Consider the following 98,771-nt stretch of genomic DNA (forward strand, 5'->3'; position numbering starts at 1 on the left):
CATACGAGATGACGTTGGCATTAGAAGATACACCGAATAAACCAGAGTTTGTAGAAATCGGATTTGAAGCAGGAGTACCGACGACTTTAAACGGCACTGCATACCCACTTTCAGAACTAATTAAAACGTTAAATGCACTTGCTGGCAAACATGGCGTTGGACGTATCGACCATGTAGAAAATCGCCTTGTCGGTATTAAATCTCGTGAAGTATATGAATGCCCAGCAGCAATGACATTAATAACAGCGCATAAAGAACTTGAAGATTTAACACTTGTGAAAGAGGTCGCTCATTTCAAACCGATGATTGAGCAAAAACTAACAGAATTAATTTATAACGGTTTATGGTTCTCACCTTTAAAACAAGCGCTCAATGCTTTCTTACAAGAAACGCAAAAAAATGTAACAGGTACAGTGCGTGTGAAATTATTTAAAGGTCATGCGATTGTAGAAGGGCGTAAATCTGAGTACTCTTTATACGATGAAAAATTAGCAACGTATACTGCCCAGGATGAATTTAATCATGATGCAGCAGTTGGATTCATTTCATTATTCGGTTTACCTACGAAAGTATACAGCCAAGTGAATCAAAAGAAGGTGGAAGCGTGAGCAAACTTTGGGGCGGACGTTTTACAGAAGAAGCGGAAGCGTGGGTTGAAGAGTTTGGAGCATCCATCTCCTTTGATCAACAATTAGTAAATCAAGATATAAAAGGGAGTATCGCACATGTAACGATGTTAGCAAAGCAAGGCATCGTTACGAAAGAGGAAGCAGAGAAAATAAAGATAGGGCTTCAATATTTACTAGAGGAAGCGAAACGAAATAAATTGAATTTCTCAGTCGAGGCTGAGGACATTCATTTAAATATTGAAAAGATGTTAATTGAAAGAATCGGTGAAGTAGGAGGGAAACTTCATACAGGTCGAAGCCGTAACGATCAAGTAGCGACAGATATGCATTTGTATTTAAAAGAAAAAGTAGAAGATATTATAAAAGCTACAAAACAATTGCAAACTGTTCTTGTTCATCAAGCGGAAAATAACATTGAAACAATTATGCCCGGCTATACGCACTTGCAACGTGCACAGCCAATTTCATTTGCGCATCATATTCTTGCTTACTTTTGGATGTTAGAGCGCGATGTGAATCGTTATGAAGATTCGTTAAAGCGTATTAACATTTCACCATTAGGAGCAGGAGCACTAGCTGGTACAACATTCCCGATTGACCGAGAGTATAGTGCGGAGCTTCTTGGATTTAATGGAATCTATGAAAATAGTTTAGATGCGGTAAGTGATCGTGATTTCATACTGGAGTTTTTAAGTAACTCATCTATGCTTATGATGCACTTATCACGCTTTTGCGAAGAACTTATTTTATGGAGTAGCCAAGAGTTTCAATTTATTGAAATGAGCGATCAATACGCAACAGGAAGCAGTATTATGCCGCAGAAGAAAAATCCGGATATGGCGGAACTTATTCGTGGTAAAACGGGCAGAGTATACGGTAATTTATTCAGTTTACTTACAGTAATGAAAGGATTGCCACTCGCTTACAATAAAGACTTACAAGAAGATAAAGAAGGAATGTTTGATACAGTGAAAACAGTAGAAGGATGCCTTCATATTATGGCAGGCATGCTTGAAACGATGACTGTAAACAAAGAAAAAATGGGGCAAGCTGTGACGCAAGACTTCTCTAACGCAACAGAAATTGCCGACTATTTAGCAAGCAAGGGACTGCCGTTCCGTCAAGCTCATGAAATTGTCGGGAAACTAGTTCTTCATTGTACGCAAAAAGGAATCTATTTATTAGATGTACCACTTGAAACGTATAAAGAAATGAGTCCGTTATTTGAAGAAGATTTATATGAAGTTCTTTCACCTTATGCAGCTGTAAAGCGTCGTAACAGTGCTGGTGGGACAGGGTTTGAGCAGATTGAAAAGGCTTTGGAGAAGGCTAAGGGGTTAGCAATAGAGTTTGTTGGAAGTTAAATGATATATGATATAGAAGGTAAGGTGCTTTTTTAGAAAGTACCTTACCTTTTCGTATGGATTTAATTAAGCCTAGAACAATATGTTCTAGGCTTAAAGCTTCATTGATTAATCATACTTGTGTCGATCTTCTGTAATTCGAATGTATTCAATATCCATTAAATCTCGAAGCAATGCACCGTGGCTTAGTTCAACACCATGTTTTTCTTTAAAATGCTCGCGAATCGTATTTAACATTTCGAGTTCTGTATCATTCACATCTAAAATAATACGTTCATAATCATCCATGTAGCATCCTCCTTTTCTAAACACATATATTTTGTCCGTCTATTTCTAAAAAATGTATGTTAATGTAATGTTAGGAAATAAGAAAGGAATGGAAAATGAGACGTATTTATCCCGCATTAACGGGCAGTAAGACCCCCACCTCAAAATTCAGTGAAAGCAAAGAAGTTAGGTGGGGGATCAACTGCCCGTAAAAGCCCGATTGGTTCAACTAATAATCAGTGGGGGATGAACAAAACCCCCACTGATTAAAGTTTCACTTTATTTTGTAGGGTTAATTTTGTACACGCTAATTGTATTACACGTTGCATTCCCAGAAGTATTTTCATTTGAGAATGTAACGACAATGCATATAGCAATATTTATTTTTATTTTATTTGTAGTAGATTGCTGTATTTCTGTATGGCTTTCTAGAGAAAAAGAAAGTACAAGAAGTAAAAGATAAAAAAGAAATAGAACGGAAAAAGAGAAAACGTTCATTTTGGATGACAACGTATTGTTTTTCTTTAGTGATTGCTGCTGCATTTTTTAGTGAGCATATTCCACCAGAAAGATTGGATATTGAATTTTGGGCAATTGTATTTGCATGTTATTTTTTCATGCATTTTCTTCCTTATATGAAAGAAAGGCGAGGAGTAGAGGAAGATCCGATTGAAGAAGAAGTGAGAGAACAAGAGAGTAAGAGAATAGAAGAAGACATAAAGAAACTTGGCGAACAAAAGTGGTATTTAAAATCAAAAATTATATATGTTCTTTGCTTCATTACGCCGCCAATCGGTTATGTGTATGTTTTCTTACTTCGTAAAAAAATGACAGAAGATGCAAAGCAAACGTATTTAACTGTTGCGACGATAATGATGGCGCTATGGTCTTTGAAATTCCTTCCGCCCTATGTGTTGGCAGTTACCGTTGTTGTTGTGGCTTGTCTTGTATTTATAGTGAAGTTTGTGAAATGAAAAACACCAAGCCCATGTGGACTTGGTGTTTTAATTATAAATTAAAGATCACCTTGCTCCTCATCACCACGAACAACAAGGACATCGCATTTCGCATAGCGAATAATATGTTCAGAGACGCTACCAATTAGGAAACGTTCTACAGCATTTAAACCAGTTGCACCACACATAATTAAATCCACTTTATTGTTTGGAGCGATTTCTTTTGAAATTTTAGATTTAGGATTACCAAATTCTAATACAGTTTCTACTTTTTCAAGACCAGCTTCAAGCGCAGTTTTTTTGTAGTCTTCTAATAAGTCTTCTGCAAATAGATTTGCACGTTCAGCAATTGCGCGGCTATAAGCCTCTACTGCTGAGTATGCTTTTACATCAACGATATGAGCAATTGTTAATGTTGCGTTGTTTCGTTTTGCAACTTGAATTGCTTTTTTAAAGGCTTTTTCTGCTTCTTTAGAACCGTCCACCGCAATTAAAATATTTGTATATGTATTATTCATAGTAAATTCCTCCCAATCATTTTTATTACCGTTTACAACTTTATTATAAAACAAATTTTGGTAATGTGCTTGTCGGAAACGTTACAGAATTTTGAAAACTTTGCCTTAATTCATTTTAGTTGTAATTGAAGCGAGAACTTGTTACATATGGAGTATAGCAATTTAAAAGGAGGCATGTTTGTGAGACACGCGCTCATTACAGCCGGTACGAAAGGTTTAGGAAAGCAAGTAACAGAAAAGTTATTGGATAAAGGATATTCAGTAACAGTAACATATCATAGCGATACAAGTGCTATGGAAACAATGAAAGAAACATATAAAAATATGGAAGAACGTCTACAGTTCGTGCAAGCTGATGTCACGAAAAAGGAAGATTTACATAAAATAGTAGAAGAAGCGATGAGCCGTTTTGGCAAAATTGACTTCTTAATTAATAATGCTGGTCCTTACGTATTTGAAAGGAAAAAATTAGTCGATTACGAAGAAGACGAATGGAATGAAATGATCCAGGGTAATTTAACAGCGGTGTTTCATTTATTAAAACTTGTCGTACCGATTATGAGAAACCAGCAATTTGGCCGTATTATTAACTATGGATTTCAAGGGGCAGATAGCGCGCCTGGATGGATTTATCGTTCAGCCTTTGCAGCTGCGAAAGTCGGACTTGTTTCTTTAACGAAAACAGTCGCATACGAAGAAGCTGAATACGGTATTACTGCGAATATGGTATGTCCTGGTGATATAATTGGTGAAATGAAAGAGGCAACGATTGAAGAAGCACGAAATCTGAAAGGCAGTAACACACCAATTGGTAGATCTGGAACAGGGGAAGATATCGCAAGAACCATTTCGTTTTTATGTGAGGACGATTCTGATATGATTACTGGCACGATTATTGAAGTAACAGGCGCTGTTGATGTTATTCATAGACATCGATAAAATTAAATAAAGTGAAGTTTCGAATAATTGGACAGTTTATCCTTTATACTGAGAGGTACGGATAATACTGTCCTTTCATGTAAGATTAAATCTATCGGAAAACTTGTATTATTTTTTTGTCAAATATTGAGATATTATGTTAGAATATAAGAGCATAGAAAGCGCTTTAAAAAATGATTCAGGGGTCATTTCATAACTCAAGGGGGAACTAATAATGCGTATCGGTATTCCAACAGAAATTAAAAACAATGAAAACCGCGTGGCAATGACGCCAGCGGGAGCTGTACATTTAGTACAAAATGGTCATGAAGTTTTTGTTCAAAAAGGATCAGGTGTAGGATCAGGCTTTACAGATGAAGAATACGTACAAGCTGGTGCGAAACTTGTTGAAACTGCTGAAGAAGCATGGAATCAAGATATGGTTATGAAGGTAAAAGAGCCAGTTGCAAGTGAATACGGCTATTTCCGCGAAGGTTTAATTTTATTCACATACTTACACTTAGCTCCAGAGCCAGAATTAACGAAAGCATTAATTGATAACAAAGTGGTATCAATCGCATACGAAACAGTACAATTAGACAATCGTTCTTTACCATTACTTGCACCAATGAGTGAAGTAGCTGGTCGTATGTCTGCGCAAATCGGTGCACAGTTCCTTGAGAAAAACAAAGGCGGAAAAGGTATTTTACTTGCAGGCGTTCCAGGGGTGAAACGCGGCAAAGTAACAATTATCGGCGGTGGTCAAGCTGGTACAAACGCAGCGAAGATTGCAGTAGGTTTAGGTGCAGATGTAACAATCATCGACTTAAGTGCAGAACGTCTTCGTCAATTAGATGACATTTTCGGAAACCAAGTAAAAACGTTAATGTCTAACCCGTATAACATTGCAGAAGCTGTAAGAGAATCTGATCTTGTAATCGGTGCAGTATTAATCCCAGGTGCAAAAGCGCCAAAACTTGTAACAGAAGAAATGATTCAATCAATGGAACCAGGTTCTGTCGTTGTAGATATCGCGATTGACCAAGGTGGTATTTTCGAAACAACTGACCGTATTACAACTCATGACAACCCAACTTACGAAAAATATGGCGTTGTTCATTATGCAGTTGCAAATATGCCAGGTGCGGTTCCACGTACATCAACTCTTGCATTAACAAACGTAACAGTACCATATGCAGTACAAATTGCTAACAAAGGCTACAAAGAAGCTTGCCTAGGCAACACTGCATTATTAAAAGGTATTAACACATTAGATGGCTACGTAACATTCGAAGCAGTTGCAGAAGCGCACAGCTTACAATACGCTGATGCAAAAGAGCTTCTTGAAAAAGCTCCTGCTTTATCATAATAGAAATAAAATAAAGACCTTTCCTTTGTAGGAAGGGTCTTTTTGTTTAAACTAATTATCTAATTTCTTCACAATTTTCAAGCCGAACATCATTGTGAAGAAAAGAATTCCAAACAAGTAATACAGGGCATACTCTACTCGTATCGTCGAATTTTTGTCAGTAATATATAAAATAAATAGTATCGCAGAGCCGATTAAATGAGAGAGACCGAAAATTTGCGCCATAAGCTTTAAGCCCATTTTTTCAATTCTTTCATCTGTCTCAGGTAATGGGTATTGCTCGGACTCTTTCTTTTTTTTCTTAAAGAATATTCGTTTCACTACTAATAGTACCAAGGCTAAGAGTATGTATACGCTAGCGAACAGAAGGACAGAACGAATCTTTTCTTCATCACTACTATTGAAATAAAGAAAGGCCGATCCTAACACTAAAATAGTAAGATGCGAAGCAAACCCTTGGATAAAATTATTTTTCATTTTTTTCCTCCCCAGTCTTATCTAATTGAAATAAATCCTCCACTTTACAGCAGAAAAACTCACATAATTTCAATGCTAATTCTAAACTTGGGTTGTATTTATTCTTCTCGATAGCGATGAGGGATTGTCTTGTAATTTGAACAGAGGAAGCTAATTGCTCTTGGGTGATGTCTCTAACGACGCGGAATTGTTTCACCTTATTTTTAATCAAATATACAAAGTCTCCTTTTTGTAAATTTGTTACATTCATAATATCCATTTTTAGGTAATAAGTAAATAAAACTTTACAAAAAGTAAACAAAACTTTACGTGAAATATTGCTTGTTGCGATGTATATTTTTATGATAATTTGGAATTAAACGGAAAATAAAAGTCGATAGAGGGGATTGGGTGTGGAGAACTATGGAAACAGTAAATCTATTAGAACTAACAAAAGATATTAAAGGCCAACATAAAAACTTCGTCGTTTCAAATGTAAATAGTCATTGCTTACGAATCGCTGTATTTACTGGCGAATATGATTGGCACTATCATTCTAATTCGGATGAATTATTTATTGTGTTAGAGGGAGAATTACTTATCGATTTTCAAGATAGAGAGACAGCCGTTTTAAAGCCGAATGATTCTATTTTAATTCCAGCAGGTACAATTCATAGGACGAGAGCATTGGAGAGAACGGTAAATCTTTGTTTTGAAAATGTAGAGGCGGATACAGTAATTGTGGAGGGCGTATGAGAAGGTTACAGATTGAAGAATACGATAAAGTAATTCCTCTTTTAGAAGGGAACCACCGAACAACAACTTTTGCGTATGCAGTTTGTAATCAAAACATAAATGGTGAGATTTTTATAAATGAGAAGTTAACAGCAGGACTAATCGTCACCGCTAATGGTATTTATTATTTGTTTGGTGACACTCGAGACCAAAGTTATAATGAAGATTTATTTTCGTATATAAAAACAGCCATTGAAAAAACAGAGAAACGATTTACACTGTTCACTTCAAGTGAAGAGTGGGAGATGATGATTGAAGAGTGCTTTAGTAATGCATTTCGGAAAATCCCACGAATGACATTTCAATTTCCAAGAGAAGTTTTTGAAGATAGAAAAATAGAATTAAACAAAAATACATATGAAATTAAACGTATTGATAAAAGTGATATAGAACGAAGTAATGAATTTACAGAGGATTATTACAAAGAATATTGGGGATCAAAAGAAGTGTTTTTGAATAATGGCTTTGGATGTTGTATAGAACAAGATGGGATAATTATAGCTGAATGCGTCTCAATATTTAGAGGGAATAGTTTTGCTGAAATTGATATCGCAACGCATGAAGCGCATCAAGGGAAAGGATTAGCCCAAGCTGTCGCAACACACTTCATTGAACATTGCATGCAAAACGATATTACACCATGCTGGGATTGTAATGTAGATAACATTCCCTCACAAAAATTAGCTAGTAAATTAAGCTTCCATAATCCAGTAGAATATGTTTTGTTTGTCCGCAAGAAAATGGGGGAATAAAAGATGAATGTAGAATTAACAAGATTCAAAGTCAAGCCAGGTAAAAGCCATCGCGTAGATGAATGGATGCAGCTTCTTAATGATAATATGAAAGAAGTGCTTTTGACATTAAACGACGAAAAGATGTATGTAGAGACAATTTTCCGGGAAATAAGAGATGGAGAAGAGTACTTATATTGGTATTCTGTGCAAGGAGAAGGCGGGGCTCTTGTCGAAAATTCTCATCATGAAATTGATAAAAAGCATTTAGCGTTTTGGTATGAATGTATTGATGAAGAAACACCGTCTGTTGATATGAAAACAGAAGTCGTTATGATTCAAGATGTTGTGAAAGAAGTGATGAAATAATAGAGTAGTATTTTGTAAAGATAAACCATCCTCTTTTTTGGTGAAATATATATTATTGGAGATGCTGTAAGATGCGAATTAGTCATAAATATATCACTCTCGATGAAATAGAGATAATCAGAGACTCATTAGATAAATTGCATGAATATCATAACAGTAAATCAAAATATTTTTCTGGTGATTATCCAAGAATGACATTTGAGGAACGTATTGAAGATTATAAAAAAAATTCCAAGTACGGAGAATATAGAATTGAACTATTGATTGAGTCAGAAACAGATAATATATTAGGCTTTTGTATAGCGTATAGTAAAAGCGTAAGTGGGAAGATTGAAGTTTTATTTGTTGATGAAAAATATCGAAGAAACGGATACGGTTTGAAATTAATGAATAGTGCAGTGGAATGGTTTAAAGAAAAGCAAGTAGATGACATTGAATTAATAGTAGTGTACGGAAATGAAGCTGTATCGTTTTATCAAAAGCTGGGATTTTATCCACGTTCAATTATTATGACAACTAAATCATAAAGATATTATGAGAATATATCTTTTAAATGAGTGGAAGTTTTTATTTCGAAAAAATTGATTTGTATGTTGAAAAATTAAAATATATGTGAGAAGTACATTAAAATGGATGTGCTTTTTATTATGAAAATGTTTTTGGATTTGAAGGAAGTTATTCAAAAGTGAAAGAAGATATGAAAAACGATATAACAATAAACTCAAAAGAATTTCTATACCAAATGAAGTATTTAGCAAAAAATAGTGAAGGTATACCAAGTGATTATTTTGAACAATATTATAAAGAAATAAAAAACACGAAACCAAAAGACCTACCAATATACGGTGTAGTCGTAACAGGGAAAACAGAGGATTTACAAGGTTTACAAGGAGCACCATATATTAAGGCGGCTGTAAGAGGCGTAACAGTTGAGAAATATTGATCACAATTAATTAATGTGAATAATCAGAAAATTTATGTTATAATATGGGAAAAGGAGGCTTATATGAGGCAAATACATGGAGCAATTTATATTTACATAACAATGTTTTTCGTAGGAGCATCTTATGGATTAGGGCATGTGTATTCGCATCCTATATTAACTTTTTTAAGCGGAGCATGTATGGTGTTTGCGTTTCTTGTCCACCTTTTCTCAGTTTGGATCGTGAAATTTCAAATAAATATTAGTGAGATAGAAGAAGGCACTTTTTGAGTGGCCTTCTTTTTTAATAATATTTTGGAAGCTCTTGTAATAATTTTTCAATTTCGCTTTCGGTTTCTTCACATATAGACAGTGTGCGTAGTCTGAAAAATAAGCTGCGTAAGAAAGATTTTATATTTCCGTATAGGTATTCGTACGATTTAATATGTAATGTTTGTTTTTGGATGGGTAATTGAGCTACTAAATCATGAAGGGCTAATATGAGTACCTCTTCCTTTAGACCATTTTGTAGCATTGCGACAATCGGATAAATGAGACGCTCGTCTTCTTCATATTTGTAATAGATGGAATGGACACAAACTTTGTTTAATAAAGTTTGTAATATTTCTTCGTAATATAAAGTTTCCAGTTTAGGACTACGAACGAGCGCCTCAAATGTATCAGAAGCATGAGCGATACTATGTGCCCAGCCGTGGTCTTGAACATATCCACGGAAATCATGTTCATTGTTCATATATAGAATCAATTGATCTTTTACAATTAAAATATCAGTCTGTGATAAGAAATTATGATTTGTATCAGCATCAATAATGAGTGCGATTAATAATGTTGTAAATGCACGGGTAAATACAGCATCGTCTTTATCCGAATGAATCTTATAAAATAAATATTTTTCACTGATGCTTTCTGATAATAGTTTCTGTAAGTGGGTGTGTGAAATATAGTCCTTCTTGATTAGATGATAAAAAGTAGAGTAAATGAGTTTGTCCCTTAAATAGCTATCAGTAACACCGATATGTTGAAGCATACTTGAACTTAAAGAATCAATATTGAGAGCACCATTGATTACGTAATTATTATCACGAATTTCTTCTAACTGTTGTTTTAACATGTAAACCTCCTATTTTAGAAAATTCTGTATATTAATAGTATAATGAGAGGAAGAAATAGACAAGAAATAAGTGCTTTTGAATGGGGGGACATTATGAAGAGAGCATTATTCTTTTTCATTAGTATTTTCTTTTTAGGGAGTTGTTCGCTTTCGTATGTTACTTTTTCTAGCGAGAGCAAAAGTTGGACGGGGCAATATAAAGGGCATATTAAGGATGACAGTGAAGATGGTTTTAAAGCGGAAATAGAGAAATAGAAAAAGGCAGCAATCACGCTACCTTTTTTATTATTTCACAAATTGTAATTCTTTCGGGAATTTCGTTAAGATTTCTGATCCGTCTTTTGTGATATAAATATCATCTTCAATACGAACGCCGCCTACGTTTGGTACGTAAATACCTGGCTCGATTGTGAAGACCATACCTTCTCTTAATGGAGACTCGTTACCAGCTTTTACATCTGGATATTCGTGTACGCTAATTCCAAGTCCGTGACCAAGGCGGTGCGGGAAGAAGTCGCCGTAACCTGCATCTGCGATAACAGAGCGAGCAGCGTTATCGATTGCGCCAAATGTAGCACCTGGTTTACATGCTTCAACTGCTTGTAGTTGTCCAGCAAGTACAGTGTTGTAAATGCGAGTTTGTTCTTCAGAAATATCACCAAATGCTACTGTACGCGTAATGTCAGAGCAATAACCTTCAATGATTACACCTAAATCAAATAGTACGAAATCACCGCGTTTCATTTTGTTTGCACCTGGAATACCGTGTGGAAGAGCAGAGTTTGCACCTGCTAATACCATCGTATCGAATGACATTTTATGGATGCCTTTTGTTTTTAATTCATGCTCAATAATTGCTAATACTTCTAGCTCACTACGATTTTCTTTAATTGCATTTACACCAACTTCAACAGCATAATCTGCCATTTTAGCCGCTTCACGCAAAATAGAAAGTTCTTTTTCGTCTTTAATTAAGCGAAGCTCGCGAACTTTCTCTTCAGCTGATTTGAAAGCTGCATTTGGGAATAACTTTGTTAATTCTTCGTAACGTTCTACGTTTAAATGCTCTTTTTCAATTGCAACTGCATTTGCATCAATACCGCGATCTTTAATTGCTTTTGCAATCATATCCCATGGTCTGTCCGTATCAGTAAATCCGATAATCTCATGTGCCCAGCCAGCGTTACGCGCTTGGCCTTCTTCCATTTTAGGACAAATTAAAATAGGCTCTTTTTCTTGGAATACGAACATACCAAGTAGTCTTTCATGTGGTTCACAGTGGAAGTTTGTCATGTAGAAAACGTTCGGTGTAGAAGTTAAGAACGCAGCTTCTACGTTTTTTTCTTTTAGCCATTGCATTAAATTTTCTAATCTAGCATTCATCGATTGGCACCCCCGAGATATTTAATTACAAATATAACTTTACATCGGAGGAAAGCGTTATGACAAGTAAATCGATGTTAGAAAAGACAGGGAATTGAGAAATCATGTAGAATAAAAAGTGAGAATGTGAATAGGGGAGGAATGTAATGATGAAAGTATCGTATCACGGGCATTCAGTTGTAAAGATTGAAACGAATGGAAAAGTTATTTTAATTGACCCATTTTTAACGGGAAATCCGAAAACAGATTTAAAGGCTGAAGATGTAAAAGTTGATGCGATTATTTTATCGCACGGACACGGTGATCATGTTGGGGATACAGTAGCGTTAGCAAAGAACAATAATGCGGTCGTTGTGGCACCGTTTGAATTAGCGACATTTTTAGGATGGCAAGGTGTAAATACACATCCAATGCATATTGGTGGTTCACATGAATTTGACTTTGGAAAAGTGAAATTTACTCAAGCATTCCACGGCTCTAGTTATATTGATGAAGAAAATAAGACGATTACATATACAGGTATGCCAGCTGGTATTTTGTTTACAGCAGAGGAGAAAACGGTATATCATGCAGGAGATACTGCTTTATTCTCTGATATGAAGTTAATTGGAGAACTGAATAATATTGATTTAGCATTTTTACCAATTGGCGATAATTTCACAATGGGGCCAGAAGATGCTGTGTTAGCAGCAAAATGGATAGAGGCGAAAACAGTTGTACCGATGCATTACAATACGTTCCCAGTTATTGAACAAGATCCATATCAATTTGTAGAAAAGCTACAAAATTGTACAGGGAAAGTATTAGAAGCTGGAGAAAGTATTACACTATAAAAAAGAAACCCTTCATTTGAAATGACAAGTGAAGGGTTTTTTATGTGTGTAGTACAGTTTTTAAAGTCTGTATTTGTTTAGCTGATTCTTCTCGTTTTGTACGTGGCTGTTCGGGTGTTTCATTCAACTCCATTGCAACTTTTTTCCCATCTACGAAAGCTAAAAATACAGCACCTACAACCTCTAAAAATTTTTTCATCATGTATTCGCTCCTTTGTTTCATTTCTTGTCTTAATTGTATATGGAATCGGGTGGACAAACTATCGAACGAGATGACAACAGCATTACTTTGTTGTAATAGAATGACTGGTGGAATGTAAGGGGTATTTTGTTATAAAAAAAATGGTACAGGCATATAAAGAGAGAGTGTAACAGTTTTGAAAATATAGTATACTGAAAATACAACACATGAAGAATTTAGGGAAAAGAAAGTATGGTGAAACCATTTGGCTACCAAACATAATCAAATTTTAGAACATATTAATAGCCTGCCGGTAGGGCATAAAATTTCTGTGAGGCAAATTGCGAAAGATTTGAGTGTAAGTGAAGGGACAGCTTACCGTGCAATTAAAGACGCAGAAAATAAAGGGTATGTTAGTACAATTGAACGTGTCGGAACAATTCGAATTGAACAAAAGAAGAAAGAGAATATCGAAAAACTGACATATGCAGAAGTCGTTAACATTGTCGATGGTCAAGTACTTGGAGGCAGAGAAGGACTACATAAAACATTAAATAAATTCGTAATCGGGGCTATGAAATTAGAAGCGATGATGCGCTATACAGAAGCAGGGAATTTACTTATCATCGGTAACCGTACGAACGCACATCAATTAGCACTAGAAGCTGGGGCAGCAGTGTTAATTACGGGCGGATTTGATACGGAAGACCATGTGAAGAAATTAGCAGACGAATTAAAGCTTCCAATTATTTCAAGTAGTTATGATACATTTACGGTCGCAACGTTAATTAACCGTGCAATTTATGATCAACTTATCAAGAAAGAAATTGTACTCGTTGAAGATATTTTAACGCCAATTGAAGAAACGTTATATTTAAAGCCAAATGATACAGTACAGCAATGGCATGCGTATAATGAAGAAACGATGCATGGACGTTATCCAATTGTTGATGAAAATAAAAAGGTGTTAGGTATTGTAACTTCAAAAGATATGATTGGTGTCGTGAAAGAAACACCAATTGATAAAGTGATGACAAAGCATCCAATTACGGTGAACGGAAAAATGTCTGTCGCAGCTGCAGCACGTATGATGGTGTGGGAAGGTATTGAGTTACTTCCTGTTGTGGAAGAAGGGAATAAATTGCAAGGGATCATTAGTCGCCAAGATGTACTTCAGGCGTTGCAAATGATTCAACGTCAACCGCAAGTTGGGGAAACAATTGATGACATTGTAACGAACCAATTTATGACGCCGAAAGAAGCGAAAAATGAGCATTTGTATCAATTTTCAGTGACGCCACAAATGACGAATTCAATCGGGACGTTATCTTACGGTGTATTCACAACAATTGTGACAGAAGCAACAAACCGTGTCATTCGTGCGCAGAAGAAGAGCGATTTAATTGTTGAAAACTTAACCATTTATTTCGTAAAGCCAGTTCAAATTGATAATGTTGTATCAGTTCATCCGAAAGTATTAGAAATTGGGCGTAAATTTGGTAAGATTGATGTAGAAGTGCATCATGAAGGTAATGTTGTCGGGAAAGCATTACTTATGGTGCAGTTGATCGATAAATAAAAAGATGGAGCAGACCGCTTTGGTTTGTTCCATCTTTTTTGTTTTATTGAGTTTGGAAGTTATTACTAAAGATGTGGAAGAGTTTTAGCGGGAAATATATATAAGGAGAGATGATTGTATAATTAGAAAAAACAGAATATTAATTCGTTTAGAATGTATACTATGATATAATTAGATTGTAAGATAATGGATGTCGGAAGGGGATGCAATATGTCAGCAGAATTACTCTTTTTTGGTGGTATCGCACTCTTTTATTTCCTTGTGATGATACCAATTCAATACTTATACTTACAAGGATTAAATGAAAAAAAGAAACGAACAGGATTATCTCAGCAAGAACTATACAAACAGATGTCTTTTGAAGAAGAACAATTACATTTTCACGTGCAAGGTAATCCCTTTAATATACCATCTGCGTTTGTTGCATATATGATTTTGAAAGTGAAGGGACGTAAAAAAGCATCACAATGTTGATGCTTTTTTACGTTGTTTTATAAGATTCGGCTTCTTTGACTGCTAATGGTAGAAAATGTTTATATTGGCGGAATCCATTAAATGTACTCGCGCTGCCAAGTAAAATAAACAAAACACCAACGATAATGCGTGCAGTTGAAAGTTCTAAAAAGAATTGGTTTATCCCAAAGAATAGGACGAATAAGCCGAGTGCCATTGCGGATTTTCCTGAGAGCCAACCTTTCTCCATTGGACGGTTTGTACGAAAGAACTTTGTTTTGTAGAAGAGGTACAACACAAATGAGATGATAATACAAAAGACGAATATTGGCATAATACACGCTCCCATCGATTGGTATAAAAATAACAATTTAGAAAAAAGAAAAATCTAAACTTTCTAATTTTTATTATAAAGCAATTGTTCGCATGTATGAAATGTTTTCCGTTATAATGGGGGATAAAGTGAAACTTTAATTAGTGTGGGGAGATCCCAAGTACTAATTATTAGCCCTCACCAATCGGGCTTTTACGTGCATTCAGGCTCCAAATTAATTTTGCCCCATTGTTTTTAATACTTTTGAGGTGGGAGTCTTACTACACGTTAATGCGGGATAAAATGAAGAAGTTGAATAAAAAGGAGATTATACATATGCATGAGCAAATTTTAGGAGCAATTAAAGAGTTTGATACAATTATTATTCATCGTCATGTACGTCCGGATCCGGATGCGTTAGGTTCTCAGTGCGGACTTGGTACAATTCTGCAAGAATCGTTTCCAGAGAAAAATATTTATATGGTTGGGTACAACGAGCCTTCTTTAGCATTTTTACGAGTAATGGATGATATTGAAGATAGTGTATATGAAGATGCACTTGTTATCGTTTGTGATACAGCAAATCAAGAGCGTGTTTGTGATCAGCGTTATGCAAAAGGAAAGATGTTAATTAAAATTGATCATCATCCGAATGAAGACCCGTACGGAGATATTACGTGGGTGGATACGACAGCAAGTTCTACAAGTGAAATGATTTATGAATTTTACAGTTATGGAAAAGATAAAGGATTACAGATAACGAAAGAAGCAGCTCGTCTTATTTTAGCGGGTATTGTTGGGGATACAGGTCGTTTCTTATTCCCAAATACAACAGCGAAAACACTTCGTTACGTAAGTGAACTCGTTGACATGGATGTAAAATTCACAGATTTATACAATGAAATGTATAAAACGAAAGAAAAAATTGCTCGTTTAAACGGTTATATTTTACAAAACTTTACGATGGTAGAAGAAGGTGCAGCGTACATTAAATTAACGAAAGAGGTACTAGAAGAGTTTGATGTACTTTCTACTGAAGCATCTGGTGTTGTCGGGGCACTTGGTAATATTGATGGATTAAAGGCGTGGGTTCTATTCTTAGAGGAAGATGATGTTATTCGTGTTCGTCTTCGTTCAAAAGGACCAGTTATTAATAAGTTAGCAATGCAATATAATGGCGGAGGACATCCGATGGCTTCTGGTGCAAAAGCATCTTCTTGGGAAGAAGCAGATCGCCTGTTTGCTGATTTACGTGAGCTGTGTAGATAAAAATTGTATGTTGAACGAAAGAGAAGGAGAGGCACTGAAGCCCTCCTTTTTTTTATTTTTCTTTCTCTATATCAATACTAATTTCAAGTACGGTATCAAAAGAGACTGTGTCTACTTTAAAGCGGTATATACGATCGTAATGTTTGTACGTTTTATTTTCGATGACTTTTTTGAGCAGGTCTTTATTTTTTGCGATGCTTTGAATGTTTTTCGTTAAAAGATGCTGGAGATCATTATGGATAGAAGTGGTCATGTTTTCAAGTGTAAGATTGTCTAAATCATATTTTTTTCGATTTATAATTTTTATTTTGATTTCTTGAATTGTTAAGAGCCGTTTATTTTCTGTGTTCAATTTCTCTTGGTCTTCGAGAAGGACGTGGAGTTTTGCTTCTTGTTTTTCGATAATTTCTTTTTGTTCTGCTATTTTACTAGTTTGTTCTTCTTGAAAAACACCGTATATGTACAAAAAAACAAACCAGCTCAAAACTCCTCCAACAGCAGCGCCAGCTAAAACTAAATACCACCTTTTGGCTGTATTGGCACTGGGTACTCTCATACATGTTCCTGTGTAAGCCATTTAATAATAATAAGACCAGTTTGCATACCGCCAGTTGCAAAAAAAATAAGGAGAATTTGTTTTACGATATCTTTCATATCTCCGCCAAAGAAGCTTCTTTCAAAGCTATAAAAGGTATCGAACGTTCCGCCAATTGCTGCAACGAGTGCCCAAATTCTTAAATTTTGGGCGAATTGATTAATATAAGTTAGAGTTGGTTTTCCGATGAGAAATGCACCAAATCCGCCTATTAATGAACCACCAAGTATAACTCCAAAGGCAATAAAATAACTAATAATAAGCAGAGAGAAAAAAGTATGTTCTCTTACATCCATCGTCATTCCCCTTTCTTCTTCATATATATGGACAAAGTATGAGAAGTATGTTTTGATTTCCGCTTTCCTCATCACCTATAATAAAAGTAGTCACATAGGTAAAGAGAGGGTACAACAGTGAAGTTTGTGCATTTACAATGTCAAACCGTTTTTAGTTTATTAAAAAGTGCTTGTAAAATTGATGAGCTTGTCATTCGGGCGAAAGAGCTTGGATTTTCATCGCTGGCCATTACAGATGAAAATGTTATGTATGGAGTTATTCCGTTTTATAAAGCATGCAAGAAAAATGGTATACAGCCTATTATCGGCTTAACAGCTTCTATTTTTAGTGAAGAAGAAGAAAGGTCTTATCCACTCGTCTTACTTGCTGAGAATGAACTAGGCTATCAAAACTTATTAAAAATCTCTAGCAGCATTATGACGAAGTCAAAAGAAGGTATCCCGAAGAAGTGGCTTGCTCATTATGCGAAGGGGTTAATTGCAATTTCACCAGGGAAAGATGGAGAGATTGAACAGCTATTATTAGAAGACAAAGAGAGTCAGGCTGAAGAAGTAGCTCATACGTATCAAAATATGTTCAGCAATTTTTATATAAGTTTGCAGCATCATGCAATTCAAGATGAACTGCTTTTACAAGAAAAACTGCCTGAATTTATTAATAAGGTAAACGTTCCAGTCGTTGCAACAAATGATGTTCGCTATATTAATCAAAGTGACGCACTTGTTCATGAATGTTTATTATCTGTTGAAGGCGGAACGAAAATGACTGATCCAGATAGACCGAGAATGAAAACGGATCAGTATTATTTAAAGTCATCGGATGAAATGGGAGCATTATTTTCTCATGCTGAGGAAGCGGTTCAAAATACAATAACAATCGCGGAACGTTGCCAAGTAGAAATTCCTTTCCATGTAAATCAATTACCGAAATTTCCTGTTCCATCTAACGAGACGAGTGATACGTATTTGCGTCGTGTTTGTGAAGAAGGCTTGCAGAAACGCTATGGTACGCCGAAAGAAGCGCATATAGGACGTTTGAATCATGAATTAAATGTTATTTCTCGTATGGGATTTAGCGATTATTTCCTCATCGTATGGGACTTTATGAAATATGCACATGAAAATCATATTTTAACTGGGCCAGGCCGTGGATCGGCAGCTGGTTCACTCGTTTCTTACGTATTGGAAATTACAGATATTGATCCGATTGAATATGAATTATTATTTGAAAGGTTTTTAAACCCTGAACGTGTGACACTTCCAGATATTGATATTGATTTTCCAGATATAAGACGTGATGAGATGATTCGATATGTGAAAGATAAATATGGTCAGCTTCGTGTTGCTCAAATTGTAACGTTCGGAACTCTTGCAGCGAAAGCCGCAATTAGAGACATTGCTCGTGTAATGGGGCTCCTGCCAAGAGATATTGACATATTTTCAAAACTTATCCCATCAAAGCTTGGTATAACGTTAAGAGATGCATATGAGGAATCGCAATCGCTCCGTGAGTTTATACAAGGGAATCTGTTACATGAGCGTGTGTTTGAAATTGCAAAACGTGTAGAGGGATTACCGCGTCATACGTCTATTCATGCAGCTGGCGTTATTATGAGCCAAGAACCGTTAACGGGAAGTGTAGCGATTCAAGAAGGGCATAACGATGTTTATGTTACGCAATATCCAGCTGATGCATTAGAAGAACTTGGATTGCTCAAGATGGACTTTTTAGGCTTACGTAATTTAACGTTACTTGAAAATATTATAAAATTTATTGTTGAAAAAACTGGGAAACAAATTGATATAAGAAATTTACCTCTGCAAGATGAAAAGACGTTTCAATTGTTAGGAAGAGGGGATACAACAGGTGTATTCCAGCTTGAATCAGGTGGTATGCGAAATGTACTTCGTGGGTTAAAACCGAATGAATTTGAAGACATAGTCGCTGTTAACTCGTTATACAGACCAGGACCGATGGAACAAATTCCAACCTTTATTGAATCGAAGCATGGGAAAAGACAAATTGAATATTTACATCCGGATTTAAAGCCGATTTTAGAAAGAACATACGGCGTAATTGTATACCAAGAACAAATTATGCAAATCGCATCGAAGTTAGCTGGATTTTCGCTTGGAGAAGCGGATTTGCTGCGCCGTGCAGTGAGTAAAAAGAATCGTGATATTTTAGATCAAGAACGTAAGCATTTTGTTCAAGGTTGTTTGGAAAACGGATACGATGAGACATCTTCAGAACAAATTTATGATTTAATTGTAAGATTTGCGAATTACGGTTTTAACCGAAGTCACGCTGTAGCTTACAGTATGATCGGATATCAGCTTGCATATTTAAAAGCAAATTATACGCTGGAATTTATGACTGCGTTATTATCAAGTGCAATTGGAAATGAAGATAAGATTGTGCAGTATGTACGAGAAACGAAGCGGAAAGGTTTTCACGTTTTACCGCCGTCTCTTCAGAGAAGTGGTTACAACTTCCAAATAGAAGGGAATGCGATTCGATATAGTTTACTTTCGATTCGGAATATCGGAATGGCTACCGTGACGGCATTACTCGAAGAACGAGAGGAAAAAATGTTCGAAGATTTATTTGAGTTTTGTCTTCGTATGCCATCAAAATTTGTAACAGAGCGAAATTTAGAAGCGTTTGTCTGGTCTGGTTGTTTTGACGGTTTTGGTGTTTCGAGGACGACGTTATGGAGAAGTCTTAAAGGAGCGTTGGAGTATGCAAACCTTGCACGTGATTTTGATTTAGGGGATGCTGTTCCGAAATCAAAATACGTACAAGGAGAAGAGCTATCCTTTATTGAACAGTTAAATAAAGAGAAGGAAGCACTCGGTTTTTATTTATCTAGCTATCCGACAGCGCAGTATGCGGAGCTAGGAAAAGAATTAGAAATTCCATCTCTTGCTCAGGCGATGCGACATAAGAAAAAAGTACAAAGAGCGATCGTATATATAACAAGTGTGAAAGTTATTCGTACGAAAAAGTTGCAAAAGATGGCGTTTATTACATTCTGTGATCAAAATGATGAAATGGAAGCCGTTATTTTTCCAGAAACGTATATACATTTTTCAGACAGGTTACAAGAAGGTGCAATCGTTTTAGTTGATGGTACGATCGAGCAAAGAAATCATAAGTTGCAATGGATCGTGAATGGACTATATCCGCTAGAAGAAATGGATGTTTATGAAGGGATGAAAGAAGCGTCTGTTTACGTGAAATTGCCGTCTCAATATGAAAAAAAGCTTGTAAATCAAGTTACGAAAATATTGTTTGATTATTCAGGTTTTACGAAAGTACTAATTTATTATGAAAAGGAACATAAAATGGTACAATTATCTCGAAGTTTATCGATTCATCCAAGTGAAGAATGTCTAGGAGCACTTCGTGAAATTGTCGGTGACGAAAATGTCGTTGTGAAAATATAATGGACAATCTCCCTACACTTCGATTATTATAGTAGTAGTGTTCGTGGTCAGACCACTTGGAGAAATTGATATCAGCAAGCATAATTTGAGGAGAGTGGATAGTTTGTCAACACTTCGTGAAGAAGCACTTCACATGCATAAAGTGCATCAAGGAAAATTAGAAACTGTATCAAAAGTAAAAGTAGAAAATGCAAAAGATTTAAGTCTTGCATATTCTCCAGGGGTTGCAGAGCCTTGTAAAGAAATTTATGACGATAAAAGTAAGGTATATGAATATACAATGAAGGGAAATATGGTAGCAGTTGTGACAGATGGAACGGCTGTACTTGGTCTTGGTAACATTGGACCTGAAGCATCTCTTCCAGTAATGGAAGGTAAAGCTGTATTATTCAAGAGCTTTGCTGGTGTAGATGCATTCCCGATTGCCTTAAATACAAACGATGTAGATAAAATTGTTGAAACTGTAAAATTAATGGAGCCAACTTTTGGCGGTGTAAACTTAGAAGATATCGCAGCGCCAAACTGCTTCGTTATTGAAGAACGTTTGAAAAAAGAGACAAACATTCCAATATTCCATGATGATCAACACGGAACAGCTATCGTAACAGTAGCAGGCCTTGTGAACGCGCTGAAGTTAGTTGGAAAGAAAATGTCTGACATTAAAGTTGTCGCAAATGGTGCAGGTGCAGCAGGTATTGCAATCATTAAACTTTTATATCGCTATGGTGTACGTGACGTTATTATGTGTGACCGTAAAGGTGCAATCTATGAAGGTCGTCCTGTCGGTATGAATTCGGTGAAAGATGAAGTTGCAAAATATACAAATAAGAGTCGTATAGAAGGTTCTTTAGCTGACGTTTTACAAGGTGCGGACGTATTCATTGGTGTATCTGCAGCAGGTGCATTAACTGAAGAGATGGTTCGTACAATGAATGACGATGCAATTATTTTTGCAATGGCGAATCCGGTTCCAGAAATTATGCCAGAATTGGCAAAAGCAGCGGGCGCAGCTGTTGTTGGAACAGGTCGTTCTGACTTCCCGAACCAAGTAAATAATGTACTAGCGTTCCCAGGTATTTTCCGCGGTGCACTTGATGTACATGCGACACAAATTAATGAAGAAATGAAGATGGCAGCTGTACAGGCCATTGCAGAGCTTGTATCAGAGGATGAGTTGAATGCAGATCATATCATTCCAGCACCATTTGACGCGCGTGTAGCGCCTCAAGTAGCGGCTTACGTTGCGAAAGCAGCAATGGAGACAGGAGTAGCTCGCCGTCAAGTAGATCCAAATGAAGTCGCTGAGAAAACAAAACAATTAGCGCTGATTGGTAAAGAATAAGCGAGGAATTTCCATTGACATCATCAAATACAAAAGTATATCTCGAAATTGTAAAAAAAATCCGTTCCATTATGGAAGAGGATTGTTTAGTAGCAGGGGATCGTTTGCCATCTGAGCGTGAGTTAAGTTCACGCTTAAATGTTGGACGTTCCTCTGTAAGAGAAGCATTACGTGCGTTAGAACTGGTAGGATTAATTGAAACGAGACGTGGTGAGGGAACGTTTATTCGAAACTTTTACGATAACGGTCTTGTACAATTAATTGCTCCGTTCTTGCTGCAAGATGAGAAAACAATTCGTGATTTATTACAAACAAAACGATTGCTTGAGAAAGATATGATTCGACTTGTATGTAATTTACCGAAAGAAACGTTTTCTGAAGTACTAAGTAAATTACACCAAGTGCTTGAAGAAAATGAAAGCTCAATTCCGGTGCTTCATCAAACGTTCTTTAAAACACTTATTGAACAATTCAATAATTATTTACTCTATCGCATTTGGATGATCGTAAATGATTACGTTGCAACTCTTTCTTGTGAAGTTTCAGGAGATTCTATCGAAATGTATAGAAAGCTTTATGCTACTTTGGAAGTGAAACAAGAAAATGATGCGTTAAAAATTTACGATGAATTAGTAGAGAATATACAGTTTCACTCGTAATGTATAAAATTTGTCGAAATGACCATGACACGTTATGACAAACATTCTACCGCATAGCGGTTAAAGTTAAACGTAAAGAGAGAGGTTATTAGACAGATTGAGAAGATAAGGCTAACATCAAACATTGGTGTTAGCCCCATTTTCTTCTTACGCTAACCTTAGCTCTCAATGAAGGGGGTCAAATTGTGCTAAGAGATTTATTCGTGAAAAAGAAAAAGTACGCTGCAATACCTTCAGAACAAGTACGAAAAGATGTACCAGATGGCGTTATGACAAAATGTCCGAAATGTAAAAAAATCATGTATACGAAAGAGCTTCTTAAAAATTTAAAAGTATGCGTGAATTGTGGATATCATCATCCGATGAATGCATGGGAACGCCTTGATAGTATATTGGACGAAGGTTCATTTCGTGAGTATGACAAAGAGATGGTTTCACTAAATCCACTTGAGTTTCCGGGATATGAAGAGAAACTAGAAAACGATCGTAAGAAGACTAAATTGAATGAAGCGGTTGTAACTGGTGAAGGAACAATTGATGACATGCTTGTTGTTGTTGCAGTAATGGATTCTCGTTTTCGAATGGGTAGCATGGGCTCTGTTGTAGGAGAGAAAATTGCCCGTGCGGTTGAAAAGGCATACGACTTACAAGTTCCATTTATTATCTTTACTGCTTCGGGTGGTGCTCGTATGCAAGAAGGGATATTAAGTTTAATGCAAATGGCAAAAACAAGCGTAGCTTTGAAAAAGCATAGTAATGCAGGAGGGTTATTTATTTCTGTTATGACTCACCCAACGACGGGCGGGGTTTCAGCGAGTTTCGCTTCACTTGGTGATTACAATCTTGCAGAGCCAGGTGCACTTATCGGATTTGCTGGTAGACGCGTAATTGAACAAACAGTGCGTGAGAAACTACCGGAAGATTTCCAAACGGCAGAATTTTTACTAGAGCACGGTCAATTAGATGCGGTGGTGCATCGTGATGATATGAGAGAATCACTCCGTAAGATTTTAGAAGTTCATCAAGGGGGGGAAATGGCTGTATGGCAGAGCTAGAATTTGAAAAACCAGTTGTTGAGCTAAGAAATAAGATTCGTGAACTGAAAGACTATACGAAAAACAGCCAGATGGACTTCAGTGAGGAGATTCGTATTTTGGAAGACAAGCTAGAAAAACTAGAGGAAGATATATACGGCAATATGAAAGTATGGGACCGTGTTCAAATTGCTCGTCATGCAGAACGACCGACAACGCTCGATTATATTGAGCACTTATTTACTAATTTTTTTGAATGTCATGGAGATCGCCTATTTGGCGACGATGCAGCGATTGTCGGCGGCATTGCGAAATATAAGGGGATGCCCGTAACTGTAATTGGGCACCAACGCGGAAAAGATACGAAAGAAAATATTCGTCGTAATTTTGGGATGCCTCATCCAGAAGGATATCGAAAAGCACTGCGTCTAATGAAACAAGCGGAAAAGTTTAGTCGTCCCATTATTTGTTTCATCGATACGAAGGGAGCTTATCCTGGTAAAGCAGCTGAAGAACGTGGACAAAGTGAGGCAATTGCCCGTAATTTATTTGAAATGGCGGGTTTAACTGTACCTGTTATTTGTATCGTTATCGGTGAAGGTGGTAGCGGTGGTGCGTTAGGTCTTGGAGTAGGAGATTACATTCATATGCTGGAAAATTCCACTTATTCTGTTATTACACCAGAGGGTGCGGCGGCGATTCTTTGGAAAGATGCTGGTAAAGCAAAAGAAGCTGCAGAAGCGATGAAAATTACAGCATTAGATTTGAAAGAATTAGGTGTAATTGACGAAATTATTCCAGAGGCAAAAGGCGGAGCACATCGTAATATTTTGAAACAATCAGAAAATATAGATTTAATGTTTAAGAAAACTTTTGAACAATTAAGCGGAATTTCGAAAGATGAATTAATCGAAAAACGTTATGAAAAATATATGAAAATTGGGCAAGTTTCGTTTTCAAACGCTTCCATTGGGATAAAATAAGAAAAGCGTGCGTTCCTCTTCGCGAATGCACGTTTTTATTATGAAAAGACACATCTTCTCCATTGTGTTTTTGTATTTTTTCGTGTTATTTTATTATAAGGCAAATAATCTTTATGAGGTGAGTACAAATGAAACGTATTGGTGTATTAACAAGTGGTGGAGATTCACCTGGTATGAATGCTGCCATTCGTGCAGTTGTTCGTAAAGCGATTTTCCATGATATTGAAGTATATGGTATTTACCATGGATACGCTGGTTTAATTTCTGGTCATATTGAAAAATTAGAACTTGGTTCTGTTGGCGATATTATCCACCGTGGTGGTACAAAATTATATACAGCAAGATGTCCTGAGTTTAAAGACCCAGAAGTACGACTAAAAGGAATCGAGCAATTAAAGAAACATGGTATTGAAGGACTTGTCGTTATTGGTGGAGATGGTTCGTACCAAGGCGCAAAAAAATTAACTGAGCAAGGATTCCCATGTGTAGGTGTACCAGGTACAATCGACAATGATATCCCTGGAACAGACTTCACAATTGGTTTTGATACAGCTTTAAATACTGTTATTGATGCAATTGATAAAATCCGTGATACAGCTACATCTCATGAACGTACATATGTTATCGAAGTAATGGGACGTCACGCTGGAGATATCGCATTATGGGCTGGTTTAGCTGATGGTGCAGAAACTATCTTAATTCCAGAAGAGAAGTATGACATGGATGATGTTATCGCTCGTCTAAAACGCGGTAGTGAACGTGGTAAAAAGCACAGTATTATCGTTGTAGCTGAAGGTGTTGGAAGTGCAATTGACATCGGTAAGCACATTGAAGAAGCAACAAGCTTTGATACTCGTGTAACTGTATTAGGTCACGTACAACGTGGTGGATCACCAAGTGCACAAGACCGTGTATTAGCTAGTCGTCTTGGCGCAAGAGCAGTTGAATTATTAATTGCTGGTAATGGCGGACGTTGTGTTGGTATTCAAAATAATAAACTTGTTGATCATGACATTATCGAAGCGTTAGCTCAAAAGCATACAATCGATAAAGATATGTATCAATTATCTAAAGAATTATCTATCTAATTGGCTTAATGCCTTGTATTTGGGAACGGTTTCATAATTTTCGGAGGTGCAATATGCGTAAAACTAAAATTGTATGTACTATAGGTCCTGCTAGTGAAAGTATTGAGAAATTAGAGCAATTAATGGAAGCGGGTATGAACGTTGCTCGTTTAAACTTCTCTCATGGTAGCCATGAAGAGCATGGAGCTCGTATTAAAAATATTCGTGAAGCTTCAAAGAAAACTGGTAAAACAGTTGGTATCTTACTTGATACAAAAGGTCCAGAAATCCGTACACATGACTTCGTAGACGGACAAGCTGAGCTTGTAACAGGTGCAGAAGTAATTCTTTCTACTGAACAAGTATTAGGAACTGCAGAGAAGTTCTCTGTATCTTATGCTGGTCTTTATGATGATGTTGATCCAGGTTCTCGTATTCTAATCGATGACGGTCTTATCGAACTAGAAGTAATCGAGAAAGCTGACGGAAACATCCGTACAAAAGTATTAAACAGCGGAACTGTAAAAAATAAAAAAGGTGTTAACGTACCAAACGTAAGCATTAAGCTTCCTGGTATCACTGAAAAAGACGTGCAAGATATCGTTTTCGGTATCGAGCAAAAAGTTGATTTCATCGCAGCATCTTTCGTACGTAAAGCATCTGACGTATTAGAAATTCGTGAATTATTAGAAGGGCATAACGCTCAATACATCCAAATTATACCGAAAATCGAAAACCAAGAAGGTATCGACAACATCGATTCAATCTTAGAAGTTTCTGACGGTTTAATGGTTGCTCGTGGTGATATGGGTGTAGAAATTCCACCAGAAGAAGTACCATTAGTACAAAAACGTCTAATCAAAAAATGTAACGTATTAGGCAAACCAGTTATTACTGCAACACAAATGTTAGATTCTATGCAACGTAACCCACGTCCAACTCGTGCGGAAGCAAGTGACGTAGCAAACGCAATCTTCGATGGCACAGATGCAATCATGCTTTCTGGTGAAACTGCAGCGGGTCAATACCCAGTAGAATCAGTAACAATGATGGCGAACATTGCAGTACGTGTTGAAAAATCATTACAATACGAAGATATGTTCAAAAAACGTATTAAAGAGTTCACTCCAACAATTACAGATGCAATTAGCCAATCTGTTGCGCATACAGCACTTGCTCTTGATGTAGCTGCAATCGTAGCTCCAACAGAAAGTGGACATACTGCGAAAATGATCTCTAAATACCGTCCGAAATCTCCAATCGTAGCTGTAACATCTGACGAGCAAGTAGGACGCCGTCTTGCACTTGTTTGGGGTGTTCAAGCATTTATGTCTGAGAAACGTGCAGCTTCTACTGACGAAATGTTAGATACAGCAATTCAAACAGGTATGGATGCGGGTCTAATCGGACTTGGAGATACTGTAGTAATCACTGCTGGTGTTCCAGTTGCTGAAACTGGTACAACAAACTTAATGAAAATCCACGTTGTTGGTGAAAAAGTTGCTAAAGGGCAAGGGATCGGTCGTAAATCTGCAAAAGGTAAAGTAGTTGTAGCGAAAACAGCTGCTGAAGCTGTAGCGAACGTAAACAAAGGTGATATCCTTGTTACAACAAGCACAGATAAAGATATGATTCCTGCAATTGAAAAAGCTGCTGCTCTAGTTGTAGAAGAAGGCGGTCTAACAAGCCATGCAGCTGTTGTAGGTGTATCAATCGGTATTCCTGTTATCGTTGGTGTAAACGGCGTAACAACAACTTTAAAAAATGGCCAAGAAGTAACAGTTGATGCAGCACGCGGAATTGTTTATAATGGACATGCGGAAGTGCTATAAGAAGTAATACGGAGAGAAGGATCGGAGTCCTTCTCTTTTTTTTTACACAAAAAAGGATAGAGGTAGCTTTAAATACCTGAAATCGCTTTGAAAAACGTTTATTATAACGTTTAGTGGAAGAGGGTTATTTGTCCTTTATGAAGCTTGTATGGGCGTTTTAAGGGGCTTATAAGGGGTTTTGCAAGGGTGATACTTTCAAACCTTTTAAATGAAATGTGAAGGAGTGCGAGCTATGAAGTGGTTACTGTTCTTACTTATTTTAGTGCCGGCGATTGAGATTACGGTGTTAATAGGGTCGAGTCATGTAATAGGTTTATGGTCTACGTTCGCTATGATTGCATTTACGGGTATTGTGGGTGTATATTTGGCGAAACGACAAGGGTTTAAAGTACTTAGAGAGATTCAATTTAGGTTAAATAGAGGAGAAATGCCGGGTGATGCGGTTCTAGATGGTATTTTTATATTCGTAGGAGGTATTCTTTTAGTACTGCCTGGATATGTGACGGATATAATAGGTTTTATCTTTGTTGTTCCTATAACGAGGGCTTTATTGAAGCCGGCTGTTATGAAGTGGATTGATTGGAAATTTAGAAAGAGAACTACTATTATTGTTCAGAAATAACGCGTAGATTATAGCGATCTACGCGTTATTTTTTTATTTGCCACTTATAGTCAATTGTTAGCTTCCTGCTCGGGTTGGATTTTTGTTAGTTATTAAGCGATAGGATGCAGAGGGTTCTTGTGAATGAAAAGTGTTACATTAGGATGATGTTTTTTGCTTGTAATAAGATTCGACTAGTGAGCAGAAGTTAGACAGGAGAAGAAAAATTACTGATTAAAGGGTTCACCTGCCTTATTTTGTATATTTATTCATTTACATAAAAAGTAATAAATGTAAGTAATAATTATGAAATATATAGAATAAAAATGTATTTTTCCCCTAAAATATGCGTTTTCATGCAAAAAAATAAGAGGATTATCCTTTTTTAGGAAATTCTCTTATAGATGTAGGTAGTACAAAAAAGTACAGTGAATAATCAGTGGGAATTTCCCACTGATTACAGTTGATTTTTTATTGTGTATGAATTAGGAAATATTATTTTGATGGTGAACCCTTAATGAATTTCCATAAGTCGTGGAATACATGAGCTTTGTGTAATGTATTAAGTAGTACTAATATGACTGGACCGATGATTAATCCTAAAAAACCAAAGAGCTTAAAGCCGACAAATAGAGCGATGAGTGTCGCTAATGGATCTAGTCCAATATTAGATGAAAGTACTTTTGGCTCCATGATTTGTCTTTGGACAATCACGACGATGTATAGGATGAGAAGACCGATGGCGAATGCAGTATCGCCTGTGAAAAATACGTATATAACCCAAGGAACGAATACGGCTCCAGTTCCTAAATACGGGAGTAAATCTACAACCCCTGTAATAATCGCGATAGTAATTGCGTATGGCACGCGTAATATTAAAAGGCCGATTAGTACAATGATAGTTGTCATAGATACGAGTGTAAGTTGCGCTTTAACAAAACCAAACAAAGCTTTTCTTAAATCGACAAAAATAGTTTTTCCGTATCCATGCAAACGATTAGGTAGAAGTTTTCTTACTTTATGAGCAAGACGGTGCCAATCGTAACTAATGAAGAAGGTGGCTAATAAGACGAAGACAAGGACAGTTAAAGTTGTTGGTAATGCACTAATGAAATTTGTTAACCCACTTATAATGGCGGTTAAAAGTTCTTTCATTTGTGTCGTTGCTTCGGTGCCTAAGTTTTGAATGTTTTGTGTAATAGTGTATCGCTGTGGTTCTCCGAGATGATTAAATTTAGAGATTAAATCATCATAGAGAGGCATAATATGATTAAGTGCAAATTGTTGGGCGAATGCAACGATATCTGGAAACTTTACTGTAACAATTTGTAGTAAGTACGTTGTGGCAGATATTGCTTCAGTTACAAGGTATGTAACAAGTCCAACGATAGCTCCGAATACGAGAATTAAGCTAACGAGTACCGCTAATGCGCGAGGGAATTGTAGTTTTTGATTAAGGAAATTGACGACAGGATTAATCAAATAAGCGAATGCAAAAGCGATAATAAAAGGGTAGATAAGGCCTGACATGTACAGCAATGCATAGAACCCAACTACCGTTGCTACAATGACAAATATGAGTCGTAATATCATATATAGTAAGTTTCGGTTCAAAGATGTATACCTCCCATTCCAATTTGGATTATCCTAATTCGTTCAACTTATAACTAGTGAGATTCACTGATCAAAGTTTCACTTTATGTTATAGTGGAATGATGGATTTTTCCTGCCTTTTCAGTATATGAGTGACCGGAAAAGCTTGGTGTTGATGCTTCTACTATATGGTAAAAACTTCATTTTCTCTTCTTTTTATTTTACCTTTTTCTTAATAGAAAAGAAAGGAGAGACGACCGTTTTTAAAAATGTATACATGCTTAAATTTTTGATGGTTAGAGTTTCAGTTTGTCATTTTAAAATATGAAAAAAATGAAGTGGTTATTGTTGCATATACATCGATATAGCATGTATAACGATAGGTTTAAAGGTATTTTTGTTTGGAAGCGAGTTCATTATTTTCAGAAAGGAAGTGTAATCATGATTAGTCAGTCAACGTTATTTTTATTCATACTACTTATTATAGGACTAATTGCTAAAAACCAATCGCTTACTGTAGCTGTTGGAGTGTTATTTTTATTGAAGTTTACGTTTTTAGGAGATAAAGTCTTTCCTTATCTACAAACGAAAGGGATTAACCTTGGTGTAACAGTCATTACAATAGCGGTGCTCGTACCGATTGCGACAGGAGAAATAGGCTTTAAACAACTCGGAGAAGCAGCGAAATCGTATTATGCATGGATTGCTTTAGCCTCAGGTGTGGCGGTCGCTTTGTTAGCGAAAGGCGGCGTACAATTATTGACGACGGACCCACATATTACAACCGCACTTGTTTTTGGGACAATTATAGCTGTAGCTTTATTTAATGGAGTTGCTGTAGGTCCATTAATTGGGGCTGGAATTGCCTATGCAGTTATGAGTATTATACAGATGTTTAAATGAGGAATTTTATAGTAATATAAAATTTTTGAATTCTTTCTGTTCACAAAAGTCAGATAATTGTTTATAATAGGATTAGAAACTTTGAAAAGTTACATAACAGCAGAGAATTTACACCAGATAAAATAAAAACAACATAAAACAATTTTATAATGATATTGTTTTATGTTGTTTTTATCATAAACTCTTCGGAATTCATTTTCCTCACTAACTTGTTGTTCTGAGCGTGAGGATTCGGGGAGACATTCACGCTCATGCTTTCCATGTAAGCAATGGACAATAAGAGGGGAACATCGCAATAAATTTGCATGAACGTGCATTTTGCTTGCCTAAAGAGTGAACGAGCGTTCATAATTTATAAGGGGGAGCAAATAGATATAAGGAGCAAGGTTGGGAGAATTTTCAGGAAAAGGAGAGAATGTCATGACTGTTATTCGAGGTTTAGAAGGGGTAGTAGCAACAACATCATCTGTGAGCTCTATTATTGATGATACATTAACTTATGTTGGGTATAATATTGATGATTTAGCTGAGAATGCTACGTTCGAAGAAGTAGTGTACTTATTATGGCACCGCAAGCTTCCTAACGAAAAAGAACTAGCGGAATTTAGTGGAACAGTATCTGAATACTATAAAGTACCAGGTGAGATTTTAACATATTTGAAACAAGTAGATTTAAAAATCGCGCACCCAATGTCGGTTTTACGAACTGCGATTTCCATGCTATCATTATATGATGAGAGCGCTGAAATAATGGATGGAAAGTCTAATTATTTGAAAGCGGTTAAATTACAGGCTCAAGTCGGAACTTTAATTGCGGCTTATGCAAGAATTCGCAAAGGTTTAGATGTTGTTGAGCCAAGAAAAGATCTATCATTAGCTGCAAACTTCTTGTACATGTTAAATGATCGTGAGCCAAATGAAGTTGAAATTGAGGCTTTTGATAAGGCACTTGTACTTCATGCCGATCATGAGTTAAACGCTTCTACATTTACTGCACGTGTTTGCGTAGCTACACTTTCAGATGTGTATTCTGGTATTACAGCAGCAATCGGTGCATTAAAAGGTCCTCTTCACGGCGGGGCAAATGAAAATGTAATGAAGATGTTAACTGAAATTGGCGAAGAAGAAAATGTAGAATCATATATTCATAATGCTCTTCAAAATAAAGTGAAAATTATGGGATTTGGTCATCGCGTATATGAGCATGGTGATCCACGCGCGAAACACTTACGCGAAATGTCTAAGAGATTATGCGTGCTTTTAGGAGAAGACAAATGGTATAATATGTCTATCAAAATTGAAGACATTGTAACAAAAGAAAAAGGTCTTCCACCAAATGTTGATTTCTATTCAGCTTCTGTATACCATTGTTTAGGAATTGACCATGACTTATTTACACCTATCTTTGCAATTAGCCGTATGTCAGGCTGGTTAGCTCATATTCTAGAACAATATGAAAACAACCGTTTAATCCGTCCGCGTGCTGATTATGATGGACCGACACATCAAGTGTACGTTCCGCTAGCGCAACGATAAGCGAAAAACACTATTTTGATAGTGAAAATACGCTTTCAAAAGTCTGATTTTTTTGGGAAGATGTAATGATTAGAATATTTAAATTTGACTAACGGTTTGAACTGAGGGGTTATTCCCTCAGTTTCATACATATGAAATTTCAAACATGGGGGTTATCACATTGACAACAGGTGAAAAAATTACTGTAACTAATGGTGTTATGAATGTACCAAACAATCCGATTATTCCATTTATCGAAGGAGATGGAATTGGTCCTGATATTTGGGCTGCAGCATCTCGCGTAATAGAAGCAGCAGTTGAAAAAGCTTATGATGGTGAGAAGAAAATCGTTTGGAAAGAAGTGCTTGCAGGGGAAAAAGCATTCAACCAAACAGGCGAGTGGTTACCAGAAGAGACTTTAAATTTAATTCGTGAATATTTAATCGCAATTAAAGGTCCACTTACAACTCCAGTTGGCGGTGGTATTCGTTCTCTAAACGTAGCGCTTCGTCAAGAATTAGATTTATATGTATGTCTACGTCCAGTTCGTTATTTTGAAGGTGTTCCTTCACCTGTAAAACGTCCGGAAGATACTGATATGGTTATTTTCCGTGAAAATACAGAAGACATTTACGCTGGAATTGAATATGCACAAGGTTCTCCAGAAGCAGAAAAAGTTCTTGCTTTCTTAAAAGAAGCAATGGGTGTTAATAAAATCCGCTTCCCAGAAACATCAGGGATTGGTATTAAACCAATTTCAGAGGAAGGGACAAAGCGTCTTGTTCGCGCTGCAATTCAATATGCAATTAACGAAAAACGCTCTTCTGTTACATTAGTACATAAAGGAAACATTATGAAATTTACAGAAGGTGCTTTCAAAAACTGGGGTTACGAAGTAGCGGAACAAGAATTCGGCGACAAAGTATTTACTTGGGCTGAATATGATCGCATTGTTGAAAAAGATGGAAAAGATGCAGCGAATAAAGCGATGGCAGACGCAGAAGTGGCTGGGAAAATCATCGTAAAAGATTCTATTGCAGATATCTTCTTACAACAAATTTTAACTCGTCCACGTGAGTTTGATGTTGTTGCAACAATGAACTTAAACGGAGATTACATCTCTGATGCACTTGCTGCACAAGTAGGTGGAATTGGTATTGCACCTGGTGCAAACATTAACTATGTGACTGGACATGCTATCTTTGAAGCTACACATGGTACAGCTCCAAAATATGCAGGTTTAGATAAAGTAAACCCATCTTCAGTTCTTCTTTCTGGTGTATTATTATTAGAGCACTTAGGATGGAACGAAGCTGCGAATTTAGTAACTGATTCAGTTGAGAAAACAATTGAATCAAAAGTAGTAACTTATGATTTCGCACGCTTAATGGAAGGTGCAACAGAAGTGAAATGTTCTGAGTTCGCTAATGAACTTATTAAAAACATGGATGTAGCGATAATCAAAAACGCATAATTAAAGCGGGGGGTAAATTATGACAATCAAACGCAAGAAAGTTTCAGTCATCGGTGCAGGATTTACAGGAGCAACAACAGCATTCTTATTAGCACAAAAAGAACTTGCAGATGTTGTATTAGTGGACATTCCACAGCTGGAAAATCCAACAAAAGGGAAAGCGTTAGATATGTTAGAAGCGAGCCCAGTACAAGGTTTTGATGCTAACATTATTGGTACATCTGATTACGCAGATACTGCTGATTCTGACGTTGTCGTTATTACAGCAGGTATTGCGCGTAAGCCTGGTATGAGCCGTGATGACTTAGTAGCAACAAACTCTAAAATTATGAAAAGTATTACGCGCGACATTGCAAAACATTCACCAAATGCGATTATTCTTGTATTAACAAATCCAGTTGATGCAATGACATATTCTGTATTTAAAGAAGCAGGATTCCCGAAAGAGCGCGTTATCGGTCAATCGGGCGTATTAGATACAGCTCGTTTCCGTACATTTATTTCACAAGAGTTAAACCTTTCTGTGAAAGACATTACAGGATTTGTTCTTGGTGGACATGGTGACGATATGGTACCTCTTGTACGCTATTCCTATGCAGGTGGCATTCCGTTAGAAACATTAATTCCAAAAGAGCGTTTAGAAGCAATCGTAGAACGTACACGTAAAGGTGGCGGTGAGATTGTAGGCTTATTAGGAAACGGTAGTGCATATTACGCACCAGCTGCTTCTTTAGTTGAAATGACAGAAGCAATCTTAAAAGATCAACGCCGTGTATTACCGGCTATTGCGTACCTTGAAGGTGAATATGGTTATAGTGACCTTTACTTAGGGGTACCAGTAATTCTAGGTGGTAACGGAATTGAAAAAATTATTGAATTAGAACTTCTTGCAGATGAGAAAGAAGCGTTAGATCGCTCTGTAGAATCTGTACGTAACGTTATGAAAGTTCTTGTTTAATAATTAAATATAAGTGGAAAAAGATTCGGGGCCCCGAATCTTTTTCTACTATATATTGAAATGTTTTTTTGAAATAATATGAAAACGCTATCATTTGGTGTGTCCTATAATGAAACTATAGACTTATACTATACATTGCCCTCATCACAGTAAATTTCGGATAAGGTATCGCTTTTAGTAGGATAATAAGGTGAAAAAATCGGAGGGGGTTGTAACATGTTAAAGAAAAAAGTTCAAATTGGTCGTAGAATGGATGAAATTACAGTAGGAGAGAAATTATCTATCACTGAAAAAATTGAGGATAAAGATTTGTTATTGTACTTAGGGTTAACGAATGATGCCAATCCATTATATATTCAGCATGATTACGCATCCCAAACTCCGTATGAAAAGCCGATTGTCCCAAGCATTATGCTAACGGGGCTGATTACAACGGCGGTTACGAAATATTTACCAGGTCCAGGTAGTCATATTACTAGGAAGGACCTTACGTTCGTGAAACATGTTCACCATTATGAAACGTTACAAATCCACTTTGAAGTTGTGGCTGTTTCAGAGGAGGAACATACAATTGATATGCTTGTATTTGCTCATGATGAAAAAGGAGAAACTGTTGTAAAAGGTTCATTAACAGTAACACCACCTTTTAAATCTGTTTCCATTATGGAAAAAGCATTAGATAATTTTTAAAAAATGAAAGTTAGAATGATATAAAAGTAGCGTTAGTCATATTCTTATTAAGGGTATGCTAGCGCTACTTTTTGTTTGGAAAGGGTGATATAACTGTGAAATGGGAGAGGGAAGACATTATTTTTGAAACGATAAGAGAAGCTGAAGTATGGGCCGATTCAATCGCGAATGAAATGTACGGGAAAGTATTTGATGGATATGAAACACCAGATTATAAAATAGCGTATGCTCTTTCGTTTTTCCTAGCGCAAAATCGAGAGTTTATAGTTCATACGGAAGAAGAATTTAAAAAAGATAGATTCATCTATAAAGTTTGGATAGCGACCGGATAGAGGGAATGAAGTTACGATTGCTTTTATTTCCCGAAACTCTAGTACAAACGAGCTCCATGAATAGACAATTATATTGAGGGAGACCTTGTTTTCTAGTATGATGAGAATAACGGGGAAAATACTAGGATGAAGAAGGTTTCAAGTCTATAACTTGGAGGAAAAGAATGAACAATCGTATTTTAGTAGTTGATGATGAGGAATTTATCTTAACTTTAATTGAATTTAATTTACAACAAGCTGGGTTTGAAGTTATTACAGCAATGGATGGAGAAATGGCGCTTCAAAAAGCGACTACAGAACGCCCAGATTTAATTATATTAGATTTAATGCTTCCAAAAATGGATGGTATGGAAGTTTGTAAAGAATTACGATTGCAGCGTATTATGACGCCGATTTTAATGTTAACAGCAAAAGATGATGAATTTGATAAGGTGCTAGGTCTTGAGCTTGGGGCTGATGATTATATGACGAAGCCATTTAGTCCAAGGGAAGTTGTTGCTCGTGTGAAGGCGATTTTGCGCCGTACGAAATTACAGCAGGAAGAACAAGTTTCAGAATCGCCAGATGAAGAGAGCATCAAAATTGCAGAGCTTAAAATTTTACCGGAGTTTTATGAAGCGTACTTCCAAGGAAGGAAACTGGAATTAACACCGAAAGAATTTGAGTTACTTGTTTATCTTGCGAAAAATAAAAGTCGTGTATTAACTCGTGACCAATTATTAAGTGCTGTATGGAATTATGATTTTGCCGGTGATACAAGAATTGTTGATGTCCATATTAGCCATTTGCGCGATAAAATTGAACAAAATACGAAAAAACCGACGTACATTAAAACGATACGTGGTTTAGGTTATAAATTAGAGGAGCCAAAAGTGGATGAATAAGTTTCGTTCCAGGCTTCTTTTTACATTTGTTTCTCTTATCGTTTTTATTTTAGTTGGACTAGGTGTATTATTAGAAACTGTATTTGAAAACTACTATATAGATCATGCTAAAGAGAGAATGATAAAAGAGACACAGTATGTTGCGGTATTAGCAGAAGAGCAAGGGTTTGATGCTGTTTTAAAAAAGCCTTATGTATTTGAAAAGTTAGAAGAAAAAATACCAGCTTCTATTATATTTGTTGATGAAAAAAAGAAAGTTCAATATAGCGGAGGGCAACCATCTGCCTTTAGTCAAGAGATGATTAAAGAACTTTCTTCCGAAACAGCAAAGAAAGAAAATAAAGTCATTACGAAAGAAACAGATCAAAAGAATGAATTTTATCATGCTGTGTTCGTCCATGATGTAGAAGGGAAACAAGGATACATTTTGGTGAAAAGTACAATTGATACTTTGAGGGACGTTCACCAAAAAACGTGGGGATTATTAATTATCGGATTTGTCATTGCTTGTCTTGTAGTTGTATTCCTAGGTGTCAAAATTACAGGACAATATATTAGGCCGATTGAATCAGTTACGAAAGTTGCGATTGAATTAGCGAAGGGTAATTATAAAGCGCGTGCATATGAAAGTCATTCGGATGAAACAGGAATGCTGAGTAAAGCAATTAATATTTTAGCTCGTAATTTACAAGAGATGACACTCGAACAAGAAATGCAACAAGATCGTTTGCACACATTAATTGAAAATATGGGAAGTGGAATGATTTTAATTGATAGCCGTGGTTATATAAACCTTGTAAACCGTTCTTATAAGGAGACTTTCCACGTAACAGATGAAGAATATTTAGACCGTTTATATTATGAATCATTTCACCATACGGAAATTATTGAGCTTGTGGAAGAAATTTTTATGACAGAAGTGAAAGTGCGTAAACAAATGTTATTGCCACTTAGTATTGAGCGAAAGCATTTCGAAGTATATGGAGCGCCAATTATTGGGACGAACCATGAGTGGAAAGGGATTGTTCTCGTATTCCATGACATTACTGAGCTGAAGAAATTAGAACAAATAAGAAAAGACTTTTTAGCGAATGTTTCTCATGAACTAAAGACACCGATTACTTCTATTAAAGGTTTTTCAGAAACACTCTTGGACGGAGCGATGGATAATAAAAAATTCTGCGAACATTTCTTACATATCATTTTAAAAGAAAGTGAGCGCATGCAAGGATTAATTGAAGATTTATTAGATTTGTCAAAAATCGAGCAGCAAGGGTTTAGATTAAATATGGGTACGGTTGATATGAAGGGGATTCTTGAAGACATTCACATGGTGCTTGATAATAAAGCGGGTGAAAAAGAAATCTCTTTACAAGTGAATGGATTGAAACGAGTTTCCGTTATTGGAGATCCAGGCCGCTTGAAACAAATCTTTATTAATTTAATTAATAACGCGATTGTATATACACCGGCTGGAGGCGTTGTTTCTGTTGAATTGGCAGAAGATAAATATAATGCTTATATAAAAGTATCTGATACTGGAATTGGTATTAGTAAAGAGGAAATTCCACGTATTTTTGAACGCTTTTACCGAGTGGATAAAGCAAGAAGTAGAAATACGGGTGGAACGGGTCTTGGTTTATCAATTGTAAAACATTTAGTTGAAGCGCATCAAGGTACGATTACGGTGGATAGTGAGGTTGGGGAAGGAACAACATTTACAGTTGTTTTACCAAAATCAGCTACTGAAAAATAGGATGAAGGATATTTACAATATATTAACAATGGCTTAATTAAATATTAATAAAGCTCTGTTAATATAATATATGAAAACCCCTTCATCCAAGGAGTAATTTTGGACGAGAGTAGTTATGCTATTCTCGTCACTTCCCTTTATGCCAATGTAAGTCTGTTTATATATGATAGAAAAAAACCGTTATTTTTCTTCTCTCTATTAGTCATGTTAATATAGAGAGAGGACAGGAACGGTTTTTTTCTGTGGGAAAAATCGTTTCAAATATGTATGGGGAGGTTTGTAGTTTGGAAAAAAAAGTCGTATTAGTAGATGGTAATAATATCGCGTATCGTGCTTTCTTTGCACTACCGCTTTTAAATAACGACAAAGGTATACATACGAACGCAATTTATGGTTTTACAATGATGTTAATGAGGATACTAGAGGAAGAAAAACCGACGCATATGCTTGTGGCGTTTGATGCGGGGAAAACAACATTCCGTCATAAAACGTATAGTGATTACAAGGGAGGGCGTCAAAAGACTCCACCTGAGTTATCAGAGCAATTCCCGTTTATTCGTGAGGTGCTTGATGCATTCAATGTACCGCGTTATGAGCTGGAAAATTATGAAGCGGATGACATTATGGGAACGTTAGCGAAAGAAGCGAGTGAGCAAGGGTTTCATGTTAAAGTTATTTCAGGAGATAAAGATTTACTGCAACTTGTTTCAGATAATACACTCGTATGTATTCCTCGCAAAGGGATTACGGAAGTAGATGAATATACGAAAGAAGCTTTATTTGAGAAATATAGCTTATCACCAAAGCAAATTATCGATATGAAAGGTTTAATGGGAGACCAATCGGATAACATTCCAGGTGTACCAGGTGTTGGTGAGAAGACCGCCATTAAATTATTAACGCAATTTGAAACGGTAGAAGCAGTATATGAAAACTTAGATCAAGTGAGTGGAAAGAAATTAAAAGAAAAGTTAGAAGCGAATAAAGAACAAGCTCTTATGAGTAAAGAACTTGCGACTATTATTACAGACGCACCGATTACTGTGCATGTAGATGATATGGAATATAAAGGGTATGAACCAAGCGATTTGATTCCAATGTTCGAGAATTTAGGATTTACATCCCTTTTAAATAAGTTAGGTGTTACGCCGGAGGAAACGGCTCCAGCTGAATTAGATGATATTACATTTGATATTGTAGAAGAAGTTACAGAAGAAATGCTCCAGCAAGATAGTGCGCTTATTGTTGAAGTGCAAGAAGATAATTATCATAAAGCCGATATTCAAGGTTTTGGTATTCAAAATGAAAATGGTTGTTACTTCATTCCGGCCGATGTTGCTCTTAAATCGGATGCTTTTAAAGAGTGGCTTGCAAATGGAGAAATGAGAAAACATACATTTGATGCGAAGCGTGCTATCGTTGCTCTCAAGTGGAAAGGTGTAGATATTCAAGGGATTGACTTTGATTTATTAATCGCTGCTTATTTACTTGATCCAGCTGATACGGATAAAGATTTCCGTACTGTAGCGAAAATGAAAGAAACGCATGCCGTAAAATCGGATGAAGAAGTTTACGGAAAAGGTGCGAAGCGTGCTGTTCCGGAGCTAGAGGTAGTAGCGGAGCATGTAGCTCGTAAAGTGCATGTATTATATGATGTAAAGCAAACGTTCTTAGAAGAATTAAAAAAGAACGAGCAATATGAATTATTTACGGAATTAGAATTACCACTTGCACGTGTATTAGCTGATATGGAAGTGAAAGGTGTAAAAGTTGATACGGAGCGTCTTCGTAATATGGGAGAAGAACTTGCAGGTAGATTAAAGGAAATGGAACAGGAAATTTATAAGCTTGCGGGAACAGAATTTAATATTAATTCACCGAAGCAACTTGGGGTTATTCTGTTTGAGAATTTAAACTTACCAGTTATTAAAAAGACGAAAACAGGTTATTCTACGTCGGCGGATGTATTAGATAAACTTATGGATCGTCATGAAATTATTCCGAATATTTTACATTACCGTCAATTAGGAAAGCTAAATTCAACTTACATTGAAGGTTTATTGAAAGTTGTACATGAAGATTCATCTAAAATCCATACTCGTTTTAATCAAGTATTAACGCAAACAGGTCGATTAAGTTCAACAGACCCGAACTTACAAAATATCCCGATTCGATTAGAAGAAGGAAGAAAGATTCGTCAGGCATTCGTTCCATCAGAAGAAGGATGGATCATGTACGCGGCTGATTATTCACAAATCGAACTTCGTGTGCTTGCTCATATTGCAAATGATCCAGGATTAGTTGAAGCGTTCCAACATGACATGGATATTCATACGAAAACAGCTATGGATGTATTTGGTGTTGGGAAAGATGAAGTAACATCTAACATGAGACGACAAGCAAAAGCTGTTAACTTCGGAATTGTGTATGGTATTAGTGATTATGGTCTTTCGCAAAACTTAGGAATTACAAGAAAAGCAGCAGCGGAATTTATTGAAAAGTATTTAGAAAGTTTCCCTGGTGTACAAGAATACATGGATGAAATCGTAAAAGACGCGAAACAAAAAGGATATGTGGTTACATTATTAAATCGTCGCCGTTATATTCCGGAAATTACGAGTCGTAATTTCAATTTACGTAGCTTTGCTGAGCGTACAGCTATGAATACACCAATTCAAGGTAGTGCGGCTGATATTATTAAAAAAGCGATGATTATTATGGCAGATCGTCTAGAAGAAGAAGGATTACAAGCACGTCTTCTTCTGCAAGTACACGATGAATTGATATTTGAAGCACCAAAAGAAGAAATTGAAAAATTAGAGAAGCTTGTACCTGAAGTAATGGAGCATGCAATTGAACTAGCCGTTCCATTGAAAGTTGATTATTCTTACGGTCCAACTTGGTACGATGCGAAATAAGGACGTGATGAAATGCCGGAATTACCAGAGGTTGAAAACGTTAGACGGACGCTTGAAAATCTTGTAACAGGAAAAACGATTGAAGATGTCGTTATTACTTATCCAAAAATAGTAAAACGACCGGATGATGCAGAAATTTTTAAAGAAATGCTAAGAGGCGAGACAATTGAAAATATAAAGCGAAGAGGAAAGTTTTTGCTTTTATATGTAACGAATTATGTCATTGTTTCACATTTGCGCATGGAAGGTAAGTTTTTACTTCATCAAGAGGATGAGCCGATTGATAAACATACGCACGTCCGTTTCTTATTTACAGATGGAACTGAATTACATTATAAAGATGTGAGAAAATTTGGTACGATGCATCTCTTTAAGAAAGGTGAAGAGTTGAATCAAATGCCTCTTGCTGACTTAGGCCCGGAGCCATTTGATGCTGAATTAACACCGCAGTATTTACAAGAAAGATTGCAAAAAACAAATCGAAAAATAAAAGTCGTATTATTAGATCAGCGTCTTTTAGTAGGGCTTGGAAATATATATGTAGATGAAGTGTTATTCCGTTCTCAAATTCACCCAGAACGAGAAGCTGCATCTTTAACAGAAGAAGAAATAGAAAGAATTTACGAGGCGATTGTTACAACGCTGGGCGAAGCTGTTAAGCGAGGCGGAAGTACAATTAGAACGTATATTAATTCACAAGGACAAATTGGTTCGTTCCAGGAACTTCTAAATGTATATGGGAAAAAAGGAGAACCGTGTGTGACTTGCGGTACGCTATTAGAAAAAACAGTTGTTGGCGGAAGAGGAACACATTACTGCCCAATTTGCCAACCTAGAACATAGAAAAGGGATAACATCGGATAGGCATTTGTCATATACATAGAGCAGAGCTATGTATAAGGGAGGAGCTTACCGATGTACCTTTATTTATCTCTTATTTTATTAGCTTTTACATTAAGCTTAGATAGCTGTAGTGTAGGGCTAACATACGGGTTAAGGAGCGTAAGAATTCCACTAAGATCAATTATAATTATCGGGATCTGTTCAGCAGCTGTAATGCTCGTTTCCATGGGAATTGGACATATGATCGCGAAAATATTTTCACCTGTTATCGCAACGCGTATCGGCGGATTTGTTCTTATTGGAATAGGTATATGGGTATTATATCAATTTTTTCGAAGTGATAAAAAAGAAGAACCGAAGCAAGAGGAGAAGGTTTGGAAACTAGAAATTGCTTCGCTAGGGTTAGTGATTCAAATTTTGCGGAAGCCGACTGTTGCGGATTTTGATAAATCAGGAACTATCTCTGCAGGAGAAGCGCTACTTCTCGGTATCGCTCTTTCTATAGATTCGTTTGGTGCTGGAATTGGTGCATCTTTATTAGGTTATGCACCCGCGATGATGGCGGCATTAGTCGCGGTTATGAGTTCTTTATTTTTATTTATTGGAATGAAGCTCGGTACGATTTTATCAAATATGAAATGGTTACAAAAATTTACATTCCTGCCTGGGGTATTACTCATTATTATTGGAATTTGGAAAATGTAAGTATGGGCGTGGAACATTAGTTTCGCGCCTTTAATATTGTGAGGAGGATTATTATGACAGTAGTAATTGGATTAACAGGAGGCATTGCAAGCGGAAAAAGTACGGTATCAGAAATGTTTCGTGAAATGAGTATACCGGTTATTGATGCAGATATTATTGCGCGAGAAGTTGTAGAACGAGGAAAACCGGCATATAACAAAATTGTAGAGGTGTTCGGAACGGAAGTGTTACAAAAAGATGGAGAGCTTGATCGACCAAAGCTTGGGAGTGTCGTTTTTTATAATGAAGAAAAACGATTGCAGTTAAACGAAATTGTTCATCCTGCAGTGCGTGAAGAAATGAATGCACAAAAGGAGATGTACATAAAAGAAGGAATGCAAGCGGTTGTGTTAGATATCCCTCTTTTGTTTGAAAGTAAATTAACAAATCTCGTTGATCGTGTTTTAGTTGTAGCAGTCACACCGAATACGCAATTGGAACGTTTAATGAAACGAAATAACTTTTCAGAAGAAGAAGCAACGGCTCGTATTCAATCTCAAATGCCATTAGAAGAAAAAGTAAAGAAGGCAGATGAGGTGATTTATAATGATGGCACAATTACTGGGACGAAAACACAATTAGCTTCTATTTTGAAAGAATGGAACATTATTGATTAAAAAATTGTGAAATTAATGAAAATGCTTAGTGACATATCTCCTTTTTGTGTTATACTATTATTGGGATTGGAGATAAATAGTATAACGCATTCAAGGGGGATAACATATTATGACTCGTGTGGCAATTAATGGATTTGGACGTATCGGGAGAATGGTATTTCGTCAAGCAATAAAAGAAAGCGCATTCAAAATTGTAGCAATCAATGCAAGCTATCCATCAGAAACGTTAGCGCATTTAATTAAATATGATACAGTTCATGGAAAGTTTGACGGAACAGTGGAAGCATTTGAAGATCACTTACTAGTTGATGGGAAAATGATTCGCCTTTTAAACAACCGCGATCCAAAGGAGTTGCCTTGGAAAGATCTAGGTGTTGAAGTTGTAATTGAAGCAACTGGTAAATTTAACTCGAAAGAAAAAGCAATTCTTCATGTTGAAGCTGGAGCGAAAAAAGTTATTTTAACAGCACCTGGTAAAAATGAAGATGTAACAATCGTAGTTGGTGTGAACGAAGACCAATTAGATATTACAAAACATACTGTTATTTCAAATGCATCTTGTACAACAAACTGTTTAGCGCCTGTTGTAAAGGTGTTAGATGAGCAGTTCGGAATTGAAAACGGTTTAATGACAACTGTTCACGCTTATACAAATGACCAAAAAAATATTGATAACCCACATAAAGATTTAAGAAGAGCGCGTGCTTGCGGACAGTCTATCATCCCAACAACGACGGGTGCTGCAAAAGCGCTAGCAAAAGTTCTTCCACACTTAAACGGAAAACTTCATGGTATGGCACTTCGTGTACCAACACCAAACGTGTCTCTTGTTGATTTAGTAGTAGACGTAAAACGTGATGTAACAGTTGAAGATATTAATGAAGCATTCAAAACTGTTGCAAACGGTGCGTTAAAAGGAATTGTAGAATTCAGCGAAGAGCCTTTAGTGTCTATCGACTTTAATACAAATACACACTCAGCTATTATTGATGGTTTATCTACAATAGTAATGGGTGATCGTAAAGTGAAAGTGCTTGCTTGGTATGATAACGAGTGGGGCTACTCTCGTCGTGTTGTAGATCTTGTAACGTTAGTTGTTGATGAATTAGCAAAACAAGAAAATGTGCAACATATTTAAGTGAAATAGAGAGAGGGCAAGTAAATATTTGCCCTCTTTTTTTATTTTTTTCTGAAAAGGGAAAAAATTATATGAATATATTTTCAAATAGTGGACATACCACGAAACGTTGGGATTACTGTATTCGTGAATCATTAATTTTTTTTAGGGAAAAGTAAAGAGGAAAATATGACAGAAAATCGAAAAAACTGTTGTTGCAAAATGAAAATAAACAAAGTATACTAACACTCGTAAACTTAAGAGCTGAGGTACGTAGTCACTACTTAAAGGGTTAGGACCTCTCTGGACTAACTTTCCCCCGTGGTAGTGGAGCAAGCCAAATTGCAAATTAGTTTTCAATTCGAACAGTTAGAATAAATTTACAAGGGGGAACTGTAGAATGGATACTATGGATACGATGGGTCGTCACGTGATTGCTGAACTTTGGGATTGCGATTTCGACAAGCTTAATGACATGCCGTATATTGAACAATTATTTGTGGATGCAGCACTAAGAGCTGGTGCTGAAGTACGTGAGGTTGCTTTTCATAAATTTGCACCACAAGGTGTAAGTGGAGTAGTAATTATCTCGGAATCACATTTAACAATTCATAGCTTTCCGGAGCACGGTTACGCAAGTATTGATGTTTATACTTGTGGGGATCGTATTGATCCAAATGTTGCTGCAGAATATATTGCAGAAGGTTTAAACGCGAAAACGCGTGAGAGCATCGAGCTTCCTCGAGGCACTGGTAGCTTCGAAATTAAGCAGAGAGAAACAAAAGCTCTTTAAAAAAGAACATAATTGATTTAAAATGTAAAGAGGTGTATAATGCACCTCTTTTTTAGTTTATATAAAATAGGATCATGATATGTAATAACTTAGAGTGGTCATTATAGAAGAATGAGTTATATAATATTGTATATATATTTTCACATGTAGGTGAGTAGCGAAAGAATAAAGATTATAGTGTAAAGGAGTGAATGAATTGCGTTGTCCATCCTGTTTTCATAATGGAACAAGAGTGTTAGATTCGCGTCCGGTAGACGAGGGGCGCTCTATTCGAAGAAGAAGAGAGTGTGAAAGTTGTTTAAGTCGCTTTACGACCTTTGAAAGAGTAGAAGAATCACCTCTTATCGTTGTTAAAAAAGAAGGAACACGAGAAGAGTTTAATAAAGAGAAAATTTTACGCGGTTTAATTAAAGCGTGTGAAAAAAGACCTGTATCTTTAAGGCAGTTAGAGGAAGTAACACAAAGTGTGGAGCGTGAACTTCGTAACTTAGGTATATCAGAAGTGAAAAGTGATATGATTGGTGAAATTGTTATGGAAGAACTTCGTGATATTGATGATGTTGCTTACGTACGTTTTGCTTCTGTGTATCGTCAATTTAAAGATTTAAATGTATTTATTGAAGAATTAAAAGATATACTGCAAAAAGAGAGAGAGTAGAAGAAATCTCTTTATATACTGTAAGTAAACGAGATAAGAGAGCTAGAAGCGGAAGCTAATAGCTCTTTTTCGCTAATAAATTATATAATAAAGATAGAACGAGTGAAATGTAGGTTAGATTGGATGAGAGAAAGGAAAAGCAAGAATGGAAAAACAGTCATGGATGGAGCTATTGCCGATTGATCGTTATAAAGTAAGTGCGAAAGGGTTGTTACATAATTACGACCGGAAAGTATTAACGATGTTGTATCAGCCGTTAATAGGTAGTAGAGCTTTTAGCTTATACATGACACTATGGGGAGAGTTAGAGCAAGATCGTGTGTTTGGAAAAGAGAATACACATCACTCCCTTATGGTGACTATGCAAATGCAACTTCCTGAAATATATGGGGAACGAGTAAAGTTAGAAGCGATTGGTCTTTTAAATGTATATATTAAGAAAGAAAAAGATATTCGAATGTTTATATATGAATTGCAACCACCTTTATCTCCGAAGCAGTTTTTTGATGATATTGTTTTAAGTATCTTTTTATATAATCGCTTGAGTCGGACAAAATACAACCAAGTAAAGCAATATTTCTTAGAAGAAGAATTCGATTTTGGTTCTTATGAAAATGTTACGCGCTCCTTCAACGATATATTTGATTCGTTTAACCCAGGTCAGTTTGAATATGCGCAAGAAGAACTGCGTATCCCGAAAACGACAATTATGCCAAGTAACGAGAATGGGGATGCTCCGAAAGTTTGGAACGACTTCTTTGATTTCTCTTTATTTGTAGACGGACTATCAGCGCTTGTTCCTAAAAAGGCGATTACAGATCAAGTGAGAGAATGTGTTATTACACTCGCTTATGTGTACGGTGTGGATGTGTTATCGATGCAAAATATCGTTCTTGGCGCAGTGACAGAAGTGCAAACAATTGATATCGAAAGGCTTCGGAAGGGAGCACGCGATTGGTATCAATTCGAAAATGGTCAAGCGTTACCTGTATTAAGTGAAAGAGTGCAACCTCATGCTGCTCGTACAATGAAAGAGAAAGAGCCATCTACGCAAGAAGAGATGCTAATGAAGCAGTTAGAGGAAATCTCGCCAAAACAACTATTGAAAGAGATTTCAGGCGGTGCAGAGGCGACGAAAGCGGACTTGCAAATCGTTGAGGATGTAATGATAAATCAAAAGTTAACGCCAGGGGTTGTGAATGTACTTATTTATTACGTTATGCTACGCTCAGATATGAAGCTTGCTAAAACGTATGTCGAGAAGATTGCTGGACATTGGGCGCGAAAAAAGGTCGGTACAGTAGGCGAGGCGATGGCGCTAGCAAAAGAAGAGAATCGTCAATATCAAGAGTGGGCTGAGACGAAGAAAAAAGGTCGTACAGCGAAGAAAACAGTGCGAAAAGAAATGGTACCAGATTGGCTTAAGGAAGAGTCGAAAGAAGAAGAGAAAGAACCTGTAAAAAATGACGTAAGTGCGAAAAAAGATGCAAGTACGTTAGAAGATGAACGGAAACGATTAGAAGAAGTATTGAAAAAATATAAGCGTGATTAATAAAAGAAAATGAACGCTCTTTGAGGTGAGAAAATGGAGCATATTCAAAATTCATTTACGAAATTAATGGAAAATAAAAACTTTAAAAATAGATATGAAGTCTTAAAGGCAGAAGTGATGGCGCACCCTCGTGTGAAAGAATTTATAGACGAACATAAAGGTGAAGTAACGACTTCTATGATTGAACGAAGTCTTGTGAAGTTATATGAATATATTGGACAAAGTGTAGGGTGTGCGGATTGTCCAGATTTAGGGTCATGTAAAAATATGCTACAAGGATATGAGCCGAAGCTCGTCATTCAAGGTAAGATGATTGATATTCAATACGATCGTTGTATTAGAAAAGTAGCATATGATGAGAGAAAAAAATATGAAAAACTCGTTCAAAGTGTATATATGCCAGTTGACATTTTGCAGGCAACTATGGAAAATTTAGACCCTTCAGATTTAGATGCACGTATTGATGCAATAGGTGCAACGAATGAATTTTTAAACACATACGAACCAGGTAAAAAAGCACAAGGTTTATATTTGTACGGTAAATTTGGTGTGGGGAAAACGTATCTTTTAGGGGCAATTGCAAATGAGCTTGCGCGAAAGAAAATTAGTTCGATGCTCGTATACTTCCCTGAATTTTTACGTGAAATCAAAAGTTCGATTCAAGATAATTCGATTAGCGGAAAGATTGATGCTGTCAAACGTGTACAAGTATTAATGTTAGATGATATCGGGGCAGAAGCGATGTCAAGTTTTGTACGTGATGATGTACTCGGTGCAATCTTGCAATTCCGTATGTTGGAAAACTTACCGACGTTCTTTACATCTAATTTTGATTTCAAACAGTTGGAACATCATTTAACGTATACACAGCGCGGTGAAGCAGAAGAGATGAAAGCGGCCCGTATTATGGAACGAATTAAATATTTAGCGAAGCCAATCCCAATTGGCGGGAAAAATCGTCGTAATAAGTAAAGAGCGAGCTGAGAAGCTTGCTCTTTTTTATCCCGCTATTGGCGGGCAGTAAGACTCCCACCTCAAAATTCGGCTGTAAAGCAAAGAAGTTAGGTGGGAGCCCTGCTGCCCGTAAAAGCCCGATTGGTGCGGGCTAATAATCAGTGGAGGATGGACAAAACCTCCACTGATTAAAGCTTCACTTTATTTTAATCATTTTTTCAGAGTAGCTTGTATCATTTTTTTCTCCCTCCCTTAATATATATAAAATTAGCAAGCCATATCGAGTGGATGTTCTAACGATGGGAGATAGGTTTCTACTAAGAGTGAACTTCCATAGATCGGACTCTTATAGGATTTGTAACGTATAGATGCAATCCTTTAGAGCGGGGATAAAAGGGGGGACAAAAGTGATTGAAATTTGCTTCGAAGAAAAAAATGATGCTGTGTACGTATACAGACAACTAACGAAAAGAACAGAATCCTTATATAAGGAAACAAGTGTATATTTAAACGAACAAAAGGTTGTTATTCATATACCATTATGTGAATCAAATTATATTGAAAAGATTTTATTGCCAGTATTACTATATTTCATTATGAATGTGAAACAAAATGAATGGATTCATACCATTTTAAAGGAAAAGTTTTTTTATGAAGAACAAGAAGAGTGTCATCAAATATTGCATATGGCACATGAGATTTTAAAGGAAAGAAGAAAAGGAGTAGCTAGTGATTTAACACATCAAAAATTTGAATCTTATATTGCGTCGTCTTTGAATGAATGGCTTTGTGATCCGCTCTCATTCTCGTTTTCATCATACGTTCGTTTTCGTCTTCGTACATATAGGGAAATGGTAACTAAGCTTGCTGAAGTTGCAATTGATGAGTATAAGATGGAGCAGGAATACCAAATATTTATTGAGACACTTCGCCAACAAGTAAGTAGCCGGAAATCACGTTTGTCCTGTGTACATCTTATTTTTGATGAAAGTTTTATTTTCTATGATGATAAAGGTAGGCGTTTAAAACAGGAGAAATTGGTTCAATATATAGATGAAGAATTATTAAAGAAACAGGATGTATATATCGATACGAAAGTAATTGCACCACTTCTTTCTATTTCGCCGAAAAAGATTTATTTATATACGAAAGAACAAGATCATAACATGATTGTTACTTTGCGAAATGTATTTCAAGAACGGGTCCAATTACATGGTTTGCATGAGTTTGAGCGCAATGTGAAAAATTTAAAAAATAAAGGTAACGCCCTTGATTTTCTAAGTTTTTGAGCATATAATTACCTACATAAATGAAATATATTGAAATGTCATGATGAGGACATGAGTAGTTATCTACGATTTTCAGAGAGGGAAGCCTTAGGGTGCGAGCTTCCTAGTACGGGATTATTACTTACCACCTCTAAACTTTAGCAGTGAACGTTTTTCTAGTAATTGCTAACGGACAACACCGTTATGTTGAACTTGAGCAATTAACAATAAGGTTAATTGGAACAAGGGTGGAACCACGAATTCAACACTCGTCCCTTTTTATGGGATGAGTGTTTTTTATTTTGAAAAAAAAAGAGGAGTGACCAGTGATGGCAGATGTAGTTAAAATTACTTTCCCTGATGGAGCTGTGAAGGAGTTTCCAAAAGGAGTAACAACTGAAGAAATCGCAGCTTCTATTAGCCCAGGCTTAAAGAAAAAAGCTGTGGCTGGAAAATTAAACGATGAGATGATCGATCTTGTTACACCAATCGAAGAAGATGGTGCAGTTTCTATTATTACATTAGATTCTGAAGATGGCTTATATATTTTACGCCACTCAACAGCTCACCTTTTAGCACAAGCGTTAAAACGTTTATATAAAGATGTTAAGCTTGAGCTTGGCATTGGTCCAGTAATCGAAAATGGCTTCTACTACGATATTGATATGGAAGAAGCAATTACAGTTGAAGACTTCAAGAAAATCGAAAAAGAAATGCAAAAAATCGTGAACGAAAACTTAGAAATCGTTCGTCATGAAGTACCACGTGCAGAAGCACTTCGTCGCTTTGAAGAAATCGGCGATGAGTTAAAATTAGATTTAATTAACGATCTTCCAGAAGATGCAGTTATTTCAATCTATGAGCAAGGCGAATTCTTCGACCTTTGCCGTGGTGTTCACCTTCCATCTACAGGGAAGATTAAAGTGTTTAAATTATTAAGTGTTGCTGGTGCTTACTGGCGCGGCGATAGCAATAATAAAATGTTACAACGTATTTACGGTACTGGATTCGTTAAGAAAGCAGAATTAGATGAGCACTTACGTATGCTTGAAGAAGCGAAAGAGCGCGATCACCGTAAATTAGGTAAAGAGTTAAAACTATTTACTAATAGCCAAAAAGTAGGACAAGGTTTACCACTTTGGTTACCAAAAGGTGCAACAATTCGCCGTATTATCGAGCGTTACATCGTTGATAAAGAAGCAAGCTTAGGCTATGATCACGTATACACTCCAGTATTAGGAAGTAGAGAACTTTATGAAACTTCTGGTCACTGGAACCATTACCGTGATGGCATGTTCCCATCAATGGAAATGGATAATGAAGAGTTAGTTCTTCGTCCAATGAACTGCCCTCACCATATGATGGTTTATAAAAACGATATTCACAGCTACCGTGAATTACCAATCCGTATTGCGGAACTTGGAACAATGCACCGCTATGAAATGTCTGGAGCATTATCTGGATTACAACGTGTACGCGGAATGACTTTAAATGATGCGCACATTTTCGTTCGTCCAGATCAAATTAAAGAAGAATTAAAACGTGTTGTAAACTTAACGTTAGAAGTGTACAAAGATTTCGGTTTAGAAAACTATTCATTCCGTCTATCTTATCGTGACCCAGCAGATACTAAAAAGTATTATGCTGATGATGAGATGTGGGAAAAAGCACAAGGTATGTTAAAAGAAGCTATGGATGAAATGGGTCTTGATTACTATGAAGCTGAAGGTGAAGCGGCATTCTATGGTCCGAAACTTGACGTTCAAGTTCGTACTGCTCTTGGAAAAGACGAAACACTTTCAACTGTACAATTAGACTTCTTACTTCCAGAACGCTTTGAATTAACTTACGTTGGTGAAGACGGTAAACAACATCGTCCAGTTGTAATTCACCGTGGTGTTGTATCAACTATGGAACGTTTCGTAGCCTTCTTAATTGAAGAATACAAAGGCGCATTCCCAACTTGGTTAGCTCCAGTTCAGGCGCAAGTAATTCCAGTTTCTCCGCAAGTACATTTAGACTATGCGAAGAAAGTACAAGATGAATTACGACGTGCTGGTATCCGTGTTGAATTAGACACTCGTGAAGAGAAAATTGGTTACAAAATCCGTGAAGCACAAATGCAAAAGATTCCGTACATGCTTGTAGTAGGTGACAATGAAGTTACTGAAAATGGCGTTAACGTACGTAAATATGGTGAACAAAAATCAGAAACAATCGCATTAGATGCGTTTGTTGACATGATTAAGGTAGAAGGAAAACGATAAGAAAGAGCCGCGGTATACCGCGGCTTTTTTATGTATAATAAAAAAGAAAATCTAGAAAAAATAACCAAACAATACTTATCATAAAAAAGTATTGCAAGTATGCTGGTTGTTTGTTACAATATTTCTTGTTGTTAGTAAAACACATCGCGTCTTCTTGACAGACGTCATGTCCTATGATAAACTCATCAAGGATAATAGAATATGGTTTTGACAAGTAGAAGCACCCGCTTCTCACCTGATGGACGCATTCGCAGTTAGCAGGTAAATGTATTTCTTACTAGAGATATTACAAGTGTGGGTGCCGTGTGCCCGCACTTTTTTTGTTCGGGTTCTACAATTGCAAAACGTATTCTAAGAAAACCTTGGAGGTGGCTTACTATTAGCAAGGATATGATGATTAACGAGCAAATTCGTGCACGTGAAGTACGCTTAGTTGGCGCAAACGGCGATCAACTTGGAATCAAGTCTCGTAATGACGCTTTAGACTTAGCTGCAGGTCTTAATCTTGATTTAGTATTGGTTGCTCCAAATGCGAAACCACCAGTATGCCGCATTATGGACTACGGTAAATTCCGCTTTGAGCAACAGAAGAAAGAAAAAGAACAGCGCAAAAATCAAAAAGTAATTAGCATGAAAGAAGTTCGTTTAAGTCCAACAATTGATGAACATGACTTTAACACAAAACTTCGTAATGCTGTCAAGTTTTTAGAGAAAGGCGACAAGGTTAAAGCGTCAATTCGCTTTAAAGGACGTGCCATTACTCATAAAGAAATCGGTCAACGTGTTTTAGATCGCTTCTCAGAAGCTTGTGCTGAAGTTAGTACAATTGAATCTAAGCCTAAAATGGAAGGACGTAGTATGTTCTTAGTTTTAGCACCGAAAAACGATAAGTAATAGATAGAGGAGGAAATACCTATGCCTAAACAAAAAACTCATCGCGGCGCTGCAAAGCGTTTCAAAAAGACTGGATCTGGTAAACTGAAGCGTTCTCACGCTTACACAAGCCATTTATTCGCTAACAAATCTACAAAAGCTAAACGTAAACTACGTAAAGCTGGTGTAGTTAGCGCTGGTGACTTCAAACGCATTCGTCAAATGCTTGACAACTTAAAATAAGTTCGGCTGATATATAGAACAAACTAGGAGGTAATATTATGCCAAGAGTAAAAGGTGGTACAGTTACTCGTCAACGTCGTAAAAAAGTTATAAAATTAGCAAAAGGTTACTACGGTTCTAAGAGTACATTATTTAAGGTTGCTAACCAACAGGTTATGAAATCTCTAATGTATGCATTCCGTGACCGTCGTCAAAAGAAACGTGACTTCCGTAAATTATGGATTACACGTATCAACGCAGCAGCTCGTATGAATGGTCTTTCTTACAGCCGCTTAATGCACGGTTTAAAAAATGCTGGCATCGAAGTTAACCGCAAGATGCTTGCTGACTTAGCTGTTCATGACGAAAAAGCTTTCGCTGAATTAGCAACAGTTGCAAAAAACAACATTAACTAATTGTTTAAAACCTTAGAAGATTTTCTTCTAAGGTTTTTTTATTTGCATTTATTGTAAAATCCTCCACTTATTATCGTTATTTCTTGCTCAAGTATATTAAGATGTGCTTGTAAGAACTTTTGTAACGATAACGAGGAGGCTTTTACATGAAAGTAGGAAAGATTAACGGATGTGTCGTTATCGATATGACAAAATCAATATAAAAGCTATAGCGATATAAAAGAATATATATATAAAGTCAGGAGAATCCTCCTGACTTTTTTTATCCCTCTATTTGGGGGCAGTAAAACTCCCACCTCAAAATTCAGCTGGAGCAAAGAAGTTAGGTGGGAGCCGGGCTGCCCGTAAAAGCCCGATTGGTGAAGGCTAATAATAAGTGGGGATGAACAAAACCCCCCCACTTATTAAAGTTTCACTTTATTTGAACTCATTCGTGAGAAGTGCATCTTTCCTAGCAGAAACGACACTGCTATAATGGAAAGATGATATGGAACTTTCATCAAGTGAACAATCTATGAGTGATGATTGAAACGTATTTGCAAATTAAGGACAAGCTATCTTTATAAAGATGTAGGTAGCTGACTTGTTAATAAGAAACGAAAAATAATAATGAACTTTGAGATGAAACAACATTGTTGCAGAAAATGCGATGTTGGAGGAGGACAATAGAATGGACTTACTACAACTATTTAAATTACAAAAAGAATTAGATGACCGTATTGTGAAAGAACATGACTTACAACCGAAGAAATTGTTAAAAGAAAAAATGTTAGCTCTTCTTGTAGAAATTGGAGAACTTGCAAATGAAACACGTTGTTTTAAATATTGGAGCAATAAACCAGCTTCAGAACGTGAAGTAATATTAGAAGAATACGTAGATGGTTTGCATTTTATTTTATCAATCGGAATCGATTTAGGAATTGATAAAAACTTCTTATTCTATAAATGTGCGCAAACGAATAAAACACAAGTGGAAATTTTCTTAGACACATATGCGAAAGTAATTCGTTTTACAGATCAACCTTCTATTACGAACTATATTGAACTATTTACAAGCTATCTTCGCCTTGGACAAGCGCTTGAATTTGAACAAGATGAAATTGAAAAAGCATATTTAGATAAAAATGAAGTAAATCATCAGCGTCAAACACAAGGATACTAATTTAATTTTTGAATATTTCAATTTCCTTTTGTATAATAAAGTGACTGAAGAAAAAGGAGGGTGTTGGCAATGATAAAATTAGACGAGACATTGACAATGCTAAAAGAATTAACAGACGCACGCGGTATTGCGGGTAACGAGCGCGAACCACGTGAAGTAATGAAGAAATATATTGAGCCGTTTGCAGATGAACTTTCTACTGACAATTTAGGAAGTTTAGTTGCGAAAAAAGTTGGGGAAGAAAACGGCCCGAAAATTATGGTTGCAGGTCATTTAGATGAAGTCGGCTTTATGATTACGCAAATTGATGACAAAGGCTTCCTTCGTTTCCAAACGGTGGGTGGCTGGTGGTCGCAAGTTATGCTTGCACAGCGCGTAACGATTGTAACGCGTAAAGGAGATGTAACAGGTGTAATTGGTTCAAAACCACCGCACATTTTACCTCCAGAAGCTCGTAAAAAGCCAGTTGAAATTAAAGACATGTTCATCGATATTGGTGCTTCTAGCCAAGAAGAAGCGATGGAGTGGGGCATACGACCAGGGGATCAAGTTGTACCGTACTTCGAATTCCAAGTGATGAAGAATGAAAAGATGTTACTTGCAAAAGCATGGGATAACCGAATTGGTTGTGCAATTGCAATTGACGTATTAAAACAATTAAAAGATGAAAAGCATCCAAACGTTGTATACGGCGTTGGTACTGTACAAGAAGAAGTTGGTCTTCGTGGTGCGAAAACATCTGCAAACTATATTAAGCCCGATATCGCATTCGCTGTAGATGTTGGTATTGCTGGGGATACACCAGGTGTAACGGCAAAAGAAGCGCAAAGTAAAATGGGCGATGGACCGCAGATCATTTTATATGATGCTTCTGTTATTGGTCATACAGGTTTACGTGATTTCGTAGTTGATGTTGCTGATGAATTACAAATTCCATACCAATATGACTCTGTAGCGGGCGGGGGAACGGATGCAGGAGCAATTCACATTTCTGTAAACGGTATTCCGTCTATGGCAATTACGATTGCGACACGCTACATTCATTCTCATGCAGCGATGTTACATCGTGATGATTATGAAAACGCAGTGAAGTTAATTGTGGAAGTTATTAAACGTCTTGATAAAGAGGCTGTACATAACATTACATTTAATTAATAGAAAAAAGCGAAGGATAATTTCCTTCGCTTTTTCCATTTTTAAAACGGTCGTTCTAATCCTGCTGCAGTATGGGCTCCTAAAATAATTAAGCGAGTTAATTGCATTGCCATGAAATGCGGGGTATAAATCATGCCTCTTTTTAACCATGACATAATCATTCCGATATGAGCCCCTGTAACATAACTAATAAGAATGTCACGAGGAACCATGAGTTCTTCATCATCAGGTTGTGAAATAGATAAGCTTAATGTTAAATGTGTTTGGACTGTTTTCATCATTTTATAAGAGTAGTTTCCAGCGGCTTTATCACCAAGCATAACGTTATAGAAGTTCACATTTTCTGCTATATGTTCAAACAAAGCTAAAAAGGTTGGATGCGGTGAATCAAAAGTGAGCTGAAAATCTTCTTTATTTCGATTTTGTGGTTTAATGACTTCAGCTAATTTTTCTAACATTTCTTCTATGCTTTTGTCTAATAAATCATATTTATCATGGTAATGGCTATAAAATGTAGCGCGATTTACAGGAGCACGTTCCGCGATATGTTGCACAGTTACATTTTCGAAGCCCTTTTCGCCTACTAAAGCGACAAAAGCATCCTGTATGAGTTGTCTCGTTCGTTTTACACGTGGATCATTTGTATTTTTAATAGACATTTTTACTTCACCTCGTTTAATTTTTTGAATTTAAACAACACATGTATAGTGTAATGTTGTTTAAACAACATATAAGTTTAAATTGTTGGTTGTAGATTCGGGATAATTATTTATAATTATAAACGATAGTCCTTTAGAAATCAGCACCGCTAGGATGCAGACAAAACATAGTTTGCATCGTAAAAGGTGTGCTTTTTTTGTTTAAAGGTTAATATAATTAACAATTAAACAATATAAACACTAAGGGTGTAAATAGTTTAGAAAAAAATTATATGCGATATAAGGAGAGGAATGCAATGAATCAGTTTCGAAGAATGGTAATTATCAACATTATCACATTAATTGTATTAGTTGGCGGCGGTATTGGCGGTTATTACTATTACAATCAATCGGAAAACTATTTAAAAACAGAAAATGCAAAGATTGATGGGAAAGTAATCCCAATTGCATCACCAGTAGCAGGTAAATTAACAGACTGGAAAGCTGAAGTAGGAAAAAACTACAATGAGAACGATAAATTAGGTGCGGTTACTGTAGCAGGAGCAAATGGTGAGCAAACAGTAGATGTAACAATTCCACAAAATGCAACAGTTGTACAATCAAACGCAACAACTAATGCGTTCGTTGGAGCAGGAAGCCCAATTGCTTACGCATTTGATATGAACAATTTATGGGTAACAGCAAATATTGAAGAAACAAATATTGATGATGTTCAAAAAGGCCAAACAGTAGATGTGTATGTAGATGCATACCCAGATACAACGTTAACAGGAAAAGTAGAACAAGTTGGATTAACAACGGCGAATACATTCTCGATGTTACCATCAAGTAACTCAACAGCGAACTATACGAAAGTAAAGCAAGTTGTACCAGTTAAAATTTCTTTAGATCATAGTAAATCAGTAAATATTGTTCCTGGAATGAATGTGTCAGTTCGTATTCATAAGTAAGGGGGAGATGAGATGTCCTCAATTGCAATTGTAGGATATGCACTATTTTGTATAATCGTCTTCTTCCTTATAAATCGTCTTTTACGAAAGAAAAAAACGAATGTGGGAGAAGAACAAGTCCCAGCCGTAAGTAAGATAGAAGTAAGTCAAGCAGAAACAGTAGAGAAAGAACTTGAACAAAAACAAGAAACAGAAGCTTCTAACGTAGTGGAATTAGAAACAGGGAAGCAAGAGCAAGTAAAACAGGAAAAAGAAATGCTGAAGAGACAATTGCCGGTAGAGAATGTGAATGTAAAGGCAGTTGTAGCTGTATTAATTCTCGGTATGTTCGTTTCTATTTTAAACCAAACGATCATTAATGTTGCACTGCCTCCATTAATGAATGAATTTAACGTATCAACTTCAACAGCACAATGGTTAATTACAGGCTTCATGCTTGTAAACGGAATTTTAGTACCAATCAGTGCATTTTTAGTTTCACGATTTACGTATCGTAAATTATTCATAGCAGCAATGTTATTCTTCACTGTAGGATCTATCATTTGTGCTACATCAGGAAACTTCACAATGATGATGACGGGCCGCGTTATTCAAGCGGTTGGTGCAGGTATTTTAATGCCAGTTGGTATGAATATCTTCATGACATTATTCCCGCCTAATAAACGCGGAGCAGCTATGGGACTACTTGGGGTAGCGATGATTTTAGCACCAGCTATCGGACCAACTGTAACAGGGTGGGTAATTGAAAACTATAGCTGGAACTTAATGTTCTATGGGATGTTTGTTATCGGTTTAATTATTACGTTCTTATCTTTAAAATTCTTTACACTAGCTCAGCCAGTGTCTAAAACAAAGTTAGATGTATTCGGTGTTATTAGTTCAAGTATTGGACTAGGTAGCTTACTGTACGGATTTAGTGAAGCTGGAAATAATGGCTGGACTAGTGCAGAAGTTGTTATAACACTTATCATCGGTGTCATTGGTTTAGCTGTATTTATTTGGAGAGAGTTAACAACAGACAATAAAATGCTCGATTTACAAGTATTTAAATATCCGACGTTCACTTTCACATTAGTAATTAACGCGATTGTAACGATGGCCTTATTCGGAGGTATGTTATTACTTCCAGTATACTTGCAAAACATTCGCGGTTTTACACCGATGGAATCTGGTTTATTATTACTTCCAGGATCATTAATTATGGGGATCATGGGACCAGTTGCAGGTAAACTATTTGATAAGTATGGTATTCGTCCGTTAGCAATTGTCGGATTAGCCATTACAACATTTGCGACATATAAATTTACAACGTTATCGATGGATACACCGTATAGCGTTATTATGACGGATTATATTATACGCTCAATTGGTATGTCATTCATTATGATGCCAATTATGACAGCTGGTATGAATGCACTGCCGATGAAATTAATTTCTCACGGTACAGCAACGCAAAATACGTCAAGACAAGTAGCTGGTTCAATTGGAACAGCGATATTAATCACGCTTATGACGCAACAAACTACTGCTCACGTAGCGGATTACGGCAATATGTTAACAACGTCAAACCCGATTTTAGTTGATAAAGTACACGGTATGGGCCAAAGCTTAGCGGCATTAGCCGGATCAGCTCAAGCAGGAGATGCGATGAGTACACAACTATTATTCGGACAAATTTCAAAGCTATCTGCAATTAACGGTATTAACGATGCCTTCTTAATTGCAACTATACTCGCAGGTATTGCTTGGGTGTTATCGTTCTTCTTACCATCAGGCAATAAACCAAATAGAAAAGCAGGGAATTAATTTCCCTGCTTTTTTGTCTTTTTAAAGAGTGAGATATAAAAAATGATAACCAGCTACGGAGCACAGCCCTGTTATAAACAAAATTGTCCCCATAGCACGAATGCTGGATATTTGTCTTCCACTTATAATAGCTAATAGCCCAGCTAAAGAGAAGAAACACCAATATAAAGTTCCTGAAATTGGAAGCATCCCCTCTGAATCTATTCCAAAACCTATACAAATGATAGGAACAACGATAAGCGATATGCTAATTAAACCAGCTATAACGATAAATGATTTTCGATATTTCATTCCGGCAGCAATTAAAAAAATGCCAACGATGAATTCGCATAACATCAAAGTAAGAGCCAAAACCATCCAAGTTAATATTCAAAACACTTCTGTATTACCTCCGATAAAATACTATATATAGAATGAATCCCCTACAGACATAAGTACCCAGAAAATAACCCCTAATATGCCAGCGATAAAAATAATGAATCCCATATTACGTATACTTTTAATCTTTGCCTGTAATCCATTTAATCCTGCCAATAATCCAGTTAAAGAAAACAGTATCCAATATAAAGTAGTTGAAATAGGGAGGATCGTATCGCTATTCACCCCCATGCCCCAAAAAACAAAAGGTAGTGTGACAAAAGATAGGCTAAGTAGCCCCATTAAACCCACAAATAATTTAAGATGTTTAATGCTAGTAATAATAAAAAAATACCACCGAAAAATCCGCATAAAACAAGAAGTGGCATATAAAAAATCCAAAGTAAGCTCGACATAAATACTCTTCTTCTATGGTGATGAGTTATATTTTACTACATGAGGTTTATTTTGGATGTTATTAATAAATATGTATAAATTGATAGAAATGAGAAGTGATGATACGAATTAATAAAAGAGGTATCGCGATGACACCTCTTTCTAACTCAAGAATGCCAACATATTATTCATAATATGAAATAAAATAGCTGGAATAATGGAATTTGTTTTTTTACATAAAATAGCCATTAATAATCCCATGAAGAAAGTAATTACCATTACTCCAAGTGAGTATGTATGAGCGATACCGAAGAAGAAGCTTGTTAAAATGGCTGCAATCCAAAATGGAAAGCGCTCTGAGAAGAAGCGAAGTATAAAGCCACGGAAAATAAGTTCTTCAAAAATTGGTGTGAGTATAGCGAAGCCGAGAAGTAATAATATTTGATACTGCTTAAAAACGTCTAAGTTTAGTGCGGAAGATTGCTGCTTTGTTGCGTCTTGGAACACATAATTTAACAAGATGTAATTGAGTATAATGTTTATAGCGAAGAAAAGGAGTAAGTATACGTATGTACGCCATTCTTTAAGTACTTTAAAGTTAAAAGATTTTAGTAGTAATTTTTTTGCGGGTTCGAATTTAAAAATGAAGAATAACAACACGGCTAGTTGTAATACGATACTTGCAGTATTTGCAATAGATTCATACAGGGCAATTTGTTTTTTATCTGTAAGACCGGCTGTATAAATTGTTAAGGGCATTGCGAGGAACACAGTAATAAGTCCGGTTCCGAAAAAAGCGAATAAAACGGAGCTAATAAATTGTCCCCATGACATAGAGTATTTCTGCTCATTAGAAAGTTGTGTAACGGGTTGCATTTGTAAAATCACCTCTTTATATTTGTATATTTAATTATAAAGTATTTTGCTTTTGAGTGTAACATTTAAATATTACATACAAAGGTGTATTTTTCGCAAAATAATAAAAGAGGTATCACCCTATAGTGATGCCTCTTTCTCATTGATAACTATGTTCTGCCTTGTCATTCAATTTCTTTTGCTCTATTTGTAATTCACGCTCTACCAATCGGTCTAATTGCTGAATAGCTTTAAGTGCTTTTTCGTAAGAAATCGTTCTATAATGGTGCGCTCCACCCGGTTCTTCATCTGCTTCGTCTGCCCATTTAATAATGTTTTGAAGAGATGTTCTTTCAATTTCTTGCTGTACTAAGAAAGAATCTGTATGAAGAAGAATCGCAATAGAAATTTCTTTTGCTAGTTTAGGATGTTCTCCTAATCTAATAAGCAATTTATGAGATCTTTCTGCTCCTTTAATCGCATGTATATCATTCTTTTTATACAAGTCATAGTCCCATTCGCCGCCTGTGTACCACGTATGATGTCCGATATCATGAAGGAAGCCAGCCTTTGTCGCAGCATCGACTGAGGCGTGATGCTTTTTGGCTAAGTGAAACGCATGGTAAGCGACAGCAATCGCGTGGACCATTCCAGAACGGTTTACATATTTTTGCGTAATGTGATGTTTAAAAATTTGTTCAAGCGTAATACGGTGCATAAAACATTCACTCCTTTTATCCAATGATGTATATGAAGAAAATCGATCGGTTTAAATGTATTTTGAACATTATACTCCATCAATCAGCGTTAGTAAAGTAGAAATGTTTAGGAGAAGAAAAATTTTATAGACATAAAACGTCACCTTAGTTTTTTTTCTAAGGTGACGTTTTATTGTTTATTTTTTTAATCCCTGCTCCAGTGTTCCTAACATTTCGTGTTTTTCATTTTCATCAGCATTTTTCCAAATGACTTCGAATAAAACGCCAAGACCTGGAAGCATTTTTTCTTCACCGCTTTGAATTGCATCGACAATCGTTTCTTGTAATTGATCTTGTGAATTTCCAGATACATTCGCTAATACCGCGCCGCGTAAATTAAAACTCATTATCTTCACCTCTTCTTCAGAATTGAAACTGACGTTAGTTTTTGTTCTTTTTTATGTAAATATGTATGAAAAATAGGCTATAATGATAAGACAAGAAGAGAGGGAAATACATATTATGAAAAACATTGATTCAGTACAAAACCCGCGTGTGAAGCAGTGGAAAAAGCTGCAGACGAAAAAAGAGCGCGATAACAAAGCTTTATTTTTTGTAGAAGGATTCCATTTAGTAGAGGAAGCGTTAAAGGCAGGAGTTGTAACAGAACTTATCGTTTCAGATCAGACAGATCTTCCGAAAGATTGGACAGTTAATGATGTTGAAATGTATATTGTGCCTGAAGCAATTGTAAAAGTACTTCGCGAAACAGAAACAACGCAAGGTGTATTTGCTGTTTGTGAGAAACATGAAAAAGAAGTAGCTCTTACTGATGGGAAATTTCTTTTATTAGACGGCCTTCAAGACCCAGGTAATTTGGGAACGATTATTCGTACAGCGGATGCAGCGGGTATTCATGCCGTTGTGCTTGGAGAAGGGTGCGTTGATGTTTATAATAGTAAAGTACTACGATCTACACAAGGTTCTATTTTCCACTTACCGGTTGTGAAAGGGAACTTAGAAGAATGGGTAGACAAGTTAAAAGAAAATAACGTCCCTGTATATGGAACAGCTCTTGAAAATGGAGTTCCATTTGGTGAAGTAACCCCGGCTGGAAGTTTTGCATTAATTGTAGGGAATGAAGGAAGCGGCGTACGCCAAGAAATTCTTGCGAAAAGTGATCAAAACTTGTATATTCCGATTTACGGCGGGGCAGAATCATTAAATGTTGCGGTTGCAGCAGGGATTTTAACGTATTATTTACAAAGCCCAGTTGCGAATCGATAAAAAACTTCTTATAATAAGTTGAAGTGCATGTTCATAAAAAAGTGGTGAAATGAGTATCGAACTTTTTTGAACATATAATAAAAGTATATTAATGAAAAACGTTGATAGAGAAGAGTAGCTTACAAAATCGCCATATAGGGAGAGAGTGCCGTAGACTGAAAGCATTCTTATGGTAGATGAAAGTGAATTCACCTCTGGAGTTGGCGCCAGGACCATTTATATGTAAAGGCGTTCCGGTCAGAATTGATCGTTATAACTAATGAGTGGGCAGACTTGTTCTGTCAATTTAGGGTGGTACCGCGAATTTACCTCGTCCCTTTTTGGGAGCGGGGTTTTTTTATTTTTAAAATTAGGAGGGTTCCAAATGGAAGCACGTTTAAAAGAGCTAAAGCAAAAAGCGTTAGAGCTTATTGAAGAAGCGAAAGAGCTAAAGGGCTTAAACGACGTACGCGTAGCGTATTTAGGGAAAAAGGGTCCAATTACAGAAGTATTACGCGGCATGGGAAAATTATCAGCAGAAGAGCGTCCACGTATGGGAGCATTAGTAAATGAAGTACGTGAAGCGATTCAAACGCGTCTAGAAGACAAAATTGGTAACTTAGAAAAAGCAGTAATTGAGGCGAAATTAGCTACTGAAACAATTGATGTTACACTGCCAGGTCGTCCTGTTGAAACAGGTTGTCACCATCCGTTAACAGCAGTTGTTGAACAAATTGAAGATGTATTCATCGGTATGGGTTATGAAGTAGCTGAAGGAACAGAAGTAGAAAAAGACTACTACAACTTCGAAGCATTAAACTTACCGAAAGATCACCCAGCGCGTGATATGCAAGATACATTCTACATTACAGAAGAAACGTTACTACGTACACATACATCTTCTGTGCAAGCACGTACGATGGAAAAGAATAAAGAAAAAGGACCGATTAAAATTATTTGTCCTGGTAAAGTGTATCGCCGCGATGACGATGATGCAACGCATTCACACCAATTCATGCAAATTGAAGGTCTTGTAATTGATAAAAACATTCGCATGAGTGACTTAAAAGGTACACTGCAAGTATTCGTGAAAAAGATGTTCGGTGAAGATCGTGAAATCCGTCTTCGTCCAAGTTTCTTCCCATTCACAGAGCCATCTGTAGAGATGGATATTTCTTGTATGATGTGTCACGGTAAAGGTTGTGGCACTTGTAAAGGGACTGGCTGGATCGAAATTTTAGGAGCAGGTATGGTTCACCCGAACGTACTTGAAATGGCTGGTTATGATTCAACAGAATATCAAGGTTTCGCATTCGGTATGGGCGCAGAGCGTATCGCAATGTTGAAATACGGCGTAGATGACATTCGTCATTTCTATACAAATGATGTACGTTTCTTACAACAATTCAAACGAGCGTAAGGGAAGGAGAGGATAAATATGTTCGTATCATATCGTTGGTTACAAGAGTATGTAGATATTAAAGATGTAACAGCACAAGAACTAGCAGACAAAATCACGAAAAGTGGTATTGAAGTAGAAGGTGTTGAAGTATTAAATAAAGGTGTAAAAGGTGTTGTAGTTGGTCACGTATTAGAATGTGAAAAACACCCAGAAGCTGATAAATTAAGCAAATGCTTAATCGATATCGGTGAAGAAGAGCCGGTTCAAATTATTTGTGGAGCTGCTAACATTGCAAAAGGTTTAAAAGTACCAGTTGCAAAAGTTGGCGCTGTACTTCCTGGTAACTTCAAAATTAAAAAAGCAAAACTACGCGGGGAAGCTTCTCACGGTATGGTTTGTGCTCTTCAAGAGCTTGGTATTGATGGGAAATTCGTTGCGAAAGAATATGCAGATGGTATCTTCATCTTCCCAAGTGATGCTGAAGTTGGTGCAGATGCACTTGAAATTTTAAATTTACATGATGAAGTACTTGAGCTTGGTTTAACACCAAACCGTGCAGATTGCTTAAACATGTTAGGTGTTGCATATGAAGTAGCTGCTATTTACGGCCGTGAAGTAAAACTTCCAGCTATCGACTTACAAGAAACAGAAGAAAAAACTTCTGATTACATTTCTGTAAGTGTAGAAGCGAAAGAAGAAAACCCATTATATATTGCAAAAATGGTGAAGAGCGTAAAGATTGGTCCATCACCAATGTGGATGCAAACGCGCCTTATGGCAGCTGGCATTCGTCCAATTAGCAACGTTGTTGATATTACAAACTACATTTTAATGGAATACGGTCAACCGTTACATGCATTCGATTACGATAAATTAGGTTCAAAAGAAATCGTTGTTCGTCTTGCAAAAGAAGGCGAAAAGATTCAAACATTAGATGCTCAAGAACGTACGTTACAAAGCCACCACCTTGTTATTACAAACGGTGAAAAAGCGTTAGCTGTTGCTGGTGTAATGGGCGGAGCGGATTCTGAAGTTGATAGCGAGACAGTAAACGTTCTAATTGAGTCTGCATACTTTGCAGGTCAAACAGTGCGTCGTACATCAAAAGACTTAGGTCTTCGTAGCGAATCAAGTGCACGTTTTGAAAAAGGAATCGACCCAACACGTACATTTGAAGCAATTCAGCATGCAGCTGCTTTAATGGCAAAATACGCTGGTGGAGAAGCACTTGAAGGTGTAGTAGAAGCTGATAACTTACAAGTACAAGAACGTACAGTATCTGTTACAGCTGAAAAAGTAAACCGTGTATTAGGTACAGATATTTCTGCGAGTGAAATGGGTACAATGTTCACAAACTTAAAATTCCCATTCACAGAAGTAGAAGGAACATTCCATGTAAATGTACCAGCACGTCGTCCTGACATTACAATTTCAGAAGACTTAGTAGAAGAAGTAGGTCGTCTGTATGGTTATGATCACATTCCAGTTACATTACCATCTGGAACAATGACACGTGGTAAATTAACATCAGCACAAACGAAACGTCGTAAAGTACGCCGCTTCCTAGAAGGTGCTGGTTTATATGAAGCAATCACATATTCATTAACAAGCGCTGACAAAGCGAAACAATATATGGTTGAGCCGAACGAAAAAGCTCCTGTCAATCTTGCGCTTCCAATGAGCGAAGAGCGTAGCCAACTTCGTTTAAGCTTAGTGCCACAATTGTTAGAAGCAGTTTCATACAATGTTGCACGTAAAAACGACAGCGTTGCATTATATGAAGTAGGTTCTATCTTCTTACCAACAGAAGCAGGAGAACTTCCGAAAGAAGAACAACATCTTGCAGGTGTTATGACAGGTCTTGCTCTTCACCATGCATGGCAAGGTGAGAAGAAAGTTGTAGACTTCTTCGTTGTTAAAGGTGTATTAGAAGGATTATTCGACGTACTTGGCGTGGCAAATCAAATCACTTATGCACCAGCAAAACGTGAAGGTATGCACCCAGGCCGTACAGCTGACATCGTATTAGATGGTGAAGCAATCGGATTCATCGGTCAATTGCACCCGGAAACAGAAAAACAATTAGATGTGAAAAATACATTCGTATTCGAATTATCTCTTGCAAAAGTATTCGGTGCAGACGCTGAGGGAACTTACTACTCAGCAATTCCACGTTTCCCATCTATGACACGTGATATGGCTGTTGTAGTAACAACAGAAACAAAAGCTGGTGAAATGAAGCAAGTCATTGCTGAAGCTGGCGGAGAACTTCTGAAAGACGTAGCACTATTCGACTTATACGAAGGTGAAAAAATGGAAGAAGGCAAGAAATCACTTGCATTCTCTATGAACTACTTCGATGCAGAACGTACATTAACAGACGAAGAAGTAACAGAAGCACATAACCGTGTATTAACAGCGGTAGAAGAGAAATTTGGTGCGGAGTTACGTAAGTAATAAAAAATTGCCGGATTAAGTCCGGCAATTTTTTTTATGGCACGATTGTCGGAAAATGTCGGTAAGTCGATATATTATAAAAATCGCTGATATATTTTCTGGCATCTTGCATCTTTCTCTCGAATGTAGTACATTAATTTTAGTTTAACAAAACGAAAGACGATGATAAGGAAAAGTAGTATATACTATAATCCAAAGCGAGTCAGGGACGGTGAGAGCCTGATGAGGCGGTATATGTGAAGAACACCTTGGAGTTGCTAACCGAAATTGAAACTTGTATTCAAGAGTAGACTTAGACGGGAATCCGGCCTGTTACAAACCGGGAAGTATGTATTACATACGAGTTAAAGTTGGTCTTTATGACAAATTGGGTGGTACCGCGAAGTTTAACCTTTCGTCCCTTTATGGATGAAAGGTTTTTTTGTATTTAAATATATGAGTAAAGGAGAATTTTACTATGGAAAACACATTAGTAAAAAGTCTGTATAGAGATACAGATAAATACGCAGATCAAACAGTACAAGTATCGGGTTGGATTCGTAACTTACGTGATTCAAAAGCATTTGGTTTCATCGAATTAAACGACGGTAGCTTCTTCAAAGGTGTTCAAATCGTTTTCGATACAGAATTAGAGAACTTCAAAGAAATTGCAAAGCTTCCACTAAGCTCTTCAGTTAAAGTAGAAGGTAAAGTAATTGCAACGCCTGGAGCGAAGCAACCATTTGAAATTAAAGCAGAAAAAATTGATATCGAGGGCTTATCAGACTCTGATTACCCACTTCAAAAGAAGCGTCATACGTTTGAATACTTACGTACAATCGCTCACTTACGTCCAAGAACAAATGCATTCTCTGCAACGTTCCGTGTGCGTTCTATCGCAGCATTTGCAATTCACCAGTTCTTCCAAGAGCGTGGATTCGTACATGTTCACACACCAATCATCACTGGTAGTGATACAGAAGGTGCAGGCGAAATGTTCCGCGTAACAACGCAAGATTTAAACAACGTACCTAAAGGTGAAGACGGACAAGTTGACGAATCAAAAGACTTCTTCGGTAAAGAAACAAATTTAACAGTAAGTGGACAGCTTAATGCTGAAGCTTATGCGTTAGCATTCCGTGATGTGTACACATTCGGACCTACATTCCGTGCAGAAAACTCAAACACAACTCGCCATGCAGCTGAGTTCTGGATGGTTGAGCCTGAGATTGCATTTGCTGAATTAGGCGATGTAATGGATCTTACAGAAGATATGCTGAAATATGCAATGAAATACGTACTAGAGCATGCACCAGAAGAAATGGACTTCTTCAACAGCTTCGTTGATAAAACAGTTCTAGAGCGCATGAACAACGTAATCAACTCTGACTTCGGTCGCATCACTTATACAGAAGCAATTAAAGTACTTCAAGAATCAGGTGCTGAATTCAAATACCCAGTAGAATGGGGTATTGACTTACAAACAGAGCACGAAAGATACTTATCAGAAGAAATCTTCAAACGCCCTGTATTCGTAACTGACTATCCGAAAGACATTAAAGCATTCTACATGCGTATGAACGAAGATGGTAAAACAGTAGCAGCTACTGACCTTCTAGTTCCTGGCATCGGCGAATTAATCGGCGGAAGTCAACGTGAAGAAAGAATGGACGTTTTAGTAGACAGAATTAAAGAATTAGGTATGAACGAAGAGGACTACTGGTGGTACTTAGAACTTAGAAAATACGGCGGTACAAAACACGCTGGATTCGGTCTAGGTTTCGAGCGCTTCCTAATGTACATTACTGGCATGGCTAACATCCGTGACGTAATTCCATTCCCAAGAACTCCAGGTTCTTCTGAGTTTTAAGATAAAAAAAGCGAGAGCAACTGCTCTCGCTTTTTTTGTTTGGAAAAATGTTGTTCATAGGTTCGTTCATCTCTCACATATAGTAAAACGAATGAAATATTTATGGGCAAGGGAAGGGGTTCTTGTACAATGGGGGAAATTCCAAGTCATACAAAGTGGACATTGCGTGACAAGTATATAGTAATCACTGGTGCCACAAGTGGTATTGGATTAGCGGCAGCTAAGGCATTTGCGGAGCGTGGTGCCAAGCTAGGAATTATTGCACGCAACGAGGCAAAAGCGAATGATGCTATGACTCAAATTAAGGATGTAACGAATGGGAATGTGGTGGTAGATTTATTTCTGGCTGATATGGCTTCCCAACAATCTATACGCCGGGTAGCTACTGATATTTTAGAAAGGTGTCCGAGAATAGATATATTAGTGAATAATGCTGGTACTTTATTTCAAACAAGGCAAATTACGGAGGACGGTTTGGAGATGACCTGGGCAGTAAACCATTTAGGCCCATTCTTACTCACTAATTTGTTGTTGGAGCGTTTAAAAGAAAGTGCTCCTGCTCGTGTCATTACCACCGCATCTCACGGTCACAAAATGGCTAAAAAGGGAATTGATTTCGGTGATCTAGATGCAGAACAACTGTATCGCGGTGTTAAGAAGTTCATGGGCGGTCCTACAATGCGTTATGCGCAAACAAAACTAGCTAACATTTTATTTACCTCTGAATTGGCACAGCGGTTGGAGGGAACGAGTGTTAGTGCTTATAGCTTTGACCCGGGGCTAGTGAATACGAATTTTAACCAGGACAATGGTCTGGTTGCTCGCTTAACTATGGCGGCAATGAAACCTTTCTCTCGTACACCCGAGGAAGGTGCGGAAACTTTAATATGGCTAGCAGAATCAAATGGATTCATTGACCATAGTGGCTGTTACTATGCCGACAAGCAAGTGGGGAAAACATCTGAAGCCGCTTTGGATAAGGATGTCGCAAAACGTCTATGGGACATTAGTGAAAAGCAGACAGGAGGATAAAAGAGTAGCCAGTATATGTTCAGATGGTTATGTTGAATAGTTTTTTACCCTTAAGTAAAAAGTAATCTTGGGGGTGATTGTAATGAGTAAGAAAGTGAAAACAGATCATTCTAGATCAGTCCTAGGTTCTCCAGAGGTGGAAGGACAAGGAACAACAACGCATGAAACCGGTTCTCATAAAGTACCTTCATCAAATAAGAAGCAGAAACGAAGCTAACATAAAAAAGGAGAGTCTTGGCGGCTCTCCTTTTTTTATGTATTACATCTTATTATCATTAATCTCTTTTGTAATTTTATCTACATCTTTGTCTAATCGATCTAAATAGAAAAACCACAGTAAGCTTATGAGCACGTAATAAATGGCCATCACACAAAGACTATCAGATATATTTTCAAATGTGGATTTAGAAGTGAAAAAAGCTCCCCAAATGGTAGAAATAGTGAGGAAAGAAAGCGGGCCTACGAGGTGTACGAAAACATATAATAACTTTTTAACTTTAACAGAGTTCATATGAATTACCTCCTTATTTAAACAATCCTCTTTTTCTAATCATAAATTCAAGTTCCTCACAGAAGTGTTGCAGTTTTGCTGGATTGTGTATTAACAAGCGGGCATCGTGTTTCCCGCTAAATCTTCGAATCCGAAAGTTTAATAAGAAAGATCGGCGATAGCGCTCTATTAAATCGTTGAACACTGGTTGTTCACTTAGTAGCTGAATGTTTTCTCTAATTTCGAACTGTCTTTCGTGTGGATCACCTAGTAAAATATCTAGAATCATTTGTAGAAGTAGTAATAGGAACTCATATGTTTGAAAAATATGGATATTTTAATTATAACAAAAATACACAGGCGATAGTAGAGTGGACTAAAGCGAAACAAAAAACAGGAGTTTGTAGGCTCCTGTTTTTGTCGATACTATTTTAATAAGCGAGACGCCTTCTCTGTATTAGCAAAATGCACTTTCACAAATTCAGGTAGTCTTTCTTTACCGACTTTTTGAATTAATTTAGCAGCGGCAATATCAACTTGTTTACCAGCACCTTTCGGAAGTTGCATACCAGCTTTTTTGCTTAGTTCGTCAAATTGTTTTACGAATGAGTAACGAGCTAAAATGGAAGCGGCGGCTACTGCTAAATGGACACTTTCACCTTTTGTAGCGAAGTAAACATTTTCACGCTGTACCTGTTTTTGTTTCGCTAAATATTTATAGTATGTATCAGGCTGTGCAAATTGGTCGATTAAGATGCCTTCTGGTTTTGTAGGCGCGATTTTTGCCAATAAGTTTGTGATGGCTTTGTTATGCAGTAAAGCTTTTAGTTTACCTTGGTTGTTTCCTTTATCAAATAGCTCGTTATATTTTTCATTATGAAGAACGAGGGAGCTGTAAGGAACAACGTGAAGGAGTTGTTTTGCAATCTCAGCAATTTGAGCATCATTTAAGTTTTTGGAGTCTTTTACACCGAGTTCTTTTAAAAGTGGAATTTGCTTCGCATCGACATATACAGCAACAACTGTCATTGGTCCGAAGTAATCACCAGTACCTACTTCATCGGACCCTAAAATCGACATTGTACCAATAGAAGAAGGTGGTGCATATTGATGCGAATTGGCCGATTTTTTTACAGCGGATTTTGGTGTTTGAGAGACAGTTTGCCAACGAGAAGCCTCTGCTTCAGCACGTCCACCTTGAAACATCACTTTCCCTGATTTATAAGCTGTAATTGTGCAAGATGGAACCTTTGCCATAAAGATACCGCCTTGCGGAATTTTGGGGCTAAGTGCTTGTTTGTATTGTTGTTTCATGTCTTCAATTACTGTAGAACTTGTTTGTATTACGATAGAATTTGACAAAATGGTCGCTCCTTTTTTATGTTGTTATTTTTATCATATCGGATTGTTCTTTCTGTTTCCATATTATGATGGTTCATGGTATGATAAACTTTAGGATTCTGTACGTGATTGGAGGCCGGTGAGTTGTCACAACAAAAGGGAAATAAAAGTCGAATTAATGTAGAAATATATGGCCAACAGTATTCAGTTGTTGGCGATGAAAGTACAAGTCATATCCGCATGGTAGCAGCGATTGTGGATGATAAAATGCGCGAACTCAATGCCAAGAATCCTTCGCTTGATACGAGTAGACTAGCGGTATTGACGGCGGTAAACGTCATACACGATTACATAAAATTAAAAGAAGAACATGAGAAGTTGAAAGAAAGTATGACACAAAAAGGAATGGAATAAACATGATTGATATTATTATCATTTTATTGCTTGTTATGGGATTTTTCCTCGGTTTACGCAGAGGATTTATTTTGCAACTTGTAAAGTTAACAAGCTTTATTATCGCATACCTCGTTGCATACTGGTACTGTAAAGATTTAGCGCCAACGCTTGCGAAATTTATTCCGTATCCATTCGATAAGAATGTATCTGTTCCAGAATGGATAGATGCGAATAATATTGAGGGTGTCTTCTATCAAGCAATTGCGTTTATTGTATTATTTATTATTACAAAAATCGCACTTTCACTACTTGGTAATTTACTGAATATGTTTGCAGAAATCCCAGTTTTAAAGCAAGTCAATGCGGTTGCTGGGGCACTTCTTGGCTTTTTAGAAGTGTATATCATTCTGTTTGTCTTAATTATTGTTGGAACAATTCTTCCAATTGAACAAATACAAACACCATTACAAAAATCATCAATTAGCAAAATAATTGTAGACGATACACCGATTCTTTCTGAAAAGGTGAAGGAACTATGGCAGACAGGTAGCAGAGTGTAACTTCTCTTTTTTCGGAAAGAGAAGTTTTTTTCTATGAAAGAAAGGCGGGGCAATGATGAAAGTGAATAAAAAACAAGTTATCAAATTACTAGAGACAATCGGCCTATTTATGGAACTAAAGGGCGCGAATCCATTTAAAATATCTGCATTCCGTAAAGCGGCGGCAGCACTAGAAAGTGATGACCGTAGTCTTTCTGAAATTGAAGATTTCACAAAGATTCCAGGTATCGGAAAAGGAACAGCAGCAGTTATTCAAGAATATATAGAATCGGGAACATCTGAAGTACTACAAGAACTTGAAAAAGAAGTACCAAGCAGTTTATTACCACTATTAAAACTATCAGGCCTTGGTGGTAAGAAGGTGGCCAAGTTATACAAAGAACTTGGTGTTGTTGATATGGAAACGTTAAAAGCTGTTTGTGAAGAAAATAAAGTACAAGCTTTAGCTGGATTCGGTAAGAAAACAGAAGAGAAAATATTAGAAGCAATTGATCAAGTAGGCTCTCGTCCAGAGCGTTTACCAATTGCGATGGTATTGCCTATTGCCGGGGAAATAGAGGAGAAATTGTCGAATGTTGCTGAAATAATTCGTTTCTCACGCGCTGGTAGTTTACGCCGTGTTCGTGAGACAGTGAAGGACTTAGATTTCATCATTGCAACGACAGAGCCAGCAGTAGTGCGTGAACATTTACTACAATTTGATAATATGATTGAAGTGATTGCAAGTGGAGATACGAAAGTATCTGTTCGTCTTCAATATGAATATGATATTTCAATTGACTTCCGCTTAGTAAAACCAGAAGAATTTATTACAACTCTTCACCATTTCACAGGATCAAAAGACCATAACGTAAAAATGCGCCAAATTGCGAAAGATAGAGGCGAGAAAATTAGTGAATACGGTGTGGAAATCTTAGAGACAGGTGAAGTGAAAACATTCGAAACAGAAGAAGCATTCTTCGCCCACTTTGGCCTTCCATTCATCCCACCAGAAGTGCGTGAAGATGGAAAAGAAATTGAATTAATTAAAGAGTATCCCAACTTAATTCAGTTCTCTGATATACAGGGTGATTTACATATGCATACAACGTGGAGTGACGGTGCTTTTTCAATTGAAGAAATGGTGCAAGCGTGCCGCGCTCGTGGATATAAATTTATGGCAATTACTGATCACTCGCAATACTTGAAAGTAGCAAACGGTTTAACGAAAGAGCGTCTTCGTGAACAAGCGAAAGAAATTGAACGTATGAATGAAAAGTATCCAGACATTACAATTTTGCGCGGGATTGAAATGGACATTTTACCAGATGCGACACTTGATTTTGACGATGAAGTATTAGCAGAACTAGATTATGTCATTGGAGCTATTCACTCTAGCTTCTCACAAGACCGTGAAACGATTATGAAGCGTCTTCGCACTGCACTTGAGAATAAGCATGTCACAATGATTGCCCATCCGACAGGACGTCTTCTTGGGCGCCGTGAGGGTTACGATGTAGATACAGATTTATTAATCCAGCTCGCAAAAGAAACAAATACAGTTTTAGAATTAAATGCAAATCCAAACCGTCTAGATTTAAGCGCGAAATTATTAAAACAAGCACAAGATGCTGGTGTAAAAGTAGCGATTAATACGGATGCCCATACACTTGAAATGTTAGAAGATATGGAAACAGGTGTAGCAGCAGCGCGTAAAGGTTGGATTCAAAAAGATAACGTGATTAACACATGGGATATTGAACGTTTATTAGACTATATTAAACGTAATAAGTAATACAGGGGGGACCTGCAACATGTTAGAACGAACGTTGCGTGTATTAGAATACAATAAAGTAAAAGAACAATTACTTGAACATACAGCATCTTCACTTGGTCGTGATAAAGTGAAGAATTTAGTGCCAAGCACAGATTTTGAAGAAATTGTGGAATTGCAAGAAACAACGGATGAGGCAGCGAAAGTCATCCGTTTAAAAGGACATGTACCACTTGGAGGGATTTCTGATATTCGTGCAAATATTAAGCGTGCGAAAATTGGAAGTATGTTAAGTCCTCATGAATTAATTGAAATCGCAAGTACGATGTACGGTAGTCGCCAAATGAAACGTTTCATTGACGATATGATTGACAACGGTGTTGAGCTTCCAATTTTAGAAACACATGTCGCACAAATTGTGTCTTTATATGATTTAGAAAAGAAGATTACAAATTGTATTGGTGACGGCGGTGAAGTAGTCGATAGCGCAAGTGACAAATTGCGTGGTATTCGTAATCAAATTCGTACTGCGGAAAGCCGTATTCGTGAGAAATTAGAAAACATGACGCGTTCTTCAAACGCGCAAAAAATGTTATCAGATGCAATTGTAACGATTCGTAACGAACGCTACGTAATCCCGGTAAAACAAGAATACCGCGGCGTATATGGTGGTATTGTTCACGATCAATCTGCTTCTGGACAAACATTATTTATCGAACCGCAAGTAATCGTGGAATTAAATAACGCACTTCAAGAAGCACGTGTGAAAGAAAAACAAGAAGTAGAACGCATTTTAATGATGTTAACGGAAGAAGTAGCAGTGGAAGCTGATATCGTTTTATCAAACGTAGAAGTAGTTGCAAATCTTGATTTTATTTTTGCGAAAGCTCTTTATGCGAAGCGAATTAAAGCGACGAAGCCAATCGTAAATAATGAACGCTACATGGATTTAAAACAAGCACGCCATCCGCTTATTGATCCGGAAATTATCGTGCCAAATAACATTATGCTTGGTAAAGACTTTACAACAATCGTTATTACAGGACCGAATACAGGTGGTAAAACAGTTACACTTAAAACAGTCGGTATTTGTGTTTTAATGGCGCAATCTGGTCTTCATATCCCAGTAATGGATGAATCAGAGATATGTGTATTTAAAAACATCTTTGCTGATATCGGTGATGAGCAATCGATTGAACAAAATTTAAGTACATTCTCTTCTCATATGGTAAACATTGTAGATATTTTAGAAAAAGCTGATTTTGAAAGTTTAGTCCTATTTGATGAATTAGGTGCTGGGACAGATCCGCAGGAAGGGGCTGCACTAGCGATTTCTATTTTAGATGAAGTATGTAACCGTGGTGCTCGCGTTGTTGCAACGACGCATTACCCAGAATTAAAAGCATATGGATACAATCGTGAGCAAGTTATTAATGCGAGCGTTGAGTTCGATGTGAATACATTAAGCCCAACGTACAAATTATTAATCGGTGTACCAGGACGTAGTAACGCCTTTGAAATTTCGAAGCGTCTTGGTTTGTCTGATCGCGTTATTGATCGCGCTCGTAACCATATTAGTACAGATACGAACAAAATCGAAAATATGATTGCAAAGCTAGAAGAAAGCCAAAAAAATGCAGAGCGCGAACGAAAAGAAGCGGAAGAGCATCGTAAGCAATCTGAAAAACTTCATCGTGAATTACAACGTCAAATTATTGAATTTAACGATGAGCGCGATGAAAAATTATTAAAAGCGCAAAAAGAAGGGGAAGAAAAAGTCGAAGCTGCAAAGCAAGAAGCAGAAGGCATTATTCAAGAACTTCGTCAATTGCGTAAAGCACAGCTTATAAACGTGAAAGACCATGAGCTTATTGAAGCGAAGAGCCGTCTAGAAGGTACGGCGCCAGAGCTTGTGAAGAAACAAAAAGTAAACGTGAAAAACACAGCGCCGAAACAACAATTACGATCAGGTGATGAAGTAAAAGTGTTAACGTTCGGTCAAAAAGGTCAATTGCTTGAAAAAGTAAGTGATACAGAGTGGAGCGTACAAATTGGTATTCTGAAGATGAAAGTGAAAGAATCCAATATGGAATACATTAATACACCGAAGCAAACTGAGAAAAAAGCAGTCGCAAGTGTGAAGGGTAGAGATTATCACGTGTCGTTAGAGCTAGACCTTCGCGGCGAACGTTATGAAGATGCAATGATGCGCGTTGAAAAATATTTAGACGATGCACAGCTTGCAAGCTATCCTCGTGTATCAATTATTCACGGTAAAGGAACAGGAGCGCTTCGCCAAGGTGTACAAGATTACTTGAAGAAACATCGCGGCGTGAAAACCTACCGCTACGGTGACATGGGCGAGGGAGGCCTAGGCGTAACAGTTGTCGAATTAAAATAGCAAACAACCAAACAAAAGGGGAAACCATTATATGTTTATGGACAAACTTGCAAAAGTATTGTTAGCTTGTTGCGGAATATTTTTGGTAATTGGGGTTATTTATTTAGTTGTTTTTGCGAAGTAAAGGAGCGTCAATCTTGGCATAATGATATTGCCATGGATTGACGCTTTTAATCTATAAGAAAAGGAATAAAACATGAAAATCAACCAATACATAAGCGAAGCAAAATCCTGCTCAAGACGTGAAACAGACCGTCTCATTAAAGCAGGACGTGCCTGTATTAACGGTGAAGTATGTACGCACGGTGCACTCGTTAATGAAGGTGATATTGTAACGATTGATGGGCAAGTTATTGCAAAAGAAGAGAAAGAAAAGGTGTATATTGCCTTCCATAAACCAGTCGGAATTACTTGTACAGCAGCCGAACACATTGAAGGAAACATTATTGATTATATCGATTATCCAGAACGAATCTTTCCTGTTGGACGATTAGATAAAGCATCGGAAGGACTCATCTTATTAACGAATGACGGTGCGATTGCGAATCAAATTTTGCACGGTGATCATGACCATGAGAAAGAATATGTTGTCACTGTTGATAAGCCGTTTACAGATTGGTTTATTGATGAGATGTCCAGCGGTGTAAAGATTAAAGATGGAATGACGAAGCCGTGTAAAGTGACGAGAGTTAATCAGTCTACATTCCGCATCGTTTTAACGCAAGGAATGAATAGGCAAATTCGTAGAATGAGTCGCGCTTTCGGATTTACTGTAACAAAGCTAAAGCGAGTACGCATTATGAATATAGAGCTAAATGAGCTTGAAGCTGGAAAATGGCGAGACATTAGACCTAAGGAATTAGAAATATTAATAGGGCAGTTATAGGGAGGAAAGTTTTCTCCCTATATTTTTTTTGTCAGAAAAAATAAAACTATTGATTTTTTAAAAAATAGCCCATATAATAAAAAACAACAAGTTTCGACAACATATTTTATAAAAGTAATGATGAGGACATGAGTTGTTTTTGACGATTCTCAGAGAGGGAAGCCTTAGGCTGTGAGCTTCCTAATACGGAAAGACAAACTTACCACCTCTAAACTTCAAGAGTGAACTGCAGATGCATTGTAATTCTTGGCGGATAAAACCGTTATCAATTTACACGAGCTATAAAATGAGCTTATTTCGTTATAAATTCATTTTATTAGAATAAGGGTGGAACCACGATTTCAACACTCGTCCCTTTGTTAGGGACGGGTGTTTTTTGCGTTCTTTTACGGGGAAGTATGCTTGAAAGAGGATATGTGACGGATTTTAATTCAGAATATTTTGTCAATAAAATAATTAGGAGGTAGTAGAAATGAAGTCATCTTTAAAGTTTTCTGAGATGTTTGCAATAAGCTTAATGTTATTTGCACTGTTTTTCGGTGCCGGTAATATGATTTTCCCACCAGCGTTAGGGCAAGGTGCTGGAACAGATGTATGGATCGCGTTATTTGGCTTTATCGTAACAGGTGTAGGACTGCCTTTATTAGGAGTTATTGTTATAGCTCTAAAGGGAGATATTAATGAATTAGCAGGACGTGTACATCCTGTATTCGCGCTAATTTTCATTACTGCAATTTATTTATGTTTAGGCGTATTTGTTAGTGTGCCACGTACAGGGACTGTTGCTTATGAAATGAGTGTTGCACCGTTTTTACCAAGTGAGATAGCTGGTCAATCCTATCCACTTGTTATCTTTACATTTATTTTCTTTGCAGTAACTTTCTATTTAGCATTAAACCCATCGAAATTAGTGGGGCGCATTGGTAAAGTGTTAACTCCAATTTTATTAGCTGTTATTGCAATTATCGTAGCGAAAGCAATTATGACTCCAATGGGAGAGTTTGGTGCCCCTACAGAAGCGTATAGTGCCCCGCTCTTTAAAGGTTTTATTGATGGATATTTAACTTTAGATGGATTAGCAGCACTTGTTTTCGGAAATGTTGTGATCAATGCTTTAAAAGCAAAAGGCATTACAAATAAGAACAGTATTGCAAAAGTAACAATCTTTGCAGGATTTATTGCAGCACTTGGCTTACTTCTTGTTTATTTAGCACTTGCTTACCTTGGAGCTTCTAGTGTTTCACTTGGAATGGGAGCAAACGGCGGAATTATTTTAACAAACGTCGTGAATCATTTATTTGGTAGCTATGGAACATTATTACTAGGTATCGCAATTACAGCAGCATGCTTAACAACTTCTGTCGGTATTGTTGCAGCTTGTGGAGAATATTTTTCTTCGTTATTACCAAAGCTTTCTTATCAAAAAGTCATTTTCATTTTCTCTGTATTAGCATTTATGGTAGCAAATCTTGGTTTAACTCAGTTAAACGCATTAGCATTACCAATCTTAATTGCAATTTACCCAATTGGTATCGTACTGATCGTATTATCACTTGTTGAAAACTATATTCGTCTTCCATTAGCTATGTATGTAGGCGGTATTGTAGGCGCATTTGCAATTAGCTTCTTTGATGGATTGCATAATGCAAATCTTCAAGTAGCGGCCCTTGCTCCTATTTTAGATAAAATTCCATTATATAGTGTAGGGATTGGTTGGTTAGTTCCGGGTATCATTGGAATTGCAATTGGATATGTAGTTTCTTTATTTCAAAAGCAAGAAATTGCTGTAGAAAAATAAGGGAAAGAGGCTTTCTTTAAAAGAAAGCCTCTTTTTTTGTAGAAAAATTATATATAGAAGAATTCAGATATTAAAAATTTTATACGTAATATAGTTGACAAAAAAATTACCAGTAGGCTAAGATTGACTTAGTTGTGGAAATATTGGAAGGGAAGAGGTTTTCTATGACTATATCATTTTTGTAAGAAGAGGTGATAAAACGATAGAATTAGGCGGTTTATTTTTTTTGAAATTCGTTGAGAATGATAATCAATAAAATGATGAAAGAGTTTTATGTTTATTCTTATAGGAAAAATTGGTGGGATTATTTTTTTGTCTATCAATGAGAATGATAATCAATATATTTCTAACTACATAGTGTTACTCGTTATAAAATAGAGATAGAAAGATTATTTTTTTCTTATATATTGAGAATAATTATCATTTTCAAAAAAGAAAAACAAGGAGGCAGTAAGGTAAATGAGAAAGTTTTCGGTATTACCCGCTTTTATTATGACATTCGTATGTATGCTAGCTTTTCTCGTAGTGCCATTCGGACAAGCTTCGGCAAATGTAGCTGACGGTACTTACGATATTAACTATGTCATACAAAAAGCAGAAAATGATTCAGCTTCAATGGCAAATGATTATTTTGAAAAACCAGCTAAGTTAATTGTAAAAAATGGTGAGATGAGAGTACAAATTCCTATGAATCATAGTGCTTGGATTACAGAATTTAAAGCACCAGAGAACGGGAACTTTGTTGATGCAAAAGTTGTTAGTAAAGATGAATCTGCAGATAAAAGAACTGTAGAGTTTAAAATAGACGACTTATCTAAACCAGCAGCTGTAAAAATTCATGTTGTTGTACCGAACGTAAATTATGACCATAACTACACAATTCGCTTTGCGTTTGATGCAAATGTAAAAGCAGTAGGTGGAGAGAATAAGGCAACTGCTGCAACAAAAAATGAAGATCAAACTCAAAAAAATACACAAGTAAAAGAAGAAGTGAAGAAAGAAGAGAGCAAAGAAACAAACAAAGATGTAAATAAAGGAACAAATGAAAGTGGGAAAGCTGAAAAAACAGATAACCCAAAAACAAGTGATGAAGCACGTATCGGATTATTTGCAGCATTACTTCTTATTTCAGGTGTTTTCTTAATTCGTAAAGTACGTCAAAACTAAATAAAGGAGCGGTATTCTATTGAATAAATATCTTAAAATTGTTGCTGCGATGTTTTTAATGGTATTTACATTCGTATCAACATTACAACCTCTTGCAGTTCAAGCTGCTAGTCAACTAGCTGACGGTGAATATTCAATCGGTTTCAAAGTTCTTAAAGACACATCAGATGAAGAATCCATGATGAATCAATACTCTGTAAGTCCAGGAACTTTAAAAGTGAAAAATGGGAAAAAGAAAGTATCCTTTACGTTAGAACATAGTTCATGGATTACAAAGTTTGAAACGGAAAAAAGTGGTCAGTTTGTTGCGACAAATGTAATTAGTGAAAATCAAGAAAAAGATACAAGAGTAGTAGAATTTGATGTGGACGATGTAGAGAAGGTATTAAATGCGAAAGTAAAAGTAGACATTGATTTTTTAAATTATCATCATGACTATGATGTGCGTATTGCATTTGATCAAAATAGTATTACACCGATTCATGTAGAACAACCAAATGAAAAAGAGGACCCAGCTAATAAGCCAGATCCAAATGAAAATCCGGATCCGAGTCAGAAGCCCGACCAAAAGCCTGACCCAGATCAACAACCAAATTCTAACACAATTAAAGATGGAGAGTACAGCATTCCATTTAAAGTGTTAAAAGATCAAACAGATGAAGAATCTAAGATGAATACTTACATGGTAAATCCAGGGGTATTAAAAGTAGAAAACGGTAAGAAAAAAGCAATTGTAACGTTAAAAAATAGCTCATTAATTAAAAATTTCCAAACGGAAAAAGATGGCGCATTTGCTGATGCAAAAGTAGTGAGTGAAGATAAAGAAAAAGATACAAGAGTAGTAGAATTTGAAGTAGACGATTTATCTAAAAAACTAAATACAAAAGTATTTATTGAAGTGGCATCACAAGGCTACAAGCAAACACATAATGTACAACTTTTATTTGAACAAGATAAACTTGAACAAATTAAAAATGAAGAGAAACAACCGGAAGTAGAAAAACCAGATACTGAAACAATTAAAGATGGAGAGTACAGCGTTCCGTTTAAAGTGTTAAAAGATCAAACAGATGAAGAATCTAAGATGAATACTTACATGGTAAATCCAGGGGTATTAAAAGTAGAAAATGGTAAGAAAAAAGCAATTGTAACACTAAAAAGTAGCTCATTAATTAAAAATTTCCAAACGGAAAAAGATGGTGCGTTTGTTGATGCAAAAGTAGTGAGTGAAGATAAAGAAAAAGATACAAGAGTAGTAGAGTTTGAAGTAAACGACTTATCTAAAAAACTAAATACAAAAGTATTTATCGAAATGGCATCAAGAAACTATAAGCAAACACATGATGTGCAACTTTTATTTGAACAAGATAAGCTTGAACAAATTAAAAATGAAGAGAAACCAGAAGTAGAAAAACCAGAAGTAGAGAAACCAGAAGTAGAGAAACCAGAAGTAGAGAAACCAGAAGTAGAGAAGCCAGAAGTAGAGAAGCCAGAAGTAGAAAAACCAGATGCTGAAACAATTAAAGATGGCGAATACAGCATCAATTTTAAAACATTAAAAGATCAAACAGATGAAATATCAATGATGAACACATATACAAAAAGTCCAGGTGTGTTAAAAGTAAAAGATGGTAAGAAGTATGTATCATTTACGCTAACGAATAGCGCTTGGATTACAAAGTTTGAATTTGATAAAAATGGTTCGTTTGTTGATGCGAATGTATTAAGTGAAGATACGAAAGCTGATACACGTGTAGTGGAAGTGGAAGTAGCAGATTTATCGAAAAAATTAAACGCAAAAGTAAAAGTCGACATCGATTCAATGAATTATCATCATTTCTATGATATTCAATTTGCATTTGATAAAGATAGCATTAAACCGTTAGATAACCAAGGCGGAAACAACAACCAAGGCGGAAACAACAACCAAGGCGGAAACAACAACCAAGGCGGAAACGACAACCAAGGTGGAAACGACAACCAAGGTGGAAACAACAACCAAGGTGGAAACGACAACCAAGGTGGAAACAACAACCAAGGCAATAATACAACAATTGATCCAAACGCTCTTAAAGACGGTGAATACAGCATTGGCTTTAAAGTATTAAAAGATCAAACAGATGAAATATCAATGATGAATACATACACAAAAAGCCCAGGTGTATTGAAAGTAAAAGATGGTAAGAAATATGTATCGTTTACATTAACAAATAGTACATGGATTACAAAGTTTGATTTTGAGAAGAATGGCTCGTTCGTTAATGCAAAAGTATTAAGTGAAAATAAAGAGCAAAATACAAGAGTAGTAGAAGTAGAAGTAAATGATTTGTCTAAAAAATTAAATGCAAAAGTAAAAGTAGATATTGATTCAATGAATTATCACCATTTCTACGATGTTCAATTTGTATTTGATCAGGATAGTATCAAAGCTTTAGGGAACCAAGGTGGAAACGATAACCAAGGTGGAAACGATAACCAAGGTGGAAATAATACACCAAAAGTAAAAGTAGATCCGAAAAATTTAGTAGATGGTCAATATGATATTACATTTAAAGTGTTAAAAGACAAAACAGAAGAACTTTCAAAGATGCATGACTATACTGTAAATCCAGCAAAATTAATCGTTAAAGATGGTAAAAAGTACATTGAGATGACGCTGAAAAATAGTGCGTGGATTACGAAATTCCAAACAGAAAACAATAGTCTTTTTGCTGATGCAAAAGTAGTAAGTGAAGATAAAAATGCAAATACGCGAGTAGTACAATTTGAAGTAGAAGATTTATTTAAAAAATTAAATGCAAAAGTGAAAGTAGACATTGATGAGATGAACTACCACCACTTCTACGATGTCCAAATTCAATTTGATACAAATAATATTGGTGCGTTAGGGACGATTAAAGAGGATCCAAAAAAAGATCCGAAAAATGATCCGAACAATCCAGTGATTACACCGAAAGTAGATAATCCTGATTTTAACCGAAATGCAGATGATAAGAAGAAAAAAGAAGATCAAAAAAATGATCCGAAAAAAGAGAAAAACTCAAAAACGGCAGATACAGCACAACTAGGTTTATACATGGTGCTATTGCTTGGGTCACTTGCTTTACTAGTTCGTAAATATAGAGCAGGAAGATTGTAATTTTTGGAGTCTTGATGCATGTTCGCATGCATCAAGACTTGTTTCATATTGTTTGGAAAGGAGTGGTGATTGAGAGTGAAGAAAATTGCTAGTGTACTAATGGCTATCATTCTATTAGTGAGTGTAGCTGGATGCTCGGCGACCAAAAAAGAAGCAGCAAAACAGGTAAAGAGTGAGAGTAAAGAGAGAATTGTTGCAACGACAGTTGCTGTTACTGAAATTATGGATGCGTTAGAAGTAGATTTAGTTGGTGTTCCAACAAGTACGAAAGATTTACCAAAGAGATATAAAGGTTTACCTGAAGTCGGGAATCCGATGAGTCCTGATATGGAAAAGGTAAAATCATTAAAACCGTCAGAAGTATTATCCGTGACAACACTTGAATATGAATTAAAGCCAGTTTTTGATGGTGTAGGTATGAAAGCAAACTTTTTAGATCTAACAAGTTTAAAAAATATGCAAAATTCCATTAGTAATTTAGGTAAGCAATATGGACGTGAAAAGCAGGCTGAAGCAGTTGTAACTAAGTTAGATAACAAGGTTGCAGAGATTCAAAAAGCAGTAAAGGGAAAGAAAGAACCGACAGTGCTTATTTTATTAGGTGTACCGGGGAGTTATTTAGTAGCAACAGAGCATTCTTATATTGGAGATTTAGTGAAACAATTAGGTGGTAAAAACATTGTACAAGGTGAACAAGTAGAGTATTTAGCTTCTAATACAGAGTATTTAAAAAAAGCTGATCCAGACATTATTTTACGAGCGGCACATGGTATGCCGGATGAAGTTGTAAAAATGTTTGATAAAGAATTTAAAACAAATGATATTTGGAAACACTTCGCTGCAGTTAAAAATAATCGTGTTTACGATTTAGAAGAGCGTTTATTTGGAACGACAGGAAATTTAGCAGCGACTGAAGCGCTAGATGAATTGAAAAAAATGATGTATCCGTGATGCATTTTAATATAAAGGAAGATTAGCATGAATAAAAAATTTTGGAGTTTCTTTATTGTTACTGTATTACTCATCATTATGACTTTGTTGTCAGCGACGAAAGGTAGTTTAGAAGTAGGTATTATTGACCTTGTACAAGGAATATTTACAGGGGCAAATGAAGATGTTGAAGTGATTAAAGATTTACGTTTCCCACGTATTATTATTGCACTATTTACTGGAGCAGCTCTTGCTGTTTCGGGCGTGCTTTTTCAAGCTGTTATGAAAAATCCACTTGCTGATGCTGGGGTAATCGGGATATCTTCAGGAGCAAGTTTTATGACACTTGTTATTATTACGCTATTCCCGCAATTCTTTTTCTGGACGCCGGTATTCGCCTTTCTAGGTGGTGCGTTTGCGTGTTATCTCGTTTATTCGTTTTCATGGAAATCAGGATTAAGTCCGCTTCGCATTATTTTAATTGGTATTGCCATTAATGCGATGTTCACTGGATTAAATGAATCGTTCATTACGATTTGTGGATACTTCATTAAGAGTATTAAGCAAACGACGACTTCTAACATAACGATGAAGACGTGGGGCGATGTAGAAATAATGGTTACTTATGGAACAATTGGTCTTATTCTTGCACTGTTTGTCGGAGCTTGGTGTAACTTATTATCTCTACAAGATAAGACTGCAAAAAACTTAGGCTTGCACGTGACGAGAGTTCGTCTTATTATTTCTGCCATTGCAGTACTCTTAGCGGCAGTATCAACAGCAATTGCAGGTGTTATCGCTTTCGTAGGATTACTCGTTCCGCACATTTCAAGACAACTAGTTGGTTCAGACCATAAAGCATTAATTCCATTTTCTGCTCTTGCAGGGGCGTTATTAATTTTGACGGCGGATACGATTGGAAGGTTAATTGTGCCACCTAACGAAATTCCAGCAGCGACGATTATGGCAGTTATTGGTGGCCCATTCTTAATATTCTTGCTTAGAAAGAGTGATAAAGTTCATGGAAATTAAAAATGTAACCTTTTCGTACGATAATGTAACGGATCGATTAAAGTCGGTTAGTAGTGAAATAGAGATTGGTAAAATTACAACAATTATTGGACCAAACGGTTGCGGGAAATCAACATTACTTGGTGTGATGTCAAGAAATCACAATCCTCGTAGTGGAGAGGTAATACTTGATGGGAAGGCAATTAGCCAATATAAACCGAAAGAGTTTGCTAGAAAGTTAGCAGTTGTCCATCAACAAAATGAAGCACCGGCAGATATGACGGTAGAGAAATTAACAAGCTTTGGCCGTATGCCTCATAAAAATATATTTTCTTCGCAAACTGATGAAGATAGAGAAGCAATAGAAAGGGCTTTAGCATGTACGAATTTGCTAAGTAAACGTGATAAGGAAATTCATGCTTTATCTGGTGGAGAAAGACAGCGTGTTTGGATTGCCATGACGTTAGCTCAGAAGACGCCAATGCTCTTTTTAGATGAACCGACAACATATTTAGATATTTATTATCAACTTGAAATATTAGAGTTAGTAAAAGAATTAAATGAAGCACAAGGATTGACAATCGTTATGGTATTACACGATATTAATCAGGCGATTCGCTATAGTGATCATATCATTGTTATGAAAGACGGCGAAATTGTTACAAAAGGCAAGCCGAATGATGTTGTGACAGAAAGTATGATAAAGACGATATACGGTGTAGATGTCGTTGTAAAGCAAGATGAAGATACAGGATTGTATATGGTCCCAATGGGTATTTAAACATGCAAACAATCCGTTTTGAGGTGATAATTTGAGTAGCAAAAAAGAAAGGAAGAAGAATTCTTTTTTTCAACGAATACTTACAGTTGTTTTTTTAGGTACCTTTTTCTATTCAGTATATGAATTAGGTGATATTTTCATGGATTACTATGAAAATCGTAAAGTAATGGCCGAAGCACAAAACATTTATGAAAAAAGTCCGATGGAAGAGCAATCACAAGACGGGGAAGTACGTAAGCAGTTCAAAGTTCTGCAGCAAATTAACCAAGAAATAGTTGGATGGATTACGATGGATGATACACAAATTAATTATCCAATTGTTCAAGCAAAAGACAATGATTACTATTTATTTCGAAATTACAAAGGTGAAGATATGAGAGCAGGAAGCATTTTTATGGACTATCGTAATGATGTGAAATCTCAAAATCGAAATACTATTTTATATGGTCACCGTATGAAAGATGGTTCTATGTTTGGAAGTTTAAAGAAAATGTTGGATGAAGATTTCTTCATGTCGCATCGTAAATTATATTACGATACATTATTTGAAGGATATGATCTTGAAGTGTTTTCGGTGTATACAACAACAACTGATTTTTATTACATTGAAACGGATTTTAGTAGTGATACGGAATACACATCATTTTTGGAGAAAATTCAAGAAAAATCGCTGTACAAAACGGATACAAAAGTGACAGAAAGTGATCAAATCGTAACACTTTCGACGTGTGACTATGCACTTGATCCAGAAGCGGGAAGATTAGTAGTACATGCGAAACTAGTAAAAAGACATTAAATAAAAAAAGTATAGAATATGAGAAGTGGTAACACTCTTCATATTCTATACTTTAAAAAATAAATATGCTTACTGTGCTGCAGCCATTGGCATACGTACAACTTTTACATCATAGTAAGCAATTTTATTATCAAGAATATAGTCTGGCATCCCGCCTTGATGTGAGTGAGCATCTTTAAATGCTGAGCTCTTTGTCCAACCTTGGAAATCTTCTTTTGCATTCCAGCGAGTGCTAATTGTTACTTCATCATAATCAACTGTATTTTGCGTTAAAAGAACTTCTAATCCTAAAAATCCTGACATTGTTTCAACTTTACCTACTTTATTAAAACGCTCAATTAATTTATGGCCATTTCCCTTTGTAATTTTAGTTGTATTTGTAACAATAATCATGTTTATTCCTCCTATAAATGTAGCCTTTATTTTCAAGAACTCATATACATTAAATGATAATGAAAATCATTATCATTGTCAATAGTAATTTTCATATAAATGTATAATTAAGGATGAATTTACTATTATATAAATAATTTGACCATATAGTTAATGAAGTTATATATTATTAAAATAAAACAAAATAAGAAATATACACAAGCAAAGTATGGTTTATACCTTGCTTTCGCAATACTATGAACAAGGAGGGTATTATGGTCGAATCACTGTTACTTAGTATCGTTATTATTATTACACTAGGCATCGCCTCACAATGGACTGCATGGCGCTTCCAGCTCCCTGCTATTGTTGTTATGGCAGTTGCCGGATTATTAATTGGTCCAGTTTTCGGTATTATTAATCCAAAAGAGGTACTTGGAGATGTTTTTAGTCCACTCGTATCACTTTCTGTTGCTATTATATTGTTTGAGGGTAGTTTAAGTTTAGATGTACGTGAACTGAGGGGACTATCAAAACCAGTATTTCGTATTGTTACGTTTGGTGCGTTTATTGCTTGGATTGCTGGCTCACTTGCAGCTCATTACGTCGCTGGATTGGATTGGGCGGTTGCATTTATTATTGGAGGACTTTTTATTGTGACAGGTCCAACTGTAATTATTCCGTTGTTACGCCAAGCACGATTAAAGCCAAGGACAGCTGCAATTTTAAAGTGGGAAGGGATTATCGTTGATCCGTTTGGAGCATTACTTGCTGTATTCGCCTTTCAAATTGTAAATTTCTTAACGAAAGAAAATGTACACTTACATACGTTACTATATTTCTTTGCAGGTTCGTTATTTGCAATGGTGCTTGGGTATGCGTTTAGTATTTTTATGAGTTATATGATTTTAAAAGGGAAAGTACCAGAATATTTAAAGGCACCGATTTTGCTCGTTACGGTATTACTATGCTTCGGCATTGCAGATGAAGTCATGCATGAAACAGGTATGCTAGCCGTAACAGTAATGGGGATTACACTTGCACGGATGAAGAAATATATTTCTTCTATCGGTGATATTCGTCATTTTAACGAAAATATTTCCGTACTATTAACATCGACTGTTTTCATCATCTTAACAGCATCACTTCCAAGAACGACGATTATGGAGATTTTTAGCTGGCCTATTATTAGCTTCGTACTTATGATGATATTTGTTGTTCGTCCTTTATCAATTTGGGTATCGACAATCGGAACAGAGTTAACAAGATCAGAAAGGGCGCTAGTTGGTTGGATTGCGCCGCGAGGTATTGTTGCATTAACGGTTTCAAGTTACTTTGCGACGGAGTTATTACAAGAAGGGTATAAAGATGCTTCTATATTAACAGCACTTACATTTGCACTCGTAATTACGACCGTTTGTGCTCATGGATTTTCAATTGGATTTTTAGCAAAAAAATTAGGATTAGCCAATACACAGCCACCAGGTATTTTAATTTCAGGAGCTAGTACATTCTCAACTGCATTCGCTATGCATTGTAAAGAGATGGGGATTCCGAGCTTAATCGTAGATGTATCGGAAGAACATTTGCAATGCGCAAAAGTGAAAGGGCTTAATACATATAACGGCCAAGTACTCTCAGAGCAGTTGCAATTTGAAGTAGATATGAATCAGTATGAATACTTAATTTCAGTTACAGATACGGATTCTTATAATGTATTAGTCGCAAACACATATGTACCGCAGTTTGGACATCATAATACATTTTTACTTCCGATTCATGATGTGGAAAAGATTGAGCAAGAACGCATCTCTCTTTCGAAAAAAGCTCATTTACTGTTTGGTCAAAATGAAATTTATGAAGAGTTAGATAGAAAAATTGAAGAGGGTTATACATTTAAAACGATACAAGTTGAGGAAGAACAAAAAATTAATAAAGAAGAGAGCGATTCAGAGGATGTAATATTATTTATTCGTCACGATGATGGTAGTCTTACTTTTTCAACATTGTATAAATATATAGCGGTTATACCAGGAGATGAGCTAGTTGTACTAGCAAAGCAATAATATGGTATAGTGAAACGAGGCTTTTTTCAGCCTCGTTTTTTACATTGCTTCCTACTAATTAGAAAGCATTCAAATGGAAAGGAAGACATTACATGCGATCTGAAGTAACTATAAAAATAAAACCGAAGTTTATAAAAGAAATTAAAAGTGGATATCCACTTATTTTAAAAGATGCTATTCAAAATTTAGATGATGTACGTGAAGAAGGAACAATCATCAACGTAGTAGATGAGAAGAACCAATTCATCGGAAAAGGCTATTATGGAAAACAAAATAAAGGATATGGATGGATTTTAACGAGAAAAGAGAAAGAGCAAATTAATCAACCTTTCTTTGAAAGTAAAATCAAATCTGCTTTACATAAACGAAAAGATTTTTATAAATCAAATGATACAACAGCATTTCGTGCCCTGAATGGTGAGGGCGATGGCCTTGGTGGTTTAATCATCGATTATTATGACGGCTATTACGTAATAAGTTGGTATAGTGAAGGGGTTTATACTTTCCGCGATGAGATTATAGCAGCACTTCAAAAAGTAGCAAATTTCAAAGGGATTTATGAGAAAAAGCGTTTTGATACGAAAGGGAAATACATTGAAGGTGATGATTTCGTCGCAGGAGAGCGCGGTGAGTTCCCACTTATCGTAAAAGAGAACGGTGTAAACTTTGCTGTATATTTAAATGACGGGGCGATGGTTGGTGTGTTTTTAGATCAGCGTAACGTTCGAAAACAAATTCGTGATAAATATGCAAAAGGAAGAACGGTTTTAAATATGTTCTCTTATACTGGGGCTTTCTCTGTATTTGCAGCGCTTGGCGGAGCGAGTAAAACAACGAGTGTGGACCTTGCAAATCGTAGTTTAAGTAAAACGATTGAGCAGTTTAGTGTAAATGAAATTGATTATGAAGCACAAGATATTATTGTAGAAGATGTATTTCTATATTTCAAATATGCAGCTAAGAAAAAGATGAAATTTGATATGGTTGTACTTGATCCCCCAAGCTTTGCACGCTCGAAAAAATATACGTTCAGTGCGGCGAAAGATTATAAAAACTTATTAAAAGAAACAATTGCGATTACAGAAAATAACGGTATTATCGTTGCTTCTACAAATTGTAGCGCATTCGATATGAAAAAGTTTAATGGCTTTATCGATACAGCATTTAAAGAAATGAACGGTAAATATAAAATATTAGAAGAACATTCTTTACCAGAAGATTTCCGTACAATTGATCAATTTAAAGAGGGAGACTATTTAAAAGTAGTTTTCATCGAAAAAATTAAAGGTTAATGAAAATAAGAAAAGGAGCTCAAGTTTAAATGAGCTCCTTTTCTTATTGAATAATATTTTGTACTCTGCCAACCTGTCCGTCTTGCAATCTTACTTTAATGCCGTGCGGATGTGAAGGTGAGTTCGTTAAAATATCTTTTACAATTCCTCTTGTTAGCTTGCCTGTACGTTGATCTTGTTTTAATACAATATCAACTTCAAGACCTGGCGCGATGTTAGATCGTTTTTGCCCGTTCATTTATACACCTGTACGTCTACGTTGGTTGTTTGTTTTCTTCGTTTGTTGGTTTTGTAATTTTTTCGTTTCTTGACTTTGATTTCCATTATTTGAGCCGTTTCCATTTCCTTGCTTTTTCTTCGCAAGTTGTTCGCGCATTAAATCAGCTAAGCTTACTTTTTTGTTTTCTGACATGATAAGTCTCCTTTATATAAAGTTAATTATGAACAATCGTAGTGAATTTCATCATATCATTGTTAAGGAAGGAAGGGAAGTTGGTTTGAAAATTCATATAATTGTACCAACTAATTTGCAGTTACGATACAATTGAATTGTTAATGTTTGTTAAAAAAGGGGATAGAAATATGTCACATCATATTTTATTAGTTGAAGATGACATCTCAATTCAAGAGATGGTTGAAACATATTTAGTAAAAGAAGGTTTTCAAGTTACAATCGCATCTGACGGAGAAGAAGGCGTGAACACATATTTAAAAGGTTCATTTGATTTGATAATTCTCGATATTATGATGCCGAAGTTAGATGGGTTAGAGGTCGTTAGAATCATTCGAGAAAAAAGTGCCGTTCCGATTTTAATGATGTCAGCGAAAGATACAGATGTTGATAAAGCTGTTGGATTAGGACTTGGAGCAGATGATTACATTTGTAAGCCGTTTTCTATGATTGAACTAGCTGCACGTGTAAAAGCGGGTATTCGGAGGTCTACAAAGTATTCGGCTGTGGAATCAAAAGATGAGGCGATTCAGATTGGTGATTTAATAATTGATCCAATTAATTTTACTGTGGAGAAAAAGGGAAGGCATATTAAACTTACTTTAAAAGAATTTGAGATTTTAAAGCTATTCGTGAAGAATCAAAATCGTGTTTTTACGAAAGCACAAATATATACGCTTGTTTGGAATGAAGAATATTATGGTGATGATAATGTTATTAATGTTCATATGAGAAGATTACGTGAGAAAATTGAAAGTGATCCATCTAATCCAGAATATATTAAAACATTATGGGGCATCGGCTATAAGCTGGAAGTGATGTAGTATGGTTGTATTTTTAACAGTGGTGATTATTATATTGCTTATCATTATTTACGTGCAATATAAAATTAGGAAAAATAGTAGTAGGAATTTACGCTACACGTATGAGAAGTTAAATCGAATTGTAAAAGAACAAACTGGTGAGAAGCTATTAATTATGACAGATGATCTAGAATTGCAAAAGTTATTAGTGGCGATTAATCATTTATTAGATGCAAAACAGAAAACGAATGCAGATCATGCGAAAGTGGAAATTTCGATGAGAAAAATGCTTTCAAATATTTCGCATGATTTGAAAACACCACTAACAGTTATTCTTGGATATACCGAAATGTTAAATAAGGATAAAACGATAAATGAGGAAGAGAAGCAAATATTACTCGAAAAGGTGCATGTAAAAACACTAGAAGTAATGGAACTGATTCATAAGTTTTTTGATTTAGCAAAATTAGAATCTGGTGACAAAGCAATTGAGATGACAAAAGTAAATATGAATGAAGTTTGTCGTGAGAAGATTTTATCTTTTTATGATTTAGTGACGACGAAAGGGTTTCAAGTTCATATTGATATACCAGAAAGAAATATATATGCACTTGGAAATGTAGAAGTATTAGGTAGAGTATTGAATAATTTAATATCAAATGCGATTACATATGGTGACGATGGAAAGACACTTGGTATGACGTTAAGAGATGATGAAACGAGTGTGTATATAGATGTATGGGATACAGGAAAAGGAATTGATGAATCTCACATTGATAAAGTGTTTGAGCGTATGTACACACTTGAAGATTCCAGAAATAGATTGTACCAAGGAAGCGGTTTAGGGTTAACGATTACGAAAAGGCTTGTGGAAGCGATGGACGGAGAAATACATCTTTCTAGTAAGCCGTATGAAAAAACAATTTTTACAGTTGTATTAACAAAGATGCTGTTTTAGCTTGTAGAGAAGTAGATTCTACAAGCTTTTTTTTCAGCGTAAGGAATTTGTAAGGAACGGGTAAGAAAAAAGAGAATTCCGTTGTCTATTATAGAAGTATAAGGTAGTGAGTGCGAAAGGAGATAGTGACATGACATATATATTAAAAACGAATCAGTTAACGAAAGTGTTTAAAGGGAAAGAAGTAATTTCTAGCGTTAACATGCATGTGAAAAAAGGTGAGATTTACGGTTTCTTAGGACCGAATGGTGCAGGTAAAACAACGATTATGAAAATGATCACAAACTTAATAAAACCGACGAGCGGTGATATTGAAATTTTTGGTGAGAAGTTAACGGATACATCTTATGAATTGTTAAAGCGCATGGGGACAATTATCGAATATCCAATTTTTTATGATAAATTAACGGCGAAGGAAAACCTAGAATTACATTGTGAATATATGGGGTATTACGACAAAAACGCAATTGATCATGCTTTACATTTAGTAAAGCTGCACGGTATAGATGATAAAAAAGTAAAAGATTTTTCATTAGGGATGAAGCAAAGACTTGGTATTGCAAGGGCGATCATGACGAAGCCAGAATTACTCATTTTAGATGAGCCAATTAACGGTTTAGATCCAATTGGTATTAAAGAATTAAGAGACTTATTTAAAATGCTCTGCAAAGAATATGGTATTACGTTATTAGTCTCTAGTCATATTTTAGGCGAGATGGAACTAATGGCAGATACAATCGGTATGATTCAAAATGGAAAGCTAATAAAAGAAGTTTCAATGAAGAGTATTAACGGAAAACAAACAGAGTACATTGAAATTACTGTTCCTGATGTGAAGCGTGCAGCTTATATTTTAGAAGATAAACTCGGTATAAAAAATTACAAAATAATGAGTGGAAATATGATTCGTGTGTATGATACGGCAGCGTCTCAGCAAGCTATTTCAAAAGCACTTATTATGAACGATGTAGAAATTGAAAGTATTAATAAGAAACATAGTTCCTTAGAAGAATATTTCTTAAATGTAATGGATGGAGAGGGCATTCATGCTTAATGGATTGTTAGTGAATCTAGTAAGTGGATTGATTGTAATGTTCATAAGTGGGATTTTATATTATAGAAAACCTGAGCGGAAATGGCCGTTAATTTTACTAGTGATAGGAATAGTAAGCGTAGTTATGGCTGGAATTAGAATGTTAGTAGCATAGAGATCGTTATGTCAGTAATGGAGGTGTGGTTTATATGTTTAAATTAATGAAACTTGAATGGAAGAAACATAAATTATCTAGTTACTGTAAAGGGGTAGCTATTTGTATTATAGCAATTTTTGCTGCGGTAAGTCTTATGGGGATGGGAGCAAAAGGTGAGGGAGATGCGGCGCTCACTGATTTCACAAAGTATATGACGTTAGCAAATATCTTTATTAGGATGACATTTCTTATTTTTAGTGCGGTCATTTTATCACGTTTAGTAATTGATGAGTATAAGAATAAAACAATGCAACTACTATTTATGTACCCATTACAAAGGAAATTGCTAATGAGGGCGAAATTAACAATTGTTTTTAGTTTTTGTTTTATTAGCATGATTATTGCTACTTTCAGTATTAGTTTGCTCATATTTTTTATGAACCCAATGATGGGGCTGTTTGAAACACCTATGACGATGGGGGAAATAATAGCTACCGTTCCAGCTACTTTTATAAGTGCATTTATGATATCTGGTATAAGTTTAATTCCTTTATTTTTTGGGATGAGAAAGAAATCGACACCGACAACAATTACTTCTGCAGTAATAATTGGGATGCTAATTAGTAGTAATTTTGGTTCTGGAAACGGTCAAGTAAGTATGTTTAATTTTATAGCTATCCCAATAGTGCTCTGTTTATTAGGAATTTTCATTAGTTATCTATCGTATCGTAAGATCGACAAGATTGATGTGGCGTAAAATAAGCTTAAAACAACAATGAACAGGGGTATGCATGGTGAAAAAAATAATAGTAATTGCAATTTTATTTCTGACAATTGCTAGTGTAGTTTTTGGTTTTAAGACATTTCAGGGGAAAGATTTTAAGAAAGAAAAGTCTTTTGAGATAAATCATATAAAAGAAATAGAAGTGGACAATGAAAACTGGGATATTGAATTTAAAAGTACAGACGCTAACAAAATAGTGATCTTCGCCCAAGGTCAACGAGCAGATAAAAATCTAGATCCCGTCAAAATAGAACTTGAAGGAAATAAAGTTGTGATTAAGCAAAAACAAAAGATGACCAGATTTTTTAATGGTTTTACGTTTAGGAAAAAGAATATTATTTCTATATCTATTCCGAAAAAAGAAATAGATAAAATTGTATTAAATAATAAATCGGGTGATGTGAAAATAAGCGATATAGAAGTGAAAAGTATTGTGACAGAAAGCAAATCTGGAGATGGACGGATTGTAGGATTATCGGCTGAGAAAGGCGAGTTCAAATCAACAAGTGGAGAATTAAGTGTAAAAGATAGTTCAGTACAAGAATTAAATATAATCTCTACTACAGGCGATAACTATATAACAAATGTAAATAGCTCAAATATGAACATCACTTCAACATCTGGTGAAGTATTACTGAAAGATATGACAGAAGGAAAATCATTATTTGCAGAAACAAAATCAGGGGATATTGGCGTACGGTATAAGGGTGTTCCGACTTCTTTGAAACTTATGGCTAAAAGTAATTCGTCTGACATAATGGTGAATGTAAACGGACTTAAGAAAGATAAAAATACAGAAAAGGTAAAAGAAGGAACCATCGGTGATGCAAAAAACGAAGTGAAGATTTTAAGTAAAACAGGGACGATTTATATTGATTAAATTTAAAATGAAAGGAGGACTATCATGCTACGTCTTATGAAGCTAGAATTGAAGAAGTTTAAGCTTGGATGGTATGTGAAGCGAGCGGTTATTGCAAATATCATTATACTGGCACTACTAATTTTCGTTAGTTTCGTTGCTCAAATAGAAGGAGATCCTGAAATAAAAGATCCACAGACAATTTTGTTGATGGCTAGTGCGTTAGTAAGAGCAACATTTATTATTTTTGGTGGAGTACTAATAGCCAAGTTAATAATTGATGAATATAAAAACAAAACAATATTACTCATGTTTTCTTATCCAATTAACCGAAAGAAAATGATGGTTAGTAAGTTGGCCATTACAGCAATATTAACATTCATAACAGTTATTTTATCTAACATTTTAGTAGTAGGAATTTTCTTTGGGATAGATAGTTATTTTTCAATTCTTCCTAATCCATTTACAGTAGATCAATTGATGCAAGAAGGAATAAAACTGGTTCCTTTAGCCATTGCAACTGCGGGAATGAGTTTAATCCCATTATATTTCGGAATGCGTAAACGCTCAGTGCCAACTACAATCGTTTCTTCTATTATCGTTGTATTAATCGCAATTAATAACCAGCCCATATTTCCTATAGCGACGTTTCTTCCTCTTCAATTCACATTTGCAGCGATTGGAGTTGCGATTGCATATTACGGAATTAAAAATATAGAGAAGGAAGATATAACAGTATGACAAGAATACGTAAAAAAGAGTTAGCGTTATACCAACTCTTTTTTGTATATGTATGCTTCGTTACTACTCTGTAAATTTATAGTGTTTGCTTAAATACTCTTGCACTCCTGGAGAAATGTTAAAGTTATTAGGACCTTTATATTCGATAGTAAACTCTCCATCTTCAATTGTTTCAAAGGCGATTGCATAGCTATTCATTTTAGAATCGTAAGAAGTATTTTTGACTTTTGTATCTAGATTAAAGTATTTTGTAATATACTCTTTTGATTCAGCAATTGCTGTTTGTTTTCCCCAAGGGGTACCATGACTTGTGAAATAAAGAGATACACTGATAACTCCAATGATAGAAGTTAGTAAGAGAGTTCTTATTGTTATTTTTTTGTTTTTTGTATTCAATTTAGTTCCCTCCAATTAATATGAATTTATCTTAACGTATTTTCTCATAAAATACCATTTAGTAGAAAATAGTTTCACATGAAACAAGTTACAGAAAAAGACAAGGTGCATAAACACCTTGTCTTTTTCTGTCGTTACATTTGGGGAGCTTCCATTCCAGTAGCAGCCCATTCTTCTTTTGCAGGACCATAAACGCCAGGGACTGTTAAGCCAGCTTGACGCATTAAAACAGTCATCTGCCCGCGGTGGTGATTTTGATGATTGATGAGTGTCATTAAAAATATAGAATTCGGCATAGAACGACCAAAGAAGTTATTAATAGTAGTTAAGTCTTCATCAGTCCACTCACTTTGAAGTGCTTCAATAAAAGCCGTATTTACTTTGCGATACCCATCTGCAATTGTTTTTGCTGAAGTTGGTACAGGATAATCTTTCGTTTCTCCTTCAAACTTAAGCCCTGTCCCTGATAGCATAACAGGAAGTGCTGTAACGATATGCCAAGCGACTCTCCCTAAAGTCCAGTGCCCAGGTGCAATTTCTTGTGATAAAGATTCATCGATTAATGCATCGAGCATCTTCTGAGTAGACTCAGCCTCGTATATCCATGATGTTAAAAAATCTTCAATAGTTTGGTACATAGTTATCCCTCCTGTTTTTCGCTCGTATATTAAATTCGTGAGAGATAATATAATCCCTGTTTCATAAGCGATACTTAATTAAGCATTGCTACAATATAAAAATAATTAGAAAATATTTGTAAAAGTGTCAGAAAACCGCCCTATGCATTCGTATATATAATGAATAGAGAATGGAGTAAAGAGTGGTGATAAGGGTGAAGGATATAGAAATAGTAGAAGGTCTTCGAAAACAAGATATGTTAGCATTACATACAGCAATTGATCGATATGGAGATTTAATTTATAAGGTGGTTCACAGTGTTTTAGATACGGCGCATAGTAAGGTGCTAGTGGATGAATGTGTTGATGATATTTTATTAATCGTTTGGTACAACATTAGTAGTTATGATGAAAAACGTGGGAAGTTTAGAAATTGGCTTATATCTGTCGCGAAATTTAAAGCCATTGATTATAAACGAAAAAGTAATAAGGTCTATCAATTACAAGAGTTTCAGCAAGACATATATGTAGAAGGAAAACATGTTAATTTAACAAAATATGAGGGTGTTTAAAGTGTTAATATTTTTTGGGAATTTTGACGAAAGAATAACGATTTATACGGATTTTAATATGTTGTATTTAAATACATACGTGTATCAAGGTTGAAGGAGCTGAAATTCCTTTAATGAGGAAGGCGAAAGTACAAGCGAAAGGAGAGCGTATTGCATGTAATATTTATTAGAATGTGAGGAAAAAAACCTTTATTTATAAAAGGTTTATTCCAAAGCGGATAGTTGATAAGGAAAACAAAAACTAATTTTTTATTAGAAAGATATTTTTAATTCGTTGGCTGTACTTAAAAGATTGAACACGAAGGAGGGGGGTCAACATGTCTTTATGGAGTAATAATACAAATGGATATTGTGGGTGTAATAATCAAAATGGTGTGCATGTTGATTCATGCTGTTTTAGTTGCGATGGGACAGTTCCTAAGATCGGTCCGACAGGTCCAACAGGTGAAACGGGACCAACAGGAGTAACAGGAGCAACAGGAGAAACAGGAGCAACAGGAGAAACACGAGCAAAAATACCAAACCACACACGAA

98 protein-coding genes, 6 pseudogenes and 5 other annotated features are annotated in these 98,771 nt (G+C 36.2%); of the genes and pseudogenes, 79 read left to right on the top strand and 25 right to left on the bottom strand.

What is annotated here, in order from left to right; translation table 11 throughout:
• A partial coding sequence (locus MR155_RS22825; protein WP_472927178.1) for an adenine nucleotide alpha hydrolase family protein occupies positions 1-608 on the top strand: 608 nt, incomplete at its 5' end.
• Positions 605-1,993, top strand: a complete 1,389-nt coding sequence (gene argH, locus MR155_RS22830) for an argininosuccinate lyase (protein ID WP_113935730.1) — start codon at positions 605-607, stop codon at positions 1,991-1,993. The genes MR155_RS22825 and argH, both read left to right, overlap by 4 nt.
• A gap of 108 nt (positions 1,994-2,101) precedes the next feature.
• On the opposite strand, the gene MR155_RS22835 is transcribed toward argH, so the two are convergent.
• Entirely contained in the window at positions 2,102-2,281 is a 180-nt protein-coding gene (locus MR155_RS22835) for a ProA domain protein (protein WP_113935729.1), read from the bottom strand.
• Between the two features lie 244 nt (positions 2,282-2,525).
• On the opposite strand from MR155_RS22835, the pseudogene MR155_RS22840 reads away from it, so the two are divergent.
• Positions 2,526-3,234 (top strand): annotated as a pseudogene (locus tag MR155_RS22840) (hypothetical protein).
• A gap of 41 nt (positions 3,235-3,275) precedes the next feature.
• Here MR155_RS22840 and MR155_RS22845 read toward each other — a convergent pair.
• Complete coding sequence (locus MR155_RS22845; protein WP_002164984.1) at positions 3,276-3,734, bottom strand: universal stress protein; 459 nt, start codon at positions 3,732-3,734, stop codon at positions 3,276-3,278.
• A 147-nt stretch (positions 3,735-3,881) separates the two neighbouring features.
• Here MR155_RS22845 and MR155_RS22850 point away from each other — a divergent pair, with 147 nt between their 5' ends.
• Together MR155_RS22850 and ald are read left to right on the top strand one after the other, a co-directional pair.
• The gene (locus MR155_RS22850) at positions 3,882-4,673 is read left to right on the top strand and encodes an SDR family oxidoreductase (RefSeq protein ID WP_002015530.1); all 792 of its coding nucleotides are present in this window, start codon (positions 3,882-3,884) and stop codon (positions 4,671-4,673) included.
• 214 nt (positions 4,674-4,887) lie between these two features.
• Positions 4,888-6,021, top strand: a complete 1,134-nt coding sequence (gene ald, locus MR155_RS22855; protein WP_242311158.1) for an alanine dehydrogenase — start codon at positions 4,888-4,890, stop codon at positions 6,019-6,021.
• Between the two features lie 51 nt (positions 6,022-6,072).
• Here ald and MR155_RS22860 read toward each other — a convergent pair whose 3' ends face one another.
• Positions 6,073-6,498, bottom strand: a complete 426-nt coding sequence (locus MR155_RS22860; RefSeq protein WP_002129385.1) for a hypothetical protein — start codon at positions 6,496-6,498, stop codon at positions 6,073-6,075.
• Entirely contained in the window at positions 6,488-6,757 is a 270-nt protein-coding gene (locus MR155_RS22865) for a helix-turn-helix transcriptional regulator (protein ID WP_242311159.1), read from the bottom strand. Before MR155_RS22865 ends, MR155_RS22860 begins: the two co-directional genes overlap by 11 nt.
• 143 nt (positions 6,758-6,900) lie before the next feature.
• Between MR155_RS22865 and MR155_RS22870 the strand changes: the two genes are divergently transcribed.
• The 6 genes and pseudogenes from MR155_RS22870 to MR155_RS22895 all read left to right on the top strand — a co-directional run bounded on the left by MR155_RS22870 (position 6,901) and on the right by MR155_RS22895 (position 9,585).
• A complete protein-coding gene (locus MR155_RS22870) occupies positions 6,901-7,233 on the top strand; it encodes a cupin domain-containing protein (RefSeq protein WP_242311160.1) in 333 nt (110 codons plus the stop codon).
• The gene (locus MR155_RS22875; RefSeq protein ID WP_242311161.1) at positions 7,230-8,024 is read left to right on the top strand and encodes a GNAT family N-acetyltransferase; all 795 of its coding nucleotides are present in this window, start codon (positions 7,230-7,232) and stop codon (positions 8,022-8,024) included. The genes MR155_RS22870 and MR155_RS22875 overlap by 4 nt, the downstream gene beginning before the upstream one ends.
• Positions 8,025-8,027: 3 nt before the next feature.
• Positions 8,028-8,372: a DUF6176 family protein gene (locus tag MR155_RS22880; RefSeq protein WP_002034307.1), complete on the top strand. Its 345-nt coding sequence runs from the start codon at positions 8,028-8,030 to the stop codon at positions 8,370-8,372.
• A gap of 71 nt (positions 8,373-8,443) precedes the next feature.
• On the top strand, positions 8,444-8,899 hold the full coding sequence (locus MR155_RS22885) for a GNAT family N-acetyltransferase (protein WP_219303669.1): 456 nt from the start codon (positions 8,444-8,446) through the stop codon (positions 8,897-8,899).
• Positions 8,900-9,024: 125 nt separating this feature from the next.
• Positions 9,025-9,315, top strand: a pseudogene (locus MR155_RS22890) (anti sigma factor C-terminal domain-containing protein); the annotation flags it as partial.
• Positions 9,316-9,378: 63 nt separating this feature from the next.
• A complete protein-coding gene (locus MR155_RS22895; RefSeq protein ID WP_002129372.1) occupies positions 9,379-9,585 on the top strand; it encodes a hypothetical protein in 207 nt (68 codons plus the stop codon).
• Between the two features lie 13 nt (positions 9,586-9,598).
• On the opposite strand, the gene MR155_RS22900 is transcribed toward MR155_RS22895, so the two are convergent.
• The gene (locus MR155_RS22900; RefSeq protein WP_242248489.1) at positions 9,599-10,426 is read right to left on the bottom strand and encodes a DUF2785 domain-containing protein; all 828 of its coding nucleotides are present in this window, start codon (positions 10,424-10,426) and stop codon (positions 9,599-9,601) included.
• Positions 10,427-10,468: 42 nt separating this feature from the next.
• Between MR155_RS22900 and MR155_RS22905 the strand changes: the two are divergent.
• Positions 10,469-10,657: pseudogene (locus tag MR155_RS22905) on the top strand (hypothetical protein); the annotation flags it as partial.
• 54 nt (positions 10,658-10,711) lie between these two features.
• Here the strand turns inward: MR155_RS22905 and pepQ are convergent.
• Positions 10,712-11,809, bottom strand: a complete 1,098-nt coding sequence (gene pepQ, locus MR155_RS22910) for a Xaa-Pro dipeptidase (protein ID WP_219303661.1) — start codon at positions 11,807-11,809, stop codon at positions 10,712-10,714.
• A 149-nt stretch (positions 11,810-11,958) separates the two neighbouring features.
• Between pepQ and MR155_RS22915 the strand changes: the two genes are divergently transcribed.
• Positions 11,959-12,642, top strand: coding sequence for a metal-dependent hydrolase (locus tag MR155_RS22915; RefSeq protein ID WP_113935787.1), 684 nt, complete (start codon positions 11,959-11,961; stop codon positions 12,640-12,642).
• Positions 12,643-12,682: 40 nt separating this feature from the next.
• On the opposite strand, the gene MR155_RS22920 is transcribed toward MR155_RS22915, so the two are convergent.
• The gene (locus tag MR155_RS22920; RefSeq protein ID WP_088034667.1) at positions 12,683-12,844 is read right to left on the bottom strand and encodes a hypothetical protein; all 162 of its coding nucleotides are present in this window, start codon (positions 12,842-12,844) and stop codon (positions 12,683-12,685) included.
• A gap of 244 nt (positions 12,845-13,088) precedes the next feature.
• Between MR155_RS22920 and MR155_RS22925 the strand changes: the two genes are divergently transcribed.
• Together MR155_RS22925 and MR155_RS22930 are read left to right on the top strand one after the other, a co-directional pair.
• The gene (locus MR155_RS22925) at positions 13,089-14,402 is read left to right on the top strand and encodes a CBS domain-containing protein (protein ID WP_002088951.1); all 1,314 of its coding nucleotides are present in this window, start codon (positions 13,089-13,091) and stop codon (positions 14,400-14,402) included.
• Between the two features lie 210 nt (positions 14,403-14,612).
• Complete coding sequence (locus MR155_RS22930) at positions 14,613-14,876, top strand: DUF3949 domain-containing protein (protein WP_113935720.1); 264 nt, start codon at positions 14,613-14,615, stop codon at positions 14,874-14,876.
• A gap of 7 nt (positions 14,877-14,883) precedes the next feature.
• Here MR155_RS22930 and MR155_RS22935 read toward each other — a convergent pair whose 3' ends face one another.
• Positions 14,884-15,189, bottom strand: coding sequence for a YtpI family protein (locus MR155_RS22935; RefSeq protein WP_002138595.1), 306 nt, complete (start codon positions 15,187-15,189; stop codon positions 14,884-14,886).
• 315 nt (positions 15,190-15,504) lie between these two features.
• On the opposite strand from MR155_RS22935, the gene MR155_RS22940 reads away from it, so the two are divergent.
• Positions 15,505-16,437 carry a DHH family phosphoesterase gene (locus MR155_RS22940; protein WP_242311162.1) on the top strand — a complete coding sequence of 311 codons (933 nt, stop codon included), beginning with the start codon at positions 15,505-15,507 and terminating at the stop codon, positions 16,435-16,437.
• Positions 16,438-16,489: 52 nt separating this feature from the next.
• Here the strand turns inward: MR155_RS22940 and ytrI are convergent, their stop codons facing one another.
• Complete coding sequence (gene ytrI / locus MR155_RS22945; protein WP_002088948.1) at positions 16,490-16,993, bottom strand: sporulation membrane protein YtrI; 504 nt, start codon at positions 16,991-16,993, stop codon at positions 16,490-16,492.
• Positions 16,990-17,403 (bottom strand): YtrH family sporulation protein, encoded by a 414-nt coding sequence (locus MR155_RS22950; protein WP_002015507.1) that lies wholly within the window; start codon positions 17,401-17,403, stop codon positions 16,990-16,992. The genes ytrI and MR155_RS22950 overlap by 4 nt, the downstream gene beginning before the upstream one ends.
• A gap of 42 nt (positions 17,404-17,445) precedes the next feature.
• Here MR155_RS22950 and dnaE point away from each other — a divergent pair, with 42 nt between their 5' ends.
• The 8 genes from dnaE to MR155_RS22990 all read left to right on the top strand — a co-directional run bounded on the left by dnaE (position 17,446) and on the right by MR155_RS22990 (position 28,317).
• A complete protein-coding gene (dnaE, locus tag MR155_RS22955) occupies positions 17,446-20,778 on the top strand; it encodes a DNA polymerase III subunit alpha (protein WP_242311163.1) in 3,333 nt (1,110 codons plus the stop codon).
• Positions 20,779-20,911: 133 nt separating this feature from the next.
• Positions 20,912-22,120, top strand: a complete 1,209-nt coding sequence (ystJ, locus tag MR155_RS22960) for an NADP-dependent malic enzyme (protein ID WP_219303754.1) — start codon at positions 20,912-20,914, stop codon at positions 22,118-22,120.
• Between the two features lie 14 nt (positions 22,121-22,134).
• Positions 22,135-22,779 carry a FadR/GntR family transcriptional regulator gene (locus MR155_RS22965; protein WP_002129364.1) on the top strand — a complete coding sequence of 215 codons (645 nt, stop codon included), beginning with the start codon at positions 22,135-22,137 and terminating at the stop codon, positions 22,777-22,779.
• A 185-nt stretch (positions 22,780-22,964) separates the two neighbouring features.
• A complete protein-coding gene (accD, locus tag MR155_RS22970) occupies positions 22,965-23,834 on the top strand; it encodes an acetyl-CoA carboxylase, carboxyltransferase subunit beta (protein WP_002015500.1) in 870 nt (289 codons plus the stop codon).
• On the top strand, positions 23,822-24,796 hold the full coding sequence (accA, locus tag MR155_RS22975) for an acetyl-CoA carboxylase carboxyl transferase subunit alpha (protein ID WP_242311164.1): 975 nt from the start codon (positions 23,822-23,824) through the stop codon (positions 24,794-24,796). Before accD ends, accA begins: the two co-directional genes overlap by 13 nt.
• A 128-nt stretch (positions 24,797-24,924) precedes the next feature.
• Positions 24,925-25,884 carry a 6-phosphofructokinase gene (gene pfkA, locus MR155_RS22980; protein WP_000821164.1) on the top strand — a complete coding sequence of 320 codons (960 nt, stop codon included), beginning with the start codon at positions 24,925-24,927 and terminating at the stop codon, positions 25,882-25,884.
• Between the two features lie 53 nt (positions 25,885-25,937).
• Entirely contained in the window at positions 25,938-27,695 is a 1,758-nt protein-coding gene (gene pyk / locus MR155_RS22985; RefSeq protein WP_002088940.1) for a pyruvate kinase, read from the top strand.
• A gap of 232 nt (positions 27,696-27,927) precedes the next feature.
• The gene (locus MR155_RS22990; RefSeq protein ID WP_242311165.1) at positions 27,928-28,317 is read left to right on the top strand and encodes an FxsA family protein; all 390 of its coding nucleotides are present in this window, start codon (positions 27,928-27,930) and stop codon (positions 28,315-28,317) included.
• A 474-nt stretch (positions 28,318-28,791) separates the two neighbouring features.
• Here MR155_RS22990 and ytvI read toward each other — a convergent pair whose 3' ends face one another.
• On the bottom strand, positions 28,792-29,910 hold the full coding sequence (ytvI, locus tag MR155_RS22995) for a sporulation integral membrane protein YtvI (RefSeq protein WP_002129361.1): 1,119 nt from the start codon (positions 29,908-29,910) through the stop codon (positions 28,792-28,794).
• A gap of 420 nt (positions 29,911-30,330) precedes the next feature.
• On the opposite strand from ytvI, the gene MR155_RS23000 reads away from it, so the two are divergent.
• From MR155_RS23000 to MR155_RS23115, 24 genes are all read left to right on the top strand, one after another.
• Entirely contained in the window at positions 30,331-30,792 is a 462-nt protein-coding gene (locus tag MR155_RS23000) for a DUF441 domain-containing protein (RefSeq protein WP_002112200.1), read from the top strand.
• A 387-nt stretch (positions 30,793-31,179) separates the two neighbouring features.
• Positions 31,180-32,328: a citrate synthase gene (gene citZ / locus MR155_RS23005; protein ID WP_002015492.1), complete on the top strand. Its 1,149-nt coding sequence runs from the start codon at positions 31,180-31,182 to the stop codon at positions 32,326-32,328.
• A gap of 160 nt (positions 32,329-32,488) precedes the next feature.
• Positions 32,489-33,781, top strand: a complete 1,293-nt coding sequence (gene icd / locus MR155_RS23010) for an NADP-dependent isocitrate dehydrogenase (RefSeq protein WP_002088934.1) — start codon at positions 32,489-32,491, stop codon at positions 33,779-33,781.
• 19 nt (positions 33,782-33,800) lie between these two features.
• Positions 33,801-34,739: a malate dehydrogenase gene (gene mdh / locus MR155_RS23015; RefSeq protein ID WP_002034284.1), complete on the top strand. Its 939-nt coding sequence runs from the start codon at positions 33,801-33,803 to the stop codon at positions 34,737-34,739.
• Positions 34,740-34,955: 216 nt separating this feature from the next.
• Positions 34,956-35,429: a MaoC/PaaZ C-terminal domain-containing protein gene (locus MR155_RS23020; RefSeq protein WP_002015489.1), complete on the top strand. Its 474-nt coding sequence runs from the start codon at positions 34,956-34,958 to the stop codon at positions 35,427-35,429.
• 95 nt (positions 35,430-35,524) lie between these two features.
• Positions 35,525-35,761, top strand: coding sequence for a hypothetical protein (locus tag MR155_RS23025; RefSeq protein WP_012261807.1), 237 nt, complete (start codon positions 35,525-35,527; stop codon positions 35,759-35,761).
• 164 nt (positions 35,762-35,925) lie between these two features.
• Complete coding sequence (gene phoP / locus MR155_RS23030) at positions 35,926-36,645, top strand: two-component system response regulator PhoP (protein ID WP_002015484.1); 720 nt, start codon at positions 35,926-35,928, stop codon at positions 36,643-36,645.
• Positions 36,638-38,401 (top strand): sensory box histidine kinase PhoR, encoded by a 1,764-nt coding sequence (gene phoR, locus MR155_RS23035; protein ID WP_242311166.1) that lies wholly within the window; start codon positions 36,638-36,640, stop codon positions 38,399-38,401. Before phoP ends, phoR begins: the two co-directional genes overlap by 8 nt.
• 284 nt (positions 38,402-38,685) lie before the next feature.
• Positions 38,686-41,319, top strand: a complete 2,634-nt coding sequence (polA, locus tag MR155_RS23040) for a DNA polymerase I (RefSeq protein ID WP_002164995.1) — start codon at positions 38,686-38,688, stop codon at positions 41,317-41,319.
• Between the two features lie 12 nt (positions 41,320-41,331).
• Complete coding sequence (gene mutM / locus MR155_RS23045; RefSeq protein WP_113935713.1) at positions 41,332-42,162, top strand: DNA-formamidopyrimidine glycosylase; 831 nt, start codon at positions 41,332-41,334, stop codon at positions 42,160-42,162.
• Positions 42,163-42,234: 72 nt separating this feature from the next.
• Entirely contained in the window at positions 42,235-42,867 is a 633-nt protein-coding gene (gene ytaF / locus MR155_RS23050; protein ID WP_002190849.1) for a sporulation membrane protein YtaF, read from the top strand.
• 53 nt (positions 42,868-42,920) lie between these two features.
• Complete coding sequence (gene coaE / locus MR155_RS23055; protein ID WP_002088924.1) at positions 42,921-43,523, top strand: dephospho-CoA kinase; 603 nt, start codon at positions 42,921-42,923, stop codon at positions 43,521-43,523.
• 109 nt (positions 43,524-43,632) lie between these two features.
• Positions 43,633-44,661, top strand: coding sequence for a glyceraldehyde-3-phosphate dehydrogenase (locus tag MR155_RS23060; protein WP_002088923.1), 1,029 nt, complete (start codon positions 43,633-43,635; stop codon positions 44,659-44,661).
• 388 nt (positions 44,662-45,049) lie between these two features.
• Positions 45,050-45,433 carry an adenosylmethionine decarboxylase gene (speD, locus tag MR155_RS23065; protein ID WP_002003660.1) on the top strand — a complete coding sequence of 128 codons (384 nt, stop codon included), beginning with the start codon at positions 45,050-45,052 and terminating at the stop codon, positions 45,431-45,433.
• 196 nt (positions 45,434-45,629) lie between these two features.
• A complete protein-coding gene (gene nrdR, locus MR155_RS23070; RefSeq protein ID WP_001203686.1) occupies positions 45,630-46,091 on the top strand; it encodes a transcriptional regulator NrdR in 462 nt (153 codons plus the stop codon).
• A gap of 145 nt (positions 46,092-46,236) precedes the next feature.
• Positions 46,237-47,643 carry a replication initiation and membrane attachment family protein gene (locus MR155_RS23075; RefSeq protein WP_113935711.1) on the top strand — a complete coding sequence of 469 codons (1,407 nt, stop codon included), beginning with the start codon at positions 46,237-46,239 and terminating at the stop codon, positions 47,641-47,643.
• Positions 47,644-47,676: 33 nt separating this feature from the next.
• Entirely contained in the window at positions 47,677-48,615 is a 939-nt protein-coding gene (gene dnaI / locus MR155_RS23080; protein WP_002015473.1) for a primosomal protein DnaI, read from the top strand.
• A 389-nt stretch (positions 48,616-49,004) separates the two neighbouring features.
• Positions 49,005-49,886 (top strand): putative sporulation protein YtxC, encoded by an 882-nt coding sequence (ytxC, locus tag MR155_RS23085; RefSeq protein WP_113935710.1) that lies wholly within the window; start codon positions 49,005-49,007, stop codon positions 49,884-49,886.
• A gap of 31 nt (positions 49,887-49,917) precedes the next feature.
• Positions 49,918-50,145, top strand: a binding site (T-box leader).
• A 49-nt stretch (positions 50,146-50,194) separates the two neighbouring features.
• Positions 50,195-52,132, top strand: coding sequence for a threonine--tRNA ligase (gene thrS, locus MR155_RS23090; RefSeq protein ID WP_002034275.1), 1,938 nt, complete (start codon positions 50,195-50,197; stop codon positions 52,130-52,132).
• Between the two features lie 206 nt (positions 52,133-52,338).
• Positions 52,339-52,459, top strand: a sequence feature (ribosomal protein L20 leader region).
• Positions 52,460-52,522: 63 nt separating this feature from the next.
• Positions 52,523-53,026 (top strand): translation initiation factor IF-3, encoded by a 504-nt coding sequence (infC, locus tag MR155_RS23095; protein WP_002015470.1) that lies wholly within the window; start codon positions 52,523-52,525, stop codon positions 53,024-53,026.
• A 21-nt stretch (positions 53,027-53,047) separates the two neighbouring features.
• The gene (rpmI, locus tag MR155_RS23100; RefSeq protein WP_001125945.1) at positions 53,048-53,248 is read left to right on the top strand and encodes a 50S ribosomal protein L35; all 201 of its coding nucleotides are present in this window, start codon (positions 53,048-53,050) and stop codon (positions 53,246-53,248) included.
• 38 nt (positions 53,249-53,286) lie between these two features.
• Positions 53,287-53,643, top strand: a complete 357-nt coding sequence (rplT, locus tag MR155_RS23105; RefSeq protein ID WP_001138364.1) for a 50S ribosomal protein L20 — start codon at positions 53,287-53,289, stop codon at positions 53,641-53,643.
• Positions 53,644-54,313: 670 nt separating this feature from the next.
• Complete coding sequence (locus MR155_RS23110; protein ID WP_002015469.1) at positions 54,314-54,805, top strand: dUTP diphosphatase; 492 nt, start codon at positions 54,314-54,316, stop codon at positions 54,803-54,805.
• Between the two features lie 69 nt (positions 54,806-54,874).
• Entirely contained in the window at positions 54,875-55,960 is a 1,086-nt protein-coding gene (locus MR155_RS23115) for a M42 family metallopeptidase (protein WP_002088917.1), read from the top strand.
• Between the two features lie 41 nt (positions 55,961-56,001).
• On the opposite strand, the gene MR155_RS23120 is transcribed toward MR155_RS23115, so the two are convergent.
• Positions 56,002-56,619, bottom strand: a complete 618-nt coding sequence (locus MR155_RS23120) for a TetR/AcrR family transcriptional regulator (protein WP_016092410.1) — start codon at positions 56,617-56,619, stop codon at positions 56,002-56,004.
• A gap of 296 nt (positions 56,620-56,915) precedes the next feature.
• Between MR155_RS23120 and MR155_RS23125 the strand changes: the two genes are divergently transcribed.
• A complete protein-coding gene (locus MR155_RS23125; protein WP_002088916.1) occupies positions 56,916-57,569 on the top strand; it encodes an HlyD family secretion protein in 654 nt (217 codons plus the stop codon).
• Between the two features lie 12 nt (positions 57,570-57,581).
• Entirely contained in the window at positions 57,582-59,375 is a 1,794-nt protein-coding gene (locus tag MR155_RS23130; RefSeq protein WP_002088915.1) for a DHA2 family efflux MFS transporter permease subunit, read from the top strand.
• 21 nt (positions 59,376-59,396) lie between these two features.
• On the opposite strand, the gene MR155_RS23135 is transcribed toward MR155_RS23130, so the two are convergent.
• From MR155_RS23135 to sspI, 5 genes and pseudogenes are all read right to left on the bottom strand, one after another.
• Positions 59,397-59,711 (bottom strand): ammonia permease, encoded by a 315-nt coding sequence (locus MR155_RS23135; protein ID WP_396027181.1) that lies wholly within the window; start codon positions 59,709-59,711, stop codon positions 59,397-59,399.
• Positions 59,712-59,777: 66 nt separating this feature from the next.
• Positions 59,778-60,148 (bottom strand): annotated as a pseudogene (locus MR155_RS23140) (DNA-binding protein).
• A gap of 142 nt (positions 60,149-60,290) precedes the next feature.
• Positions 60,291-61,004, bottom strand: a complete 714-nt coding sequence (locus tag MR155_RS23145) for a CPBP family intramembrane glutamic endopeptidase (protein WP_242311168.1) — start codon at positions 61,002-61,004, stop codon at positions 60,291-60,293.
• 139 nt (positions 61,005-61,143) lie between these two features.
• Positions 61,144-61,701, bottom strand: coding sequence for an HD domain-containing protein (locus MR155_RS23150; RefSeq protein ID WP_002129339.1), 558 nt, complete (start codon positions 61,699-61,701; stop codon positions 61,144-61,146).
• A gap of 177 nt (positions 61,702-61,878) precedes the next feature.
• Positions 61,879-62,088, bottom strand: coding sequence for a small acid-soluble spore protein SspI (sspI, locus tag MR155_RS23155; protein WP_000009511.1), 210 nt, complete (start codon positions 62,086-62,088; stop codon positions 61,879-61,881).
• 82 nt (positions 62,089-62,170) lie between these two features.
• Here sspI and MR155_RS23160 point away from each other — a divergent pair, with 82 nt between their 5' ends.
• The 6 genes from MR155_RS23160 (at position 62,171) to MR155_RS23185 (ending at position 69,904) form a co-directional block, all read left to right on the top strand.
• A complete protein-coding gene (locus MR155_RS23160; protein ID WP_002015458.1) occupies positions 62,171-62,968 on the top strand; it encodes a TrmH family RNA methyltransferase in 798 nt (265 codons plus the stop codon).
• A 92-nt stretch (positions 62,969-63,060) separates the two neighbouring features.
• Positions 63,061-63,289, top strand: a binding site (T-box leader).
• Positions 63,290-63,332: 43 nt separating this feature from the next.
• Positions 63,333-64,367, top strand: a complete 1,035-nt coding sequence (gene pheS, locus MR155_RS23165) for a phenylalanine--tRNA ligase subunit alpha (RefSeq protein WP_016106312.1) — start codon at positions 63,333-63,335, stop codon at positions 64,365-64,367.
• A gap of 18 nt (positions 64,368-64,385) precedes the next feature.
• Positions 64,386-66,806, top strand: coding sequence for a phenylalanine--tRNA ligase subunit beta (gene pheT / locus MR155_RS23170; RefSeq protein WP_242311169.1), 2,421 nt, complete (start codon positions 64,386-64,388; stop codon positions 66,804-66,806).
• Between the two features lie 153 nt (positions 66,807-66,959).
• Positions 66,960-67,211, top strand: a binding site (T-box leader).
• A 52-nt stretch (positions 67,212-67,263) separates the two neighbouring features.
• A complete protein-coding gene (asnS, locus tag MR155_RS23175) occupies positions 67,264-68,655 on the top strand; it encodes an asparagine--tRNA ligase (protein WP_002034242.1) in 1,392 nt (463 codons plus the stop codon).
• A 129-nt stretch (positions 68,656-68,784) separates the two neighbouring features.
• Positions 68,785-69,687, top strand: coding sequence for an SDR family oxidoreductase (locus MR155_RS23180; RefSeq protein WP_242311185.1), 903 nt, complete (start codon positions 68,785-68,787; stop codon positions 69,685-69,687).
• A gap of 82 nt (positions 69,688-69,769) precedes the next feature.
• Entirely contained in the window at positions 69,770-69,904 is a 135-nt protein-coding gene (locus MR155_RS23185) for a YuzL family protein (protein WP_002138569.1), read from the top strand.
• 42 nt (positions 69,905-69,946) lie between these two features.
• Here MR155_RS23185 and MR155_RS23190 read toward each other — a convergent pair whose 3' ends face one another.
• The 3 genes from MR155_RS23190 to rnhC all read right to left on the bottom strand — a co-directional run bounded on the left by MR155_RS23190 (position 69,947) and on the right by rnhC (position 71,539).
• A complete protein-coding gene (locus MR155_RS23190; RefSeq protein WP_242311170.1) occupies positions 69,947-70,198 on the bottom strand; it encodes a hypothetical protein in 252 nt (83 codons plus the stop codon).
• A gap of 13 nt (positions 70,199-70,211) precedes the next feature.
• The gene (locus MR155_RS23195) at positions 70,212-70,466 is read right to left on the bottom strand and encodes a hypothetical protein (protein WP_242311171.1); all 255 of its coding nucleotides are present in this window, start codon (positions 70,464-70,466) and stop codon (positions 70,212-70,214) included.
• Between the two features lie 137 nt (positions 70,467-70,603).
• The gene (gene rnhC, locus MR155_RS23200; protein WP_242311172.1) at positions 70,604-71,539 is read right to left on the bottom strand and encodes a ribonuclease HIII; all 936 of its coding nucleotides are present in this window, start codon (positions 71,537-71,539) and stop codon (positions 70,604-70,606) included.
• A 123-nt stretch (positions 71,540-71,662) separates the two neighbouring features.
• Here rnhC and zapA point away from each other — a divergent pair, with 123 nt between their 5' ends.
• The 12 genes from zapA (at position 71,663) to srtB (ending at position 87,136) form a co-directional block, all read left to right on the top strand.
• Entirely contained in the window at positions 71,663-71,932 is a 270-nt protein-coding gene (zapA, locus tag MR155_RS23205) for a cell division protein ZapA (RefSeq protein WP_002088902.1), read from the top strand.
• Positions 71,933-71,934: 2 nt separating this feature from the next.
• Positions 71,935-72,474 (top strand): CvpA family protein, encoded by a 540-nt coding sequence (locus MR155_RS23210; protein WP_002034246.1) that lies wholly within the window; start codon positions 71,935-71,937, stop codon positions 72,472-72,474.
• Positions 72,475-72,529: 55 nt separating this feature from the next.
• Positions 72,530-74,248 carry a DNA polymerase/3'-5' exonuclease PolX gene (gene polX, locus MR155_RS23215; protein ID WP_242311173.1) on the top strand — a complete coding sequence of 573 codons (1,719 nt, stop codon included), beginning with the start codon at positions 72,530-72,532 and terminating at the stop codon, positions 74,246-74,248.
• A 19-nt stretch (positions 74,249-74,267) separates the two neighbouring features.
• On the top strand, positions 74,268-76,628 hold the full coding sequence (locus tag MR155_RS23220) for an endonuclease MutS2 (RefSeq protein WP_242311174.1): 2,361 nt from the start codon (positions 74,268-74,270) through the stop codon (positions 76,626-76,628).
• A 196-nt stretch (positions 76,629-76,824) separates the two neighbouring features.
• A complete protein-coding gene (locus tag MR155_RS23225) occupies positions 76,825-77,514 on the top strand; it encodes a 23S rRNA pseudouridine(2604) synthase RluF (RefSeq protein WP_242311175.1) in 690 nt (229 codons plus the stop codon).
• A gap of 108 nt (positions 77,515-77,622) precedes the next feature.
• Positions 77,623-77,873: a binding site (T-box leader), on the top strand.
• Positions 77,874-77,986: 113 nt separating this feature from the next.
• Positions 77,987-79,312 (top strand): branched-chain amino acid transport system II carrier protein BrnQ6, encoded by a 1,326-nt coding sequence (gene brnQ6 / locus MR155_RS23230; protein WP_002192417.1) that lies wholly within the window; start codon positions 77,987-77,989, stop codon positions 79,310-79,312.
• Between the two features lie 459 nt (positions 79,313-79,771).
• On the top strand, positions 79,772-80,479 hold the full coding sequence (isdC, locus tag MR155_RS23235) for a heme uptake protein IsdC (protein ID WP_242311176.1): 708 nt from the start codon (positions 79,772-79,774) through the stop codon (positions 80,477-80,479).
• A 19-nt stretch (positions 80,480-80,498) separates the two neighbouring features.
• Positions 80,499-83,618, top strand: coding sequence for an NEAT domain-containing protein (locus MR155_RS23240; RefSeq protein ID WP_242311177.1), 3,120 nt, complete (start codon positions 80,499-80,501; stop codon positions 83,616-83,618).
• A 69-nt stretch (positions 83,619-83,687) separates the two neighbouring features.
• Positions 83,688-84,569 carry a heme ABC transporter substrate-binding protein IsdE gene (gene isdE / locus MR155_RS23245; RefSeq protein WP_242311178.1) on the top strand — a complete coding sequence of 294 codons (882 nt, stop codon included), beginning with the start codon at positions 83,688-83,690 and terminating at the stop codon, positions 84,567-84,569.
• A 27-nt stretch (positions 84,570-84,596) separates the two neighbouring features.
• Positions 84,597-85,580: a FecCD family ABC transporter permease gene (locus tag MR155_RS23250; RefSeq protein ID WP_002034255.1), complete on the top strand. Its 984-nt coding sequence runs from the start codon at positions 84,597-84,599 to the stop codon at positions 85,578-85,580.
• Positions 85,570-86,340 carry an ABC transporter ATP-binding protein gene (locus MR155_RS23255; protein ID WP_033731383.1) on the top strand — a complete coding sequence of 257 codons (771 nt, stop codon included), beginning with the start codon at positions 85,570-85,572 and terminating at the stop codon, positions 86,338-86,340. The genes MR155_RS23250 and MR155_RS23255 overlap by 11 nt, the downstream gene beginning before the upstream one ends.
• Positions 86,341-86,371: 31 nt before the next feature.
• A complete protein-coding gene (srtB, locus tag MR155_RS23260) occupies positions 86,372-87,136 on the top strand; it encodes a class B sortase (protein WP_002129321.1) in 765 nt (254 codons plus the stop codon).
• Between the two features lie 69 nt (positions 87,137-87,205).
• Here the strand turns inward: srtB and isdG are convergent, their stop codons facing one another.
• Positions 87,206-87,529, bottom strand: coding sequence for a heme oxygenase (gene isdG / locus MR155_RS23265; protein ID WP_002015426.1), 324 nt, complete (start codon positions 87,527-87,529; stop codon positions 87,206-87,208).
• A 254-nt stretch (positions 87,530-87,783) separates the two neighbouring features.
• On the opposite strand from isdG, the gene MR155_RS23270 reads away from it, so the two are divergent.
• Positions 87,784-89,574 (top strand): cation:proton antiporter, encoded by a 1,791-nt coding sequence (locus MR155_RS23270; RefSeq protein WP_002167604.1) that lies wholly within the window; start codon positions 87,784-87,786, stop codon positions 89,572-89,574.
• A gap of 92 nt (positions 89,575-89,666) precedes the next feature.
• Positions 89,667-90,866, top strand: coding sequence for a class I SAM-dependent rRNA methyltransferase (locus tag MR155_RS23275; protein WP_219303629.1), 1,200 nt, complete (start codon positions 89,667-89,669; stop codon positions 90,864-90,866).
• Positions 90,867-90,909: 43 nt separating this feature from the next.
• On the opposite strand, the gene MR155_RS23280 is transcribed toward MR155_RS23275, so the two are convergent.
• Both MR155_RS23280 and MR155_RS23285 read right to left on the bottom strand, forming a co-directional pair.
• Entirely contained in the window at positions 90,910-91,104 is a 195-nt protein-coding gene (locus MR155_RS23280; RefSeq protein ID WP_063262677.1) for a YwbE family protein, read from the bottom strand.
• Positions 91,105-91,278, bottom strand: a complete 174-nt coding sequence (locus MR155_RS23285) for a hypothetical protein (protein ID WP_002112138.1) — start codon at positions 91,276-91,278, stop codon at positions 91,105-91,107.
• A 170-nt stretch (positions 91,279-91,448) separates the two neighbouring features.
• On the opposite strand from MR155_RS23285, the gene MR155_RS23290 reads away from it, so the two are divergent.
• The 7 genes from MR155_RS23290 (at position 91,449) to MR155_RS23320 (ending at position 96,652) form a co-directional block, all read left to right on the top strand.
• Positions 91,449-92,141, top strand: coding sequence for a response regulator transcription factor (locus tag MR155_RS23290; protein ID WP_242311179.1), 693 nt, complete (start codon positions 91,449-91,451; stop codon positions 92,139-92,141).
• Position 92,142: 1 nt separating this feature from the next.
• Complete coding sequence (locus MR155_RS23295; RefSeq protein WP_242311180.1) at positions 92,143-93,078, top strand: HAMP domain-containing histidine kinase; 936 nt, start codon at positions 92,143-92,145, stop codon at positions 93,076-93,078.
• A 130-nt stretch (positions 93,079-93,208) separates the two neighbouring features.
• Positions 93,209-94,132 (top strand): ABC transporter ATP-binding protein, encoded by a 924-nt coding sequence (locus MR155_RS23300; RefSeq protein WP_012261778.1) that lies wholly within the window; start codon positions 93,209-93,211, stop codon positions 94,130-94,132.
• Positions 94,125-94,286 carry a hypothetical protein gene (locus tag MR155_RS23305; protein ID WP_012261777.1) on the top strand — a complete coding sequence of 54 codons (162 nt, stop codon included), beginning with the start codon at positions 94,125-94,127 and terminating at the stop codon, positions 94,284-94,286. Before MR155_RS23300 ends, MR155_RS23305 begins: the two co-directional genes overlap by 8 nt.
• 34 nt (positions 94,287-94,320) lie before the next feature.
• Positions 94,321-95,025 carry an ABC transporter permease gene (locus MR155_RS23310; protein ID WP_242311181.1) on the top strand — a complete coding sequence of 235 codons (705 nt, stop codon included), beginning with the start codon at positions 94,321-94,323 and terminating at the stop codon, positions 95,023-95,025.
• Between the two features lie 34 nt (positions 95,026-95,059).
• Positions 95,060-95,932, top strand: coding sequence for a DUF4097 family beta strand repeat-containing protein (locus MR155_RS23315; RefSeq protein WP_242311182.1), 873 nt, complete (start codon positions 95,060-95,062; stop codon positions 95,930-95,932).
• A gap of 24 nt (positions 95,933-95,956) precedes the next feature.
• Positions 95,957-96,652, top strand: coding sequence for an ABC transporter permease (locus MR155_RS23320; RefSeq protein WP_219303626.1), 696 nt, complete (start codon positions 95,957-95,959; stop codon positions 96,650-96,652).
• A gap of 63 nt (positions 96,653-96,715) precedes the next feature.
• Here the strand turns inward: MR155_RS23320 and MR155_RS23325 are convergent, their stop codons facing one another.
• Complete coding sequence (locus MR155_RS23325; RefSeq protein WP_242311183.1) at positions 96,716-97,048, bottom strand: YfjL-like protein; 333 nt, start codon at positions 97,046-97,048, stop codon at positions 96,716-96,718.
• Positions 97,049-97,182: 134 nt separating this feature from the next.
• On the bottom strand, positions 97,183-97,686 hold the full coding sequence (locus MR155_RS23330; protein WP_242311184.1) for a DinB family protein: 504 nt from the start codon (positions 97,684-97,686) through the stop codon (positions 97,183-97,185).
• Positions 97,687-97,871: 185 nt separating this feature from the next.
• Between MR155_RS23330 and MR155_RS23335 the strand changes: the two are divergent.
• Both MR155_RS23335 and MR155_RS23340 read left to right on the top strand, forming a co-directional pair.
• A pseudogene (locus tag MR155_RS23335) lies at positions 97,872-98,228 on the top strand (sigma factor); the annotation flags it as partial.
• 326 nt (positions 98,229-98,554) lie between these two features.
• Positions 98,555-98,771 (top strand): annotated as a pseudogene (locus MR155_RS23340) (BclA C-terminal domain-containing protein); the annotation flags it as partial.

The sequence above is a fragment of the Bacillus cereus group sp. BfR-BA-01331 genome (genome assembly GCF_022663915.1).
Classification (GTDB): Bacteria; Bacillota; Bacilli; order Bacillales; family Bacillaceae_G; genus Bacillus_A; species Bacillus_A mycoides.

Bases quoted from the DNA above. Each gene is read 5' to 3' on its own strand.
- MR155_RS22935 (WP_002138595.1), bottom strand. From the start codon at position 15,189: ATGCCAATATTCGTCTTTTGTATTATCATCTCATTTGTGTTGTACCTC.
- polX (WP_242311173.1), top strand. From the start codon at position 72,530: ATGAAAGTGAATAAAAAACAAGTTATCAAATTACTAGAGACAATCGGC.
- rplT (WP_001138364.1), top strand. From the start codon at position 53,287: ATGCCAAGAGTAAAAGGTGGTACAGTTACTCGTCAACGTCGTAAAAAA.
- MR155_RS22940 (WP_242311162.1), top strand. From the start codon at position 15,505: ATGCATGAGCAAATTTTAGGAGCAATTAAAGAGTTTGATACAATTATT.
- MR155_RS22860 (WP_002129385.1), bottom strand. From the start codon at position 6,498: ATGAAAAATAATTTTATCCAAGGGTTTGCTTCGCATCTTACTATTTTA.
- ald (WP_242311158.1), top strand. From the start codon at position 4,888: ATGCGTATCGGTATTCCAACAGAAATTAAAAACAATGAAAACCGCGTG.
- mutM (WP_113935713.1), top strand. From the start codon at position 41,332: ATGCCGGAATTACCAGAGGTTGAAAACGTTAGACGGACGCTTGAAAAT.
- MR155_RS23150 (WP_002129339.1), bottom strand. From the start codon at position 61,701: ATGCACCGTATTACGCTTGAACAAATTTTTAAACATCACATTACGCAA.
- MR155_RS22885 (WP_219303669.1), top strand. From the start codon at position 8,444: ATGCGAATTAGTCATAAATATATCACTCTCGATGAAATAGAGATAATC.
- mdh (WP_002034284.1), top strand. From the start codon at position 33,801: ATGACAATCAAACGCAAGAAAGTTTCAGTCATCGGTGCAGGATTTACA.
- MR155_RS23115 (WP_002088917.1), top strand. From the start codon at position 54,875: ATGATAAAATTAGACGAGACATTGACAATGCTAAAAGAATTAACAGAC.
- MR155_RS23000 (WP_002112200.1), top strand. From the start codon at position 30,331: ATGATTAGTCAGTCAACGTTATTTTTATTCATACTACTTATTATAGGA.
- MR155_RS23075 (WP_113935711.1), top strand. From the start codon at position 46,237: ATGGAAAAACAGTCATGGATGGAGCTATTGCCGATTGATCGTTATAAA.
- MR155_RS23195 (WP_242311171.1), bottom strand. From the start codon at position 70,466: ATGATTCTAGATATTTTACTAGGTGATCCACACGAAAGACAGTTCGAA.
- MR155_RS23120 (WP_016092410.1), bottom strand. From the start codon at position 56,619: ATGTCTATTAAAAATACAAATGATCCACGTGTAAAACGAACGAGACAA.
- MR155_RS23330 (WP_242311184.1), bottom strand. From the start codon at position 97,686: ATGTACCAAACTATTGAAGATTTTTTAACATCATGGATATACGAGGCT.
- accA (WP_242311164.1), top strand. From the start codon at position 23,822: ATGGCAGAGCTAGAATTTGAAAAACCAGTTGTTGAGCTAAGAAATAAG.
- infC (WP_002015470.1), top strand. From the start codon at position 52,523: ATGATGATTAACGAGCAAATTCGTGCACGTGAAGTACGCTTAGTTGGC.
- MR155_RS23135 (WP_396027181.1), bottom strand. From the start codon at position 59,711: ATGTTATGCGAATTCATCGTTGGCATTTTTTTAATTGCTGCCGGAATG.
- MR155_RS23185 (WP_002138569.1), top strand. From the start codon at position 69,770: ATGAGTAAGAAAGTGAAAACAGATCATTCTAGATCAGTCCTAGGTTCT.
- MR155_RS23110 (WP_002015469.1), top strand. From the start codon at position 54,314: ATGGACTTACTACAACTATTTAAATTACAAAAAGAATTAGATGACCGT.
- MR155_RS23295 (WP_242311180.1), top strand. From the start codon at position 92,143: ATGGTTGTATTTTTAACAGTGGTGATTATTATATTGCTTATCATTATT.
- MR155_RS23125 (WP_002088916.1), top strand. From the start codon at position 56,916: ATGAATCAGTTTCGAAGAATGGTAATTATCAACATTATCACATTAATT.
- rpmI (WP_001125945.1), top strand. From the start codon at position 53,048: ATGCCTAAACAAAAAACTCATCGCGGCGCTGCAAAGCGTTTCAAAAAG.
- MR155_RS23300 (WP_012261778.1), top strand. From the start codon at position 93,209: ATGACATATATATTAAAAACGAATCAGTTAACGAAAGTGTTTAAAGGG.
- MR155_RS22900 (WP_242248489.1), bottom strand. From the start codon at position 10,426: ATGTTAAAACAACAGTTAGAAGAAATTCGTGATAATAATTACGTAATC.
- MR155_RS23315 (WP_242311182.1), top strand. From the start codon at position 95,060: ATGGTGAAAAAAATAATAGTAATTGCAATTTTATTTCTGACAATTGCT.
- pheT (WP_242311169.1), top strand. From the start codon at position 64,386: ATGTTCGTATCATATCGTTGGTTACAAGAGTATGTAGATATTAAAGAT.
- MR155_RS23250 (WP_002034255.1), top strand. From the start codon at position 84,597: ATGAATAAAAAATTTTGGAGTTTCTTTATTGTTACTGTATTACTCATC.
- MR155_RS23320 (WP_219303626.1), top strand. From the start codon at position 95,957: ATGCTACGTCTTATGAAGCTAGAATTGAAGAAGTTTAAGCTTGGATGG.
- pepQ (WP_219303661.1), bottom strand. From the start codon at position 11,809: ATGAATGCTAGATTAGAAAATTTAATGCAATGGCTAAAAGAAAAAAAC.
- MR155_RS23190 (WP_242311170.1), bottom strand. From the start codon at position 70,198: ATGAACTCTGTTAAAGTTAAAAAGTTATTATATGTTTTCGTACACCTC.
- MR155_RS22865 (WP_242311159.1), bottom strand. From the start codon at position 6,757: ATGGATATTATGAATGTAACAAATTTACAAAAAGGAGACTTTGTATAT.
- MR155_RS22915 (WP_113935787.1), top strand. From the start codon at position 11,959: ATGAAAGTATCGTATCACGGGCATTCAGTTGTAAAGATTGAAACGAAT.
- MR155_RS22875 (WP_242311161.1), top strand. From the start codon at position 7,230: ATGAGAAGGTTACAGATTGAAGAATACGATAAAGTAATTCCTCTTTTA.
- ytrI (WP_002088948.1), bottom strand. From the start codon at position 16,993: ATGAGAGTACCCAGTGCCAATACAGCCAAAAGGTGGTATTTAGTTTTA.
- MR155_RS22880 (WP_002034307.1), top strand. From the start codon at position 8,028: ATGAATGTAGAATTAACAAGATTCAAAGTCAAGCCAGGTAAAAGCCAT.
- pheS (WP_016106312.1), top strand. From the start codon at position 63,333: ATGGAAGCACGTTTAAAAGAGCTAAAGCAAAAAGCGTTAGAGCTTATT.
- MR155_RS23160 (WP_002015458.1), top strand. From the start codon at position 62,171: ATGATAAGACAAGAAGAGAGGGAAATACATATTATGAAAAACATTGAT.
- thrS (WP_002034275.1), top strand. From the start codon at position 50,195: ATGGCAGATGTAGTTAAAATTACTTTCCCTGATGGAGCTGTGAAGGAG.
- MR155_RS23280 (WP_063262677.1), bottom strand. From the start codon at position 91,104: ATGAACGGGCAAAAACGATCTAACATCGCGCCAGGTCTTGAAGTTGAT.
- MR155_RS23305 (WP_012261777.1), top strand. From the start codon at position 94,125: ATGCTTAATGGATTGTTAGTGAATCTAGTAAGTGGATTGATTGTAATG.
- MR155_RS22845 (WP_002164984.1), bottom strand. From the start codon at position 3,734: ATGAATAATACATATACAAATATTTTAATTGCGGTGGACGGTTCTAAA.
- brnQ6 (WP_002192417.1), top strand. From the start codon at position 77,987: ATGAAGTCATCTTTAAAGTTTTCTGAGATGTTTGCAATAAGCTTAATG.
- isdG (WP_002015426.1), bottom strand. From the start codon at position 87,529: ATGATTATTGTTACAAATACAACTAAAATTACAAAGGGAAATGGCCAT.
- MR155_RS22990 (WP_242311165.1), top strand. From the start codon at position 27,928: ATGAAGTGGTTACTGTTCTTACTTATTTTAGTGCCGGCGATTGAGATT.
- MR155_RS23275 (WP_219303629.1), top strand. From the start codon at position 89,667: ATGCGATCTGAAGTAACTATAAAAATAAAACCGAAGTTTATAAAAGAA.
- sspI (WP_000009511.1), bottom strand. From the start codon at position 62,088: ATGAGTTTTAATTTACGCGGCGCGGTATTAGCGAATGTATCTGGAAAT.
- MR155_RS23255 (WP_033731383.1), top strand. From the start codon at position 85,570: ATGGAAATTAAAAATGTAACCTTTTCGTACGATAATGTAACGGATCGA.
- ystJ (WP_219303754.1), top strand. From the start codon at position 20,912: ATGCATAAAGTGCATCAAGGAAAATTAGAAACTGTATCAAAAGTAAAA.
- ytaF (WP_002190849.1), top strand. From the start codon at position 42,235: ATGTACCTTTATTTATCTCTTATTTTATTAGCTTTTACATTAAGCTTA.
- pyk (WP_002088940.1), top strand. From the start codon at position 25,938: ATGCGTAAAACTAAAATTGTATGTACTATAGGTCCTGCTAGTGAAAGT.
- MR155_RS22895 (WP_002129372.1), top strand. From the start codon at position 9,379: ATGAGGCAAATACATGGAGCAATTTATATTTACATAACAATGTTTTTC.
- MR155_RS23130 (WP_002088915.1), top strand. From the start codon at position 57,582: ATGTCCTCAATTGCAATTGTAGGATATGCACTATTTTGTATAATCGTC.
- MR155_RS23145 (WP_242311168.1), bottom strand. From the start codon at position 61,004: ATGCAACCCGTTACACAACTTTCTAATGAGCAGAAATACTCTATGTCA.
- MR155_RS23290 (WP_242311179.1), top strand. From the start codon at position 91,449: ATGTCACATCATATTTTATTAGTTGAAGATGACATCTCAATTCAAGAG.
- speD (WP_002003660.1), top strand. From the start codon at position 45,050: ATGGATACGATGGGTCGTCACGTGATTGCTGAACTTTGGGATTGCGAT.
- pfkA (WP_000821164.1), top strand. From the start codon at position 24,925: ATGAAACGTATTGGTGTATTAACAAGTGGTGGAGATTCACCTGGTATG.
- MR155_RS22930 (WP_113935720.1), top strand. From the start codon at position 14,613: ATGTCAGCAGAATTACTCTTTTTTGGTGGTATCGCACTCTTTTATTTC.
- phoR (WP_242311166.1), top strand. From the start codon at position 36,638: ATGAATAAGTTTCGTTCCAGGCTTCTTTTTACATTTGTTTCTCTTATC.
- phoP (WP_002015484.1), top strand. From the start codon at position 35,926: ATGAACAATCGTATTTTAGTAGTTGATGATGAGGAATTTATCTTAACT.
- MR155_RS23220 (WP_242311174.1), top strand. From the start codon at position 74,268: ATGTTAGAACGAACGTTGCGTGTATTAGAATACAATAAAGTAAAAGAA.
- MR155_RS22850 (WP_002015530.1), top strand. From the start codon at position 3,882: ATGGAGTATAGCAATTTAAAAGGAGGCATGTTTGTGAGACACGCGCTC.
- coaE (WP_002088924.1), top strand. From the start codon at position 42,921: ATGACAGTAGTAATTGGATTAACAGGAGGCATTGCAAGCGGAAAAAGT.
- MR155_RS23180 (WP_242311185.1), top strand. From the start codon at position 68,785: ATGGGGGAAATTCCAAGTCATACAAAGTGGACATTGCGTGACAAGTAT.
- dnaI (WP_002015473.1), top strand. From the start codon at position 47,677: ATGGAGCATATTCAAAATTCATTTACGAAATTAATGGAAAATAAAAAC.
- MR155_RS23310 (WP_242311181.1), top strand. From the start codon at position 94,321: ATGTTTAAATTAATGAAACTTGAATGGAAGAAACATAAATTATCTAGT.
- MR155_RS23270 (WP_002167604.1), top strand. From the start codon at position 87,784: ATGGTCGAATCACTGTTACTTAGTATCGTTATTATTATTACACTAGGC.
- MR155_RS22920 (WP_088034667.1), bottom strand. From the start codon at position 12,844: ATGATGAAAAAATTTTTAGAGGTTGTAGGTGCTGTATTTTTAGCTTTC.
- MR155_RS23210 (WP_002034246.1), top strand. From the start codon at position 71,935: ATGATTGATATTATTATCATTTTATTGCTTGTTATGGGATTTTTCCTC.
- MR155_RS23060 (WP_002088923.1), top strand. From the start codon at position 43,633: ATGACTCGTGTGGCAATTAATGGATTTGGACGTATCGGGAGAATGGTA.
- MR155_RS23285 (WP_002112138.1), bottom strand. From the start codon at position 91,278: ATGTCAGAAAACAAAAAAGTAAGCTTAGCTGATTTAATGCGCGAACAA.
- MR155_RS23225 (WP_242311175.1), top strand. From the start codon at position 76,825: ATGAAAATCAACCAATACATAAGCGAAGCAAAATCCTGCTCAAGACGT.
- isdC (WP_242311176.1), top strand. From the start codon at position 79,772: ATGAGAAAGTTTTCGGTATTACCCGCTTTTATTATGACATTCGTATGT.
- MR155_RS22870 (WP_242311160.1), top strand. From the start codon at position 6,901: ATGGAAACAGTAAATCTATTAGAACTAACAAAAGATATTAAAGGCCAA.
- asnS (WP_002034242.1), top strand. From the start codon at position 67,264: ATGGAAAACACATTAGTAAAAAGTCTGTATAGAGATACAGATAAATAC.
- MR155_RS23020 (WP_002015489.1), top strand. From the start codon at position 34,956: ATGTTAAAGAAAAAAGTTCAAATTGGTCGTAGAATGGATGAAATTACA.
- MR155_RS22835 (WP_113935729.1), bottom strand. From the start codon at position 2,281: ATGGATGATTATGAACGTATTATTTTAGATGTGAATGATACAGAACTC.